114 protein-coding genes and 6 pseudogenes (2 of these 120 only partly in view) are annotated in these 115,343 nt (G+C 44.8%); 34 read left to right on the top strand and 86 right to left on the bottom strand.

Going from position 1 to position 115,343, the window contains the following annotated elements:
• The 18 genes and pseudogenes from MHH79_RS20235 to MHH79_RS20320 all read right to left on the bottom strand — a co-directional run.
• Positions 1 to 316, bottom strand: the beginning of a protein-coding gene (locus MHH79_RS20235) for a DMT family transporter (RefSeq protein ID WP_251217879.1). 620 nt of this gene lie to the left of the window's left edge; 316 of the gene's 936 nt are visible here — the first part of the coding sequence; its start codon is at positions 314 to 316; the stop codon falls past the left edge of the window.
• A 151-nt stretch (positions 317 to 467) separates the two neighbouring features.
• On the bottom strand, positions 468 to 914 hold the full coding sequence (locus MHH79_RS20240; RefSeq protein ID WP_003227162.1) for a universal stress protein: 447 nt from the start codon (positions 912 to 914) through the stop codon (positions 468 to 470).
• 102 nt (positions 915 to 1,016) lie between these two features.
• Positions 1,017 to 2,426 carry an aryl-phospho-beta-d-glucosidase gene (gene bglH, locus MHH79_RS20245; RefSeq protein ID WP_063335949.1) on the bottom strand — a complete coding sequence of 470 codons (1,410 nt, stop codon included), beginning with the start codon at positions 2,424 to 2,426 and terminating at the stop codon, positions 1,017 to 1,019.
• Between the two features lie 22 nt (positions 2,427 to 2,448).
• Entirely contained in the window at positions 2,449 to 4,278 is a 1,830-nt protein-coding gene (gene bglP / locus MHH79_RS20250) for a PTS beta-glucoside transporter subunit IIABC (RefSeq protein WP_100505998.1), read from the bottom strand.
• Positions 4,279 to 4,650: 372 nt separating this feature from the next.
• Entirely contained in the window at positions 4,651 to 4,953 is a 303-nt protein-coding gene (locus MHH79_RS20255; RefSeq protein ID WP_340034868.1) for a contact-dependent growth inhibition system immunity protein, read from the bottom strand.
• Positions 4,954 to 5,367: 414 nt separating this feature from the next.
• Positions 5,368 to 5,754 carry a hypothetical protein gene (locus MHH79_RS20260; RefSeq protein ID WP_340034869.1) on the bottom strand — a complete coding sequence of 129 codons (387 nt, stop codon included), beginning with the start codon at positions 5,752 to 5,754 and terminating at the stop codon, positions 5,368 to 5,370.
• Positions 5,755 to 5,837: 83 nt separating this feature from the next.
• Positions 5,838 to 6,089 (bottom strand): hypothetical protein, encoded by a 252-nt coding sequence (locus MHH79_RS20265; protein WP_131228263.1) that lies wholly within the window; start codon positions 6,087 to 6,089, stop codon positions 5,838 to 5,840.
• A 10-nt stretch (positions 6,090 to 6,099) separates the two neighbouring features.
• Positions 6,100 to 6,549 (bottom strand): hypothetical protein, encoded by a 450-nt coding sequence (locus MHH79_RS20270; protein ID WP_340034870.1) that lies wholly within the window; start codon positions 6,547 to 6,549, stop codon positions 6,100 to 6,102.
• Between the two features lie 160 nt (positions 6,550 to 6,709).
• Entirely contained in the window at positions 6,710 to 7,042 is a 333-nt protein-coding gene (locus MHH79_RS20275; protein WP_003218937.1) for a hypothetical protein, read from the bottom strand.
• A gap of 21 nt (positions 7,043 to 7,063) precedes the next feature.
• Positions 7,064 to 7,306: a polymorphic toxin type 50 domain-containing protein gene (locus tag MHH79_RS20280; RefSeq protein ID WP_250503690.1), complete on the bottom strand. Its 243-nt coding sequence runs from the start codon at positions 7,304 to 7,306 to the stop codon at positions 7,064 to 7,066.
• Positions 7,307 to 7,576: 270 nt separating this feature from the next.
• On the bottom strand, positions 7,577 to 7,915 hold the full coding sequence (locus MHH79_RS20285; protein WP_014478445.1) for a hypothetical protein: 339 nt from the start codon (positions 7,913 to 7,915) through the stop codon (positions 7,577 to 7,579).
• A gap of 15 nt (positions 7,916 to 7,930) precedes the next feature.
• Positions 7,931 to 8,084 (bottom strand): annotated as a pseudogene (locus tag MHH79_RS20290) (T7SS effector LXG polymorphic toxin); the annotation flags it as partial.
• Positions 8,085 to 8,228: 144 nt separating this feature from the next.
• Positions 8,229 to 8,546 carry a hypothetical protein gene (locus MHH79_RS20295; RefSeq protein ID WP_041519597.1) on the bottom strand — a complete coding sequence of 106 codons (318 nt, stop codon included), beginning with the start codon at positions 8,544 to 8,546 and terminating at the stop codon, positions 8,229 to 8,231.
• 21 nt (positions 8,547 to 8,567) lie between these two features.
• A complete protein-coding gene (locus MHH79_RS20300) occupies positions 8,568 to 10,196 on the bottom strand; it encodes a T7SS effector LXG polymorphic toxin (protein WP_340034871.1) in 1,629 nt (542 codons plus the stop codon).
• A gap of 19 nt (positions 10,197 to 10,215) precedes the next feature.
• Entirely contained in the window at positions 10,216 to 10,485 is a 270-nt protein-coding gene (locus MHH79_RS20305; protein WP_003218942.1) for a YwqI/YxiC family protein, read from the bottom strand.
• Positions 10,486 to 10,496: 11 nt separating this feature from the next.
• Positions 10,497 to 10,862 (bottom strand): DUF5082 family protein, encoded by a 366-nt coding sequence (locus MHH79_RS20310; protein ID WP_003218945.1) that lies wholly within the window; start codon positions 10,860 to 10,862, stop codon positions 10,497 to 10,499.
• 305 nt (positions 10,863 to 11,167) lie between these two features.
• Positions 11,168 to 12,577, bottom strand: coding sequence for an arabinan endo-1,5-alpha-L-arabinosidase AbnB (abnB, locus tag MHH79_RS20315; protein ID WP_100506000.1), 1,410 nt, complete (start codon positions 12,575 to 12,577; stop codon positions 11,168 to 11,170).
• 135 nt (positions 12,578 to 12,712) lie between these two features.
• Positions 12,713 to 12,876 (bottom strand): annotated as a pseudogene (locus tag MHH79_RS20320) (hypothetical protein).
• A 295-nt stretch (positions 12,877 to 13,171) separates the two neighbouring features.
• Between MHH79_RS20320 and hutP the strand changes: the two are divergent.
• The 6 genes from hutP to MHH79_RS20350 all read left to right on the top strand — a co-directional run bounded on the left by hutP (position 13,172) and on the right by MHH79_RS20350 (position 20,645).
• Positions 13,172 to 13,618, top strand: a complete 447-nt coding sequence (hutP, locus tag MHH79_RS20325) for a hut operon transcriptional regulator HutP (protein WP_003243875.1) — start codon at positions 13,172 to 13,174, stop codon at positions 13,616 to 13,618.
• A 112-nt stretch (positions 13,619 to 13,730) separates the two neighbouring features.
• A complete protein-coding gene (gene hutH, locus MHH79_RS20330; RefSeq protein WP_063335852.1) occupies positions 13,731 to 15,257 on the top strand; it encodes a histidine ammonia-lyase in 1,527 nt (508 codons plus the stop codon).
• Positions 15,254 to 16,912: a urocanate hydratase gene (hutU, locus tag MHH79_RS20335; protein WP_100506001.1), complete on the top strand. Its 1,659-nt coding sequence runs from the start codon at positions 15,254 to 15,256 to the stop codon at positions 16,910 to 16,912. The genes hutH and hutU overlap by 4 nt, the downstream gene beginning before the upstream one ends.
• A gap of 12 nt (positions 16,913 to 16,924) precedes the next feature.
• Positions 16,925 to 18,190 (top strand): imidazolonepropionase, encoded by a 1,266-nt coding sequence (gene hutI / locus MHH79_RS20340; protein ID WP_100506002.1) that lies wholly within the window; start codon positions 16,925 to 16,927, stop codon positions 18,188 to 18,190.
• Complete coding sequence (hutG, locus tag MHH79_RS20345; RefSeq protein ID WP_015483920.1) at positions 18,183 to 19,142, top strand: formimidoylglutamase; 960 nt, start codon at positions 18,183 to 18,185, stop codon at positions 19,140 to 19,142. Before hutI ends, hutG begins: the two co-directional genes overlap by 8 nt.
• A gap of 75 nt (positions 19,143 to 19,217) precedes the next feature.
• Positions 19,218 to 20,645: an amino acid permease gene (locus MHH79_RS20350; RefSeq protein WP_015385089.1), complete on the top strand. Its 1,428-nt coding sequence runs from the start codon at positions 19,218 to 19,220 to the stop codon at positions 20,643 to 20,645.
• 43 nt (positions 20,646 to 20,688) lie between these two features.
• Here MHH79_RS20350 and MHH79_RS20355 read toward each other — a convergent pair whose 3' ends face one another.
• The 17 genes from MHH79_RS20355 to MHH79_RS20435 form a co-directional block, all read right to left on the bottom strand.
• Positions 20,689 to 21,990, bottom strand: a complete 1,302-nt coding sequence (locus tag MHH79_RS20355) for a pyrimidine-nucleoside phosphorylase (protein ID WP_047183441.1) — start codon at positions 21,988 to 21,990, stop codon at positions 20,689 to 20,691.
• A gap of 29 nt (positions 21,991 to 22,019) precedes the next feature.
• On the bottom strand, positions 22,020 to 23,201 hold the full coding sequence (gene nupC, locus MHH79_RS20360; protein WP_003227130.1) for a nucleoside permease NupC: 1,182 nt from the start codon (positions 23,199 to 23,201) through the stop codon (positions 22,020 to 22,022).
• Positions 23,202 to 23,281: 80 nt separating this feature from the next.
• Positions 23,282 to 23,953 carry a deoxyribose-phosphate aldolase gene (deoC, locus tag MHH79_RS20365; protein WP_015385091.1) on the bottom strand — a complete coding sequence of 224 codons (672 nt, stop codon included), beginning with the start codon at positions 23,951 to 23,953 and terminating at the stop codon, positions 23,282 to 23,284.
• A gap of 105 nt (positions 23,954 to 24,058) precedes the next feature.
• Complete coding sequence (deoR, locus tag MHH79_RS20370; protein WP_015385092.1) at positions 24,059 to 25,000, bottom strand: DNA-binding transcriptional repressor DeoR; 942 nt, start codon at positions 24,998 to 25,000, stop codon at positions 24,059 to 24,061.
• A gap of 133 nt (positions 25,001 to 25,133) precedes the next feature.
• Positions 25,134 to 25,961 carry a DUF1206 domain-containing protein gene (locus tag MHH79_RS20375; RefSeq protein WP_015385093.1) on the bottom strand — a complete coding sequence of 276 codons (828 nt, stop codon included), beginning with the start codon at positions 25,959 to 25,961 and terminating at the stop codon, positions 25,134 to 25,136.
• Between the two features lie 72 nt (positions 25,962 to 26,033).
• On the bottom strand, positions 26,034 to 27,146 hold the full coding sequence (gene eutH / locus MHH79_RS20380; protein WP_063335855.1) for an ethanolamine utilization protein EutH: 1,113 nt from the start codon (positions 27,144 to 27,146) through the stop codon (positions 26,034 to 26,036).
• A gap of 69 nt (positions 27,147 to 27,215) precedes the next feature.
• Positions 27,216 to 28,553 (bottom strand): MmgE/PrpD family protein, encoded by a 1,338-nt coding sequence (locus MHH79_RS20385; RefSeq protein WP_063335856.1) that lies wholly within the window; start codon positions 28,551 to 28,553, stop codon positions 27,216 to 27,218.
• A complete protein-coding gene (sndB, locus tag MHH79_RS20390) occupies positions 28,550 to 29,692 on the bottom strand; it encodes an N-acetyl-sulfur-metabolite deacetylase SndB (protein WP_063335857.1) in 1,143 nt (380 codons plus the stop codon). The genes MHH79_RS20385 and sndB overlap by 4 nt, the downstream gene beginning before the upstream one ends.
• Positions 29,693 to 29,708: 16 nt before the next feature.
• Entirely contained in the window at positions 29,709 to 30,458 is a 750-nt protein-coding gene (locus MHH79_RS20395) for an amino acid ABC transporter ATP-binding protein (protein WP_063335858.1), read from the bottom strand.
• Positions 30,459 to 30,470: 12 nt separating this feature from the next.
• Positions 30,471 to 31,145, bottom strand: a complete 675-nt coding sequence (locus MHH79_RS20400) for an amino acid ABC transporter permease (protein ID WP_063335859.1) — start codon at positions 31,143 to 31,145, stop codon at positions 30,471 to 30,473.
• Between the two features lie 22 nt (positions 31,146 to 31,167).
• Entirely contained in the window at positions 31,168 to 31,962 is a 795-nt protein-coding gene (locus MHH79_RS20405; RefSeq protein WP_100506004.1) for an amino acid ABC transporter substrate-binding protein, read from the bottom strand.
• Between the two features lie 24 nt (positions 31,963 to 31,986).
• Positions 31,987 to 32,484, bottom strand: coding sequence for a sulfur-containing aminoacid acetyltransferase SnaB (gene snaB / locus MHH79_RS20410; RefSeq protein WP_014478464.1), 498 nt, complete (start codon positions 32,482 to 32,484; stop codon positions 31,987 to 31,989).
• A 13-nt stretch (positions 32,485 to 32,497) separates the two neighbouring features.
• On the bottom strand, positions 32,498 to 33,823 hold the full coding sequence (locus MHH79_RS20415) for an LLM class flavin-dependent oxidoreductase (protein ID WP_063335861.1): 1,326 nt from the start codon (positions 33,821 to 33,823) through the stop codon (positions 32,498 to 32,500).
• Positions 33,824 to 34,254: 431 nt separating this feature from the next.
• Positions 34,255 to 35,241 carry a penicillin V amidase gene (yxeI, locus tag MHH79_RS20420; protein ID WP_100506005.1) on the bottom strand — a complete coding sequence of 329 codons (987 nt, stop codon included), beginning with the start codon at positions 35,239 to 35,241 and terminating at the stop codon, positions 34,255 to 34,257.
• Positions 35,242 to 35,527: 286 nt separating this feature from the next.
• Entirely contained in the window at positions 35,528 to 36,340 is an 813-nt protein-coding gene (gene yidA / locus MHH79_RS20425) for a sugar-phosphatase (RefSeq protein WP_309529976.1), read from the bottom strand.
• Positions 36,341 to 36,379: 39 nt separating this feature from the next.
• Positions 36,380 to 36,937 (bottom strand): hypothetical protein, encoded by a 558-nt coding sequence (locus MHH79_RS20430; protein ID WP_340034872.1) that lies wholly within the window; start codon positions 36,935 to 36,937, stop codon positions 36,380 to 36,382.
• Complete coding sequence (locus tag MHH79_RS20435) at positions 36,918 to 37,295, bottom strand: DUF3255 family protein (RefSeq protein ID WP_046340322.1); 378 nt, start codon at positions 37,293 to 37,295, stop codon at positions 36,918 to 36,920. The genes MHH79_RS20430 and MHH79_RS20435 overlap by 20 nt, the downstream gene beginning before the upstream one ends.
• A 146-nt stretch (positions 37,296 to 37,441) precedes the next feature.
• Here MHH79_RS20435 and cotNE point away from each other — a divergent pair, with 146 nt between their 5' ends.
• On the top strand, positions 37,442 to 37,807 hold the full coding sequence (gene cotNE, locus MHH79_RS20440; protein WP_015385105.1) for an inner spore coat protein CotNE: 366 nt from the start codon (positions 37,442 to 37,444) through the stop codon (positions 37,805 to 37,807).
• 246 nt (positions 37,808 to 38,053) lie between these two features.
• Positions 38,054 to 38,407, top strand: a complete 354-nt coding sequence (locus tag MHH79_RS20445) for a hypothetical protein (RefSeq protein WP_003236356.1) — start codon at positions 38,054 to 38,056, stop codon at positions 38,405 to 38,407.
• A gap of 44 nt (positions 38,408 to 38,451) precedes the next feature.
• On the opposite strand, the gene MHH79_RS20450 is transcribed toward MHH79_RS20445, so the two are convergent.
• A complete protein-coding gene (locus MHH79_RS20450; protein ID WP_003243293.1) occupies positions 38,452 to 38,850 on the bottom strand; it encodes a hypothetical protein in 399 nt (132 codons plus the stop codon).
• 176 nt (positions 38,851 to 39,026) lie between these two features.
• Here MHH79_RS20450 and MHH79_RS20455 point away from each other — a divergent pair, with 176 nt between their 5' ends.
• Positions 39,027 to 39,992: an iron-hydroxamate ABC transporter substrate-binding protein gene (locus tag MHH79_RS20455; protein ID WP_322839947.1), complete on the top strand. Its 966-nt coding sequence runs from the start codon at positions 39,027 to 39,029 to the stop codon at positions 39,990 to 39,992.
• A 40-nt stretch (positions 39,993 to 40,032) separates the two neighbouring features.
• On the opposite strand, the gene MHH79_RS20460 is transcribed toward MHH79_RS20455, so the two are convergent.
• The 15 genes from MHH79_RS20460 to iolA form a co-directional block, all read right to left on the bottom strand.
• Positions 40,033 to 40,380 carry a YxeA family protein gene (locus MHH79_RS20460; protein ID WP_015715011.1) on the bottom strand — a complete coding sequence of 116 codons (348 nt, stop codon included), beginning with the start codon at positions 40,378 to 40,380 and terminating at the stop codon, positions 40,033 to 40,035.
• A 13-nt stretch (positions 40,381 to 40,393) separates the two neighbouring features.
• A complete protein-coding gene (yxdM, locus tag MHH79_RS20465; RefSeq protein ID WP_251217827.1) occupies positions 40,394 to 42,262 on the bottom strand; it encodes an ABC transporter permease YxdM in 1,869 nt (622 codons plus the stop codon).
• Positions 42,237 to 43,010 carry an ABC transporter ATP-binding protein YxdL gene (gene yxdL, locus MHH79_RS20470; RefSeq protein ID WP_014115765.1) on the bottom strand — a complete coding sequence of 258 codons (774 nt, stop codon included), beginning with the start codon at positions 43,008 to 43,010 and terminating at the stop codon, positions 42,237 to 42,239. Before yxdL ends, yxdM begins: the two co-directional genes overlap by 26 nt.
• Positions 43,011 to 43,153: 143 nt before the next feature.
• On the bottom strand, positions 43,154 to 44,131 hold the full coding sequence (gene yxdK / locus MHH79_RS20475; protein WP_063335867.1) for a two-component system sensor histidine kinase YxdK: 978 nt from the start codon (positions 44,129 to 44,131) through the stop codon (positions 43,154 to 43,156).
• Entirely contained in the window at positions 44,128 to 44,817 is a 690-nt protein-coding gene (gene yxdJ / locus MHH79_RS20480; protein WP_015483924.1) for a two-component system response regulator YxdJ, read from the bottom strand. Before yxdJ ends, yxdK begins: the two co-directional genes overlap by 4 nt.
• A 107-nt stretch (positions 44,818 to 44,924) precedes the next feature.
• Positions 44,925 to 45,797, bottom strand: coding sequence for a 6-phospho-5-dehydro-2-deoxy-D-gluconate aldolase (gene iolJ, locus MHH79_RS20485; protein WP_100506008.1), 873 nt, complete (start codon positions 45,795 to 45,797; stop codon positions 44,925 to 44,927).
• A gap of 20 nt (positions 45,798 to 45,817) precedes the next feature.
• Entirely contained in the window at positions 45,818 to 46,654 is an 837-nt protein-coding gene (iolI, locus tag MHH79_RS20490) for a 2-keto-myo-inositol isomerase (RefSeq protein WP_015483926.1), read from the bottom strand.
• Positions 46,655 to 46,739: 85 nt separating this feature from the next.
• Positions 46,740 to 47,609, bottom strand: a complete 870-nt coding sequence (locus tag MHH79_RS20495) for a sugar phosphate isomerase/epimerase (RefSeq protein ID WP_014478480.1) — start codon at positions 47,607 to 47,609, stop codon at positions 46,740 to 46,742.
• Between the two features lie 19 nt (positions 47,610 to 47,628).
• The gene (gene iolG, locus MHH79_RS20500) at positions 47,629 to 48,663 is read right to left on the bottom strand and encodes a bifunctional inositol 2-dehydrogenase/D-chiro-inositol 1-dehydrogenase (protein ID WP_251217828.1); all 1,035 of its coding nucleotides are present in this window, start codon (positions 48,661 to 48,663) and stop codon (positions 47,629 to 47,631) included.
• A 22-nt stretch (positions 48,664 to 48,685) separates the two neighbouring features.
• Positions 48,686 to 50,002: a myo-inositol transporter IolF gene (iolF, locus tag MHH79_RS20505; RefSeq protein WP_015385114.1), complete on the bottom strand. Its 1,317-nt coding sequence runs from the start codon at positions 50,000 to 50,002 to the stop codon at positions 48,686 to 48,688.
• Positions 50,003 to 50,016: 14 nt separating this feature from the next.
• Complete coding sequence (iolE, locus tag MHH79_RS20510) at positions 50,017 to 50,910, bottom strand: myo-inosose-2 dehydratase (protein WP_100506010.1); 894 nt, start codon at positions 50,908 to 50,910, stop codon at positions 50,017 to 50,019.
• Between the two features lie 16 nt (positions 50,911 to 50,926).
• Positions 50,927 to 52,840: a 3D-(3,5/4)-trihydroxycyclohexane-1,2-dione acylhydrolase (decyclizing) gene (gene iolD / locus MHH79_RS20515; RefSeq protein ID WP_327830216.1), complete on the bottom strand. Its 1,914-nt coding sequence runs from the start codon at positions 52,838 to 52,840 to the stop codon at positions 50,927 to 50,929.
• Positions 52,841 to 52,872: 32 nt separating this feature from the next.
• A complete protein-coding gene (gene iolC / locus MHH79_RS20520) occupies positions 52,873 to 53,850 on the bottom strand; it encodes a 5-dehydro-2-deoxygluconokinase (protein WP_251217830.1) in 978 nt (325 codons plus the stop codon).
• A gap of 23 nt (positions 53,851 to 53,873) precedes the next feature.
• A complete protein-coding gene (gene iolB, locus MHH79_RS20525; RefSeq protein ID WP_100506012.1) occupies positions 53,874 to 54,689 on the bottom strand; it encodes a 5-deoxy-glucuronate isomerase in 816 nt (271 codons plus the stop codon).
• A 74-nt stretch (positions 54,690 to 54,763) separates the two neighbouring features.
• On the bottom strand, positions 54,764 to 56,227 hold the full coding sequence (gene iolA / locus MHH79_RS20530) for a methylmalonate-semialdehyde dehydrogenase (protein ID WP_340034873.1): 1,464 nt from the start codon (positions 56,225 to 56,227) through the stop codon (positions 54,764 to 54,766).
• 416 nt (positions 56,228 to 56,643) lie between these two features.
• Between iolA and iolR the strand changes: the two genes are divergently transcribed.
• From iolR to MHH79_RS20555, 5 genes are all read left to right on the top strand, one after another.
• Entirely contained in the window at positions 56,644 to 57,399 is a 756-nt protein-coding gene (gene iolR, locus MHH79_RS20535; RefSeq protein ID WP_003227050.1) for a myo-inositol utilization transcriptional regulator IolR, read from the top strand.
• Between the two features lie 53 nt (positions 57,400 to 57,452).
• Positions 57,453 to 58,385: an aldo/keto reductase gene (locus tag MHH79_RS20540; protein WP_063335873.1), complete on the top strand. Its 933-nt coding sequence runs from the start codon at positions 57,453 to 57,455 to the stop codon at positions 58,383 to 58,385.
• A 261-nt stretch (positions 58,386 to 58,646) separates the two neighbouring features.
• Complete coding sequence (locus tag MHH79_RS20545; protein WP_181220336.1) at positions 58,647 to 59,297, top strand: hypothetical protein; 651 nt, start codon at positions 58,647 to 58,649, stop codon at positions 59,295 to 59,297.
• A 3-nt stretch (positions 59,298 to 59,300) separates the two neighbouring features.
• Positions 59,301 to 59,609 (top strand): DUF2653 family protein, encoded by a 309-nt coding sequence (locus tag MHH79_RS20550; protein ID WP_063335875.1) that lies wholly within the window; start codon positions 59,301 to 59,303, stop codon positions 59,607 to 59,609.
• A gap of 241 nt (positions 59,610 to 59,850) precedes the next feature.
• Positions 59,851 to 61,236: a sugar porter family MFS transporter gene (locus MHH79_RS20555; RefSeq protein ID WP_063335876.1), complete on the top strand. Its 1,386-nt coding sequence runs from the start codon at positions 59,851 to 59,853 to the stop codon at positions 61,234 to 61,236.
• A gap of 42 nt (positions 61,237 to 61,278) precedes the next feature.
• On the opposite strand, the gene htpG is transcribed toward MHH79_RS20555, so the two are convergent.
• Both htpG and MHH79_RS20565 read right to left on the bottom strand, forming a co-directional pair.
• Entirely contained in the window at positions 61,279 to 63,159 is a 1,881-nt protein-coding gene (gene htpG / locus MHH79_RS20560; protein ID WP_015483932.1) for a molecular chaperone HtpG, read from the bottom strand.
• A gap of 167 nt (positions 63,160 to 63,326) precedes the next feature.
• A complete protein-coding gene (locus MHH79_RS20565) occupies positions 63,327 to 63,578 on the bottom strand; it encodes a hypothetical protein (RefSeq protein WP_014481429.1) in 252 nt (83 codons plus the stop codon).
• Between the two features lie 116 nt (positions 63,579 to 63,694).
• Between MHH79_RS20565 and MHH79_RS20570 the strand changes: the two genes are divergently transcribed.
• Positions 63,695 to 64,516 (top strand): SDR family oxidoreductase, encoded by an 822-nt coding sequence (locus MHH79_RS20570; RefSeq protein ID WP_003227042.1) that lies wholly within the window; start codon positions 63,695 to 63,697, stop codon positions 64,514 to 64,516.
• A 29-nt stretch (positions 64,517 to 64,545) separates the two neighbouring features.
• Here the strand turns inward: MHH79_RS20570 and MHH79_RS20575 are convergent, their stop codons facing one another.
• Entirely contained in the window at positions 64,546 to 65,688 is a 1,143-nt protein-coding gene (locus tag MHH79_RS20575) for a TetR/AcrR family transcriptional regulator (protein WP_340034874.1), read from the bottom strand.
• Between the two features lie 146 nt (positions 65,689 to 65,834).
• Between MHH79_RS20575 and MHH79_RS20580 the strand changes: the two genes are divergently transcribed.
• Positions 65,835 to 67,172: an aldehyde dehydrogenase family protein gene (locus MHH79_RS20580; protein WP_340034875.1), complete on the top strand. Its 1,338-nt coding sequence runs from the start codon at positions 65,835 to 65,837 to the stop codon at positions 67,170 to 67,172.
• A 189-nt stretch (positions 67,173 to 67,361) separates the two neighbouring features.
• Positions 67,362 to 67,819, top strand: a pseudogene (locus MHH79_RS20585) (RDD family protein).
• 43 nt (positions 67,820 to 67,862) lie between these two features.
• Here MHH79_RS20585 and MHH79_RS20590 read toward each other — a convergent pair.
• Both MHH79_RS20590 and MHH79_RS20595 read right to left on the bottom strand, forming a co-directional pair.
• The gene (locus MHH79_RS20590) at positions 67,863 to 69,095 is read right to left on the bottom strand and encodes a PQQ-binding-like beta-propeller repeat protein (RefSeq protein ID WP_340035182.1); all 1,233 of its coding nucleotides are present in this window, start codon (positions 69,093 to 69,095) and stop codon (positions 67,863 to 67,865) included.
• A gap of 100 nt (positions 69,096 to 69,195) precedes the next feature.
• The gene (locus tag MHH79_RS20595; protein WP_340034876.1) at positions 69,196 to 69,621 is read right to left on the bottom strand and encodes a DUF5391 family protein; all 426 of its coding nucleotides are present in this window, start codon (positions 69,619 to 69,621) and stop codon (positions 69,196 to 69,198) included.
• Between the two features lie 255 nt (positions 69,622 to 69,876).
• On the opposite strand from MHH79_RS20595, the gene MHH79_RS20600 reads away from it, so the two are divergent.
• Complete coding sequence (locus tag MHH79_RS20600) at positions 69,877 to 70,332, top strand: RDD family protein (RefSeq protein WP_181220342.1); 456 nt, start codon at positions 69,877 to 69,879, stop codon at positions 70,330 to 70,332.
• 29 nt (positions 70,333 to 70,361) lie between these two features.
• Here MHH79_RS20600 and MHH79_RS20605 read toward each other — a convergent pair whose 3' ends face one another.
• The 3 genes from MHH79_RS20605 to yxaF form a co-directional block, all read right to left on the bottom strand.
• Positions 70,362 to 71,570, bottom strand: a complete 1,209-nt coding sequence (locus tag MHH79_RS20605; RefSeq protein ID WP_340034877.1) for a DUF418 domain-containing protein — start codon at positions 71,568 to 71,570, stop codon at positions 70,362 to 70,364.
• Between the two features lie 107 nt (positions 71,571 to 71,677).
• Complete coding sequence (gene qdoI / locus MHH79_RS20610; protein ID WP_340034878.1) at positions 71,678 to 72,691, bottom strand: quercetin 2,3-dioxygenase; 1,014 nt, start codon at positions 72,689 to 72,691, stop codon at positions 71,678 to 71,680.
• A gap of 93 nt (positions 72,692 to 72,784) precedes the next feature.
• Positions 72,785 to 73,360 carry a transcriptional regulator YxaF gene (gene yxaF, locus MHH79_RS20615; protein WP_015385135.1) on the bottom strand — a complete coding sequence of 192 codons (576 nt, stop codon included), beginning with the start codon at positions 73,358 to 73,360 and terminating at the stop codon, positions 72,785 to 72,787.
• Between the two features lie 131 nt (positions 73,361 to 73,491).
• On the opposite strand from yxaF, the gene MHH79_RS20620 reads away from it, so the two are divergent.
• On the top strand, positions 73,492 to 74,562 hold the full coding sequence (locus MHH79_RS20620; protein ID WP_015385136.1) for an SDR family oxidoreductase: 1,071 nt from the start codon (positions 73,492 to 73,494) through the stop codon (positions 74,560 to 74,562).
• A gap of 57 nt (positions 74,563 to 74,619) precedes the next feature.
• Here the strand turns inward: MHH79_RS20620 and MHH79_RS20625 are convergent, their stop codons facing one another.
• Positions 74,620 to 75,051 (bottom strand): MarR family transcriptional regulator, encoded by a 432-nt coding sequence (locus MHH79_RS20625; protein WP_003243994.1) that lies wholly within the window; start codon positions 75,049 to 75,051, stop codon positions 74,620 to 74,622.
• A 226-nt stretch (positions 75,052 to 75,277) separates the two neighbouring features.
• On the opposite strand from MHH79_RS20625, the gene MHH79_RS20630 reads away from it, so the two are divergent.
• Both MHH79_RS20630 and MHH79_RS20635 read left to right on the top strand, forming a co-directional pair.
• Positions 75,278 to 75,682 carry a CidA/LrgA family holin-like protein gene (locus MHH79_RS20630; protein WP_009968420.1) on the top strand — a complete coding sequence of 135 codons (405 nt, stop codon included), beginning with the start codon at positions 75,278 to 75,280 and terminating at the stop codon, positions 75,680 to 75,682.
• Positions 75,652 to 76,344 carry an LrgB family protein gene (locus MHH79_RS20635; RefSeq protein WP_014478506.1) on the top strand — a complete coding sequence of 231 codons (693 nt, stop codon included), beginning with the start codon at positions 75,652 to 75,654 and terminating at the stop codon, positions 76,342 to 76,344. The genes MHH79_RS20630 and MHH79_RS20635 overlap by 31 nt, the downstream gene beginning before the upstream one ends.
• Positions 76,345 to 76,383: 39 nt before the next feature.
• Here MHH79_RS20635 and MHH79_RS20640 read toward each other — a convergent pair whose 3' ends face one another.
• Both MHH79_RS20640 and MHH79_RS20645 read right to left on the bottom strand, forming a co-directional pair.
• Positions 76,384 to 77,415, bottom strand: coding sequence for a polysaccharide pyruvyl transferase family protein (locus tag MHH79_RS20640; protein WP_047183471.1), 1,032 nt, complete (start codon positions 77,413 to 77,415; stop codon positions 76,384 to 76,386).
• Positions 77,416 to 77,506: 91 nt separating this feature from the next.
• Positions 77,507 to 78,655 carry a glycerate kinase gene (locus MHH79_RS20645; protein ID WP_340034879.1) on the bottom strand — a complete coding sequence of 383 codons (1,149 nt, stop codon included), beginning with the start codon at positions 78,653 to 78,655 and terminating at the stop codon, positions 77,507 to 77,509.
• 195 nt (positions 78,656 to 78,850) lie between these two features.
• Here MHH79_RS20645 and gntR point away from each other — a divergent pair, with 195 nt between their 5' ends.
• From gntR to ahpF, 6 genes are all read left to right on the top strand, one after another.
• Positions 78,851 to 79,582, top strand: a complete 732-nt coding sequence (gene gntR / locus MHH79_RS20650; protein WP_015483938.1) for a gluconate operon transcriptional repressor GntR — start codon at positions 78,851 to 78,853, stop codon at positions 79,580 to 79,582.
• Entirely contained in the window at positions 79,575 to 81,116 is a 1,542-nt protein-coding gene (gene gntK, locus MHH79_RS20655) for a gluconokinase (RefSeq protein ID WP_340034880.1), read from the top strand. Before gntR ends, gntK begins: the two co-directional genes overlap by 8 nt.
• Before the next feature lie 28 nt (positions 81,117 to 81,144).
• The gene (gene gntP, locus MHH79_RS20660) at positions 81,145 to 82,491 is read left to right on the top strand and encodes a gluconate permease GntP (protein ID WP_003243139.1); all 1,347 of its coding nucleotides are present in this window, start codon (positions 81,145 to 81,147) and stop codon (positions 82,489 to 82,491) included.
• A gap of 22 nt (positions 82,492 to 82,513) precedes the next feature.
• Positions 82,514 to 83,920: a decarboxylating NADP(+)-dependent phosphogluconate dehydrogenase gene (gnd, locus tag MHH79_RS20665; RefSeq protein WP_014478511.1), complete on the top strand. Its 1,407-nt coding sequence runs from the start codon at positions 82,514 to 82,516 to the stop codon at positions 83,918 to 83,920.
• 476 nt (positions 83,921 to 84,396) lie between these two features.
• Positions 84,397 to 84,960: an alkyl hydroperoxide reductase subunit C gene (gene ahpC / locus MHH79_RS20670; RefSeq protein WP_015483942.1), complete on the top strand. Its 564-nt coding sequence runs from the start codon at positions 84,397 to 84,399 to the stop codon at positions 84,958 to 84,960.
• Positions 84,961 to 84,973: 13 nt separating this feature from the next.
• Positions 84,974 to 86,503, top strand: coding sequence for an alkyl hydroperoxide reductase subunit F (gene ahpF / locus MHH79_RS20675; RefSeq protein WP_038428098.1), 1,530 nt, complete (start codon positions 84,974 to 84,976; stop codon positions 86,501 to 86,503).
• Between the two features lie 109 nt (positions 86,504 to 86,612).
• On the opposite strand, the gene MHH79_RS20680 is transcribed toward ahpF, so the two are convergent.
• From MHH79_RS20680 to MHH79_RS20695, 4 genes and pseudogenes are all read right to left on the bottom strand, one after another.
• Positions 86,613 to 87,965: a polysaccharide pyruvyl transferase family protein gene (locus tag MHH79_RS20680; RefSeq protein WP_047183473.1), complete on the bottom strand. Its 1,353-nt coding sequence runs from the start codon at positions 87,963 to 87,965 to the stop codon at positions 86,613 to 86,615.
• Between the two features lie 289 nt (positions 87,966 to 88,254).
• Positions 88,255 to 89,694 carry a 6-phospho-beta-glucosidase BglA gene (gene bglA / locus MHH79_RS20685; protein ID WP_047183474.1) on the bottom strand — a complete coding sequence of 480 codons (1,440 nt, stop codon included), beginning with the start codon at positions 89,692 to 89,694 and terminating at the stop codon, positions 88,255 to 88,257.
• Between the two features lie 13 nt (positions 89,695 to 89,707).
• Positions 89,708 to 90,019 (bottom strand): annotated as a pseudogene (locus MHH79_RS20690) (PTS glucose transporter subunit IIA); the annotation flags it as partial.
• Positions 89,926 to 90,192 (bottom strand): PTS transporter subunit EIIB, encoded by a 267-nt coding sequence (locus tag MHH79_RS20695; protein ID WP_100506025.1) that lies wholly within the window; start codon positions 90,190 to 90,192, stop codon positions 89,926 to 89,928. The gene MHH79_RS20695 and the pseudogene MHH79_RS20690, both read right to left, overlap by 94 nt.
• A 157-nt stretch (positions 90,193 to 90,349) precedes the next feature.
• On the opposite strand from MHH79_RS20695, the gene MHH79_RS20700 reads away from it, so the two are divergent.
• From MHH79_RS20700 to fbp, 3 genes are all read left to right on the top strand, one after another.
• On the top strand, positions 90,350 to 91,060 hold the full coding sequence (locus tag MHH79_RS20700; RefSeq protein WP_340034881.1) for a GntR family transcriptional regulator: 711 nt from the start codon (positions 90,350 to 90,352) through the stop codon (positions 91,058 to 91,060).
• A gap of 28 nt (positions 91,061 to 91,088) precedes the next feature.
• Positions 91,089 to 91,250: a hypothetical protein gene (locus MHH79_RS20705; protein ID WP_041850297.1), complete on the top strand. Its 162-nt coding sequence runs from the start codon at positions 91,089 to 91,091 to the stop codon at positions 91,248 to 91,250.
• A gap of 203 nt (positions 91,251 to 91,453) precedes the next feature.
• Positions 91,454 to 93,379: a fructose-1,6-bisphosphatase gene (gene fbp, locus MHH79_RS20710; protein ID WP_063335888.1), complete on the top strand. Its 1,926-nt coding sequence runs from the start codon at positions 91,454 to 91,456 to the stop codon at positions 93,377 to 93,379.
• Positions 93,380 to 93,848: 469 nt separating this feature from the next.
• Here the strand turns inward: fbp and MHH79_RS20715 are convergent, their stop codons facing one another.
• From MHH79_RS20715 to MHH79_RS20730, 4 genes are all read right to left on the bottom strand, one after another.
• Positions 93,849 to 95,270, bottom strand: coding sequence for an AAA family ATPase (locus MHH79_RS20715; RefSeq protein WP_340034882.1), 1,422 nt, complete (start codon positions 95,268 to 95,270; stop codon positions 93,849 to 93,851).
• Positions 95,267 to 96,457: a DUF262 domain-containing protein gene (locus MHH79_RS20720; RefSeq protein ID WP_340034883.1), complete on the bottom strand. Its 1,191-nt coding sequence runs from the start codon at positions 96,455 to 96,457 to the stop codon at positions 95,267 to 95,269. The genes MHH79_RS20715 and MHH79_RS20720 overlap by 4 nt, the downstream gene beginning before the upstream one ends.
• Positions 96,458 to 96,560: 103 nt before the next feature.
• The gene (gene rlmH, locus MHH79_RS20725; RefSeq protein ID WP_003326142.1) at positions 96,561 to 97,040 is read right to left on the bottom strand and encodes a 23S rRNA (pseudouridine(1915)-N(3))-methyltransferase RlmH; all 480 of its coding nucleotides are present in this window, start codon (positions 97,038 to 97,040) and stop codon (positions 96,561 to 96,563) included.
• A gap of 80 nt (positions 97,041 to 97,120) precedes the next feature.
• A complete protein-coding gene (locus MHH79_RS20730; protein WP_080344249.1) occupies positions 97,121 to 97,291 on the bottom strand; it encodes a CxxH/CxxC protein in 171 nt (56 codons plus the stop codon).
• A gap of 184 nt (positions 97,292 to 97,475) precedes the next feature.
• Between MHH79_RS20730 and MHH79_RS20735 the strand changes: the two genes are divergently transcribed.
• Positions 97,476 to 97,889 (top strand): hypothetical protein, encoded by a 414-nt coding sequence (locus MHH79_RS20735; RefSeq protein WP_340034884.1) that lies wholly within the window; start codon positions 97,476 to 97,478, stop codon positions 97,887 to 97,889.
• Positions 97,890 to 97,923: 34 nt separating this feature from the next.
• Here MHH79_RS20735 and fdhA read toward each other — a convergent pair whose 3' ends face one another.
• From fdhA to MHH79_RS20765, 6 genes are all read right to left on the bottom strand, one after another.
• Positions 97,924 to 99,150, bottom strand: a complete 1,227-nt coding sequence (fdhA, locus tag MHH79_RS20740; RefSeq protein ID WP_080467369.1) for a formaldehyde dehydrogenase, glutathione-independent — start codon at positions 99,148 to 99,150, stop codon at positions 97,924 to 97,926.
• 62 nt (positions 99,151 to 99,212) lie between these two features.
• Complete coding sequence (locus tag MHH79_RS20745) at positions 99,213 to 99,383, bottom strand: hypothetical protein (RefSeq protein ID WP_043940249.1); 171 nt, start codon at positions 99,381 to 99,383, stop codon at positions 99,213 to 99,215.
• A 103-nt stretch (positions 99,384 to 99,486) separates the two neighbouring features.
• Positions 99,487 to 99,735: a DUF2651 family protein gene (locus MHH79_RS20750; RefSeq protein ID WP_114523573.1), complete on the bottom strand. Its 249-nt coding sequence runs from the start codon at positions 99,733 to 99,735 to the stop codon at positions 99,487 to 99,489.
• A gap of 15 nt (positions 99,736 to 99,750) precedes the next feature.
• Positions 99,751 to 100,914: a hypothetical protein gene (locus MHH79_RS20755; protein WP_340034885.1), complete on the bottom strand. Its 1,164-nt coding sequence runs from the start codon at positions 100,912 to 100,914 to the stop codon at positions 99,751 to 99,753.
• A 10-nt stretch (positions 100,915 to 100,924) separates the two neighbouring features.
• Positions 100,925 to 101,662 carry a YiiX/YebB-like N1pC/P60 family cysteine hydrolase gene (locus MHH79_RS20760; RefSeq protein WP_326274933.1) on the bottom strand — a complete coding sequence of 246 codons (738 nt, stop codon included), beginning with the start codon at positions 101,660 to 101,662 and terminating at the stop codon, positions 100,925 to 100,927.
• 141 nt (positions 101,663 to 101,803) lie between these two features.
• Positions 101,804 to 102,274: a GNAT family N-acetyltransferase gene (locus tag MHH79_RS20765; RefSeq protein WP_095252470.1), complete on the bottom strand. Its 471-nt coding sequence runs from the start codon at positions 102,272 to 102,274 to the stop codon at positions 101,804 to 101,806.
• A gap of 110 nt (positions 102,275 to 102,384) precedes the next feature.
• On the opposite strand from MHH79_RS20765, the gene rapG reads away from it, so the two are divergent.
• Positions 102,385 to 103,482, top strand: coding sequence for a response regulator aspartate phosphatase RapG (rapG, locus tag MHH79_RS20770; RefSeq protein WP_047183486.1), 1,098 nt, complete (start codon positions 102,385 to 102,387; stop codon positions 103,480 to 103,482).
• Positions 103,483 to 103,599: a Phr family secreted Rap phosphatase inhibitor gene (locus MHH79_RS20775; protein ID WP_003226961.1), complete on the top strand. Its 117-nt coding sequence runs from the start codon at positions 103,483 to 103,485 to the stop codon at positions 103,597 to 103,599.
• Positions 103,600 to 103,633: 34 nt separating this feature from the next.
• Here MHH79_RS20775 and rocF read toward each other — a convergent pair whose 3' ends face one another.
• The 3 genes from rocF to rocD all read right to left on the bottom strand — a co-directional run bounded on the left by rocF (position 103,634) and on the right by rocD (position 107,428).
• The gene (rocF, locus tag MHH79_RS20780) at positions 103,634 to 104,524 is read right to left on the bottom strand and encodes an arginase (RefSeq protein ID WP_003226959.1); all 891 of its coding nucleotides are present in this window, start codon (positions 104,522 to 104,524) and stop codon (positions 103,634 to 103,636) included.
• A 72-nt stretch (positions 104,525 to 104,596) separates the two neighbouring features.
• Positions 104,597 to 106,000 carry an amino acid permease gene (locus tag MHH79_RS20785; RefSeq protein WP_077670829.1) on the bottom strand — a complete coding sequence of 468 codons (1,404 nt, stop codon included), beginning with the start codon at positions 105,998 to 106,000 and terminating at the stop codon, positions 104,597 to 104,599.
• Between the two features lie 222 nt (positions 106,001 to 106,222).
• Positions 106,223 to 107,428, bottom strand: a complete 1,206-nt coding sequence (rocD, locus tag MHH79_RS20790) for an ornithine aminotransferase (RefSeq protein WP_015483955.1) — start codon at positions 107,426 to 107,428, stop codon at positions 106,223 to 106,225.
• 240 nt (positions 107,429 to 107,668) lie between these two features.
• Here rocD and rocR point away from each other — a divergent pair, with 240 nt between their 5' ends.
• Positions 107,669 to 109,054 carry an arginine utilization regulatory protein RocR gene (gene rocR / locus MHH79_RS20795; RefSeq protein WP_122895666.1) on the top strand — a complete coding sequence of 462 codons (1,386 nt, stop codon included), beginning with the start codon at positions 107,669 to 107,671 and terminating at the stop codon, positions 109,052 to 109,054.
• Here the strand turns inward: rocR and MHH79_RS20800 are convergent.
• From MHH79_RS20800 to walK, 7 genes and pseudogenes are all read right to left on the bottom strand, one after another.
• Positions 109,036 to 109,398 (bottom strand): annotated as a pseudogene (locus tag MHH79_RS20800) (ATP-binding protein); the annotation flags it as partial. The gene rocR and the pseudogene MHH79_RS20800 sit on opposite strands and share 19 nt — an antisense overlap.
• A gap of 122 nt (positions 109,399 to 109,520) precedes the next feature.
• Positions 109,521 to 109,646: pseudogene (locus MHH79_RS20805) on the bottom strand (hypothetical protein).
• Between the two features lie 19 nt (positions 109,647 to 109,665).
• Positions 109,666 to 110,868 carry a serine protease HtrC gene (gene htrC / locus MHH79_RS20810; RefSeq protein ID WP_021481077.1) on the bottom strand — a complete coding sequence of 401 codons (1,203 nt, stop codon included), beginning with the start codon at positions 110,866 to 110,868 and terminating at the stop codon, positions 109,666 to 109,668.
• An 81-nt stretch (positions 110,869 to 110,949) separates the two neighbouring features.
• On the bottom strand, positions 110,950 to 111,744 hold the full coding sequence (locus MHH79_RS20815; RefSeq protein WP_015483958.1) for an MBL fold metallo-hydrolase: 795 nt from the start codon (positions 111,742 to 111,744) through the stop codon (positions 110,950 to 110,952).
• Positions 111,745 to 111,765: 21 nt separating this feature from the next.
• Positions 111,766 to 112,608 carry a WalRK two-component regulatory system regulator WalI gene (walI, locus tag MHH79_RS20820; RefSeq protein ID WP_003244037.1) on the bottom strand — a complete coding sequence of 281 codons (843 nt, stop codon included), beginning with the start codon at positions 112,606 to 112,608 and terminating at the stop codon, positions 111,766 to 111,768.
• The gene (gene walH, locus MHH79_RS20825; RefSeq protein ID WP_041518280.1) at positions 112,595 to 113,962 is read right to left on the bottom strand and encodes a WalRK two-component regulatory system regulator WalH; all 1,368 of its coding nucleotides are present in this window, start codon (positions 113,960 to 113,962) and stop codon (positions 112,595 to 112,597) included. Before walH ends, walI begins: the two co-directional genes overlap by 14 nt.
• Positions 113,952 to 115,343 carry the 3' portion of a cell wall metabolism sensor histidine kinase WalK gene (walK, locus tag MHH79_RS20830; protein ID WP_340034886.1) on the bottom strand. 444 nt of this gene lie beyond the right edge of the window, so the window shows 1,392 of its 1,836 coding nt (coding positions 445-1,836); the start codon falls outside the window, past its right edge; the stop codon is at positions 113,952 to 113,954. The genes walH and walK overlap by 11 nt, the downstream gene beginning before the upstream one ends.

Consider the following 115,343-nt stretch of genomic DNA (forward strand, 5'->3'; position numbering starts at 1 on the left):
AGATGGCAATTGTAACGGACGTTTCTTCAAAAGACTTAAATAAAAACACCCAGTTGAATACAAGAAAGAAACCGCACGCCAATGTTTGCAGCACGTCTCTCTTGCTCCATTTTTCAGTTTTATACTGGCCGGACCCCAGCCAGCAAAGGCCTAAAAACAGCGTCGCGCAAAGGCAGCGGACAAAGACCAATTCAAATGACGGCAGATTGGTATGCTCTGAGAAAAAGCCGATGGAGCCGAAAATCACCATAGAGATGACCATTTTGATTACGGCTGTTGATTTTTGTTTTGACGATACGGAAAGATCCTGTTGCATCAAACGTATTCTACCTCCAGTACTGCATAGCATAAACTGTTTTTTATAAATTCAGAAATCTACACATGGAATTCCTCTTTTTTACATGTGGATATTATAACACTTCTATTCTAAATAGAAAAAAGCGCCCGAGGGCGCTTTTTTTACAAATCTATCGAACAATTAAAACCGGGCATGTTGATAATTGAGACACTTTATGGCTGACGCTTCCAAGCATCATTTCTTTCAGGCCGCTGATCCCCCGGCTTCCGACTACAATCAGGCTGACGCCTTTCTCTTTTGCGTGATTTAGTATCTCATGCGCCGGCTCGCCATTCGCGTAAATGGTTTCAGCTTGAACGCCTTTTTCGGCTGCTTTTTCTTTTGCATTCTCAAGGATTTTCAGGCCCTCTTTTTTAACCTCGTTCCTGATTTCATCAATAAAGTGTTCAGGCACATAGACAATTCCCGTCAGAGAAGAAGTCGTGACGACGGCTTCTCTCCCCACATGAAGAATGCTTAGTTCCGCTTGTTGCTCTTTTGCCAAATGCACCGCGGCATCAAGCGCTTTTGCACTCATGTCTGATCCGTCAATCGCTACTAACATTTTGTTAAACATGCTCTTCCCGCCTTTCGGACTGTGGGTGGTTCATCTTTCTCTTTTATTGTCCGCCTGCATTTCGTTATTGTCAATTGAAGCGCATGAGTTTTCAAAAAATTGTCAGAGACTCTCTCCGTTTGTGGCGATAACCTGCTGATACCAGTTGAAGCTTTTTTTCTTGATGCGAGTAAATGTTCCATTTCCCTCATTGTCCCGGTCCACATAAATGAAGCCGTAGCGTTTTTTCATTTCCGCGGTAGATGCGCTGACAAGGTCAATTGGCCCCCATGATGTGTATCCGATTAATTCAACGCCGTCCGCAATGGCTTCGCGCGCTTCAATTAAATGATCACGCAGATAGTTGATTCTGTAATCGTCCTGAATCGTGCCGTCCTCTTCAACCTTGTCTACAGCGCCAAGGCCATTTTCAACAATGAACAGCGGCTTCTGATAACGGTCGTATAAGGTGTTGAGCGTGATGCGCAAGCCTTTCGGATCAATTTGCCAGCCCCATTCTGATGATTTGAGGTAAGGGTTTTTGACTCCGCCCAGCAGGTTGCCCCCTGATTTTGCAAGCTCTTCCGGATCTGTGCTCGCCGCCATCGACATGTAGTAGCTGAATCCAATATAATCCACCGTATGTTCTTTCAAGAGCTCTTCATCGCCTTCAGCCATTTCAATTTCAATATTGTTTTCTGCCAGATAGCGTTTCATATATCCCGGGTATGCGCCTCTTGCCTGAACATCTGAGAAGAAAAGTGTTTTGCGCTCATTCTCCATTGCCGCGAAGACATCCTCCGGCTTAGAAGTCATCGGATAGGTTGTCGTTGCCGCTATCATACAGCCGATTTTCGAATCAGGAATGATGTCGTGGCCTGCTTTGACAGCAAGAGCACTGGCCACAAATTGGTGGTGTGCCGCCTGGTACATCGCGTTTAATTTGTTTTCTCCTTCTTCAAAAACAAGGCCGCCTCCGGTAAATGGCGCATGGAGCACCACGTTAATTTCATTAAACGTCATCCAATACTTCACTTTGTGTTGATAGCGTTTGAAAACCGTTTTGGCATAGCGTTCATAAAACTCTATGACTTTGCGATTCTTCCAGCCGCCGTAATTTTTCACTAAACCGAGCGGCATTTCATAATGAGAGATGGTTACGACAGGCTCAATATGATGCCTTAACAGCTCATCAAACAGATCATCATAAAAGCTGAGGCCTTCTTCATTGGGCTCCTCTTCATCGCCATTCGGAAAAATTCTCGTCCACGCAATCGATGTACGGAACGCCTTAAATCCCATTTCTGCAAATAAGGCGATATCCTCTTTATAACGATGATAAAAGTCAATCCCGTTGTGATACAGATTCAAGGAAGTCATTGATTCATCAAATGGAGACATGATCCCGTTCGGCGATACGTCAGCTGTCGAAAGCCCCTTACCACCCTCGTTATAAGCACCCTCCACTTGGTTGGCAGCAACTGCGCCGCCCCATAAAAATCCTTCTGGAAATCGTTTTGCGTTTGAACTCATATTGATCACCCCATTAGTTTTTTCAAGATAAAGCAAGCAGCGCTTCTTTTATCTGCACTTTACCGATCTCTTTTACCGGCGAAAATGAATATTGGTCTGTGTTGGTCACGATCACCGGGGTAATGACGTCATATCCCGCGGCTTTGATTTGCTCCAGATCAAAGGACACGAGCGGATCTCCCGGTGCGACCTTGTCGCCTTCTTTGACGTGAGCCGTGAACCATTGTCCCTCCAGCTTTACCGTGTCCAATCCAATGTGTATGAGTATTTCAGCTCCCTGATCACTCGTAATGCCAATTGCGTGTTTTGTTTTAAAAATGGTGGTAACGCTTCCATGAACAGGTGACACAACTTCTCCTTCTTCAGGCTCAATGGCGAATCCTTTTCCCATGATCCCGGCAGAAAACACTCCGTCTTTGACTTCACTTAATGCTTTCACTTCTCCCTTAATCGGGCTGTGAATGATCTCTCTGCTGCCTTCATGCACTGCCGGCTGCTGGCTGCCGTCAGAAGGCACATCCTCGAATCCAAGCAAATACGCAGCTGCTGTTCCCGCCGCAAACGCAATCACAAGGCCGATCATCGCGTAAATAAACGTTGGGCCGATAAAGACAGGGATGCTCGGGAGACCTGCATTCCCTCCGACGATATAGGAAGCAACACCCGTCATGCCGTAAAACGCGCCACCGGCTGCACCGCCAATCAAAGCGGCCGCAAACGGCTTTTTCAATCGCATATTCACGCCATACATCGCAGGTTCTGTGATCCCCATCAGTGCCGTGATGCTTGTGGTAAGCGCGAGTGATTTAAATTTTTTGTTTCTGGAGCGAAGGAAGACGGCAAATGATGCTCCCGCCTGCCCCATATTCGCCAAAAACATAGCCGGCAGTAAATAATCGTGGCCGTTTTGAGCGATGTTGTTGATCATGATCGGCACAAAGGCATAGTGCATGCCCGTCATAATGATTAAAGAGAATGTACCAGCCAGCAAAATCATCGCCACCAGCCCTGCATGATCAAACAAATAATTGACCCCAGAAGACAAGTATTCTCCTAAAATAGCGCCAAGCGGACCGACTGTAATCAATGTCAGCGGGACGACAATCAATAGTGTGAATGTCGGAACCACAATCAATTTGAGAGACGCGTGTGTGAAACGGTCAATCCATTTTTCCACGTATGAAGCAATCCAAATCGCCAGCAAAATCGGGATGACCGTTGACGAATAAGTGGCAGCGGTTACAGGAAGCCCGATAAAGGAAATCGGTTTCCCCGCACCGAGCAGGGCTGTCAAATCCGGATGCAGGATCGCAGCCGCAATGGCAGCCGCTACGTACGGATTGCTTCCGAATTTTCTCGCCGCACTCATCGCTAGCAGGAGCGGCAGGAAGTAGAACGCGCCGTCACCGACAGCCGTCAAAATGACATGGCCCTGGCTCTTCTCCGCCATCCAGCCAAACGTAACTGCCAGCGCAACAAGCCCTTTGATCATCCCCGCTCCCGCAATCGCAGGCAGAATCGGGGTAAACACACCGGAAATCACATCAAAGACCGCACTCAGCACATTCTTTTTCTGAGAGGATGAACCAGCGCTCCTCTCATCACTGAGATTGCTATGCCGCACAATTGCCTGATACACCTTCGGCACATCGTTTCCGATAATGATTTGAAACTGCTCGCCGCTGATATTGGTGCCCATCACTCCAGGCAGCTGCTCCAACTGACTGCGATCCGCCTTCGAATTGTCATGAAGATTAAAACGCAGCCTCGTCATGCAGTGAATCACGCGCTGAACGTTGTCTTCACCGCCTACGAGTTGTAATATGTCCTTCGATAATTTATCATAATCCATGTATATACCTCCTTTTTATGGGGGGACTGCTGGAAGAAAGGTGGCCGCCTTTCACCAGCTTTTTTTCTATCAAATGCTGCATCACCTCCTAAAAGAGAATAAAAAAAACCTAAATGACACAGATTGCGAGAGTCTCCTCCTGCACCTGCACCATTTAGGTTTTGCCTGCTTTCGCAGTAACAATCCTGACGGGTCGTTTTATTTGTTTGTAGGTATACTTTAGCACTAGATTTTCAGGATGTCAACGCTTTCATTTTTAGGTTTTGACTATCGTTTCTAGAACAAAAGTAATCATAAAGGTTTGAACTTTAACTTCAATAAAAAAAAACCTTGAAAGGCATTTTTCCAATCAAGGTTAAGAATCGTTACCGTTTAAATTTTTTTTAAAGACTTCTTTATCTGTACTATTATATTCTTTAGCCAATCTATTGGTTCTAAATTAAACGCAGGAAAATACACGCCATCTGCGCAAGATTGAATGTAATCGTTTTGCTCATTTTCTGAATGCTCACTTTCAATAAAATCCGTTAAAAAGACAATAGCATCCTCCAAATATTCTTTACTTTCCTCTGTTAATAACTCTTGTATAGCGTCATCAGGAGTTTCAATATCTTGATGGAATGTTCCAGCTAAAAACTGAAAAACCGGGTCATCTTGCTTATTGATCGATAACATATCATTTCGCTTCTTTTAGGGAAAAATAATAGGATTAATATCCTATATATATTTCATTTTATGGTAAATGTTTAAATCATTCATCATCTAATAAGTTATAGAAGATCAATGGTTCTTTAAGTGTATGCCACTTTAGAAACTCTATTTATATCCGTCTATATCATTTAATTTTTTTATAAGTACTCTTTTCCTGAATATATAAATACCTAAAGGGAACACAAAGAAAAATATACCATATGATAAACCAGCAATCACATATAACTCTATATCGTGAACTTGATTGGCATTTGCTAACCAGATTGTCATGATAGTTAGAACTATTCCTGCTAGGGGGAAAACAATCTGGATGATTAATAATGATTCATTTATTTTTCTCAATAAAAATTTCTCATCTATCTTCTTCACTTTTTATATTTAAACAGAATCTCTTAAAAATTCTACGCTTATCCTGTCAACTTTTATCTCAACATGTTCCCCAATTAAATGAGGATATTCAGAAAAATACTCATCTTCATCAGTAAGAACGATTCCAGCATCAATTGAATCCTCTTGCAAAATTCCCCTAATATAATATTGATATCCTAAACCAATTTGTTCTAATTCTTTTGTTTTTTCTATACTTTCACGAATAACTAACTCATCCAAAATCGTAAAACCAACTAACACAGGATATTTTTTCCCTACTTCAATTTCATAAGGACAGACAGAGGAAAAACCTGTAAATTCTATCCCTTCTATTTCGAGAATCACTTCCTCTTCTATATGTGAATCAAGCCCTTTAACAAATGCATTATATATCATAGGAGAACCTCTTTGTTTTTTATTATATTGAATACAGATTAACACCTTGAAAGGGGGTGTTGCCAATCAAGGTTTTATTATTGCTAAGACTCAAAAGCCGTTTTTTCTGGAAATACAACCTCTTCTCTTTCTAAACAAACTGCTAATCTTTGTACAGCTCGATCAAAATAAAATGTTGACGGGAGATCTTTATCAGGAATTTCTTCTAACTCTGAAAACTTCCTAATTATTTTATTTAATTTCATTTTGCCCATAGTATTTTCATGAGGCCCCAATTTGTAAACCACAGTTTCATTATCTTCATATTCTTTTAGTAATAAAATGTATACCGCCACTGTTTATTCCTCAATTAGTAAAATTCAATTCACTCCACTTTTCTTTTATCCAACCTATTCTTTCATCAGCTTCTTCTGCTGATAGAACGCCTCTTTTGTTTTTGTACTTAATACTTTCTATTGCCCAGATTAAAATGATCTTGGTATATTCCACCGTCTCTATTGTGCATATACAATCTCCTTCATCTTCATCTGCGAAAATATCTTCAATCACTGTTTTATGTTTATCAGAATTAATTAAATTTAAATTCCCGCCACTTTCGAATATTGGTAATTCCCCAGACAATACTTTTAATAATTGATCAATTTCTTCCTTTATGCTATCGAAATCACTAAATATATCAGATCCTAACGAATTACTAATAAGGTAACCATTTTTAAGTATTTTCTCCTTTTCCAAATCCAAAATGACTTCATCATAATCATCTATATATTCAATTGCATATTTATATTTGAGCAATATACTATCTCCGTTATTTCTTATTCACCGGTAGATGGTGTGAGTTAACACAAGCAATATAATGAGTATTTCCCAAACATAATAGGTGATGTGTTTGCAACCTAAAAGAACCTTGAAAGGTTTTAACCAATTTCAAGGCCCCAATTTAAAATTTGTTAATTTAATTATCGCTTTTCCACACTCTTTGACCATCAGTTAATAAAACTGTACTTGGTGGATCATCATAGAGAGAGATTTCAACCAATGAACTTTTTTCTTGTCTCAACCAATTATATACGTTTCCTTCATTCTGAATCGGTTTGGATAATATTTTATTTACTTTAAATGCAGCTGCATCATATTCTGTATAATTATTATCATCTTCGTCCAATCCATTGTCTGTTTCAAAAACAGTATCTAGTTCTCCAATAATCCTTAACCCACTTGTCCATTCTAGTATCAAGTCATTATTTTCATATTTTATTAAAGTTTCAATTAAAGAATCATAGCCCATACGATCCCTCTTTTCTTATTTTTATGGCCTAGATGGTACTATATGCGCTCCGTCTTTTCCATAATGTATTAATCCTTTAGTAGTCTCAACATATTCACCAGTATTACGATCATAATATTTTCCTATTGGTTTTCCAAAGTCTACTCTTTCCCTGCCATTTTTTAAGAAATCGCCTTTCCCTGCATACTTATCAAGCAATTCCTGTGCTTTTTTATTATCTCCATATCTCTTGCTAATAGTTAAGAACTCTTTTACGTTACTCAATATTTATCGCCACGAGCTTGTACGAACTCGTTAGTTTCATTAGTTACTCCAAGATATAACTACCCTGTCATGTAAAATGTCATCTCGCCCCTTTCTCGTTCATGTTCAGTTCCTCAAAGTGTTAAAAATCGATACTCCTTGAAGGTACTACCATCATGAGCTCTCGATTCTCAAACTAATCATTTTCAATTCGCTTTTCACAAATATCAGCTGATTTAATATAAAAAGTAAAAACCTTGAAAGGCAATTCAGCCCATCAAGGTATATGTTTTATTTTTGACTATCCCTTTTCCATACACTTTCTCCGTCAGTTAAAAAAACTGCACTTGGCGGATCATCATAAAGTGAAATTTCAACTAATGAACCTTTCTTTTGTATTAACCAATTATATAAACTACTTTCTTCACTAGTAGGATGAGCTAAAATATCATTTACTTGAAATGTAACTGCATAATACTCGATAAAATTCACATCATCGTCATCCAACCCATTGTCTGTTTCAAAGAGTGTGTCTGGTTCACCAATAATCTTTAATCCACTATCCCACTCTATTATCAAGTCACTATCTTTATACTCTTTTAACGCTTTTATTAAAGGATCATATTCCATGTATATCCTCCTCAAGAGAAAAGCCTCTGCAATCATGCCGTGAGAGTCAGATTCTACAGAGGAAATCGTATGATGTGTTTGTTTCAGCACTTTTTTGTATTCGTCGATAAACATGCCAAAGAAAAGGAGAAAGGGTTTATGAATTAGCTTTATAAAAGATTATTTTTATTAAAAAACCTTGAAAGGCATATAGCCAGTCAAGGTATGATAACAATAACATTATATTTAGAAGTATCAACTACTTCACCTACTGATTTATCTGAGAGAATATCATAATTGTTTTATATATTCTTTCTAATAAAATAAGGCTATTTTAAAGTAACTCCACTCCAACTTGTTTGCAAAATTTAACTTTAAGTCTCTCTTCTTGACCCACATTCATTACCATAACTTTGTCATCTTTTTTTATACTTGTTACATTATTAAAATCACCTGTAAATACTATAGAATCATTAAATGTAATACTTAGACTACACGTTTGCTTATATACATCTAAAGTTAAAATCACCTTGAAATTTTGGTCATCTTTGTAAGTATAAATTAATTCTCCATCATCTATATTGCCTGTTATACTCACTGGCTCACTTTGAAAAAGTTCTAATAGATCATATTCATCATACTTTATAAACATTTGTATTCATCCTTTTATTAATTATTTCGGTATAACTGTGATAACATCGCCTGCTTCATTTATTATTACTTTGACATCCTGTGTTTCATGAACAAACGTTCCGCTTCTATTACCAGGTATCTTTTTCGTATTCATTATAGCGTCTTCAATAACTGAAGGTGAAATATTTCTTGGGTCAACATATTTTTTGATAAAATCACTAAATTCTTTTGTTTGTGGTTTATATCCTAATTCTTCAGCTTTTTTAATTGCTCTACTTGTTAAAGTAGCTTTTACTTCAGGAATATCAGGTGCCATTCTTTCCAAAGCATGCTGAGAATACTTTCTTCCATTTATTTGCCCTCCGCCTTTTGACATGTTCCAACCAATTTCACCCGTACCCTTAGAAGCAACTTTATTAACTTCACCCTTAATTTCCTTCTCCGTAACTTGTTTAGCCACATCTGTGACAACACGCTTCCCGCCTCGGACCGCCAATTTTTTAACAGCACCCTGAGGGCTTACCCACTCAATAAATTCATACTGCGTTCCAGCCAAAAATGAATCCAGTGACTTAGCTCCGCCTACTTTATCCTCTGGTATGTAAGACACTTCCTCTAGCCGCTTTTTCCCTCCAGCATAGAATTCTCTTACGATCTGGCCGTTTTCATAAACATAATATTTGCCGCCAACATAGTCGATGCTTGCAGTATTGCGAGTTAGTTCGTCAATCACTTCTATCGTATCTATCTTTTTTAATCTTTTATTATTATATAGTTTATCATTTATCACCCGTATGTCTCCATAGACTTTCGGGTGAGCTGCTGCTTCTTTCTGTAATACAGTTACGTTACTGTCATCAGCATGAATCTCACGCTCGATCTTCTGTTGTTTGCCATCCTTCATCACGATATCAACGTTGGACTGCTTATGTTTCTCTATTTTCTTCAGCATCATCTCCATCGGTGAATCATCCGGCTGCTTCATTTGAGAGTTAATGCCGCCGAAGGTTTGGTTGATGTTTTCTTCTTCCTGTGATTTCAAAATAGAGCCGGTTTTGTAGCCTGTGATTTCAATTTTCGGCCCTGTGTACATCGTTCCGAGCTGGTCAATGTATTTTTTCATCGTTTGAAAATCTGATTTTGCGGCTTCTAGTGCTTGGGTTTGCTGGCCGTCAAATTGAAAGAGCTTATGCAGGGTGTCTGAAATCAGTCGCTCAGCCTGTTCTGTTTCCATTCGGAAAAAGGTATCATTGACTGTCGGCAGGCTGACGATGTGGCCGATGGCTGATGTCTGGCGATTGACTGCGTCTGTGAGCTGCTCTGTCACTTCTCGTGCATGCTTGACCCCATGTCTCGCATCGTGTGAGAGAAAGGCCTCTGCGATCATGCCATGGTAGTCAGATTCTACAGAGGAAATCGCATGCTGTGTTTGTTTCAGCACTTTTTTGTATTCGTCGATAAACATGCCAAAGAAAAGGAGAAAAGGCATGTGGCACTCCTCGTAAAAGGTCCGGATGGCATCTCCGCCTTTTCCTTTCAGCGCATCCTTCATGCCTGCCAGATGCTCAACGCTTTTTTCCAGCTTCTCCAGCTGTTGTTTTTGCTTGTCCAGTTTCTCAATCGTATGCTGAATGCCCTCGTGAAGAGCGTGGACATCTAATGTTTTCAATCCCTTGTCCTCCCGCGCTTTATTTCATGGAAGATGATATGTTTTCGTCCGTTTCCTTCATGGCGTTTACCGCGCTTTCCGTTTGTGCGATATGCTTGGCCAGAACAGACGCATATGCTTCAGTGAGCTCTTTGATGTCCTTATTTAATTGCTCGATGGACTTCACAACATTCAAATGGTTTCTGCCTGAGAGATGGCCGGGTAAGGAGGACTTGAGTTCAGCTGAATTCTTGAGCTGAGAAAGCCCTTGCTTCACTGTGCCATACACCATTTTAATTTCCTGTGCCATTTGTGCTCACCTCACTTTTTATGTTTTTCCTTCTCTATTTCATGCTCTATCCTCGTAATTTGGCGTCTTATGGAATAGACATCGCCCTCTAATGAGTGGATTTTTCCTTCTATGCTTTCGATGATTCCGCTGACTTGATCGCTTTTGATTTGCTGATATGCTTTGTTCATTCCTTCACGAATATCTTCAAACCGCTGAGCATGTGTTCCTCTCCATGCCTCCCGGTTAAGATGAGGCCGGTGAATGAGATGCTGGGCCTCGGAGAATTCGTGTTTGATTTGCCTGATTTCGTGCAGCACTCGTTTTAACTGATGAATCTGTTCCTGCTTTTCATGTAAGTCGGCTTTTACCGAATGTAACAACATTTCACTATGCATGCCGCAACACCTCGTGTTTCTATCAAACTGTGTCAATTCTTTACAATACAGACTATTTTCATATTACATGATGGGTCATATTGGATAAATAGGTAAAAAGGTTTGTCTTGAGAGGTGTTTCACTGGTTCTAAATTGCTAAAAATTCGATCTCATCACCTTATAAGAGGAGAAAACAATCATAGGCGGGACTTTTTGTTTAAGTCTTTAATCTCTCTTTCATTTCCATTTTTTCTCCCACTTAACTGTTTCTTATAGTCAATAAAGCTCATAAAAAAACGCCTTCCTACGAAGGCGCTTCTCCATCTTATTTAGATCCCCATACAGCCTCACCGTTGCCATTCAACACACTAAACGTCATGACGTTCTTCTCTCTCACCGAATCCCACTGGCGTAAAAATACCCCGTTATACTTCTTGCCCGCTAACGTGATGTCGGCTGTATTTTTTCCGGTTTTCTTCCATGTTCCGGTCATTTCCCCGGAAATGGTGTGGTTTTTGTTGAGCTGGATGTTGATGGTTTGTTTGATGTCGGCTGAGATATCTTTTCCATGCTGGATGACTTTGTATGTTCCTGTAATGTCATTTTGTTTTACTTCTTTCAGTGTTTCGCCTGCGTAACGATATGGCGCTGCTACCGGCCAGCCGTCTTTGTTCATGAACAATTGGTGGACTCTGACTTCGTGTTCTTCACCCCTGCCCGGGAAGCGGGTGTGGAAGATTAAATAGGAGCGTCCGGTTTTTTCGTCATAGTATGCGGAGTTGTGGCCTGGTGAGACGTACCCGGTGCCTTTTTCATTTTCTGTTTCAAAAGTGTAGCTGCCCATGAGTTTGACGCCGTATGGTTCGATGGAACGGTCGTCGAAGAATGTGCCTTCTTTGCCGCGGACGTCGAGCATTGGATTGCCTTCTGCATCATAGTAAGGGCCGTCTGGTTTCTTGGAGCGGGCCACACGGATGTTATAGCCGCCTGTTGCATCAAGACCGCCATATGATAGGTATAAGTAGTAGTATTTGGTGTCTGGATTGTAGAGAACATACGGGCCTTCGATTCTGCTATGGTTGCCGCCAAGCAGTTTTTTCCCGTATCCCTGTCCAGGAAGCGGGAAGCCCGTTTTCGGGTTCATTTCAAGTATGAAAATGCCGCCTGAGTATGATCCGTACACCATCCACAGCTTGCCGTCTTTATCAAAGAAGGTATGCGGGTCGACGACATTCGGGTGTTTGGTTGCGTCATACGGTGTTCCATCCTTGCTTGTGCCTTCCATTCCTGATTTCAAAAAGATGCCTTTGTTTTTGTATGGGCCTTCGATGTTGTCAGCAACGGCAACACCCATGGCGGATCTTGGCGAGTCGCCGCGGCAGGCGTTGTAGTACATGTAGTATTTGCCGTCCGCCAGCTGCGTGACGTCAGCAGCCCAAAGGGTATTGGATTGCGCCCATTCGAAGGTATCTTTTAATTCTTCATAGACATTTGGAATAAGTGGGTTGTCGTTGCTGACTCTGGTGGTCAGCTGCTGCCATTGCATGAGGTCATTCGATTTCGCTGAAGCGAGATGAGATCCAAAAACATAAAAGGTGCCATTTGTTTCAATGATGGAAGGGTCATGGACGCTGACTTCTTTAAATACGGGTTTTTGTGCATTGGCGGAGTTTGGCAGGGTGAAGGCCATGATAAGAGCTGCAAGAAAACATACACGGAACAATCGGTTGAACATCTAAACAATTCGCCTCTCTTTTTTATTAAATTTTAAACACTTACATTTCTCTATGAAGATACCCCGGCCTATTAAAACAGCCGAATGTTTTCATATTCAAACAGATAGGTGATTTCTCACTGTTCTCTTACATAGTCAGACTGATGTCTGTCTGTTTTGCGCAGAACTGCAGCTTGCATATCCTCTCCTTCATAGTTCAACTCTTTTGCTGTTTCTCCTTCTTGCATCACTTCTGTTTTTCATTCGCGTACATGTAATAACTGCTTTGTCAGGTTTTGCATCGACTGTGATACAGCCATTTCGTTGTCGGCGTTTTTTAAGATGATGCCTGATTTTCGGCTGGCTCTTTAGAAAATGCCTTGCGAAAAATACGACTTAGTAAACACATATTGAGAGTTAGACAGCGGCGCTTGCCTCCTGTCTGGATATCGTGTGCAATCGCTGAAAAACCCATCCTGCTTTCTGCGTCGCGCTATTACAATAGCAATCTAACTTGTTAAAGACTGTAAAAAATCTTTTGACTTCTGCTGCTGAACCAATTAATATAATACTCAGTTAATAGTTATCAGAATTTTTAGGAATTGAGTGATTCATATGACACTGCATAAAGAGCGTCGGATCGGACGGCTGTCTGTTCTCCTGCTGCTGAATGAGGCGGAAGAGAGTACGCAGGTTGAGGAGCTGGAGCGAGACGGATGGAAGGTCTGTCTTGGCAAGGTAGGATCAATGGACGCGCATAAAGTAGTAGCCGCAATTGAAACCGCTTCCAAAAAGAGCGGTGTCATTCAATCTGAGGGTTATCGGGAGTCACATGCGCTTTATCATGCAACGATGGAGGCTTTGCATGGCGTGACCAGAGGTGAAATGCTGCTGGGATCGCTGCTTCGGACGGTGGGCTTGAGGTTTGCCGTTTTGAGGGGAAATCCTTATGAAAGTGAAGCGGAAGGCGATTGGATTGCTGTCTCGCTTTACGGAACAATCGGGGCGCCGATTAAAGGTCTTGAGCACGAGACATTCGGTGTTGGAATTAATCACATATGAAACAGCCCATAGATCTTAGACGATAGGGGGCTATGCGTGAAAACGAATGTTCACAGCATAGCTCCTTTTTGTATGGGCGCTTTACCAAAGTAAAGAAAAAGGAGTTGGGCTTATGGTGACTTTAGACGGTTCTTCATTGACAACAGCCGACGTCGCTCGTGTACTGTTTGATTTTGAGGAGGCAGCGGCTTCTGAGGAAAGTATGGAGCGCGTGAAAAAAAGCAGAGCGGCAGTGGAACGGATTGTACGCGACGAAAAGACAATCTACGGCATCAACACCGGATTTGGCAAATTCAGCGATGTCCTGATTCAGAAAGAAGACTCGGCGGCGCTGCAGCTGAATTTAATCCTTTCTCATGCCTGCGGAGTCGGCGATCCTTTTCCCGAGTGTGTTTCCAGGGCAATGCTGCTTTTGCGCGCCAATGCGCTGTTAAAAGGCTTTTCCGGTGTCCGCGCTGAGCTGATCGAACAGTTGCTTGCTTTTTTAAATAAACGCGTCCATCCTGTCATCCCTCAGCAAGGATCACTTGGCGCAAGCGGAGATCTGGCGCCGCTTTCCCACCTGGCACTTGCGCTGATCGGACAAGGAGAAGTCTTTTTTGAGGGGGAAAGAATGCCGGCAATGACAGGCTTAAAAAAAGCAGGTATTCAACCGGTAACGTTGACATCCAAGGAAGGGCTTGCCTTGATTAACGGGACTCAGGCCATGACTGCAATGGGAGTGGTCTCATACATTGAAGCTGAAAAACTAGCCTATCAAACTGAGCGCATTGCCAGCTTAACGATTGAAGGGCTGCGGGGAATTATAGATGCGTTTGATGAGGATATTCACTTAGCCCGCGGCTATCAGGAGCAGATCGATGTCGCAGAACGAATTCGCTTCTATCTATCTGACAGCGGCCTGACAACCTCTCAGGGAGAACTGCGGGTCCAGGATGCCTATTCATTGCGCTGTATTCCGCAAGTACACGGTGCGACTTGGCAGACGTTAGGCTATGTCAAAGAAAAATTAGAGATTGAAATGAATGCCGCTACGGACAATCCTCTTATTTTCAATGACGGTGACAAAGTGATTTCTGGCGGAAACTTTCACGGACAGCCGATCGCCTTTGCCATGGATTTTCTGAAAATCGCAATATCAGAGCTTGCGAATATCGCAGAGCGCAGGATCGAACGACTTGTGAATCCGCAGCTGAATGACCTGCCGCCGTTCCTAAGCCCTCATCCCGGTCTGCAATCCGGTGCGATGATCATGCAGTACGCCGCGGCCTCACTCGTTTCTGAAAATAAAACACTGGCCCATCCTGCAAGTGTAGATTCCATTCCGTCATCCGCCAATCAAGAGGACCATGTCAGCATGGGAACCATCGCCGCTCGGCATGCTTATCAGGTGATCGCAAATACAAGGAGAGTCATTGCGATCGAAGCCATTTGTGCATTGCAGGCGGTTGAATACAGAGGCATAGAACATGCAGCGTCCTATACGAAACAGCTTTTTCAGGAAATGAGAAAAGTCGTGCCGTCCATTCAGCAGGACCGTGTTTTTTCCTATGACATTGAACGCTTGACTGACTGGCTGAAGAAAGAATCTTTAATACCTGATCATCAGAATAAAGAACTAAGGGGGATGAACATATGACTGATGTAAAAAAATCAATCCGTGCCAACAGAGGAACAGAGCTTGAATGCTTAGGATGGGAGCAAGAGGCAGTGCTTCGGATGCTTCGAAACAACCTTGATCCAGAAGTCGCTGAGAAACCGGAGGACCTCATCGTATATGGCGGGATTGGCAAAGCCGCACGGGATTGGGACGCATTTCACGCCATTGAGCATTCCTTGAAAACATTAAAAAATGATGAAACCTTGCTCGTGCAATCCGGGAAGCCCGTTGGCATGTTCCGTACACACCCGCAGGCCCCGCGCGTGCTCCTAGCAAATTCTGTTCTTGTTCCGAAGTGGGCAGACTGGGAGCATTTTCACGAACTTGAGAAAAAAGGGTTAATGATGTACGGACAGATGACGGCTGGCAGCTGGATTTACATTGGCTCACAAGGCATATTGCAAGGAACCTATGAAACCTTCGCTGAGCTCGCGCGACAGCACTTCGGAGGCAGCTTAAAAGGAACGTTGACGCTGACAGCGGGTCTAGGCGGAATGGGAGGCGCCCAGCCGCTGTCTGTCACGATGAATGAAGGCGTCGTCATTGCTGTCGAGGTTGACGAAAAACGCATCGACAAGCGGATCGAAACAAAATACTGCGATCGAAAAACAGCATCGATTGAGGAAGCCTTAGCTTGGGCTGAAGAGGCAAAGCTGGCAGGAAAACCTTTGTCCATTGCACTTCTCGGAAACGCAGCTGAGGTGCATCACACACTTTTGAACCGAGGCGTCAAAATTGATATTGTGACAGATCAGACATCTGCCCATGACCCTTTAATCGGTTATGTTCCTGAGGGCTATTCACTTGATGAAGCTGACCGTTTGCGTCAAGACAATCCAGAGCTTTACGTGCGCCTTGCGAAGCAAAGCATGAAAAAACATGTCGAAGCCATGCTGGCCTTTCAGCAAAAGGGCTCTATTGTATTTGACTACGGCAACAATATCCGGCAAGTCGCAAAGGATGAAGGGCTGGAGAATGCCTTCGATTTTCCGGGGTTTGTCCCTGCCTACATCCGCACCTTATTCTGTGAAGGAAAAGGGCCGTTCCGCTGGGCGGCGCTTTCCGGAGATCCGGCAGATATTTACCGTACGGATGCGTTATTAAAAGAGCTGTTCCCAACAAATAAAGCCCTTCACCGCTGGATTGATATGGCACAGGAAAAAGTCACCTTCCAAGGCTTGCCGTCCCGTATCTGCTGGCTTGGATATGGAGAACGAAAAAAGATGGGCCTCGCCATTAACGAGCTGGTTAGAACCGGGGAGCTAAAAGCGCCTGTCGTTATTGGGAGAGATCATTTGGACTGCGGGTCTGTCGCCTCTCCAAACCGGGAGACAGAAGCGATGAAGGACGGAAGTGACGCTGTCGGTGATTGGGCTGTGCTAAATGCGCTTGTCAACACGGCGGCGGGTGCAAGCTGGGTTTCCTTCCACCATGGCGGCGGCGTCGGAATGGGCTATTCCCTGCATGCCGGCATGGTTGCAGTGGCCGATGGAAGTGAGCTGGCTGACGAGCGGCTCGCGCGGGTCTTAACGAGCGACCCAGGAATGGGCATTATCCGTCATGCGGATGCGGGTTATGAACGTGCCGTTGAAGTAGCGAAGGAACAGGACATTATCGTGCCGATGCAAAAATAAAGGAGTGATGACATGCCAAAGCAAATTGATACGATTCTCATCAACATCGGTCAGCTTTTGACGATGGAAAGCAGCGGTCCGCGGGCAGGCAAAAGCATGCAGGATCTTCATGTGATCGAAGACGCTGTTGTCGGCATCCATGAACAGAAAATTGTGTTCGCCGGACAAAAAGGGGCTGAAGCCGGTTACGAGGCAGACGAAATCATTGACTGTTCGGGACGCCTTGTAACGCCTGGCCTCGTTGATCCGCACACCCATCTTGTATTTGGCGGATCTCGTGAAAAGGAGATGAACCTTAAGCTTCAGGGCATTTCATATTTGGATATTCTGGCGCAGGGCGGCGGGATTCTGTCTACAGTCAAGGATACCAGGGCGGCTTCAGAAGAAGAGCTGCTGCAAAAAGCCCATTTTCATCTGCAAAGAATGCTGTCCTACGGCACAACCACAGCAGAAGTGAAAAGCGGCTACGGCTTGGAAAAAGAGACAGAGCTCAAACAGTTGCGTGTCGCAAAGAAACTGCATGAAAGCCAGCCTGTTGACCTTGTTTCCACATTTATGGGAGCCCATGCGATTCCTCCCGAATATCAAAACGATCCAGATGAATTTCTGGATCAAATGCTTTCCCTTTTGCCGGAAATCAAAGAGCAGGAGCTCGCCAGCTTTGCTGATATTTTTACAGAAACAGGCGTTTTTACAGTCAGCCAATCCCGCCGTTATTTACAAAAAGCAGCTGAGGCAGGCTTCGGATTAAAAATACACGCAGATGAAATCGATCCGCTTGGAGGTGCTGAATTAGCAGGTGAGCTAAAGGCCGTCTCAGCCGACCATTTGGTAGGTGCATCGGACGAAGGCATAAAGAAATTGGCTGAGGCAGGAACGATCGCCGTCCTCTTGCCGGGCACGACATTTTATCTTGGCAAAAGCACATACGCCAAGGCTAGAGCTATGATTGATGAAGGTGTATGTGTCAGCTTGGCAACGGATTTTAATCCTGGCAGCTCGCCGACTGAAAATATCCAGCTGATTATGTCCATTGCCGCGCTTCATCTGAAAATGACTGCAGAAGAAATATGGCATGCGGTCACAGTCAATGCCGCATACGCCATAGGGAAAGGAGAGGAAGCCGGTCAGCTCAAAGTCGGCCGCTCAGCTGATCTAGTCATTTGGCAAGCCTCGAACTATATGTATATTCCGTATCACTACGGGGTCAATCATGTACATCAAGTCATGAAAAACGGAACAATTGTTGTCAACAGGGAGGGAGCTATTTTTGGATAAGTACCCTTTTCTCAGAGAGGCTGGGTCTTCGTTTAAGGACCGGGATGTCACAAAAATGAGCGACCTGATCGCAACATGGGACGGCCAAGACATTAAGGGACCGGCGTTGATAGGTGTCCCCCTATCAAAATCCTCCATCAGTCATTCAGGCGCTTCCTTTGCACCCGGAACAATACGCCAGGCTCTGAAACATTCATCAGCCTATTCTGCTGAGCTTGGAGAGCATGTCGTATCAGAGCTTCTATATGATCTGGGGGATATCGATATTCATGTCACTGATATCGTAAAGTCACATCATCACATTTTCCAAACCATGCACGCTCTGCTTTCGGACCATCCGGATTGGGTGCCGCTCATACTTGGGGGAGATAACTCTATCAGCTACTCCACAATAAAAGCGATAGCACAAACAAAAGGAACGACAGCGGTGATTCAATTTGATGCCCATCACGATGTTCGCAATACGGAGGACGGGGGGCCGACAAACGGCACCCCCTTCCGCCGCCTTTTGGATGAAGAGATCATTGAAGGTCAACATTTGATCCAGCTGGGTATCAGAGAATTCAGCAACAGCCAGGCCTATGAAGCATATGCAAAAAAACATAACGTGAACATTCACACGATGGACATGATTCGGGAAAAAGGACTCATCTCCACGATAAAAGAGGTTTTGCCAGCCGTTCAAAATAGAACAGATTTCATTTTTATATCTGTTGACATGGATGTCTTAGACCAGTCCCATGCACCCGGGTGTCCAGCGATTGGCCCGGGCGGCCTCTATACAGACGAATTGCTTGAAGCAGTCAAGTACATCGCACAACAGCCCAATGTTGCCGGGATTGAAATTGTTGAAGTCGATCCTACCCTCGATTTTCGAGATATGACAAGCAGAGCTGCAGCTCATGTTCTGTTACACGCATTAAAAGGAATGAAACTCTCCCCATTCAAGTGATCTTCTGGCAGGTTGTTTTTTGGGTATAAGAAACTCATCTGCCTAATGAATGGCAGCTAAAAGGAGGGCGAGACAGTGAATCTTCAGGAGAACAGCAGCCAACAGCTAAAACGCACAATGAAAAGCAGGCACCTATTTATGATTTCTTTGGGAGGCGTCATAGGCACAGGACTTTTCCTCAGTACAGGCTATACGCTACATCAAGCCGGACCCGGCGGTACGATTCTCGCTTATGTAATCGGCGGGTTGATGATGTACCTCGTCATGCAATGTCTCGGCGAATTGTCGGTTGCCATGCCGGTGACCGGCTCTTTTCAAAAATATGCTACAACATTTATCGGTCCATCTACCGGTTTTATGGTCGGCATCATGTACTGGATCAATTGGGTGGTGACGGTAGGCTCTGAGTTTACCGCATCCGGTATTCTCATGCAGCGCTGGTTCCCTGACAGCAGTGTATGGATGTGGAGTGCGATTTTTGCAGCCCTTCTTTTTATATGCAACGCATTTTCAGTTAAGTTATTTGCGGAGACTGAATTTTGGTTTTCAAGCGTAAAGATTGTCACCATTATTTTATTTATCATTTTAGGAGGAGCCGCCATGTTTGGCTTGATCTCTTTAAACGGGACGGCTGATGCTCCTATGCTGTCAAATTTCACAGATCATGGAGGATTGTTTCCAAATGGCTTTCTCGCCGTATTTATCGCCATGATATCTGTGAGCTTTGCCTTTTCCGGAACAGAATTAATCGGAGTCACAGCTGGAGAATCAGCAAATCCTCAAAAGGATATTCCGCGATCCATCCGTAATGTCGCATGGAGAACCGTGATTTTTTTCATTGGCGCTGTCTTCATATTATCCGGGTTAATTTCATGGAAGGACGCAGGCGTGATTGAAAGCCCGTTTGTAGCCGTATTTGCGGAGATCGGAATCCCTTACGCTGCTGATATTATGAATTTCGTGATATTAACAGCCTTGCTGTCTGTCGCCAACTCAGGCTTATATGCTTCGACCCGTATGATGTGGTCGTTAGCAAATGAAAACATGATCAGCTCCCGTTTTAAGAAAGTGACCTCTAAAGGCATTCCTTTAAATGCCTTAATGATCAGTATGGCTGTATCTTGTTTATCTCTCGTTTCCAGTATCGTGGCCCCTGGAACTGTCTATGTGGTGATGGTCGCAATTGCTGGATTTGCAGGAGTCGTGGTCTGGATGAGCATTGCCTTGTCCCAACTCTTGTTTCGAAAGAGATTTCTGAAAAAGGGAGGGGATGTAAAAGATCTGACATTTCGCACGCCGCTTTATCCTCTTATGCCTATAGCCGCTCTCTTATTATGTTCTGCTTCTTGTATCGGTCTTGCTTTTGATCCCAATCAAAGAATCGCACTTTTCTGCGGAGTTCCTTGTATCATCCTTTGCTATCTGATCTACCATTTCAAAAGAAATGTTACAAAAGCGAAAAAAATCAGCCAAGAGGAATATCAGGCTGATCACATCCTGTAATCAAAAAAGCACACCCCACTCAGGATGGGATGTGCTTTATTTTTTATTCTGTAATCAACGTATGAATCAGCTTCGGCGCCTTCGCTTCCGCGGCGATGCGGATGTTGTCATAGACTTTTGCGATGACTTCATCAACGTTTTCGCGGTTGGCGTAAAGCGTCACGAGCGGTTCGCCTTTTTCTACTTTGTCGCCGACCTTTTTGCGGAGCATGATGCCGACGGCTAAATCGATCTCATCTTCTTTTGTGGCGCGACCGGCACCTAACAGCATCGCTGCGACGCCGATTTCATCCGCAACGATTTCAGAGACGACACCCGCTTCTTTGGCAGGCACATCAATTTGATATGCGGCTTGCGGAAGCTTAGACGGATCGTCAACAATCGAGCTGTCGCCGCCTTGGTTTTTCAGGAAATCCTTGAATTTCTCAAGCGCTTTGCCGTTTTTCATGACTTCTTCCAGCTTCGCTCTCGCTTCGTCCAATGTATCGGCTTTTTTCGCAAGCACAACCATCTGGCTGCCGAGCGTTAAGACAAGCTCATGAAGATCCTCAGGTCCCTCGCCTTTGAGTGTGTCGATCGCTTCTTTGACTTCAAGCGCATTTCCGATCGCAAAGCCGAGCGGCTGGGACATGTCTGAAATGACAGCCATTGTTTGACGGCCGACGTTATTTCCGATGCGTACCATCGCTTTGGCAAGTTCAGCTGCGTCTTCTTCTGTTTTCATGAAGGCGCCCGCTCCCGTTTTTACGTCAAGCACGATTGCGTCCGCCCCGGCAGCGATTTTTTTGCTCATAATCGAGCTTGCAATGAGCGGAATGGAATTGACCGTTCCCGTTACATCACGAAGCGCGTACAGTTTTTTATCAGCCGGCGTTAAATTGCCGCTTTGGCCGATGACCGCAACCTTGTCGCGGTTCACAAGTTTAATAAATTCATCCTTCGTCAGTTCCACGTGGAAGCCGTCGATTGCCTCTAACTTATCAATCGTGCCGCCCGTATGGCCGAGGCCGCGGCCGGACATCTTGGCAACCGGCACATCAAGAGCCGCAACTAGCGGGGCGAGAACGAGCGTTGTCGTGTCGCCGACGCCGCCGGTGGAGTGTTTATCCACTTTAATTCCTTCAATGGCAGAAAGATCAATCGTTTCACCGGAGTTCACCATAGCCATCGTCAAGTCCGCGCGTTCACGGTCACTCATATCCTGGAAGAAAATCGCCATAGCAAGCGCGCTTGCCTGATAATCAGGAATGCTTCCGTCTGTATAGCCTTTCACGAAAAATTGAATTTCTTCAGTGGTGAGTTCTTTTCCGTTTTGTTTTTTGATGATGATATCTACCATTCTCATGTTTGGTCACCGATCCTTTTCGATTAAGTTCAGTAAATCAAGCCCACAATTGCTGCTGATAAAAAGCTGACAAGCGTAGCACCGTATAATAATTTCAAGCCGAAACGAGCGACGACATTTCCTTGCTTTTCATTCAGTCCTTTTACGGCACCGGCAATGATTCCGATTGAGGAGAAGTTCGCAAATGACACAAGGAATACCGATACGATCGCTGTTGTACGGCCGCTGAAATGGAAACCGTTTTGCGTAAGCGACGTCATGGCGACAAATTCATTCGATACCATTTTTGTTGCCATAATGCTTCCCGCATTAACAGCTTCATTCCATGGGATACCCACAAGAAAAGCGAATGGAGCAAACACATATCCAAGAATGCCTTGGAACGAAATACCGAATACTGCATTAAAAATGCCATTGATCAAGGCAATAATCGCGACAAATCCAATCAGCATCGCAGCGACGACAACCGCTACTTTGAAACCGTCAAGGATGTATTCTCCGAGCACTTCGAAGAAGGATTGTTTTTCCTCTTCCTCAACACGAAGCATATCCTCTTCTTTTGCAACCTCGTACGGATTGATAATAGAAGCAATTATGAAACCGCCAAATAAGTTCAAGACCAGCGCTGTTACAACATATTCCGGTTTCAGCATTGTCATATACGCGCCGACAATCGACATTGATACAGTTGACATCGCAGATGCGCAAAGCGTGTACAAGCGCTGCTGATTTAAAAGACCGAGTTCTTTCTTCAAGGAGATAAATACTTCTGACTGCCCTAAAATCGCAGAAGCCACTGCGTTATACGATTCCAATCTTCCCATACCGTTTACCTTGCTGAGGGCAAGACCGATATATCTAATAATAAACGGGAGGACTTTCCACTTTTGCAGAATCCCGATCAGAGCGGAAATAAACACGATTGGCAAGAGAACATTCATAAAGAATGTCGTTTGGTCCGCATTCACCAAGCCGCCAAACACAAAGTTAATTCCTTCTGCCGCGTATTCAAGCAGGTAACCGAATCCTTTTGCAAATCCTCCCACGAGGAAATTCCCTATTCCGGTATTGAGGAGAATGTAGCCAAGAATAAATTGCAAAATGAGCATAACAACAATTGGGCGGATCTTAATTCTTTTTTTGCCGCTGCTCGCGATCCACGCGAGGCCTAAAAACACGAGTAAACCGATAATCCCAATCAAATACTTCATATGTGTTTCTCCTTTATTTGTATTCGCTTACAACTACTGTTTCCCCAGAAAACGGAAAGCAGTCTGCCTTCCGTCAGCTCTTAATAGTTGTCTCCGCCTGATGCATTTTCTCCTTTTACGATGGAAACGCCTGCGCTGGCGCCAATTCGGCTGGCTCCGGCCTCAACCATTGTGTCTACATCTTCTTTCGTTCTGACGCCGCCAGATGCTTTCACGCCGATATCAGGTCCTACTGTTTTGCGCATTAAGGCGATATCTTCCTTCGTTGCGCCTCCTGTAGAAAAGCCTGTTGATGTTTTTACGAAATCCGCTCCCGCAGACACCGCTAAACGGCATGCACGTTCTTTTTCTTCATCAGTCAGAAGGCATGTTTCGATAATGACTTTGACAAGCGCTTTTCCGGCTGCAGCTTCTACTACACCGCGGATATCAGCTTCCACCACATCGTCTTCCTTGTCTTTTAAAGCGGCAATATTAATGACCATATCCACTTCAGTGGCGCCTTTTGAAATGGCGTCTTTTGTTTCGAACGCTTTTGTTTCAGTTGTATTGGCACCGAGCGGGAAGCCGATGACCGTACAAACGTCGACTCCAGTTCCCTTAAGCTCTTTTGCAGCAAGCTCCACCCATGTCGGATTGACACATACTGAAGCAAATTTGTATGTTTTCGCTTCTTCAATTAGTTTTAGAATTTCCGCTTTTTGTGTATGCGGTTTCAAAGCTGTATGATCAATTATGTTGGCTAATGACATCCTTCGCACACTTCCTTTTTTGTTAAGATATTTTTTAGCATAACCGACTTTTGAACATATGTAAATTGGTAATTGAAATTTTGTTCAACGAAAGGTTTGAACGTGTCACAAATCATTAACAAGCGCCCTCGCGGTATGCTGGTCAATGATTAAAACGTTGGCATATTTTCCGGTTAATGCTCCGTGAATGGAAGATACTTTTCTGCTTCCGCCGGCAACTAAAATGGAGCGTTCCTTCAGTCTGAGGTCTTCAAGCTCAACACCGATGGTCCGGTCATTGATGGCGCTGCTGCAAATATTCCCTTTCGCATCAAAAAAGCGTGAACAAATATCCCCCACGGCCTGTTTTTTCAGCAGGGCTTTCTCTTCTTCGTTAAAATATCCGAGCCGGAACAACAGCGCTTCGTCACGGACAGTCCCCACCGTGAAGAGAGCGATATTCGCCTGCTTTCCCATCTCGATGATCCGCTCTATATGACGGTCTTTCTCCACCATTCGCTTCACATCCGCATTATCAAACACGACGGGAAGCGGAAGATAGCGCGGCATCGTTTGAAAAGCCTCTGCAAACAGCTGAATCGTTTCAGCCGAATACGTGTTTACCCGGGAATGGCTGATGCCGCCTTTTAGCTGGACGACCTCGACGCCTTTTACCTGCTTCGGCTGCATGTTTTGCGCGATTTGATACATGGTGGTTCCCCAGCTGACGCCGACAATGTCGCCGTCTTTTACCGTTTCATGCATATATTCTGCACCATAGCGGCTTAGGTCATGTGTAATTCCTGCATAATCGGGTGTCGGGGAAAACACAACATGCGCCTCAAGGAGCCCGTATTTCTCTTCAAGTATGGAACCGAGCGCATCCAAATCCTCAAAAGGGTCCATGACGCGAATCTGAACATACCCTTTTTCCTTTGCATATTGCAGCAGCCGGGAAACGGTTGGCCTTGAAATCTTGAGCTGCTCAGCAATTTGCTGCTGACTGTAGTCAGACTGATAGTAAAGCCTTGCCGCTTCTATGCTTAATTGTTGTTTTTCCCGATCCATTCTGCACCTCCCTGTGGATCAGTCCTGATAAAACTGCTTTTGATTTGCTTTTATTATACAGGCTGGCGCCGGCTTTCATCCACCTGATTTCTAAGAAACTGAAAAACGCTCTGGGCGCGGACCTGCCCAGAGCTTACTTCTCCCAGGTCATATGCTGATAAATGCCTTTCATAATGGCGTACATTCCATATAGGATCAGGCCTAATGCCAATATAGACAGAATCAATTTGCCATGCGGCTGCTGCGCGAGTTCGGCGAGCGCGCCGTCAAAGCCTCTTGTGTCGTCGGGATCAGCGGTCATGGCTGTCTTGATGAGAAAATAGCCGATAGCCGAGAAAATAATGGCCCGGGCGATATTGCCTGCGCGTCCGGTGTTTTTTGTGATGCATATCATTTGTTTGTTCATTTTTGACGTATCAAATTCTTTCATAAAAGCAGCCCGAACACCTTTCATAAATTGAACAATCGCAAATACGATAAAACCCGCACCCGTAAGCCCTGTGAGCCATTGGCCGAACGGCTGCGCCAATACATAAGCGGACCACGTCTGTTCTGAAGTGCCGCCGTCCCCTTGGCCAAACACAAATCGCAAGGCATTCCAAGCGATGGATGTGTAAACGGCGGCACTGAAAAAGTTTCCTATTCTCCGTGACAGGCCTCGCCTGCTGTTTCCGTGCCCCTCCGTGTCCTTGATCGCGCTTAACACCATCCAGATCACATAGCCGATAAGGCCGATGCCTATTAAAAAAAGCAATAGTGACCCATACGGCATGCGTGATAGCGTTTGGAGAGCTCCGCTCGAATCTTTCGCGCGGCCTGCCCCGGCAGCCGTCATAAAGGCCAAAACCCCAAGCAGAATAAAAACACCGCCGAATGCAAAATAACCAAGCCTCCCAAATCGCTTGATCCAAGGCTTGGTTTCCTGTTTTATTTTTGACATGTACCGGTCTTTCACCGCCATGTGTCCAACCCTCTTTCACAGAAGTCTTTACTGTAACATTCCCGATTGGACAAAGTTGAAACAGCTTCTGCCTCAGCTATGGCCGGCTGAGATACGTTTTTGCTGATTAACTGATTGTGCAGGTGTCATCCAAGCAGCCGCTGCGGCAGCTGTGACTCCGCCTGCTAATTTCCCAATGATCATGGCTGCCGCCATTTCTTTTTTCATTCCAGCCACAAAACCAAGATGGCTGCCGAGTACAAAGGCGCCGCTGACCGCAAACGCGACATTGATGACCTTTCCTCTCGGCGTCATATCTTTTAATGAAGCCAGCATTGGAATATGATGCGCCAAAGAGGTCACCAATCCTGCTGTTGCTGTCTCATCTAAATGAAGGTGTTTCCCCAGGGCCTGAAGCGGTTTTTTAAAGGTTTTTGTAATAAAAGCCGTCATCGGGAACGCCCCTGCCAGGGCAATGGCGATGGTCCCTGTCGTTTGTATCCCTGTCTCGACATTCTCCATTCCCGGAATCAGCACAATGCCGGTCATCGTTTCAACGGAGACAGCCGCAAGCCCGATAATCGCAACCACACTGACCGCTTTCCCGAAGAGATGAAACAACTGAATCATATTGTCGGTGTATCGCCATAACCCAAAAGCGATCATAGCAGATAACAGACTCGGGATCAGAAGATTTTTACCTATCATGCCGATGTCAAAGCCTGCGCATAATCCGCCGATTAAGCAACCGATCGGCACTGTGCACAACCCGATTAATATGCCTTTCGCAAAATACGGATGATCCTCTTTTTCGATGATGCCAAGAGCGACGGGAATCGTGAAGACGATTGCAGGTCCCATCATTGTTCCTAAAAACACCCATGAAAACAGCCCGGCCTGCGGATCTTTCGCCATTTCTCCAGCCAGCGCATATCCTCCCATATCAATCGCCAAAATGGTGTTCGCAAAGGAAGAAGGGTCCGCGCCAATCGCTGTGTAAAACGGAGCAACAATGGGAATCAGGATTGCTGCCAGCACAGGCGCCAGCGACACAATTCCGATCATGGACAGCGCCAGCGGCCCCATAGCTTTAAAGCCGTCCGCAAACCGCTCGCCTAGCCCCCATCTGTTTCCCAAACAATAATCCACTGCTCCCCATAGTAAAAAGGCAGCCAAAATGAATACAACCGCGTCATTCACCGTCATGGTTTTCTCCTTTTTCAAACGTATGATTGGTTTTATCATATCATCTGAAATCACCGAATAGAGTTGATCTTATTCAATATGAACTAAAAATTCTTTTATATCGGCTTTTTCAACGGCTGTTATGATGCGCCGCGCTTTTTCTTGCGAGACCGTTAATGTCAATTTTTCTATTATGTCTTCTTCAGACAGCTCATTTCCTGGCGCCCCTTTTGGGCAGTCCACACGCGCTTCGCAAATCCGGCCGTCTGATAAATAGGCCCGGACAATCGTGAAACGGCCTTTTGGAACGGCATGGGGAGCCGGCTGAGTAGCATTGTCATATACGCGCTGAATATGCCCTATTGTCGTTTGAATGCCGTTTGGGATCGGCTGGCTGTTGAAATGTTCAACGGTCAGCTCGTGTCCGTGCAAAGCAAGAGCAATCACATATTCAACGCTGAAACGGCCTTCCTCTCCAGTTTTTGGAGATCTTTCCGTCAATGCAGCATCTCCGCCTGGCGGAAAAATCACTTCAATACGTTCAGTATTGACAGCAGAAATGGCTTCTTCGGAGATAAGCTGTCGTACCGCATCTGCAGCATGGTGTGCCGCGGAACAAAATGGATAGATTTTAAACCATAGACCCGGCTGCACGATTCTCCAGGGTGCCCCCCAATCGTTTAGCAAAGTATGTTGTGCTTTTTCAACGTCACCGTACAGACTGAAGAAACCAGTTTCTCCATCAAATGCCGTGCGGGACCCGCCAAATTCTGATTGGGCCAGCTTAACGGCCAGCAAGCCAGCCTGAGCCGCCAGACCGGCGTGCAGCGGTTTCATTTCTGTTCCAAATTGCACCCTCATCCCAGCAGATTGCGTAGCCGCAAAACCAATCGCTTTTTCCAGCTCTTCCTGAGTCAGCTCCTCAGCATAACCTACGGCGCAGGCAGCAGCGATGGCACCAAGCGTTCCTGTATTATGCCAGCCTTTTTCATAGTGGCGGCTGCCAATTGATTCTCCCAGCCGTGCCATCACTTCAACACCAACAATATAAGCGCCAAGAAGCCGCTCGTCATGTCCGCGAGCGGCAGATGCAATAAGGGCCGGCACGATGACTGCACTGGGGTGTCCTCTTACATCGGAGTGGACATCATCAAAATCCAATGCATGGGCAATAAATCCATTGAGCATCGCGGATTGTAATGGCGCGGCCTTTTTGCCCTGTCCGATAATAGGAACAAGGGGCCGGCCTCCTTCATCCTCTATCAGACGGAGGAGCTTTTGAATTCCTTTATCTTCTCTTCCTGCGAATGAAGCGGCAGTAAAATCAAGTAATCCTTTTTTTGCTTCGCGAATCGCGTCAACTGAATGCTCAGGTTGTGACGTTCTCACAGCCGCTGCAAGACCTGCTGTCAGCCCTTGTTTGCTCATTTGATGGTCTCCAATACAATAACCGCCAGCTCCGCAAAGTATTGAGAGGCAACCGTAAGGGCATCTTCATCCAGTGTAAAGGCCGGATGATGCCACTCCTCCGTCCCGTTCGTTCCCATCCAGACAAAAAATCCCGGAATCTTCTCTTGATACAGAGCGAAGTCTTCTCCGCCCGGAGACTGCTCAGCGTGAACGGTTTGATAACCAAGCCGTGCCGCAGCTTCGGATGCCGCATTCAAAAATGTGCCGTCATTCTGAACGGAAGGCAAATAAGGAAACCACTTGAATTCTGCTTGTGCCCCATAGCCCGCTGCAATTCCTTCAGCCACTCGTCTCATATGCTCCGGAACAGCCTGCCGCGCTTCTTTTTGAAAGGTTCGAACCGTCCCCTCCATTTCAGCTTGGTCTGGAATCACATTCCACGACGTGCCCGCCTGTACTCTTGTGATACTGACGACTGCGTTTTGCAGTGAGCTGATATTGCGGCTGACCACAGATTGCAGCCCGCTGATGATTTGTCCGGCTGCAGCGATTGGATCAATACTGTTATTCGGGATGCCGGCGTGTCCGCCTTTCCCTTTGATGACGATCTCAAACCGGTCAACACTTGCCATAAGCGGACCTTCCTTTACACCAATGGTTCCGACAGGCAGATCCGGCTTATTGTGCATGCCGAAAATCGCGGAAACGCCATCAAGTACGCCAGCTTCTATGACCTTTCTTGCTCCTGCGGCAATTTCTTCGGCTGGCTGAAAGATAAAGCGGACTGTACCTTTCAGCTCGGCCCTTCTTTGATTCAGCAAAATCGCTGTGCCAATAATAGAAGCAGTATGAAAATCGTGTCCACATGCATGCATTGTGCCATCAACCTTAGATGCAAATGGGAGATTCGTCTGTTCTTGGATCGGGAGCGCGTCAATATCCGCTCGTATTGCTATCACGGGGCCGTCTTCCCGTCCTTTGATTTCTGCAATCACGCCAGTCTCCAATTGAGGAACATCAAGTATTTCGATTTGCTCCTCCTCAAGCCAGCGACGGATTTTTTTCGTCGTTTCAACCTCTTGAAATGACAGTTCAGGATGTTCATGAAGATCACGCCGCATATTGATTAAACGGGTATGAAACGCTTTGTCGGCCATTGTTCTTCTCCCCTTCTTATATAAGCTCTGCAGGCTCTCCCACCTGCTTGATAAATCGTTTCGTCCGATCGTTTTTCGGATGGTCAAACAATTCCTCTGGCGTTCCCTGCTCGATAATATGGCCGTCTGCCATAAAAATCACTTTATCAGCAACCTCTTTTGCAAACGCCATTTCGTGTGTAACAATGATCATCGTTGTTTGTTTTTCCGCAATGGACTTGATGACCTGAAGCACCCCTGTGACGAGCTCAGGGTCAAGCGCTGACGTTGGTTCATCCAGCAAAATCGCATGCGGATTAACTGCAAGCGCCCGGGCGATGCCGATTCGCTGCTGCTGGCCGCCGGACATTGTGATCGGATAGCTGTCAGCCTTATGCTCCAGACCGACTTGTTTCAGAATCTCCAATCCAATACGTTTCGCTTCGTCGCGTGGTTTATGTTGAGCCACGATTAAAGCTTCTGTAATGTTTTGCAGAGCCGTTTTATTTTTAAACAGATTGTAGTTTTGAAAGACCATGGCCGTTTGCTGGCGAAGCCGATGTGCTTCCTTGCGTGTAAACTTTTCCGCGTTCAGTTTGGCTTCTCCGATTTCAATAAGGCCTTGATCCGGACGCTCTAATAGATTTAAGCACCGGAGAAGCGTTGATTTTCCGGAACCGGACGGACCGATGATTGCCACCACTTCTCCGCGTTTCACTTCTAGATCGATTCCGTCGAGCACGACGAGATCTTTAAACGCTTTGCGAATATTTTTTACTGTTATCAACTGATTTCACCTCTAAGTCCGGTATGGCTTGCTCATGGCACGTTCAAACAAGTCCTGCAAAATGCTGTAGATAATGGTAAGAACCCAATAGACGATCGCAACTGCCAAGTACGTCTCAAAATATTTGAGGTTTCCTGAAGCGTACATCTTCCCTTGGGCGAACATCTCCATGACCCCTAATGTAAAGGCCAGTGACGTTTCTTTCAAGAGCCCGATAAATGTATTACCCGTTGCCGGAATCGCATTTCGGATCGCTTGCGGCAAAATAATCCGCCTGTATGCCTGAAGTTTTGTCATACCGACAGACAGACACGCCTCCAGCTGCCCGTCATCAACAGAATTGAGGGCGGCCCGGAAGATTTCTGCCAAATATGCTGCATTTTTTAAGCTTAACCCGATGATGGCAGCTGTGAGAGCTGTCATTTTGCTCATCTCTGGAAATAGCTGCGGCAGCCCGTAATAGATTAAGAACAGCTGCACCAGTGTCGGCACGCCTCGGAAAAAGGATATATACAGCTTTGACAGCTGATGAAGCACTGGAATTTTGTTCTTTGTAATGAGTGCGAGAATAAGTCCTCCGATAATGGCAAAAATCATAGCCGCTATGGCCATAAACAACGTGATCGGAAGGGCCTGAATTAAAGTCGGGAACGCTGATATCATGAATTCCCAATCAATCGTGTTCATTCTGGTGATTCACCGCCGTTTCTTAATGCTTCTGTTCTACTGTGATATCTTCATTAAAGTATTTTTCAGAGAGTTTTTTCAGTGTTCCGTCTTTACGCAATTCTTCTAGCGCCTTATTGACTTTTTTGCGGAGCTTGTCGTGCGCATCGTCCTTGGCAAATGGGAATGCAACCTGTTCGTAAACAATCGGATCTCCTGCAAGCTTTAATGGCAAACCGGTCTTCTTGATTTGCGCGATCAATACAGTTCGGCTGTTGACATAAGCGTCTACACGGCCGTACGCAACATCCTTCAACGTACCCTCTTGTGTTTCATACGTTTTGATATTGATTTTTTTATCAGGATCCTTGCTTTCAAGGTTTTTCGCGTGGTTTGAACCAAGAACGGCTGCGACTGTCTTGCCTTTTAAATCGTCTACTGATTTGATGTCAGTATTGTCTTTTTTGACGACAATCTGTGTTCCCGCATAAGCGTATGGTTTCGTAAAGTTATACGTTTCCTTACGTTCGTCTGTCACAGCTACCTGGTTGGAAATGGTATCAAGCTTGCCTGTTTGAAGCTCTCCCATCAGCCCGCTGAATTCAAGAAGCTTCCAGTCCAGTTTCATGTCAATTTTCTTAGCGACCGCTTCCATCACTTCCACGTCAAAGCCTGTCAGCTTTCCGTTTTCTTTATAAGCAAATGGGTAACTTTGTCCTGTCGCACCGACATGAAGCACATTGTCATCCTCTTTACTGCTGCTGTTTCCATTGCCGCAAGCTGAGAGCACCGCTAATAATGCAGCAACGACCAGCACTGTCCATTTTTTCATTTTCATTTGATTTTCCCGCCTCTTCTTTTTTTATAGATCGTGACGCAATTGTTTTTTCATATAGACTGTGATATGCCCTTTTCCAAGGTCTTGTTCACCTGAGCGGACATAACCTTTTCGTTCGTACATCTCAATCAGCCACGGATGCTTATCCGCTGTTCCGAGTGAGACAAACGGAACCTTTAACGTATCACGAAGGATTGTTTCCTCCAGCCATTGAAGCAGCTTTGTTCCGATTCCTTTTTTACCGGTGTCGGGGTCCACAGCAAACCACCAGATATGCGGAACGCCATACGGCCCCGGCTGTTTTCCCCAAGGCATTCTCAAGGTGATGGTCGCGATGATCCGCCCGTCTTCTTCCATGACGTAGCAAGCGTTTTTCCGAATATTTTGCAGCACCAAATCCAAATCCGCATGAGCGGCAGCAAAACGAATGCCGAGCTTTCGAATGGGTTCATAAGCCCGCAATGTCAGCGCGAGAAGCTGTTCGGCATCACGTTCAACTGCAAGGCGATATTGTGGCTTCATCTAGCGTTCCTCCTTACTTTGCATAGCGGTTTACCGGCTTTTCCAAACCGAAGTGCTCTCGTAATGTTGTGCCTTCATATTCTTTTCTGAACACGCCGCGCTCCTGTAAAATCGGAACCACTTGATCAACAAACACTTCAATTCCTTCTGGAAGAAGCGGAGGCATGATGTTAAACCCGTCACACGCTTTCTTATCCACCCATTCCTGCATCTTGTCGGCTAGCTGCTCCGGCGTGCCGACGAAGATATGGTGGCCTCTGGAGCCTGCAACGTATTTGTAAAGCTCTCGTATCGTCATATTGTCACGTTCAGCCATCTCCTGAACAAGCTTGAAGCGGCTCTTCACAGCATTTGAAGCTTCTGCGTCAAGCTTCGGCAGCGGCCCATCAAGCGGATATGCCGACAAATCAATTCCGCCTAAGTAATTTTGGAGAATTTGCAGACCGACAGATGGGATAATCAGATCTTGAAGCTCCTTGTATTTGGCTTGCGCCGCTTCTTCTGTATCGGCAATGATCGGGAAAATACCCGGCATGATTGCAATTTTTTCTGGATCACGTCCGAATTCCGCTGCCTGTTCTTTAATGGATTGATAAAATTCTTGAGCTGATTCCAGGTGGTTTTGTGCTGTGAAGATCACTTCTGCTGTTCTGGCAGCCAGCGCTTTACCGTCTCCTGATGATCCTGCCTGGATAATGACCGGCTGGCCCTGCGGCGTTCTTGAAACGTTCAGAGGTCCGCGAACCGAGAAATAGTCTCCTTTATGGTTCAGCTCGTGCATTTTTTCTTTGTCAAAGAATTCACCCGTTTCTTTATTACGGATAAAGGCGTCCTCTTCCCATGAATCCCAAAGCCCCTTTACAACTTCGACAAATTCCTCTGCCCGCTGATAGCGCAAATGGTGTTCAAGGTGCTTTTCACCGCTGAAATTCAGCGCTGTTGATTCAATAGATGAAGTGACGACGTTCCATCCGGCACGGCCGTTGGACAGATGATCCAATGACGCAAACTGTCTGGCAATATGGAATGGCTCGCTGTATGTAGTGGAGGCTGTTGCAGTCAGTCCAATTTTTGATGTGACCTGCGCCAAAGCAGAGAGCAGGGTGAATGGTTCAAACCTTGTTAATACATTTGGATGTGATTTGCTGTCAATTGATAAGCTATCTGCTAAAAACAGCATATCCAGCTTGCCTCGCTCCGCTGTTTTCGCAAGCTCTTTAAAATAATCCAAATTCATGCTCGCATCTGAAGGCGCGTCCGGGTGCCGCCAAGACGCAACATGATGGCCTGTACCTGCTAAAAATACCCCTAATTTGATTTGTTTCTTTTTGCTTGTCATGACGATACTCCTTTTATCATGTTTTTAGGCTGAATAATCCGAAAAATAAACTCCTATATTCCTAGTCGTTTAATATGAATAAATCAAAATGTACCTTTGTCTTGGACGTTTGTCAATGAGTTAAGATTAATTTTTTCTTTTTAAGCTGAAAAGAATCTCGCAGAATCATGGGGCGGCATTTGTGCAACCTGTATACTGGCAAAACCAGTCTGATGCTGAGACTCGTTTTGATCCAAAGTTTATATAAATGTAGCTTGTACCTTATCTGTACTTCCGACCATACGCATTTTGCCGCCGCTTTTGCTCTTTGCTAATAAACGCGCGTGATCGCCGTCGTAGAACGGTCCATTTTCCCACTCATTCAGAAGCTGAGATATCACATAAAAAAATAAGCTGATCCCGGATTCATACCGAAATCAGCTAATTGAATCTTAATTAAGTTCTAGAATACTTTCTTCTGCTTTAGCAGAAAACACTTTAGGCTCAAGGCGGTCTAGGTCTTCATGAAATAAACTCACTTTTTGGATTTGCCGATTGTCATAGTGGTGGAAATAGTAGTTTCCAGTCTCGTTGCAGATCACGGAAGTATATTGCGTATAATGAATTTCGTCTTCTTCCGTTATCACTGCGCCCTTTGGTATTGTCATATTTGCCAAAATTTGAAAAGCGGCTGTTACACCTTTCGTTTCATCGGCCGCCGGCTCTAGGTGTTCTTTCAAATAAACAGCTCTGACAAACCGGGAAGGCGGTGTATAATCCCCTGGCAGGCCAACAGTTCCTAAGCCTTGGCCAAAAGCGGAAAGGGCTAACCCGCCCATCTCTTTGCTCTCTAATTGCTTCGGTCTGATTCCTGTATATTGCTGCAGATTGGTTACATGCCATATAAAGTCGGGGCTGTTCGTCATGACACCAGGTTGATTGTCATAGACTTTGAGGCCGTCTGCTCTCGGTTCTATCGTCAGGCTTCGTCCCGTCCGGTCTGACAATATCCAGTGAAGCGGTAAAACTGTATCCAATAGATCTAATTTTTTCTCTACAATCGTTAAAGATCGAATCTTTTCTTTTACGTCTTCCAAAGACTGACAGACTGACAGCACCCATGTCACAAACTCATGCGGGGCAATGTGAACGGTATCTTCCCGTATCGTTTTTTCGTACTCTGCATAGCCCGGAAAATAAAGCGCAGCACATGATAAACCGTTTTCATTAACGCCGTCTGCAAATAAAATATTACCAAGTTTTCTTCCCATCCCGATAAACGCGTACTGTGTTTGATGCACCTTTCCGTCAGCTTCACTCTTCCAGCTGTAACGGTGCGGATAGAGAATGACCTCCGTCCCCAGCTGAAATGCAAAATCCATTGTTCTCGCTAATAAATGATTCCGGTCAGCAGTTTCCAATGTAAGACTTGTGCACATCTGATTCAATCCCCTTTCAATTCAGGCTAAAATCATACATTTTGTGAACAACTTGTTTTATCAGCATAACGAAAGTCAAAGAGATTCGTCAAAAGATTGACATCACCTTCCAACATAAAGGCGAGGAGATTCGTTCAATATACTAAGCTGATGTTTATGGTGAAAGCTTCCTTTTTATTTTTACTTATACGGGGCAGCAGGAAAAGAAGTTTTAGCGTCCATTCCGCAAAAGACCGGCCGGACACAAAATAACAAAAAATCCAGCCTTCTAAGAGGCTGGATTTCATTATTTCGACAAAACAAGCTCGTGAATCGCATGCGCAACACCATGTTCATTATTGGAGCGTGTTTGAAAGTTTGCGGCTTCCAATACTTCTGGGATGGCGTTTGCCATGGCAACCCCGCAGCCCGCCCATTCAATCATTGTCAGGTCGTTCCCGTTGTCGCCTATGCACATGACTTCCGCCTGTTCAATTCCAAGCAGCTGGGCCAGCTGGCGTACAGCATTTCCTTTGCTGGCTTCCGAGTGCAGAATTTCATAAAAGAAAGGCGCGCTTTTGACCATTGTATATTTTTCTCTTACGTCTTTCGGAATCGATGTAATGACGCGGCTTAAGTTCTCCGGTTTATCAATAAACATCACTTTTGGGATGAGGATATCTTTTGGCACCTCGTCAATCTTGCGGAAATGAAGCGGCACCTGTGTCACATAGGATTCGTATACAGTAAATTCGCTAATGTCCCGGTTAGGCGTATACAAATTAGATGAGTCAAAGAAATGCATCGGCGTCTTCAGCTCTAAGCTCAGGTCATATAATGAAGCCAAATCATCATAACCGAGAGACAGCTCCGAGACCACTTCATTTGTATGCGTATTTTGAACAAGCGCTCCATTATACGCAATAACATAGTCGCCTTCTTCAATTAAATTCAGTTCATCTAAATATCTCTGCACACCTCCGATCGGCCGGCCGGTGCAAAGCACAATTTTGACACCTTCCGCTTTTGCCGCGTGAAGGGCGTCGCGGACCTCCTCTGTTACTTCATGATGATCATTTAAAAGTGTTCCATCCATATCAATTGCAATTAGTTTGTACATCCTGCATCTCCTTCATGTCGTTTTCAGGCTATAGTCCCATCATATCGTTTTTTCTTTTTGATATTCAACCGGAAGAGATGGTTTTCTCCGGATTCTGTTTAGACGCCGCCCTTGTCTTCGGATACGTATGCGCGGTTTCCGCTTTCTTTCTGTCTTGACGCCGTTTTCTGCTTTTTTCTGTTTCATGAGCAGAAAGCCGGCAACTAAAAAAGGAATGCCGGTTATATTCAAGATGGCAAGCTTCACACCCGCCGCGATGAAAAAGAACCCCCATGAAGATGATGGATTCCGCCTGATCATGACGTAAGCCGCCATTTCCAGAACAATCAGGATGGCATGAAGCACTATGCCATAAATCAGCCATACAAGGGCAAAAAACAAAACATAATTCACGATTGCCCCTGAGTACATCATAGCGCGCATCATTTGTATAAACGATAAGGACTGCATGGAGCCGCTGATGACAATAGGGTTATAGATCGTATAGTCGCTAAATACATGTTTGACTTTGAGAAAAGCCCATAATATAAATATCCACTGAATGATGTGTAAAACAAGCCCCGCTGCCACCAGTCTTTCAGCTTTTTGATTTCTCATCTTTCTCCTCCCTGCCGGTCTTTGACTTGATTCTTGTCATCGTTTTTGTCTGGCCATTTTGCTTCCATATCAACGTCCCGTTTTCTCCTCTTTTCAGCGTGCTTTTGAGCGGATAATAGGGGCCGAGGTACTGAATCTCGATAGACCCGTCAGTGCTTTGGGAAATCACCTTGTATGCCATAAAAGGCAGCTGTACCTCTCCTCTTCCTTCAATCACTTCCGTTTCCACAACCTCGTCTTCGGTAAATGTGACCGTTGCTGATTTCACGCCATCCGCTGACCCGGGGGCAAGCCCCTCATCCCACGTTCCGTAATAAAACGGCGTCTCTTCTTTTTGCTGCTGGCAGCCCGATACCATGATGCATACAGCAGTTAAAAGCAAAATGCCATATTTGTTTCTCAAGGGGATCACATCCTTTCCTCCTCTTTTTGGGCGAATGCCGTGCCGCTGTGCCAATGACTACATAAGTTATAAGGAATTCACCCACAAGGAGATTGATCATAATGAACCCTTATCAATATTACAGCCCTCAGCTGCCTCAGCAGGAACCTTACTATAGCCACTATGAGTACAATTCTTATCCGCAGCAGGATGTATACGATCCATACCAAATGGACAGACAGCCGGCATTAGAAAGAAGAATCGCAGCACTTGAACGGCAAAATGAACAGCAGTCGAGAGAATTAACCCGTCTAACAAACGAAGACCGCCGTCAAAACCGCGAAATTGCGCGGCTGGCCGAACAGGTCAATCAGCTAAGCCAGGCTGTTGAACGCCATACACGCCGCCTAAATCGGCTCAATCAGCGCCTCCGCACAGTAGAAAACAGGCTGAATATCCCATTTACTGCAGGAGAAGGCGGTTTCTGAGCAAACAAAGAAAAAAAGCGGAATACGATTCTCCCATTTCAGGGTGTCGTTTTCCGCAATTCTTATATTTTACAACGGAACATTTACATAAAAAGGGTTTGTACCCAGTATACAATCTCTACCGTTTTCATTCAAAGATAGAGGAGCTGAGGAAAATAATTGTAGTTCCTCTTTGACAGAATTTCTTTTCATTCAAGTTGCATGATAATACCGACTCACGTCAATCGATACATGGAGGGATCATTCATGCATAATACACAACACGGCTTGCAGCAGCTGAACCAATGCCGCCAAACTGCTCAGCAGCTCATTCAGCAAACACAGCAAAGCAGCCAGCAATATCGCCAAATGCTACATCAAGAGCAGCAAAACATCCAAATGCTGCAGCAGATTCTAAACCACGAACAACAAGCTGCACATACCATTCAGCAAGCGCTGCACGGGCATGACATGGCGATTCAAAAGTGCCAGCAGGTTGTCAACATGTGCAACCAAATGCAGCAGGAACTTACTGGACAATCCAGCGTCATGAATACGAATGTGTCTACACTTCCATTCGGCCAAAACACGCCATTTCAGCAGCAATCCTACCAGCAGTAACATATAAAAAAGCTCAACACAATGCGAGTGTTGAGCTTTTTTTCTTACTGTTCTTTGCGAATATGTATATCCTGAATAGACTGTTTCGGTGCATGAAATCTGCTCTCGGCTTCACTTCTTGCCTCGGCAAAAGCCCGCGCCTCCACATGATCTTTGTAGACATCCAGCTGAATCAAATACAGCGGGCGCACTTTAAATCCATGAATAATGGTCACCGCCCATAACGGGACCACAATAAAAACACCGGGCAGATCGGGCAAAACAAAACCAAACGCAAAAATGAAAAAATAAATGATGCCGTACATGATCCACTTTCTATTTCTAACCTTGATGCCAATAAATAAAAAGGCAAAAAAACTGGTAATGGCAAAAGGCATGAAAATAAACAGCATCCACCAGCTATGCAGCCATTCCCAAGCGGCACCTCTTTTTGTAATTCCCATATTTTTCTCCTTCTATTTACCTATAATAATCGATTATGAATACCGCGTCACCCATAAACGGGAAAAACTTTCTCCCTTAAAAATAGTGATAGACGGAGAACAGGTTTCTTGCTATATTATTATTGATAATGATAATCATTACTAATCTATTGAGATACATAGTGGGAGGGTTCTTGATGAAAAAGAACATATTACTCGTGGGCATGCTTGTGCTGCTTCTCATGTTTGTCAGCGCTTGCAGCGGCACGGCTTCTAAAGGGAGCTCAAGCGATTCTGCTTCCGAAAAAACAGAATTGAGAACATACAAATCACCAAAAGGGAACGTCAACATTCCTGCACATCCGAAACGCATCGTCACTGATTTTTATGCCGGTGAATTGCTGTCTGTCGGGGCCAATGTGGTCGGCTCAGGCTCATGGTCATTTGATAATCCGTTTTTAAAATCAAAACTGAAAAATGTGAAGGATGTTGGTGATCCAATCAGCGTTGAAAAAGTGATGGAGCTTCAGCCTGACTTAATTGTTGTCATGAATGAAGAGAATGTTGATAAATTAAAGAAAATCGCTCCGACTGTTGTCATACCTTATAACACAGCGAAAAACGTAGAAGACACAGTCAGCATGTTCGGAGATATCGCCGGAGCGAAAGACAAAGCAAAATCATTTATGGCTGGCTTTAACAAAAAAGCGGAAGCAGCTAAAAAGAAAATTGCCGGCGTCATCGACAAAGATGCGACCTTCGGCATTTATGAAAACACAGACAAGGGCGAATTCTGGGTGTTCAATGACAATGGCGGACGCGGCGGCCAAGCTGTATACAATGCACTTGGGTTAAAAGCGCCTGAAAAAATTGAGCAAGATGTCATCAAAAAAGGAGAGATGAAACAGCTCTCTCAAGAGGTTATTCCTGAGTATGCCGCAGATTATATGTTCATTACGGATTACAACCCGAAAGGCGAAAGCAAAACACTCGACAAGCTAGAGAATTCCTCTATTTGGAAGAACCTTGACGCTGTTAAACATAATCGCGTGTTTATCAATGACTTTGACACGTTCTACCCGTATGATCCGATTTCTGTCAGCAAACAGGTGGATATCATCACCGACATGCTGATCAAACGGGCCGAAGAAAATAAAAAATAAAAAAACGGCACAGTCATCACGCTGTGCCGTTTTTTATGAATCACTTTAATTTTGACTGCACGGAGTCCGGCATATCTTCAAACTTGACTTCTTCCCAAGTCTCGACATACTTTCCTTTCGCCTTCACCTTCAAATACGCGTTCTTCCGAAGCTCTTTGCCGGCGAAAAAGGTCACTTCTTCTTTTTTTCCGGATGCATTGTATCCGTCTAATGTATATTCAGTACCGCCTGGGCTAAGATGTTTGCCATCTCGATCAATCTGAACATAGACATCTTGCTGGTGAATAAACGGATTAAATCTGTCTGTAACATCGTTATGAAAAAAGAGAAGCCCGCATATTACGGCAGCAGCCGCCAAGACGGCCAGGATTGCCATTGCTTTTTTCATCTTTTCACTCCCCTTACTTGTTCATTTTTTTCAAATAGCTTGACCGCACCGCGAGGAAGAATAGAAGCTGAAAAATGAAAAACCCTCCGATGGTAAGACTGAGCGGCCCCGCGACATCGGAATATCCTTCCACAGCCAATGTTCTCAAGGCAAACAGTGTATGCATGACGGCAATGACAAATGGAAAGAAGAAAAGAATGGCCAATTGTATTGTCACGCTTTGTGCCATTTCACGCTCACTCAGGCCGATTTTGGCCAGTGAACGGTAGCGCTCCCGGTCTTCATCTAAATCAGTGAACAGCCTGAAATATAAGAAACTTGCTGCCGCGACAAAGAATACAATTGCGATAAACAGGCCGATAAATAAACTCAGGCTCGGCAGCTGCACCGTATCATAGTAAGTCCCAGCTTTTGAAGCAAAATCAGAATGCACGTCGATATAATTGCCGTAAATCTCATTTTGCAAGGATTGGCTGATCTCAAGACTGTCTTTCCAATGATCATAGCTGTAGCCGTATAATGACGCTTTATCACCGAGTGATTTCAGCTGATCAAAGGTTTGATCATTCACTGCGATGATGGCATTCAATGAGATCAGCGGTTTTTTGACTTCTTTTACCGACAGTTTTTGTCCGGACAGCTTGCCTTTTTGGTTCAGCAGTTTCAGCTGATCCGGCGCTTTGTTTTTGAAATTGCGGTCATACGTGCCCGGGAAATAGACAGCCTCATCATTTTTCAGGCCGCTCAGCTTAACATGGAAGTACTTTGATACATCCGATTTGCTGATCATGTAAACAGGGGGAACAGTTTCTCCTTCCTGATAGCGAACATAGGAAACATCTATTTTGTCTTTCTTATACATAAAGCCGTGTGTTTTCAGTTCATGGTCAATATCTTTCAAATGAGTCTGTTCTTTTGGATTGTTGCTGTAGGATAAATACTCCATTTCATAAGCGGACTCTTCCGCCCCGACAGTCGATTTGTACATTGCGAGCACGCCTGTCGCAGTAAACGCAACCGCGGAAATAATGCTGACAATAAAGAACAGGCGGGCGTTGTCTTTTAAACGATAGACAAGGTCAGAAACCCAAATGACGTTTTTCCCGCGCAGATAAAAGGTTTTCCACTTCTTCAGCGCGCGCAGAATCCATATGCTGCTTTGGCTGAAAAAGAAATATGTTCCGATGACGGTGAGCAGTAAAATGATAAACGGTTCGGCCCCGTGGACATTGCCTTTCAGAACCATGCCGTACCCGCCGCACAGACAGGCGATGCCGAATAAGGACAGAAGCACGGACGGCTTAGGCTCCGGCTTAACCTTGTCAGTGCCCTTTATTAATTTGATAACCGTATTTGATCTGACAAAAAGGATCGTAAACTGCGATAAAAAGAAAAATAAGAGCAGAAATCCGCAGGCCGTAATACCGAGCGCTTTCCAAGGCATATACAAAGGCAGCGCGTCCATTTCTAAAATATAAGCGCCGACCGTAAAGAACGTCTTTGAAAAAATGAATCCTCCGATAATGCCGGCTGCAATTGACATGACGCCGATGATCATATTTTCCGCAGTAATGAGCTTTCTCAGCTGCCCCGGCGTGATGCCCTGCATGAGCAGGATGCCGAATTCTTTATTTCTCGATTTCAAAAATGCGTTAACCGAATACAGAACAAATAAGAAAGAAAAAACAAAGATCATCCATTCCGCAGCGGTTAAGCCTTTTTTGGCGATATTATTCAGGTAGCCTTCCTTTAATGCCGGATGAAACAGGAACATCGCAAAGGTAAAGAAAATCAAAACGGAAAAGGCGCTGCTTAAAAAGAATGCAAGATAGGCCCTTTTGTTTCTCGTGACGTTTTTATAAGCGAACTGAAGAAAGGTCATTTGCGTTTCCCCCCAGCATAGACAGCACATCGAGAATTTGTTCATAAAATACTTGGCGGTTTTCCCCGCGGTAAATCTCATTAAACAGTTCGCCGTCTTTTATAAAGATGACGCGGCGGCAGTAGCTTGCCGCAACAGGATCGTGGGTCACCATCAAAGCCGTGACATGATCATCCTGATTCAGGCTCTGCATCGTTTCCATGACGTCTTTTGACGCTTTGGAATCAAGGTTGCCCGTCGGTTCATCGGCCAGGATGAGTGACGGCTTATGAATGACCGCTCTTGCGATGGCGGCACGCTGGCGCTGTCCTCCGGATACTTCAAACGTCCGTTTGTTGAGCAGGTTTTCAATTCCGAGCTTTGCCGCGATGCCTTGCAGTTTTTCTTCCATTACAGACGGTGCTTCTTTTTCAAGCGTTAACGGCAGCATGATATTTTCACCGATTGTCAGCGTGTCCAGAAGGTTGAAATCCTGAAACACAAATCCGAGCTGCTTGCGGCGGAAATGAGCGAGCTTTGTCCGCTTCAGGCGATGCGGGTTTTCTCCGTGAATCAGGATATCGCCTGAATCCGGACGGTCGATCGTTGAAATGATATTCAAAAGCGTTGTTTTTCCGGACCCGGACGGCCCCATCACCGCCGTGAACTCGCCTTCTTCTATTGAAAATGAAATTTGCTTTAAGGCTTGATAGGACACTTGTCCTTTATAGGTTTTATTTATATGTTTGACTTCAAGCATATTCGCCATGAAAATCCTCCTTATGGTTTTATTCTTGTTGATCTGGGCTGCTTTCATGTAGTGCCGGGACGTTCAACATAAAAATCCCCTTGACATAAATCCATGTTATCAAGGGGAAACAAAGCGGGCTATGTTGTTTTCTTAACGCAGCCTTACATTTTTGTAAGAAATGAAAATCGAACTGATGTCCCTTCACCGGGAGACGAGCTGATGTCTACCGTATGATTGAGCTTATCTGTAATTTCTTTGACGAGATGGAGGCCGATTCCCGTAGATTCTTGGAAACGCCGCCCGTTTTCCCCAGTGTAATAAGGGTCAAACACCCGCTTGATGTCTTGCGAGGGAATCCCGACACCGTAATCTTTGACTTCAAGCACCGTCCTGGCTTCATCGCGGAAGACATTCAGCTCAAGTCTGTCACTCTTGCCCGCTGAATACTTGACCGCATTTGTGACCACTTGGCCGATCGCAAATTTGAGCCATTTGGCATCGGTGTAAATCTGATGATCATCGCAAACGTTCATTTTCGGATAAACGCGATATTGAATAAAAAATCGTTTATAGCTTTGAATGACTGATTGGAGAAGCTCGGACAGGGAAACCGCTTCGATTTTAAAATCCCGTTCAAACAGGTCGAGCCTTGAAGAATAAAGAAGCGTCTCCAGCCCGAATTCAATCTGCCGGACTTCTTTTTTGATTTGTTCAAAAACGGGCTCATCCTCTTCTTGAATGATTAAATTAATGACCGACAGCGGCGTCTTTACTTGGTGCACCCATTGATTCATATACGTCACCCGCGCGTCAAGCTTGGCTTCGGTCTCATGGAGCTTCTGGTGCTGCAGCCGGATCAGCTCCATCTGCTTTTCATACAGCTCTGAACAGAACACTGAAGAACCGAGATACGGGATATCCGTCCCTTCCTGCCCCGAGCTGAGCCAATGATACACGCCGCGATCTTTGTACCAGCGATAGGCAAGATAGCCCGCCAAAATAAGAAGCTGCACGCCCAATATGTAAAACAAGTGAGAAAAAGAATGAAGACCCGCAAACCAGTAATAAAAGAAGACAAACAGCCCTTGAAGGAGAAAAAGCAGAATCAGCACTGCATGAGACCGGAGAAACAGCTTCATGACTGCGCCCTCAGCTGGTAGCCTTCGCCCCGCACCGCTTCAATAGAAACAGGCGCATTCAGCTCCCGCAGTTTTTTTCTGAGCCGCGTGATATACACGTTAAGTGTATTATCATCGATGAATATGTCGGTGTCCCACGTCTTTTCCATGAGACGATCCCGACTCGTCACCTTTTCTCCCCGCTCAAGCAGCACTTCCAAAAGCTTGCTTTCTTTTTTAGAAAGCTCGCTTTTTTCATCCTGAAAACGCAGTTCAAACCGTTCCACAAAGAGCTGGACGCCGGCATATTCAACCACTTTCTCTCCCTGCTTTGCGGCGTACTCCCCGTACGCCCTCCGGATCTGGCTTTTGATTTTCGCCAGCACAATATCATAAGAAAACGGTTTTTCGATATAATCGTCTCCCCCATTTTCAATCGCCATTACCTGATCCATTTCCCCGCTTCTGGCAGAAATAAAGATGATTGGGCTTGTGGAGTGCTGGCGGATCTGCCGGCACCAATAATATCCGTCATATGCCGGCAAATTGATATCAAGCAGCACCACATCGGGCTTCTCCCGCAAAAAGACATCAAGAACAGTTGTAAAATCCGCGGCGACCACTGTTTGATATCCGTATTTTTCAAGGTAATTCTGCAATAGTCCGCGAATGTCTTCACTGTCTTCCACAATCATGATTTTATTCAAACTGAACCACTCCCGTTTCTTACACTGCTGCCATCATCATAATCGTTTTGGGCGTATGGACGCAACACCGCACAAAAAAACCGCCATCTCGGCGGTTTCTGGTCTCTTTAGCCGACCTGCTGCTTAGCTGCTTTACCGGCTGATCCGAACTCTCTCATTTTGCTTCGCACTGTCTCTTCCACAGCTTCAATGCCGGGTGTCAAATAGCCGCGCGGTTCGTACAGATCGCTGTTTTCTTGAAACATGCGGCGTGTTTCGTCTGTCCACGCTACCATACATTCCGTATTGATATTGATCTTCGCGTGGCCGAGCGTGATGGCTTTTTTGATCTGATCCTGCGGAATCCCGGATGCCCCGTGAAGAACGAGGGGAATATCAGTCATGCGGGAGATAGCCTCCATTTCCTTAAATCCGAGATTCGGCTCACCCTGATATTTGCCGTGTACAGAGCCGAGGGCGGCGGCCAGCGCGTCGATATTGGTTTCTTTAACGATCCGCTCACATTCCGTGATATCGGCATAGCGGACCCCGCCGACCAGTCCGTCTTCCATTCCGCCGACCGTGCCGACTTCGGCTTCTACTGACACGCCGTGTTTTGCGGCATAATCGGTGACTTCTTTTGTCATCGCGATATTCTCGTCAATCGGCTGATGGGAGCCGTCAATCATCACTGAGCTGAATCCGGCATCAATGGCCTGTCTGCAGCGTTCCGCACTGATGCCGTGATCGAGATGAAGCACGACCGGAACGGTAATCGCCATGTCCTCCATTAACGCGCCTACCATGGCGGCAATCGTTTTAAATCCGCCTAAATAGTCGACCAGGCGATCAGAAGCCGCGGCGATGACCGGTGATTGCTCCTTTTGCGCTGCCTGCAAAATCGCCTTCGTCCATTGCAGGCCGTTGATATTAAACTGGCCAATTGCATATTGCTCCCGCTTTGCATCTTCAAGAAGCTCTTTCATCGATACAAAAGCCATGTCCACCCCTCCTTTACCCATTACATGCTGAAGTATTTTGATACAACATCAACCGTTGTTTTTTTCGCTGTTTGAATGGCTTCCTCAGCAGTCAGCTTATAGTATTCAGGCCGGAAGAGCTCAACCGAAACAACATCAGAGAAGCCGATTTCCTTCAGTGCTGATAAGTGGGCATCTAAGTCAATTGCCCCTTGTCCCGGCCATACACGATCCTCATCTGTTAAAAAGCCGATTGGGAAATCTTCTGTATCATCAATATGATAGATGAAGATTTTCTTTCCGTCCGCCTGCTTTAAGCTCTCAATATTTGAACCCATTGCATGGAAGTGAAAACTATCAAGGACAAGCCCAACATTGTCACGGTTAACTGTGTTTACGATCTCATACGCCTGTTCAAACGTATTGACCGTACATTGCGGATGGCCGACAAATTCAAGCGCGATTTTTACGCCGTACGGCTCCGCGATATCTGACAGCTCAGTCAGCACGTCTACACTGCTCTTTTTGATCTCTTCTTTTACAATCTTCTGCTCTGTCACAAGCGGAACGGCCACCACATATTTCACACCGAGGGTTTTGCATGTTTCCATCATGCCTTTAAATTCAGTGATGATCTCGTTGTGGCCCTTTTCATCACGGTTGTTGAAGAAAACAAGCGCGTTTAAAGCAAGCGGTTTGATGTGATGGGTTTGAAAATACTCCGCAAGATCTGCCAATGAATGATCTTTTAAGTACTCCGGCAGCTTATCCATTGTGCGGATTTCAATATAATCATAGCCGTGCTTTTCGCATAGTTCTAAATCCTGTTTAAGGTTTGAGTTTTCCAATGTTGTCGCTTCATTAAAACAAAGTTTCATGCCAGACTCCCCCATCTGCGTTTTAGATATGAAGGGAGTTCGGCAGGAAGGCTGTCGCCATATCCCGCCGAACTCCATGCTCAGCTTATGCCAGACCTAATTCTTCTTTCATTTTCTTAAGCATAAATCGGCTTGATTCATCCGCTCTTTCATCGACCCAAGCAAATACGGCATTCGTCGCAATTCCGTCGAACTTCATCTCTCTCAGTTTTCTGAAAATCGTATCAAAGTCAACCTCGCCTTGGCCAATGTCCAAATGCTGGTGAACCGTTACTTTCGCGTCAGGCGGATTGACGATGTAGCGAAGGCCATGAGCCGCTTTATGATTATAGGTATCTGCAAATAAAACATGTGTGAGGCGGTCGCCGGCTTCGTCAAACATGGTCTCGATGTCGCCTTTGCCGTCATCATAGAAGAACGTATGCGCAGTCGAGTAGACAAGATTGATCCAATCCTTGTCAAGCGCGCGGATCATATCCATCGCACCTTTGTGCGTTTCGATAAAATCGTATGGGTGGGCTTGAAGATTGAGTTTCATGCCTTCTTTTTCAAAGACTGGCAGAAGCTCATCCATGGATTTGATAAATTTTTCTTCACTTGTTAAAGGATCATATTTTGAACCGCTGAATTCGCTGTTCATCAAATCCACTTCAAGTTCAACCGCAATTTCGATTGCCCGTTTCCAGTTGCGCACTGCTGCCTGGCGGCGGTCTTCATCGGGTCCCGCCCAGTGGTAAAGAGGAAGAAGCGATGAAAGCTTAACACCTGTATCCCTTAACAGCCGCTTTAATTGTTTGATCTTTGCTGAATCGACTTTCGGATATTTATAAAATGGGCAAAAATCCTCGCGCGGAGACAATTCGATATATTCATAGCCGAGCTCTGCCGTTTTATAGACCATTTCCTCTAAAGTTAAATCATCACGATACATGGATGGATCCAATGCTAACTTCATATTTTCACTCCTCTGTTTTTTAGTTTTGAACTGTTGTAAAAGATTGATAGAATTCCGGTTTTTCCTTCAATTCAACCTTTTCTTTTTGTCCAGATTCCTGGGCTTTTACACACGCGTCAGTCGTAACAGCAGCAATGTAGCCGTCCCATGCCGTCGGCCCGCTGACCTCGCCTTTCTTTTGAATTGAATCAATAAAGTCTTGGATTTCCACATCGTACGCAGCGACAAAGCGTCTCTGCCAATCCATCAAAATATCAGTACTGAATCTGCCTTCTTTTCTCAAGCTGATGCTTGATGGTTCAGGAAGCTTGATGATGCCGTCTTCTCCGACGATTTCACATTGGATGTCATAGCCGTATTTACAGTTCACATAGATTTCAGCATTGATGACGATACCGCCTTTTGTTTCAATCACAACGATTTGCGGATCTTTTAAATGCGGCAGCGCGTTTTTCGATTTTTTCGGGTAGATGACTTGAACGGACTCGTAGTCATCGTTGACGAGCCAGTGCAGTACATCAATTTCATGAACAAGCGTGTCGACTACGGCCATATCGGTTGTGTAGTTATCTCCTACAGTCGGGTTGCGGTGCGCGCAGTGAATCATAAGCGGTTCGCCAATCACATGGTTATCGAGTGCTTCCTTCAGCTGTACGTAACCGCTGTCATAACGGCGCATGAAGCCGACTTGAACAAGGCGTTTGCCCACTTTGATTTCTTCTTCGACAATTCGCATGCATCCTTCAGCCGTTGTCGCGAGCGGTTTTTCACAGAACACATATTTCTGGGCTTTAATGGCTTTCAGCACGCTTGACTCATGCGCAGGCCCCCAGCTTGTCACTAAGACAGCGTCTACATTTTCGTCTGCAAGCAGGCTGTCATCATTCGGATAAACCGTCGCGTTTAATTGGTATTGCTCAACGACCTTTTGTGCAGCTTCATGATTAACATCCGTTACAGCTACAATTTCCGCGCCGGACAGCTTGTTCGTGATGCGGTTAATATGTTCTTTTCCGATTGCTCCAGTTCCAATTACGCCAATACGTAAACTCATTGACAGCCACTCCTTCTGTTGGTTACATGATTTTGCTTTCTGTTCCTTGCTTTACTTGGCTCTGAGGAGATCCGTAGAGTTCCTCTTGAATTTGTTCAAGCGACTTGCCAGACGTATTCGGCGCAAAGAGCAGCCCGATGATCATACTGGCCGTCACACATCCGAGAAGAATTGCAGCCATTGTTCCAATGCCGAAATTGGTGATAATCATTGGGACAAACAGACTCCAAATCCCTATTGAAATACGGACAAGGAAAAACATCAGTCCTTGTGCGGAAGCACGATATTGCGTAGGAAAGATTTCACTGGCCCATAACTGATAGTTCGCTTGCTGCCCTGCTCCGTTATTGATGCCGATCACGACAATAAACAGGAGCAGAATCGGCAGGCCTTCAACTGGCAGCAGAAACAGTGTCCACCCGATCACCGCCATGAAAGCGGCGATTCCAAATACGGTTTTTCTATATTTGTCGGCAAAGGGCATGAAGATCAAGGCGACCCCCAATCCTGTGAAGATAAACAGCCCCATTTGCAAAAGGTTGGCCATGTTGGCAGATACACCGCCGACCTGCTGATAAATGTATGGCATAAAGAAGCCCATGACCCCGGCGGCTAAGTTCCAAACCAAGTACACACCCATCAAAAACAATATGCTTTTTAGATACATAGGCTTGAGCAAATCAAAATACGATGTCTTATTCCATACAGCCGGCTTCTCTGCCTGAGCATCCTCCGGCTGATTTTTTGTCTGCCAGGCGTCTGATTCCGGAAGCCTGATTCTCAAGATGTACGTAATCAGCGCAATCACAAGCAGATGGGCAAATACGATTTTATTCCCCAAGAGTCCCAAGTCACCGGCCAGTACGGAGAGAAGCAGTACAACGACAGCGCCCGCGGCCCAAGCGACTTGTGCTACGCCGCAATGTCTGGCCCGATTCTTCTTTGGCGCATTTTCCGCAATAATGGTCCATGACGCGGTTATGTCAGCTCCTACTGATAAACCGATAATGATGTAACCGCTTAACAACATGGGGAAATTAACCCCGAACAAAACCAAACAAATCCCTAGTGCATAAACCAGCATACTATTGGTATAAACAGCCTTCCGTCCGACTTTATCAGCCAGAAACCCGCCAAGCAGCGCGCCGACAGCGGCAGAAATCGCATTTGCGCTCAGCGCGCCGAGCAGCCCGATTTGCGTATCAGATAGCTTAAGGTAACTGACCCATAATGATAAACCGGCGGAGCCTGCCACAATTGAACCGGCATCAATATAGTTGGCCAATGCTGCGGCGATTGTCCGTTTATTGAAGGCTGAATCTCCATTGGTATTGCCCATATGTCCAGTCCCCATTAAGCCAGATCCAACAACTGCTGATCAATATAGTTTCTCGCAATCAATGCATACTCCAGCGGGTTTGCAACATCGGGGTCCTGTTCAGCTTCAATGACAATCCATCCGGAATAACTGTGCTTCAACAGCAGCTGATATACTTCTCTAAAGTCAATGCAGCCGTCACCGGGAACCGTAAACATGCCTTTTAAAAATGATTGCCGGAACGATTGTCCTTCGAGTCTGCATTGTTCCATGACATTCAGGCGGGCATCCTTAAAGTGCACATGCTTAATGCGGCCGATATGCTTCTCAAGCATTCCCATGTAATCGCCGTCAGAAATATACGCATGGCCTGTATCATAGAGGAGGTGTACATGCGCAGGGTCAGTTCCTGCCATCAGGCGGTCCACTTCTTCCGCTGTTTGGACACCAGTGCCGAGATGATGATGATAGACAAGCTTCAAGCCATGCTGAGCGGCAATTTCGCCAAGGTGATTCAGCCCTTCGCAAAGCCGCTCCCATTCATCATCCGTAAAGTGCGGCTTCTCTGTGAACACGTTTTTCTCCAAGCTTTGCACGCTGTACGTTTGTTCAGAGACAACTGCGACATCTGCGTTTACTTGCTGCAAATACGCACAATGCAGGGTAAATGCCTTTGCCGCTTCACCAAGTCCGTCACGCAAAATAAAACTGCTGAACCATTTTCCTGCAATGCGTAAGTTCCGAAGCTTCAGCTCTTTGTTCAGGATGGCAGGTTCGGGGAAAAAGCCCCCGACCTCCGTGCCTTGAAAACGTGCGACAACGATATCACTTAACAAATGCTGAAGTGTATTTCCCGCTCCAATTTCAGGCATGTCATCATTCCGCCACCCAATGGGAGCGATTCCCCACAGGATTTCATTTTTGCCCATCTATGGTGCCTCCCCTCTAATACTGCTTCGCAGATTCCAGCTTTTTCTCTTTTGCTTCGTATGCTTTCTGAACGCTTTCTTGTTCAGATACCTCTGCCACCCCGACATGCCACCAGCTGTCATAGCCGTCCGTCATTGTTTTAGGCAGCACCTTCATCTCAATTAATGTTGATACATCCTGTTTCTTCGCATCCTCTAACGCCGCTTTTAATTCTTCTACTGTGTTTGCGCGATAGGTTTTCGCGCCGTATCCCTCAGCGACTTTCGCGTAATCGACATTCAGGATTTGGTTGTCATCTGTGCGGAACTCGCAATAGTAGCTGCCGCTGCCGTGATCCATTTGCAGGTTGTTGATGCATCCGAATCCTGAGTTGTCAAAGAGCAGCACATTGATTTTCTTGTTGTACTGAATCGCCGTGATCAGTTCAGAATGAAGCATCAGGAAGCTGCCGTCTCCGACGATTGAATACACTTCTCTGTCAGGGTGGGCCAGTTTAAGACCGAGTGTCCCGGACACTTCATAGCCCATGCAAGAATACCCATACTCCAGGTGATACGTATTTGGAACATTAGAATGCCACAGACGCTGCAAATCTCCTGGGAGTGAGCCTGCTGAACAGATGATGACGCTGTCTTCAGGAATCGTCTCGTTGATTGTCAGCAATGCCGTTGTTTGCGGAAGCTCCGTATTCAACGCGTCAGCATATTCATTCAGGACCTCTTGAGAAAAGTGATGTTTGATTTCCGGATCAAATGCTTCCCGCTTAAACGTCACTTTGCTGAGACGCTCGCGTTCAGCTAGCCATTCGTCCTTCAGCACCCGGATCGTTGTGCCGAACTCGCTCTCATAGCCTTCAAGCAAGCCGTGCAGTTTGCCAAGCGTCACTTTCGCATCCGCTACCACTTGGAATGCATCAAGTTTATACGCCTGCATTCGGCTGACGTTAATGTTCAAAAACTTCGCTTTATCAAAATCAAAAGCGGTCTTAGAGGATGTCGCAAAATCTGTATACCTTGTGCCGATGCCGATAATCAAATCAGCTTGGCGGGCCGCTTTGTTTGCCGCAAGTGTACCTGTGATGCCCATTCCGCCAAGGTTGTTCGCAAAATCTGCCTCAACAGTAGACTTTCCTGCCTGCGTTTCAACTAACGGAATGTTATAGGCTTCAGAAATGGCAACCAATTCATCGCGCGCACCGGAATATTTTGCGCCTCCGCCGACGAGAATCACAGGTTTTTTGCTGGATTTAATCAGCTCCGCCGCACCTTGAAGCTCGCGCTCGCTCGGCTGCATGCGATCAATATAGTGAACCCGTTTGACGAAGAAACTTTCATCAAAATCGTATGCTTCCCCTTCAACATCCTGAGAAATACAAATCGTTGCCGGACCTGCTTTTGCCGGATCAGTCATGACTTCAAACGCGCGCAGCAAACTGCTCATCAGCTGCTCAGGGCGCGTAATGCGGTCCCAGTATCTCGATACAGGTTTCAATGCATCGTTTGTCGTAATCGCCGCACTGTATTCTTGCTCCATTTGCTGCAGTACAGGGTCTGGCTGTCTTGTCGCAAATGTGTCTGCCGGAATCAAGAGAACTGGGATATTGTTTGCCAATGCAGTGCCGGCTGCCGCCACCAAGTTAGCCGCTCCCGGTCCGACCGATGTAGACACCGCATATATTTTTCTTCTCAGCATTTGCTTGCTGTACGCCATGGCCGCATGCGCCATTCCTTGTTCATTTTTCCCTTGATAGACTTTCAAATGGCCTGCATCTTGCTCAAGCGCTTGCCCGATCCCTAATACGTTTCCATGACCGAAAATTGTGAAAATCCCTTCGACAAAAGGCTCTTCCTTTCCATCAACATGGATGTACTGCTGGTTTAAGAATTTAATCAGCGCCTGTGCTGTTGTTAAGCGAATTTTCTTACCCACAAACGATCCCACCTTTACTCGATCTTTTTCAATTATGACTGTGCTTCAATAAGCTGTACGATTTCTTCCGCAGTCGGCATCGCTTCTGACGAACTGTGCTTGCTCACCACAATGGAAGCTGAAGCACTGCCGTATTTCAATGCCGTTTCGATGTCTTTTCCGCTGACAAGGCCATAGATAAAGGCTGACGCATAGGAGTCACCGGCTCCAAAGGTTTTCAGCACTTTTGTCTTGTACGCTTGAGCGCGGAATACCTCGCCGGATTTGCTGTATGCGTAAGAGCCTTCGACGCCATGTTTGATGACAACGAGGTCGGCTGAATGGTCAAATAAATGATTGACTGATTCTTCATTGCTTCCGCCTGTGCGGTTTTCCATCACATCAAATTCATCGCGTGTGCCGATGACGATATCAGACTGCTCGGCGACCAAAGAATAGTAAACGGCTGTTTCATCCGCTGACTGCCACGTATACGGGCGGTAATCCAGTTCGAACACCACTTTAACCTGATGCTTCTTCGCGTATTGAACAGCTTTTAATACCGCTTCCCGTGACGGGCTTTTGGCGAGCGCTGTCCCGGAAACAAGCAGCATTTTCGCATTTGCGATATAGTCCTCGCTTACCTCTGAAGGCTCAAGATAAAGATCCGCCACATCATCGCGATACATTAAAATGCTGCATTCTTCGGGGCTGAGGATTTCTGTAAATGCAAGGCCTGCTTTGTGTCCATCTTGATCAATAACCATCTGTGTTGTATCAACGCCGGTCTTTCTCATATAGGACTCTATGAATCTTCCATGCTGGTCATCCGGAATTTTGCCGATGAACCCCGCTTTTAAGCCAAGCTTCGCGCTGCCGATCGCGATATTCGCAGGTGAACCGCCAACGTATTTGGAAAATGTCATCGTCTCTTCCATTGGGCGGTTGTATTCGACTGCGTTCAGGTCAATACATGCCCGGCCGATGGCAACAATATCAAAAGCCTTCTCTTCATTGAATGTATACTTCATCGTAAACAGCCACTCCTCACTTGTTAGCGTTCTAAAATCCACTCATGCGCCGGGTCGTTATGAAACTTCCATTTTCGCGTCGGCCCTGCCATGACATTTAAATAGTAGGATGTATATCCGTCCGGAACGCCTACCGGGTGGTATCCCGCAGGAACGATGACAACGTTTTCATTTTCCACAGTCATTGTCTCGTCAATAGAACGGTCATCTGTGTATACGCGCTGAAACACAAAGCCCTGTCCTGGGTCTAACTCATGGTAGTACGTTTCTTCTAAGAAAGATTCTTCCGGCAAGTTGTCTTGATCATGTTTGTGAGGCGGGTAGCTGGACCAGTTGCCGCTGTCTGTATAGACTTCAACTACTAATAGACTGTTAGCTGAAGGGTCTGAATCCGGAAGAATGTTATGAACAGTACGTTTGTTTGAAAATTGCCCGCGATGCTCAATTCCGTTGTCTTCCGCTTTGATCAGCTTTGTCGGAAGCTGCTTTTCCGATGGAGAATAGCAAAGCGCCACTCTTGCGTCGCTGACCGCTGTGATCTCAAATGCACGATCATTTGACATATAGACGCTGTCTGTCGGTTTTCGTTCAAATACGCTTTCACGCGTGCCGATATTCTCAAAAGTCGACTCATGATCTGTCACTGTAATGTTCCCCGTTACCGCCACAATACAGATTTCTTGTTTTTTCAATTCTTCTGTATAGCTTGAACCTGATGCAAGATCTAACACTTTAAACTCTACATAAGTGAGATCAGAGTTGGATGTCTTTACTTCGTGCACGAGTTTGACCCCATTAGATACTTCATGCGACTGCGGCTTACGCAACAAATAACTCATAGAGAAGCCCTCCTCTTTCTATTGGCAGAATGAGTCCGAACAGCGCACATGGACGCCGTTCGGCTGTTCGTCGTTTAGTTGAAATCAGGTGCCGGATATCTTGCCGTTACCACTTTTTTACGTGTATAGAAGTCGACGCTGTCTTTTCCGTTCGCATGCAGCGTTCCAAAGAATGAAGATTTCCAGCCTGAGAATGGGAAGAACGCCATTGGAGCCGGCACACCAAGGTTGATGCCTAGCATTCCCGCATCAATGTTTTCACGGAAGTAGCGGATTGCGTTTGAGTTGGATGTGAACAAGCAGGCGCCGTTCGCAAACTCAGACTTATTGGCGATTTCAATCGCTTCTTTCAGGTTTTTCACACGGATGACAGATAAAACCGGAGCGAAAATTTCATCTTTCCAGATCGTCATCTCTGTTGTGACATTGTCAAAGATCGTCGGGCCGACAAAGTAGCCGTCGTCAGACACATTTTCACGTCCGTCACATACGAGTCTGGCACCTTCTTCAAGACCTTTTTCGATATAGCTGAGCGTGCGCTTCTTGTTGTCTTCGCGAATCACCGGTCCTAAGAACACGCCGTCATCAAGGCCGTTACCGATTTTAATGTCCTCCACTTTTTCCTGCAGCTTCGCCATAAATTCATCGGCGATTCCTTCTTCAACTGTCACAACCGCACAAGCCATGCAGCGTTCACCGGCAGAACCGAAGGCAGCTCCGACGACGTTTGTGACCGTGTCTTCAAGATTCGCATCGTTCAAGACAATCGTATGGTTTTTCGCGCCAGTCAGAGATTGAACGCGTTTTAAGTTTTCGCTTCCTTTTTTGTAGACGTATTCGCCTACTGGCTTGGAGCCTACAAATGAAATCGCTTTAATTTCGGGATGCTCGAGGATGCCATTCACAACGTCATGCGCACCGTATACGACGTTGAATACCCCTTTCGGAAGGCCCGCTTTTTCAAAAAGCTCAACCAATTTCTCTGTTAACAGCGGAGTCCGCTCAGATGGTTTTAAAATAAATGTGTTGCCGAGCGCGATCGCCATCGGGAACATCCAGCAAGGAACCATCATCGGGAAGTTGAATGGCGCGATTCCGCCGACAACTCCGATTGGGTAACGGTAGTTCGCCGCTTCAACGTCCGTTGCGATGGAAGCAAGCGAGTCACCCATCATCAGGGAAGGTGCTCCAGCGGCGAACTCTACGTTTTCAATCCCGCGTCCCACTTCACCTAAAGCTTCTTTTGTGTTTTTTCCGTTTTCAATGGTAATCAGATGAGCCAGTTCTTCTTTATGCTGAGACAGCAGCTGCTGGAAGTTAAATAGAATTCTGGCACGGCGCGGAACCGCCACCTTTGACCATGTTTTAAATGCTTCAGCAGCCGTTTGCGCTGCGTAATCAATATCCTCTTTTGTAGAAATCGGCACTTGGCATAGTACTTCTTTCGTCGCCGGATTGACGACATCTTCATATTGATCTGTTTTGCTTTCAACCCATTCACCGTTGATGTAGTTTTTTAATTTTCTGATTTCTGCCATTCTTATTGCCTCCTTCATTAGTAAACACATACACTTGTATGGATGGTTCAGAATAGATTCATATCAATATCCACTTTTCAGCAAGCCAAGAATTAAACGCTTTCAAAAAAACCAAAAAAATAAATGGCGGATGCATATTTACATACAAGCAACCATTTCATGCACAACAGGTTACTTTTTGGTCATTTCTTGGTTATATTCTAATCGCATAATGCCCATAAGTCAATCATAAACACTACATTTTTTCATTATTTTTATTATATTAATCTTTTAATCAAGTAAGAGAGGTAAGAGAAGGCCGTCGAATCTTGCAAAAGATACACACCGATGTTATCATTTTTTAAGCAACTATTGATTAACTTTTGGTTTTTATTATATATTTATGTTACGTAAAGATTCAAGAAGGAGTTTTTAATATGAAACTGATGCGGATTCAGGAAATGGAGGAGTACATTTTATCGCATGGCACTGTTTCCTTAGATGAGCTGTGCCAGGTGTTCAATGTCTCCAAAAACACAGTCAGACGTGATATCAACAAGCTAACAGAAAAGGGTGCGATTGAAAAAGTATACGGCGGCGTAACATCTATTGAAAAAACCGCATTAGTTCCTTTTGAAAATCGCACCATTCAGCACCAGGATGAAAAAACAAAAATCGCCCATTATGCTTCCCGATTTATTGAAGATCACGATTTGGTCTTCATTGATTCAGGAACGACGACAAAGTCTATTCTTGATACGCTTGATCCAGCCAAAAATGTCACCATCTTAACCAACAGTTTAGACATTATCAATGCGGCGTCAGCTTTGAAGAATATCAACTTAATCATTATCGGAAACAACTATAAGAGAAAAACCCGCTCCTTTGTCGGCATGGACGACCCGGCTATGCTTGATAAGTACAATATCAACAAAGCCTTTATGTCCGCTACCGGAACGACGCTGACACACGGATTGACCAACTCGGATCTGCTGGAGTATGAAATTAAAAAGAGGATTTCAGAAAAAGCAAAAGAAGTGTATCTATTGGCTGACCATTCTAAATTCGGAAAATCAACGCTTCTGACGTATGCACCGTTTGACAGGCTGCATTGCATTGTGACCTCTCAGCCATTAGACGACGAGTACACGCAGTACTGCAATGAGCATCAAATCGGCATTCATCTGGCCTAACGTTTACAATAGTGTTGAGAGTCTATCATCCATTTTATTCTAGGAGGCAGATCATGAAAAAAGCGAAGCTCGGAAAATCAGACTTGCAGGTATTCCCTATTGGATTAGGAACAAATGCTGTCGGAGGACATAACCTCTACCCGAATCTGAATGAAGAAACCGGAAAAGAATTGGTGCGCGAGGCGATCCGTAATGGCGTGACAATGTTAGACACCGCTTATATTTACGGGATCGGCCGTTCCGAAGAATTAATTGGTGAAGTGCTGCGTGAATTCAACCGTGAAGATGTTGTCATCGCTACAAAAGCCGCTCACAGAAAACAAGGCAATGACTTTGTCTTTGATAATTCACCAGAATTTCTTAAAAAATCAGTTGATGAAAGCCTGAAGCGCTTGAATACCGATTATATCGATTTGTTCTACATTCACTTCCCTGACGAACATACGCCTAAGGATGAAGCTGTTAACGCGCTGAATGAGATGAAGAAAGCCGGAAAAATCCGTTCCATCGGTGTATCCAACTTCTCTTTAGAGCAATTGAAAGAAGCAAACAAAGACGGTTTGGTAGATGTATTGCAAGGCGAATACAACCTGTTAAACCGTGAAGCGGAAAACACATTCTTCCCGTATACGAAGGAGCATAATATTTCATTTATCCCTTACTTCCCGCTCGTATCAGGTTTATTGGCAGGAAAGTATACAGAAGATACAACGTTCCCAGAAGGCGACCTGCGAAACGAACAGGAACACTTCAAGGGTGAGCGTTTCAAAGAAAATATCAGAAAGGTCAACAAGCTTGCGCCGATTGCCGAAAAACACAACGTGGATATCCCTCACATCGTATTGGCCTGGTATTTAGCAAGACCGGAAATTGATATTTTAATTCCGGGAGCAAAACGTGCCGATCAGCTTATTGATAACATCAAAACAGCCGACGTGACGCTTTCTCAAGAGGATATTTCATTTATTGATAAGCTGTTCGCATAAGAAGAAAACAGCCTTCTCCATTGGAGAAGGCTGTTTTTTTGTGCGATAAGTTCCTAAATAACTGATTTTGAAGCAAAACCTTACAAAATGAGCCATAAATCCGATAAAATAAAGGTAGTTTATCTCAGAAAGAAAGTGATTGAGAAAACAAAAGTATGAAACGTTCATATCATCTAGCTCATATGAAATAAAGCTGCCCCAGCTTCTTTTATTTGCTGGTCAGAATAGCGGACCGTTTCGATGGTCTATGGAGGAAACAGAATGAAACTTAAATATGTGAAAGCCTTAGTTGCAGTAACCGTTGCTTTAGGTGTACTGCTGCCATCAACGATTTCTCATGCAAAGAGCTTTAGCGGCCGCTCATCATCTAGTTACAGCAGCCGAAGTTCAGGCTCGTCATACAGCGGAAGCTATAAATCAAGCCCGAAATCAAGCTACAGCTCAGGATCAAGCTCTTCTAGCCAAAAATCCAAGACGCCTGACGATTCATCATCATCGATTTCGCTTAAAAAGAAGCCTTCGGAAAAGGCAAGCTCATCAAGCTCTAAAAAATCGTCAGGCACCTTTTCCGGCGCTACATCAAAAGTAACCGGAAAGACATACAGCGGAAAAACGTCTAAAGCTTATGTTGGCGGACGTTATGTTTCAGTCAATCATTACTATCACGCAGGTTTCGCGCCATCAGGATGGTTTGGATATTATAGCGGATTTACAATGGGTATGTTCATGATCAGCATGATGCACCCGTGGGGTTACACCTATCATCCAGTCGGAGGCCCCGGCTATGTTTCTTATGGCGCTTCACCCATTGCCTGGATCGTGGATATCATCGCTTTAATCATTATTTTAATCATTGTCATCGCATTGATTCGCGCATTTAAAGCACCGAAGACGTACAGAAGGAGATTTTAGGCAATGAGATTAATATTAAATGAGCAAGAAATTGTAGACGGAATTTGCGTGTATATTTCCAATGAAGAAGATATCTATCCTGAAGACGTTGAAGTAAAAGAACTATCGTACAACAAGCGTACAGGGTTCCTCGCTGAAGCCACATTTGGCCTGCACCACAAGCAGCTTATGTCAGATGACATTTCAGAAGGCATTATTCAGTTCTTAGAGGAATACCACAACTTCAATCCGGACGTTACCGTCGTTGAATTGCAATTTGATAAGAAAAAAGGCTTCTCCGCCTTGGTTTTCGTCAACGAAGCAGAAGAATAAAAATGTCTTAATCAAAACCTTACTCCGCGCGGGTAAGGTTTTTTAATGGTTTCTCTGAGCATATCTCGAAGTTATTTCGTTTTTCCTAAACTCAGCGGATCTGTGATCATCTCTTTTGGCTTTAATGTTTCCGTTTGTTCAAAACAAATGTTTCAAATGAGATAGGAAATGGGTACTAATCTATTAACTTTGTTATACATTTTAGATACTCATTGGCTCAACAACTGAGGAGGAGACATTTGTGAAGAAAGACACAAGGAAATATATGATCTACTTTTTCGGCGCTTTAGGGGGACTGCTATATGGTTACGATACAGGCGTTATCTCAGGAGCACTCCTGTTTATCAATAACGATATTCCTTTAACGACATTGACAGAAGGATTGGTTGTCAGCATGCTGCTCCTTGGCGCGATTTTCGGTTCTGCCTTGAGCGGCACATGCTCAGACCGCTGGGGCAGGAGAAAGGTTGTATTTGTCCTTTCCATCATTTTTATTATCGGTGCGCTCGCTTGCGCATTTTCGCAAACAATCGGCATGCTGATTGCATCAAGGGTGATACTCGGGTTGGCCGTCGGCGGTTCAACGGCACTTGTGCCCGTGTATCTTTCCGAAATGGCACCGACGAAAATCCGCGGGACACTCGGCACAATGAACAACTTAATGATTGTCACCGGGATTTTGCTCGCCTATATCGTTAACTACCTGTTCACACCGTTTGAAGCGTGGCGCTGGATGGTCGGTCTGGCCGCAGTGCCTGCCGTACTTCTATTAATCGGCATCGCGTTCATGCCGGAATCGCCAAGATGGCTCGTGAAGCGCGGCCGTGAAGAAGAAGCGAGACGAATCATGAACATCACTCATGATCCCAAAGACATTGAAATGGAATTGGCAGAGATGAAGCAAGGGGAAGCGGAGAAAAAAGAAACGACACTCGGCGTGCTGAAAGCCAAATGGATTCGCCCCATGCTTCTGATTGGCGTAGGCCTTGCCATTTTCCAGCAGGCAGTCGGCATTAATACGGTCATCTACTACGCGCCAACCATTTTTACGAAGGCCGGTCTTGGCACATCAGCTTCGGCGCTCGGCACAATGGGGATCGGCATCCTCAACGTCATCATGTGTATCACTGCCATGATCTTAATTGACCGTGTCGGCCGCAAAAAACTTCTGATCTGGGGAAGTATCGGCATCACACTGAGCCTTGCTGCTTTATCAGGCGTGCTCCTGACACTCGGGCTTTCCGCATCAACAGCGTGGATGACAGTAGTCTTTCTAGGTGTCTATATCGTCTTTTACCAGGCGACATGGGGTCCGGTAGTGTGGGTGCTCATGCCTGAGCTCTTCCCATCCAAAGCACGCGGAGCCGCGACAGGGTTCACGACTTTGGTGTTATCGGCGGCTAACCTGATCGTGTCGCTTGTCTTCCCGCTGATGCTAAGCGCGATGGGCATCGCATGGGTCTTTATGGTTTTCTCAGTCATTTGTCTTCTCTCATTTTTCTTCGCGTTCTACATGGTACCGGAAACCAAAGGGAAAAGCTTGGAGGAAATTGAAGCAAGCCTGAAAAAACGGTTTAAAAAGAAGAAAAGCACCCAAAACCAAGTGCTGAATGAGCGTACTTTATAAAAAAAAGGAATCGTCTCCTTATGGGACGATTCCTTTTTCTGTTTACACCATGACCTTGCAAATATTGTTCGTAAATTCCACAGGGTCCTGAATCGGCAGGCCTTCGATGAGAAGCGCCTGATTGTACAGAAGGTTTGTGTACAGGCTCAGCTTCTCTTTATCTTGTTCAAACGCGTCCTGCAGCGTTTGAAATACTTCGTGATTTGGGTTGATTTCCAGCACTTTTTCCGCCTTCACATTTTGGCTGTCAGGCATCGCGTTTAAGATTTTTTCCATCTCAATTGTCACTTCGCCGTCAGCAGCAAGGCAGACTGGATGTGATTTAAGCCGTTTTGAGATTCTGACGTTTTTCACTTTGTCTGACAGAATGTTTTTCATTTCCTCAAACAGATCCTTATACTTGCTTTCCTCTTCCTCGGACTGCTTTTGATCCTCATCCGTGTCTATGCCAAGGTCTCCGCTTGATACGGACTTGAATTCTTTTTCCTGATAAGAAGCCAGCATTTTAATTGCAAACTCATCGATGTCCTCAGTAAAGTAGAGGATTTCATAGCCTTTGTCCGCCACCATTTCCGTTTGCGGCAGTTTCTCAATGCGGTCGTAAGAATCACCGGTCGCATAATAAATGAATTTCTGCTCCTCTGGCATTCTGGAAACATACTCGTCTAAGCTGACCAGTTTTTTCTCTTTTGAAGAGTAGAATAATAGGAGATCCTTCAATTGATCCTTATTCGCGCCAAAATCATTATACACGCCGAATTTCAGCTGTCTGCCGAACGACTTGTAGAACGTCTCGTATTTCTCCCGGTCTTTTTTCAACAGGCTTTGCAGCTCGCTTTTGATTTTCTTGCTGATGTTTTTCGCGATCAGCTTCAGCTGGCGGTCATGCTGCAGCATTTCTCTGGAAATATTCAGCGACAGATCCTCAGAATCGACCATGCCCTTCACAAAGCTGAAGTGGTCCGGTAGCAGGTCTGCGCACTTATTCATGATCAGCACGCCATTGGAATACAGCTCCAAGCCTTTCTCATATTCCTTGGAATAGTAGTCAAACGGCATGTTTTCAGGGACGAATAGAATCGCGTTGTAGCGAACGGCTCCATCCACACTGATATGAACGTGTGTGAGCGGTTTATCAAACCCGTAATGCTTTTCAGCATAGAATGTTTCATAATCCTCATCTGTCAGCTCGCTTTTGTTTTTTCTCCAGATCGGCACCATGCTGTTGACCGTCTGCTCTTCCTGCACCTCTTCAAATTCATTTTCGCTGCCTTCCTTCGGCTTATTAATGGTTGTATCCATTTTGATCGGGTAGCGAATGAAGTCGGAGTATTTCTTGATAATCGCTTTTAAACGATATTCCTCTAAAAACTCGTCATAGCTGTCATCTTCTGTGTTCTCTTTGATTTTCAGGATAATGTCTGTACCGACAGAATCCTTTTCACACGGTTCAATCGTATAGCCGTCTGCACCCGCAGACTCCCATTTATAAGCCTCTTCGCTGCCAAGCGCTTTACTGATGACTGTCACGACATCGGCAACCATAAATGCCGCGTAAAAACCGACACCGAACTGCCCGATAATGTCATGTCCGTCTTTCAGCTCGTTTTCCTTTTTAAACGCGAGGGAACCGCTTTTTGCAATTGTTCCAAGATGCTGTTCAAGCTCATCCTTTGTCATTCCGATCCCCGTATCAGAGATGGTTAATGTTCTCGCATCTTTGTCAGCTGCGACCTTTATGTAGTAACTGTCTTTATCAAACGTAAGCGCATCGTCCGTAAGCGCTTTGTAATAGATTTTGTCAATCGCATCACTCGAATTGGAGATTAACTCGCGCAGGAAAATTTCTTTTTGGGTATAAATGGAGTTAATCATCATATCCAGCAAGCGTTTAGACTCTGCTTTAAACTCTTTTTTCGCCACTCTTGATCGCTCCTTTACCATTATGTAAACCCTTTTCAGCATCTATTTATCACATAAGATGACAATTGTCAATTAGATTGATAGATGCATATATATGTAAATTTAACATTAGTTGGATTTGTTTTCACTCTTTTTCTCACTCATTCTCATAAAAAAGAGAGGCTTCATCATCCTCTCTTTTTTTCTGTGTCATTCCAGCGGCCAAACTCCCGCTTCATCCATATATGCACCGGGTAGAAAAACAAACCGAACGGTATCAAAAACAATAGATTATGCCATGAAGCATTCAGAAATGCGCTTGCAGTCACCGGAAACGTAATCTCTTGCAATAAAAAAGAGATGACAGTCAGCACAACAAATGCAGATGGAATGGTAATGAAGCAATAAAACTTGAGCTCCTTCTTATGCTGTACCTTCAAACATACAAACCTCCCAACAATTTCTAATTCATCTTAACATATGCCGGCCTTTCTTTTCTCGCATGTTTATCACTGCACATAGCGGGAAGACAAATAGAAAAAGGAGGTCTCGTATCATGGGAAGACTTGAAAACAAAACAGCAGTGATCACAGGCGCCGCGACAGGCATTGGGCAAGCGACGGCAGAGGTTTTTGCCAATGAAGGCGCGCGTGTGATCATCGGAGATATCAATAAAGATCAAATGGAAGAAACAGTTGACGCAATCAGAAAAAACGGAGGACAGGCAGAATCCTTTCACCTTGATGTGTCAGATGAAAACAGTGTGAAAGCATTTGCTGATCAAATCAAGGATGCATGCGGAACGATTGATATTCTGTTTAATAATGCCGGCGTTGATCAGGAAGGCGGAAAGGTGCACGAATATCCGGTTGACCTGTTTGATCGCATTATCGCCGTCGACCTGCGCGGCACGTTCCTTTGCAGCAAATATTTGATTCCGCTCATGCTCGAAAATGGGGGCTCCATCATCAACACCTCCTCCATGTCAGGCCGTGCCGCGGATCTTGACCGCTCCGGCTACAACGCAGCAAAAGGCGGCATCACCAACCTGACAAAAGCGATGGCGATCGACTACGCACGGAACGGCATCCGCGTCAATTCCATTTCACCGGGTACGATCGAAACCCCGCTGATTGACAAATTAGCAGGCACCAAAGAACAGGAAATGGGTGAAAAATTCCGCGAAGCCAACAAATGGGTCACGCCGCTCGGCCGCCTCGGCCAGCCGAAGGAAATGGCGACAGTGGCGCTGTTCCTCGCGTCAGATGACAGCTCATACGTCACAGGAGAGGACATCACCGCAGACGGCGGCATCATGGCATATACATGGCCTGGGAAGATGCTGATTGATGAGAAATGGAAGAAAGAAACGAGATAAGAGAGGGGATGTCCCTCTCTTTTTGTCTTTCAAAGCAATACAACCTTATACTTTTTCACATCCAAAAACTGCAAAAATTCCCTCGCCAGCACTTCAGGCGGATGCGCCTTTCCTTCATCCAGCCGATACAAAAGCAACCCAATAATCATTGCGGATACATAATGGGCATAAAGCTTTTTCTCTGCGTGAATATCATTTTGCTGATGCAGATAAAACGATTCCAGCGCTTTGAACATATCAGGTATCACATGAGGAACACCCCATTCCTGGTTCAGAAAATGGACAATGGGCATGTTTGACAAAGCAGAAAGCAGACTGGCGAGCGCCTTCTCCGCTTCCTTTAAGGAAAATTCATTCGGGATGGAGGCAATCGTCAGGTGATCAATGATCTCCGCACATGATCGCTGTATCATGGTTTGGAGCAATTCCTCTTTATTGGCATAGTGATCATAAAAGGTTGCGCGGCGGATATTGCTTTTCCGGGTAATATCCGAAATCGTGATGGCTGCGTAGTCTTTTTTCTCCGCCAGCACGTCCAGAAATGCCTTCTGGAGCGCCTCTCTCGTTCGAACCACACGCCTGTCGATTTGCTTGTCCTTCTCTCGCTCTCCTGGCACAGCTTGTCCAAACAGCCAATAAAATCTCTTTTGAGAAACAAGCTCCCATACCTTTTGGCTGATAGCTTCCGGAGTCGCGGCCGCATCCTCATTCAGCCAATACAGGATGATCGCGTACGTGTACAAGGCCCGGTAATGTCCGTAAATTTCCCGTTCGATCGGCGTCAAATTCACATGGATCGGAGTCAGCAGCACATCCTGCTGAAACACATCCTTAAAAAAACGATGGAAATGCCCTCTGTTCATCATCACAGAAAAAAAGGATCGATGCTCATGAACAAAGGACAGCGTCGGATGCACCGTTTGCCGTTTTTTGTTCAAATGGAGGGTATCCATATGACTGAAGGCGTCAAAAAGCGCTTTGCCCAGCCCTTCCTTCATGTCTTCGATTAAATCCTCAATGATTGAAAACTTATCCTCATAATAAAGGTAGAGCGATCCGCGGCTCACTTTGGCCTTCTCAGCGATTTCTTTCATTGTAATGTGTTGAATATCTCTTTCTTTCAATAAAGCCAGCAGCGCCTCTTTCACTTGAGCTTCGGCAGATTCCGGCACAAAAGACACCTCCAATCATTAGACAGATCTTCGATATATGTACGGTAACGTATAGATGGTTCACCGTTGTCTTTCTTACAGAAAAGGTACCACCTTATAATAGGTCCGAGAAAAGAAGAAAGCAAATGAATGAGGGGGATTTTACAATGGAACAGCAAGTAAAGGACCACATCCAGCGTGTCTTTCAGCTTCAGAAAAAACAGCAAAAAGCCTTGCGCGCTTCAACAGCGGAACAGCGCAGAAAGAAGCTTCAGCGCTTTTTAGATTCCGTCATCGCCCATGAAGAAGAAATCATCGAAGCGATCCGCAAAGACGTCCGCAAACCATATCACGAGGTCAAAAAAGCGGAAATCGAAGGAACAAAAAAAGCGATCAGAGATAATATGAACAACCTGGAACAATGGATGGCGCCTAAAGAAGTCGGTTCATCGTTAAGCCCTGACGCAAACGGAATTCTTATGTACGAGCCTAAAGGCGTCACACTCATCCTCGGCCCGTGGAACTATCCGTTTATGCTGACGATGGCGCCGCTTGCGGCTTCTCTCGCAGCCGGAAACAGCGCGATTGTAAAGCTGTCCGATTTCACGATGAACACGAGCAACATTGCCGCTAAAGTGATAAGAGACGCTTTTGATGAAAAAGAAGTCGCGATTTTTGAAGGAGAGGTTGAGGTGGCAACCGAGCTTCTTGATCAGCCGTTCGACCACATTTTCTTCACTGGAAGCACAAATGTCGGGAAAATCGTCATGACAGCGGCTGCCAAACACTTGGCATCTGTCACACTTGAGCTTGGCGGCAAGAGCCCAACGATTATCGACAGCGATTACGATCTGATGGACGCAGCGAAAAAGATCGCCGTCGGGAAATTCGTAAACGCTGGCCAAACCTGCATCGCACCTGATTACCTGTTCATTAAAAAAGACGTTCAGGACAGGTTCGCGGGGATTTTACAAACAATCGTTAACGCAGGATTTATGGAGGATGATCATACCCCAGACCGCAGCAAATTTACGCAGATCGTCAATGACCGCAACTTCAACCGCGTCAAAGATCTGTTCGACGATGCCATCAAAAAAGGGGCGGAAGTGGTGTTCGGCGGCGTATTTGATGCCAGCGACCGCACGATCTCGCCAACCGTTTTGAAAAACGTCACGCCTGATATGAAAATCATGCAGGAGGAAATCTTCGCACCAATCCTGCCGATGATGAATTATGAAGACATCGACGAGGTCATCGATTACGTAAATGATCACGATAAACCGCTTGCGCTTTATGTATTCAGCCAAAACCAAGACCTGATTGACAACGTCCTTCAGCACACGACATCAGGAAATGCCGCCATCAATGATGTCGTCGTCCATTTCAGTGACGTCAACCTGCCATTCGGCGGCGTCAACACAAGCGGAATCGGCTCCTATCATGGGGTATACGGATTCAAAGAGTTTTCTCATGAGAAGGGTGTCTTTATTCAAGCCTCTAAATAATCGTAATGAAGAGAATCTGCATCATCTTGCAGGTTCTTTTTTTATCTTTATATCACCTAAATAAAGAGATTAAAAGTGATAAAATACCATTTTCACTACGAAACCAGATTCCTCTAGTCTATCTCATTGAAACCCTGCAGCCTCTAACGTATAATATCCCAGAAAACTTCAAAGGAGAGAATATTATACATTGAAAAACCAGCAGGATTTTGGATTCGGGCAGCCGCCTCTATTATTGATGTATTTATTATAGCTATATTCTCTTTCATTATGATTTTCATTAACACCTTCATTGTGTTGCCACTCATTGATGCAGCAGGCACACACATGTCAGAAGCCCGATAATGTTGGTCATTGGCACAATCCCTGTTTTGGCCATCATATTTATTTTCGTTATTCTTTACTATAGCTTGCTGACTTCCTCAAACATGCAGGCAACATTGGGAAAAAAACTCATGGGCATCATCGTTGTCAATCAGTATGGCGAGCGTATTTCTTTTTGGCACAGCTTCGGCCGTTTCTTCGCTTACACATTATCTAAGATCTTAAATATCGGTTTTATCATGGCGGCCTTTCCCTCTAAACTGGCATTACATGATTATATTTGCGGGACAAAGGTTTTCTATAAAAATAAATATCTTGATTGATCAAAAAAACAGGCTGCCGAGTTAACCTCGCCAGCCTGTTTTACTATTTCCCAAAAGCCATCAGCTTCGTATAACTTCCAATATAAAGCGTTCCGTCCTCAGCAAGCTGAGGAGATGACACGACGTTGCTGTCGGTTTGATAGCTCCATAATTCATTGCCGTTTGCGTCTGCCGCATAAACCTTCATATCATCTGACCCGAAATAAACCGTTCCCTTCGCGTCAATCAGCGGCGCCGTTCTGACAGGGCCGTCTGTGTAGAATGACCAGTTCATATCCCCGTTTTTACTGATGGAAAACAGCTCGCCGCTTCCTGAGCCGATATAGATGTTTCCGTTATGGTCGATCGCAGGCGATGAACTTGAGAACCCGTTCAGCGGGAATGTCCATTTTAAGCTGCCTGTTGACGTATACGCATACAGCTGTCCGTCTTGGTTGCCAGCATAAACGGTGCCATCCTTATCAATCACCGGATATCCTTTAAACGCATTTGACGTCGTTCTGGACCATTTCACCTGTCCGGTTCCGGAATTGATCGCATAAAACACGTTATTGTATGTGCCGACATACACGGTGCCGTTTGAGGCAAGCACCGGCACAGAGCTGACGACACCATTTGTTTTCAACTTCCAGCGCTCTGTCCAGGTTGATTTTGACGTCGGTTTGATCGCATGAACATAATTATCAAGTGTTGAGAAATACAACGTCCCGTCTGAACCGATCACCGTTTCAGAGCTTGGCCCGCCGCTTAACGGAACCGTTGTTAAAATTTCTCCCGTTTCTTTGTCAATAAAATAAATCTTTTTGTCATAGGAAGCCAAATAGATAACGCCGTTGGTCCCAAGTACAGGAGATTGCGTATATGTTTTTCCAAGATTCCCGGTCACCCATTTGACTGAGCCGTCTGGATTAAAGGCTTTCATTTCCCCGTCTCTGGAATGAAGATATACTGTGCCGTCTCCGTCAATCACAGCCCCCGCTCCATTTTGCGGAGTCGTCCTGATGTCGTTTTGCCATTTCAGCGTCCCGTCTGTATTTCCGGCGAACCGGCTTTCGCGTGACCAGTTAAACATGGCAGGTGCCATCGCTTGTACATCATATCTTCCTGTCAAAAAGCCAGATGCTCCATTATTTTGAGAAAACACCGTTTCCGCCGCATAAGCAGCTGTCGGCTGAAACACTTTGGCAGCGGGCACATCAGAAACAACGCCGGCCGAAACAGCCGCCGCCACCGCAGCTCCCGCAATCAAAGCTTTCATACGAAATGACTTGACCATCATTGAGACCCCCATTATATGTAACTTCTAATTTGTGACCATCATAACATATTCATCCATTTTATAAATCTATTTCACAAAACCATCACAAACTAGAAAACTATGTAAGTGTATGCGCAGACGTTTTTTCAGCATCCGGCCGAAATGCAGACACAAACCAAATGACATTGACAGCAGCCGCAGCGAGACTAACTCCCAAAACAAAGATCAACTCAGAAAGCAGATGGTCACTAAAGAAACTAAACATCAAGATAAAACCGGCCGAAGACAAATGAATCAAAAGCCCGAAGCCGCAAAGCACCCCCATGACATACCTCATTGCATCGACTCCGAGCATATAAACGAGAAATGGAATGAAATACAAGACAAGGATCATACCGACAGCTGACCACATGCCAGCTGAATTAAACTGATTGGCCGCCGCTCCCGTTCCGGCCAGCGGCGAAAGTGAAGCCGCCACAATCACGGCGCAAAAAAGAAACGCAGAAATGGTTGTCATGATCGCCACGCTATTTTTTTTAGACATCAAACTCCTCCTTTAATAGAAATATTAACCTTTTTTATTATAAGTAAGTTGAATGTTATATTCATTATATTTTTTAAAAAAATCCAGAACATACACAAATGATGTGATTCTTTCTAGTATATTTATATAGTAAAAAACAGAGGATAAAAGACTCATTTTTCTGTAATATCAGGATTTTATCACCATACCATATTGCATGTACTTCTTTTTCAAAGTATACTATTCCAGATTCATTCAAAGGAGAGAGAAAAATACATGGAAAAACCAGCAGGATTTTGGATTCGTTTTTTAGCTTATTTTATTGACGGCATTATTGTATCTGTTCCTAGTTATATTATTCTATTTATGATCAATTCTGTTTTTGTAGCTGGGGCTGTGGCAACAAACCCTTACATGACGGAAGAAGAGTATTTAGTGAAATACATGACGCTTGCATTTTTGCCTACAATGCTAATCATGATCGTCATCAGTGTGTTATATTACGGGCTGCTCACAGCTTCTAAAATGCAAGGCACACTTGGCAAAAAAATTCTTGGCCTGAAAGTGGTCAATGAACAAGGTGAACGGGTTTCTGTCGGACAGGCAATTGGCCGTTACTTTGCCTATATCTTATCAGGAATCATCTTTTATATTGGGTTTATCATGATCGCCTTTGGAGAGAAAAAAGGCCTGCATGACATCATTTGCAAAACACGTGTCGTGTATAAATAATAGAAAAAAGTCTAGACGCCAATAGGCATCTAGACTTTTGTTTTCTTTACAATAGGCTGCCACGACAGATACGTAGCGCTTCTCCATAGCCACTCAAACGGCCCCATCCGAAAGACACGAAGCCAAAGGTGGCTGAAGACCATTTGAACGGCACAAACAGCAATTGTAATGAGCACACCGGCAGCAGGGTACACTTTTCCATACAGGCCCAAGCCGTAATGATAAAAAATCCAAGTACATACAATAGACTGCATCAGATAATTGGTAAATGCCATCCTCCCAACAGCGGAGAATGATTGCAGCACTGTTCTCACTCTTGTTTTATGATAAAGATAGACAACCGTTGTAACATAGAAAAACATGAGGAAAGGCGCGCCAATCAGCAAACATATTTCTTTATCCGTTACACTGTACATCACCTGGGCGCCGATGCCGATGACAAGCCCGGCCATCCATAATCGTTTTAATCCTTTGCGATGCTTTTCCGGTTCATGCAAATACCGAGATTTTGCTGCCGCAGCTCCCAGCAAAAACATGCTGAAATATGGAATGGATGCAAAGAAGAAGTTGAGCGGATTATACGTAAGCATGCCATTCGAAGACATGTAAACAAGACGGTCGTGGATCCGCTGTTCTGCAATGTCCCTCAGGCTGCCGCTTCCATAAACATGAATCGCTTGTTTTGCCTGCTGTGTTACCGCTTGTACCCATTCCTGTCCGTTTGATTGATCAAAACTTGTCAACATGAACGGAATGGAAAACAGAAAATACAAAGAGACCGCCCATATCAGCAGTGTTTTCGGCTTTGCTTTTCGAAACAAGAGCAGGACAAAACCGAGCAGGGCATATTCTGTTAAAATATCCCCGTCCCATATCAAAAACGCATGAATCGTTCCAAACAAGAGAAGCGCCATCAACCTTCTCACATATAACGGAACAAACCGTTTCCCTTTGTTTTCTGCTCTCTCCATCATGACAACCATGCCAAATCCAAATAAAAAGGAAAACAATAAAATACATTTTGTTTGAATGAAGAATTTCAGTATGTCTGCGGCGGCAAAATCAGCTTCAGACCACTTATCCATGAAAAAATTCTCTTTTCCAAGCATAGACAAATACATATCCGGATAACTGAAATGTGCCAGATTGACAAATAAGATGCCGAAAATCGCCATTCCTCTCAGCACATCAAGCACACCGATCCGCTCATTTGTTAGAGTCGGCTGTAATGAAGACATAGCCATCACGCTCCTTTTTTCTGTACCTTAAGGGTATGAAAAAATGAAGCGCGGAAACATCGATTTAGGTGTCAGGCCGGCATGAAAACCTTACAATCTTGTCATCTTTATGGTTTCATCACCTTTAAATCTAATGCGTCGATATTCTGCAAAACGCGATCAAAGCGCAAAGCCTGAGGCTCACATGGGAAGATGTGGCCTTCATACGGGTCGCCTAACGTCCGGAAAAACGGTTCAAATAAACCAGGAACCAATACGCCCACCATCTTTGTATAGTGAGAATCAAGGCGATAGGAGTGAACGGTATTTGCAGGGACATGCAGAAAATCTCCCGGATTCAGCTGAATTTCCTGGCCATCTGCCCACATCGTCATCTGACCTTCAAGGCAATAAAATGTTTCTGTATGATGTTCATGGTAGTGATCAACGATTCGGTCACCTTTAGGGCCTTCAGACGATACGACGATAAACTGGCCATCTGTATTTTTTTGTGCAGCCACAATGCGGTGAAGCTGATCTCCAGTCAACAGGCGATCTCCTTCTCCAGATTCAAGAACGTATGGAACCGCTCCATCTGGCAGCTCTGTAAGTTCCGCTAATTTGGCCGAACATGCAGGCTTTCCTTCATCTAGAAATACAATGTCCGCTACAGCGGCTGCTTCTGCAAATCGCTCGTTTGAGACTTCTTCGCTTGCGTACGGCGGATGTTCAGCGTGATCATACGGATTCCCAATAACGGAATACAAGTGCGCTACGTTTCCTTTCATCGTGTAAGATACCAGTCTTGTTCTGTGGCTCTGCATCCGGTAGCTGTGCGGTGTTCCCGCCGGAATGTTCGCATAATCACCTGATATTAATAAATAGCGTTCACCATCAAGTGTCAGCTCAAGCTTCCCGTCCAAAACGAGAATCCCTTCATGTGTGTCATTGTGGACATGAAGCGGAAAGGCATCTCCTTTTCCCCCGGAAAGAAGCACGATCTCAAATAAATCACCTGTGCTCCTCCCATTCGCCATCACCGTGGCAACCTGTCTGCCGAACAGATAGCACTCGCCTTCTCCGCTCCGGAGCAAATAAGGCATTTTTTCTTTAGGCAATGAATGTGTACATAATGTTTTCATATTATCGCTTCCTCAAATTTAGACCAGTCTATATAATGTATTGTATCTTACTAGACCGTTCTATATAATTGTAGGAGAAAGGATAACAAAATGCTACCCTTTTTTTCTCACCAGCACTGGTATTTGTTCGGCAATGAGAAGAAGGGGCGTTTTGTCTTTATTCGTTAACGAAAGCATGATGCCGCCCTCAATCATCGAATTAATCAGCGTTCCAAGCTGATTTGCTTCTTCTTCTGCAAATCCGTTTTCCATTAATTTTCTGGCAAAAACCGCTTCCCAGCTTTTAAACACCTTCATGCAAACCGTCCGCAGCGGTTCACTGATTAACGCTGTCTCACTCGCCAGCAAACCGACTGGAATACCTTTAATGCTTTCTGTGTTATCAAATTGGCTGGCTGTTTTTTTGATAAAAAGCTGAATCGCTTCAACAGGATCAGAGGATTCATCCATGCTTTTCTGTATCACATGTTCAACGATCTTACCTGTATATGTAACCGCTTCAATTGCTAATTCTTCTTTGCCATTCGGAAAAAAGTGATAAAGCGATCCCTTAGGAGCACCGCTTTCTTTTACAATCTGGTTCAAACCTGTCGCGTGATATCCTTGCAGCTGGAACAGACGTGACGCCGTGTGAAGGATTTTTTCACGTGAATCTCCTCTGCTAGTCATTAAAACATTCCCTCCTAGGTATGGTAGAGCGACTTATATAATATAAAAAAGAACCCTGTGATTGTCAAAAGGGGTAAGACCCTTCCGGATGGGGTAAATGTACAAAAACAGCGTCTAGGAGGGATCTCTCAATGACAATCGATCATTCAGTCACGAATACAGAACAGCTTGAACGACAAAACCCCGCCATAAAAACAAAGCTCAAACTGAAAAAGCTTAAGGATCAGGTGATCGTCATTACCGGCGCTTCAAGCGGAATCGGACTTGTCACGGCACGTATGGCATCAGAAAAAGGCGCAAAGGTCGTGGCAGCAGCGCGAAATGAAGACGCGCTGAAGGAGCTCACTGATGAACTTAAGGAAAAAGGGCACGACGCCATATGGGTAAAGGCGGATGTCGGAAAAGAAGAGGACGTCAACCGCATCGCAGAAACCGCGATCAACACATTCGGCCGCTTTGACACATGGGTCAACAATGCGGCCGTCTCGACTTTCGGACATGCCATGGACGTCACCGTTGAAGACATGAAGCGCATGTTCGACACAAATTTCTGGGGACCTGTTTACGGAACAAGAGCGGCTGTCAAACACTACACCGGCAAAGGTGTGCCGGGCGCACTCATTAATGTAGGAAGCCTGTTCGGAGACAGGGGAACAGTCATTCAATCCACATATGCGTCTGCCAAATTTGCGCTTCACGGCTGGACGGAAAGCATCCGAATGGAGCTCGAAAAGGAACAGGCGCCCGTGTCGGTAACGCTCATCCACCCCGGCAGAATTGACACACCTTATAACGAGCATGCGCACAGCTACCTCGACAAACAGCCGGCTCATTACCGCTCCATGATCTATCCGCCGGAAGCGGTCGCCGAAGCTATCCTGTTTGCCGCCGAACACCCTAAGCGCGACATGTACATCGGCTCACAGGCCAAAGCCATCGCCATGCTGGGTGCGCTTTTCCCTCGTCTGACCGACAGACTGATGGAAAAAATCATGTATCACAGCCAGCATGCCGAAAGACCGTCCAAACCGCGAGAAGAAAGCGCTCTTTATGATGCGGGCTGCGGTATGCATGACAGAGGCACAAATAAAGGATGGATGCGGTCTAGAAGCTATTACACGAAAGCAACGAAGCGCCCCATTGTATCGGCGGCTGTTGTTGCCGGACTAGTGGCTTGGGCTGCCGCCAAACGATGCAGATAATCTCTGACCATAAGAAAAACCCATGCTGTTCCAGCGGAACCATGGGTTTTTTAGCTGTTAATCGATAAAAGCCTTGTTCATACGCTGCAGCAGCTCGCCGAACATCTCTTTTTCCTGTGTTGACCATTCTTTCAGCATCTGTTCATAACGTTCAAGGCGCTTTTGCTGATCGGCTTTTAATAGTTGTTTGCCGAGTTTTGTAATGGTAAACAGGCTGACTCTCCCATCAGATGGGTCTGAGAAGCGATAGATGAGCTCCTTTGCCTCTAATGCAGCTGCTTGTCTTGAAAGAGTAGAAATATCAAGCTTAAACGATTCTGCCAATTCCTTAACACGAGCAGGCCCAAACTCATCCAATTGTCTCAGTAATAAGTACGAAGATCTCTCCAAATTCCCTGTTCTTTTCTCTGATTGATCCAGATAAACAGCTCTCCTGATAAAAGTCGTCAGCTCATATTCAATTAATTCAACTGGATTTTGATTTTGCAATCGCTCTCGCTCCCTATTCCAATCTCCGGCATTGACAACACCATATATACTTGTATAATACAAATGTACATTAACTGAATAAATACAAGTCGTTATATGACTAAATCAATCATTATACTTGTATAGTACAATCATATAAAAAGAAAGTAAAGCGATTCCTCAGAACCATCCTAGAAGCAAGCACCAGAAAGGAGGAAGCTGTTCTGATTGGAGAGCAGCACTTGATGTGAAAGTCATACGAATTATCTTGCAAGTGTTGATATTATATGTATTTTTTATGATCGGGGAAGCCATTCAGCATCTGTTTCATTTACCCGTGTCAGGAAGCATCGTTGGATTGGTATTGCTTCTGATCTGCTTGGGCCTCCGTATTGTTCCCGTCTCCATCATTGAAGACGGAGCAGGGTTTTTATTATCCTTCCTACCATTGTTGTTCATCCCGGCAATGACAGGAGTGATAAACTACCCGTCTCTTATTTCATTCAATGGGCTGATGCTGCTGATTACAGTCGTTCTCAGCACCATCGTCACGATCATTGCGGCTGGATTCGCCAGCCAGCTATTAGAGAAAAAAGCAAAAAAACGGGAGGAGAAAGAGAAATGCAGCAAGCATGTATCGCGATCATTATAATTCTTTTAACAGTTGCCGCTTATTTAGCGATGGTCAAACTCTATAAGCGATTCCCGCTTCCATTTCTTATCCCTGTTCTGACAACGACCATTTTGATTGTAGCGGTTTTGATGATGTTTCATGTTTCCTATGAAGGCTATATGATCGGGGGGAAATGGATCAATTCTTTGCTTGGGCCGGCTGTCGTGGCACTGGCCTATCCGCTTTATAAACAATGGCATATCATTGTCAAACATTGTGTTCCTATTTTAGGCGGCGTCCTGGTCGGATTATGCATGGGAATGATCAGCGGGCTGATCTTCGCAGAAGCATTCGGGATTGATCATGATCTCTTATTATCCATTCTGCCAAAGTCGATCACAACCCCTGTCGCTATTCAGATCGCCGCCGGTCTTGGCGGCGTCCCTTCCATGACAGTCGTATTTGTCATGATTGCGGGCTTCTCAGGCGTCATTCTCGGGCCGCTTTTCCTAAAATGGCTTCGCATACGCAGTTCCCTTGGACAAGGCATTGCATTAGGCAGCGCCTCCCACGCACTGGGTACCTCCAAAGCATTGGAATATGGAGAACTGGCCGTCTCCATGAGTTCCGTCTCCATGACGCTTTGTGCGGTGCTCGGCTCATTCTTCGGCCCGCTCGTCGTCTGGCTGTTTCATATTTAACAAAGAAAGACTGCCCCGGGTGAGGGCAGTCTTTTTCGTTTAAGAAGCAAAAAAATCAACCAGCGGCTGAAAGTCCTTAGATAAATCAACGTCATTCGGTTCTGCTTGAAGCAGGCGGTCAATCATACGCTCCAGCTCCTCAACATCATTCTTATCCGTATACTCAATGAAGTTTAAGCTTTCAAGCCAATCCCGATATGAATGTTTGGCTTTGCCATAGCTGTTTCCAAAGACAAGGCAAGGTGTTTTGGTGATAATCGAGAAAATCATCGCGTGAAGGCGGTCGGTAATCACCAATTTACTGGAGCCGATGCGGTCTAGCATCTCCATAAAATGCTTTTCACGGTCGGCGTAGTCGATGGTGTCGACCGTATCCAGCACCGTATCGGTACGCTCTGTGCAAGTTGTTTTTTCTGCCCATTTCTTCATCTGTGACATAAAATCTTCGTCAGTCACTTTCTCCTTATCCGCTCTTAAAATAAAGAGAACGCCGTCCCGCTCGAGCTCTCGCGGCACAATATCCAAGGAAAGCACCATGTCCGGTGTAAAGATCACATTGGAGTTGAAGGTCTCTTTCACAACATCCAGTGTTTGCGTCTCACGCGCAGCAATCGTTAAATTTGTATTTTGATGGTACGCATCCTGTGTTTTTTTCTTTTCCTTCTGTCCTTCCTCTGTATCCTCAAAATAAACGGATTGTGGCAGAGAAATTGATTTGTAATCTTTAAACGCCGAAAAGACCTTTCTTCTGTCTTCCTCAATATCGAGATAAAGGTTTCCTAAATTCCCTCCGCCTGTAAAGCAGACAATATCGTCTTCACGAATGATCTCCTTCACCAGTTCAATGCCCTCATCCGTCGCATAATCCATAATCTCAATGTATTCATAATACGGAAAATGATTTTTGATAAATTTCTCTTCCGCATACGCAATCGCTTGGTCGCCAATGTTTGTGTAACTAGGGGAACCAAACAAAAATACTTTTCGTTTATCATTTAACAGAGCTTCCGGCTCCACATTTGGCGCAATGCCTTTTACTAGTTTTTTGCCTTTGATTTCTTGTACAGTCATATCTGCGTCCTCCTTCTGGGATGAATTCCTCATGTGTGTTAACTGTCTCTACCCAAAAAGAAGGATGGCTATGCATTGGCATGTGCATCGGCTATATCAGAAACATCGTTTTCGCCAATTTGATAGACGCAGCAATGTCCCGCGCCGTTCTTTCCATATATTCTGCGGCATGTTCAAACGCGTCTTCTAGAGTCACGGCTCCGGGAACGATGCTGAAAAGCGCATCGATTCCGTGCTGGTAGACGGCATCACTGTCTCGGGATATTGATCCCGCAATGCCGATGACGGGCACATCGTATGATTTAGCCGCCTTGGCTACGCCAATCGGCGTTTTTCCATGAACCGTTTGGCTGTCGATCCGTCCCTCGCCGGTTATTACAAGATCTGCATCCTGAACGATATTTTCAAAATCAACCGCTTCAAGGACAATATCAATGCCTCTTTTCAGGTCAGCCTGAAGATAAGTCAGCAGGCTCCATCCAAGACCGCCCGCTGCACCGGCGCCCTCTGTATCTCGGAAGGTTGATCCGAGCTCTTTTTCTGCCATATCAGCGAAATGGCTTAAGTTCTTGTCTAGTACATCCAGCATGTCGGCCGTCGCGCCTTTTTGCGGCCCGAAAACAGCCGTAGCGCCCTTTGGTCCTGTTAACGGATTGTCCACGTCACAGGCAACTTCCAGTTTGACATTCCGCAATCTGTAATCAAGCCCGCTGACTTCTATTGATGCAAGCTGAGATAATGCGCCGCCCCCTGGGCCAATCTCGCTGCCTGAGTTATCAAGAAGCCTTCCGCCCAATGCCTGAATCATCCCGGCTCCCCCGTCGTTCGTGGCGCTTCCGCCGATTCCGATGATCAACCGCTCCGCTCCCGCATCAAGAGCTGCTCCGATTAATTCTCCCGTTCCCCTTGTTGTAGTGATGAGCGGATTTCGCTTATCTACAGGCACCAGATGCAGCCCTGAAGCAGCAGCCATTTCAATCACAGCTGTTCTCCCATCTCCCATCATGCCAAAGAAAGCTCTCACCGGTTCCCCCAGCGGCCCTGTGACAACTTGCTCTATGATCCTTCCGTTGGTCGCATCGACCAAAGATTGAACGGTTCCCTCGCCGCCGTCCGCCACCGGCAATTTTCTGTAATCAGCACCCGGAAAGACCGATTTGAAACCTCTTTCGATCGCGTCGGCTGCCTCCAGAGCTGATAAGCTTTCCTTAAAAGAATCAGGTGCAATGATGATTTTCATCCAAATCGCCTCTTTCAAAACATGATTCACTTATGCTAGTTATCTCCAATGTACCATATTCCATTTAGAAATAAATACCATAATGATTGGAAAAAATTTTATTAAAAATTAGAAATGAAAGTGTTTGCATAAAAGAAATATTCACGTTATCATACTTGTATACAAGTATACTCCTTGAGTGAGGAAGGTGAGTGTATGCTAGACTCCAAAGACCTGTTGTATCCCGCAAAATGGCTCTCAAAAGCGTCAACTGGGGTTCGTGTCGCATACGAGCTGAGAATGCGGATCGTTTCAGGCCTGATTGAAAGCGGTACCATTTTATCAGAAAATACAATCGCCGCCGAGTTTTCAGTAAGCCGTTCGCCGGTTCGCGAAGCGCTAAAAATACTCGCATCCGAAAAAATCATCCGCTTAGAACGAATGGGAGCGGTCGTAATTGGTTTAACTGAGAAGAAAATCGCGGAAATTTATGATGTGCGTTTACTATTAGAAACATTTGTCTTTGAACGGCTTGTCAAAATAGACATTGAGCCTTTAGTTAAGGATCTCAGCAAAATTTTTGAAATGATGAAAGTCTCAATCAAATATGAGGACGCTGATGAATTTTCATTTCAAGATGTGCTGTTCCATGAAACCATTATCCGAGCGATTGATCATTCATACATTCAGATGATCTGGAACAATCTAAAACCCGTCATGGAAAGCTTTATTCTTTTATCGATGCGGGTACGGTTAAAGGAAAAGTATGAAGACTTCACAAGGATTTTAGATAACCACGAGCTTTATATTCAAGCCATCAAAACAAAGGATAGGGCGCTGATGATTCAGTCTCTTCACCAAAACTTTGATGATGTGCAGGATAAGGTAGAAGACCTATGGCTCTCACAACAAATGCTGGCAAAAGGAGCTGAATACAACAATGACTAGTTATATGTTAGGAATCGATATCGGCACGACAAGCACAAAAGCTGTGCTGTTCAGTGAAAACGGGGATGTGGTACAGAAAGAAAGCATCGGCTACCCGCTCTATACACCGGTCATCTCAACAGCCGAACAAAATCCGGAAGAGATTTTTCAGGCAGTCATCCATACAACAGCGAGAATTACAAAACAGCATCCCGAAAAACAAATCTCATTCATTTCGTTTAGCAGCGCCATGCACAGCGTCATTGCAATCGACGAAAATGACAAGCCGCTGACGCCATGCATCACATGGGCCGACAACCGAAGTGAAGGCTGGGCGCATAAGATCAAAGAGGAATTGAACGGACATGAGGTGTACAAACGGACGGGAACACCGATTCATCCGATGGCACCGTTAAGTAAAATTGCCTGGATCACGAATGAAAGGAAAGAAATCGCTTCCAAGGCAAAAAAATATATCGGCATCAAAGAATACATTTTTAAACAGCTGTTCAATGAGTATGTCATCGATTACTCATTAGCATCAGCGACAGGCATGATGAACCTGAAGGGCTTGGATTGGGACGAAGAGGCACTGCGCATCGCAGGCATCACGCCGGATCACTTATCCAAACTCGTGCCGACAACCGAGATCTTTCAGCACTGCAGCCCGGAAATTGCGATCCAGATGGGAATCGATCCGGAAACGCCTTTTGTCATCGGCGCCAGCGACGGCGTGCTGTCCAACCTCGGCGTCAACGCCATTAAAAAGGGAGAAATCGCCGTCACCATCGGTACAAGCGGTGCCATCCGGACGATTATTGACAAGCCGCAAACCGATGAAAAAGGGAGAATTTTTTGCTATGCCTTGACGGACAAGCATTGGGTTATTGGGGGACCTGTGAACAATGGGGGCATCGTCCTTCGCTGGATCAGAGACGAGTTTGCCTCCTCCGAAATCGAAACAGCGACACGGCTGGGCATTGATCCATATGACGTGCTGACGAAAATTGCCCAACGCGTCAGACCCGGTTCTGACGGTCTGCTGTTCCACCCATATCTCGCCGGAGAACGCGCTCCGTTGTGGAATCCGGATGTACGCGGCTCATTTTTCGGTCTGACCATGTCGCATAAGAAAGAGCATATGATACGCGCGGCATTGGAAGGCGTCATTTACAACCTGTACACTGTGTTCTTGGCGTTAACTGAATGCATGGATGGCCCGGTAACCCGCATCCAAGCGACAGGGGGATTTGCAAGGTCAGAGGTTTGGCGCCAAATGATGTCGGATATCTTCGAATCAGAGGTTGTCGTTCCGGAAAGCTACGAAAGCTCATGTCTCGGCGCCTGCATTTTAGGCCTGTATGCAACAGGAAAAATTGACTCTTTCGACGCCGTGTCCGACATGATCGGCAGCACATACAGACATACGCCGATCGAAGACTCAGCCAAGGAATACAGAACATTAATGCCGATTTTCATCAATCTATCAAGATTATTAGAAAATCAATATACACAAATTGCAGATTATCAGAGGGGCTTAATCACACACAAATAGTACATGACATGAAGGGGAGGGCATTACCATGCCGTTAATCATCGTTGCACTTGGGATCTTAGCATTACTATTTCTGATTATGGGCTTAAAATTAAACACATTTATTTCCCTGCTGGTCGTATCGTTCGGCGTGGCACTGGCACTCGGGATGCCGTTCGATAAAGTTGTCAGCTCCATCGAAGCAGGAATAGGGGGGACTCTTGGCCACATCGCGCTCATCTTCGGACTCGGTGCGATGCTGGGCAAGCTGATCGCGGATTCAGGAGGCGCACAGCGCATTGCGATGACGCTCGTCAACAAATTCGGTGAGAAAAATATTCAATGGGCCGTTGTCATTGCCTCATTCATTATTGGGATTGCGTTATTTTTTGAAGTAGGACTGGTTCTATTAATTCCGATTGTCTTTGCGATTTCAAGAGAATTGAAGATTTCTATTTTATTTCTCGGAATCCCGATGGTCGCGGCACTATCCGTCACACACGGTTTCCTGCCGCCGCACCCGGGACCTACGGCGATCGCCGGTGAGTATGGCGCAAACATTGGAGAAGTGCTGCTGTACGGCTTTATCGTTGCTGTTCCGACAGTGCTCATCGCAGGGCCGTTATTTACAAAGTTCGCGAAAAAAATCGTTCCTGCATCATTTGCGAAAAACGGCAATATTGCATCACTCGGCACACAAAAAACGTTTAACCTTGAAGAAACACCTGGCTTTGGAATCAGTGTCTTTACCGCAATGCTCCCGATTATCATCATGTCGGTCGCGACCATTATCGACCTGCTTCAAGAAACAATCGGGTTTGCAGATAACGGAGTTTTAGCTTTTATCAGATTGATTGGAAACGCATCGACTGCTATGATTATTTCGTTATTGGTCGCAGTCTATACAATGGGCATCAAGCGCAACATTCCAGTCAAAACCGTGATGGATTCTTGTTCAACTGCCATTTCACAAATCGGCATGATGCTTTTGATCATCGGAGGAGGCGGCGCCTTCAAACAAGTGCTGATCAACGGCGGTGTCGGCGATTACGTAGCAGACTTATTCAAAGGAACGGCATTATCACCAATCATTCTGGCATGGCTCATCGCGGCGATCCTGCGCATTTCTCTAGGATCAGCGACTGTTGCCGCACTAAGCACAACAGGTCTGGTCATCCCGTTATTGGGCCATTCTGATGTTAACCTGGCGTTAGTCGTGCTCGCAACAGGCGCCGGAAGTGTCATCGCTTCACACGTCAATGACGCCGGCTTCTGGATGTTCAAGGAATACTTCGGATTAAGCATGAAAGAAACATTTGCCACATGGACTTTGCTGGAAACCATTATTTCCGTTGCTGGACTGGGATTCATTTTATTGTTAAGTTTAGTTGTATGAAATTAAGAAGGAGCTGTAACACATGTTCAATACGATTGGTGTCATAGGCTTAGGCGTAATGGGAAGCAACATCGCCTTAAACATGGCAAATAAAGGTGAAAACGTCGCTGTCTATAATTACACCAGAGATTTAACGGACCAGCTTGTCCAAAAGCTGGATGGACAATCTCTCAGCCCGTATTACGAGCTTGAGGACTTTGTTCAATCGTTAGAAAAACCAAGAAAAATCTTTTTGATGGTCACAGCGGGAAAACCCGTAGATTCCGTCATCCAATCATTAAAGCCTTTGCTTGAAGAAGGCGACGTCATCATGGACGGAGGAAACTCCCACTATGAAGACACAGAAAGAAGATATGACGAGCTGAAGGAAAAAGGGATCGGCTACCTGGGAGTCGGCATTTCCGGCGGTGAAGTCGGCGCATTAACAGGGCCTTCCATCATGCCGGGCGGAGATCGCGACGTCTATGAGAAAGCCGCTCCTATCCTGACGAAAATCGCAGCCCAAGTCGGAGATGACCCTTGCTGTGTCTATATCGGACCAAAAGGGGCAGGGCACTTTACAAAAATGGTGCACAACGGCATTGAGTATGCCGACATGCAGCTGATTGCAGAAGCGTATACGTTTCTAAGAGAAACGCTTCGTCTGCCGCTAGATGAAATTGCATCTATTTTTGAAACATGGAATCAAGGTGAGCTGAAAAGCTATTTAATAGAGATTACAGCTGAGATTTTACGCAAAAAAGACGAAAAAACAGGGCAGCCTCTGATCGATGTCATCCTTGATAAAACTGGACAAAAAGGCACTGGGAAATGGACGAGCATGCAGGCGATTGATAACGGCATCCCGTCCACGATCATCACAGAGTCCTTGTTCGCCCGCTACTTGTCATCCTTAAAAGAAGAACGGATGGCAGCTCAAGACGTATTAGCAGGCCCGGAAGCCGAAGAAAAACACTTGGATAAAGACACCTGGATTGAATACGTCAGACAGGCTCTTTACATGGGGAAAGTATGCGCCTATGCACAAGGCTTTGCCCAATATAAGATGTCATCTGAGCTTTACGGCTGGAATCTGCCGCTCAAAGACATTGCCTTGATTTTCCGAGGCGGCTGCATCATCCGCGCTGATTTCCTAAACGTGATCAGCGAAGCATTCAGTGAGCAGCCAAATCTGGCTAACCTGCTGATCGCGCCTTATTTCACAGATAAGCTCCATGCCTATCAAACAGGCCTGCGAAAAGTCGTTTGCGAGGGTATCAGCACCGGAATCTCTTTCCCATGCTTAACTACCGCGCTCTCTTATTACGACGGCTACCGCACAGGGCGTTCCAATGCGAACCTCTTGCAGGCGCAGCGCGATTACTTTGGCGCTCACACGTACGAACGGACTGATATGGACGGCGTTTTCCATACGAATTGGTCTGAATAACCTATCATCAAAAACACGGTCAGTTTCAACTGAACCGTGTTTTTTTCTTCTATCCCAAACAACAGAAGACATAAGTTATGTTTTAAATATCATAAACAGTGATACAATATTAGCTAGAAACAATCCCCAAGATGATCATGTGACAGCATGCCTGCTATTCCGTTCTATTCTGCTTTTGGCCATTGTTCTTTGCCCTTTCCCATGGTGTCATAAAATGTTCAAATGCCAAAACGGCCTGTCATTCTGATTTACAAAAGTTCCTGAAAACCTTGTCTAATTGAGAATCAATCCATATCAATCATCTCATCTGTTATAAAAGAAATACCTAAATCCTACCTGTCATACCTTAAACAAGTTGAAAAAAAGTAGGTTATCGCTTGACAAAAAATATATATTAATTAATAATTCATATATAATTAGAATTATTATTGAAAGCGAATATGCTTTCTAATACATTTTTAGGAGGAATATACATTATGTCTTTAATCGGTAAAGAAGTACTTCCATTCGAAGCAAAAGCATTCAAAAACGGTGAATTCATCGATGTAACAAACGAAGATTTGAAAGGCCAATGGAGCGTATTCTGCTTCTACCCAGCAGATTTCTCTTTCGTATGCCCAACTGAGCTTGAAGATCTTCAAGAACAATATGCTGCTCTTAAAGAATTAGGTGTTGAAGTCTACTCTGTTTCTACAGATACTCACTTCGTACACAAAGGCTGGCATGACAGCTCTGAAAAAATCGGCAAAATCACTTACGCAATGATCGGTGACCCATCTCAAACAATCTCTCGCAACTTCGATGTTCTTGACGAAGAAACTGGTCTTGCTGACCGCGGAACATTCATCATCGATCCAGACGGCGTCATCCAAACTGTAGAAATCAATGCAGGCGGTATCGGCCGTGACGCAAGCAACCTTGTAAACAAAGTAAAAGCAGCTCAATACGTTCGTCAAAACCCAGGTGAAGTTTGCCCGGCTAAATGGGAAGAAGGCGGCGAAACTCTTACACCTAGCCTTGATCTAGTAGGTAAAATCTAAGGAGTGCATTCAATTGGTACTTGATGCAAACATCAAAGCACAATTAAATCAATATATGCAGCTAATTGAGAATGACATTGTTCTCAAAGTTAGCGCAGGCGAAGATGACACTTCTAAGGACATGCTGGCTCTCGTTGATGAGCTGGCTTCCATGTCATCGAAAATTTCAGTTGAAAAAGCTGAATTAAACAGAACGCCAAGCTTCAGTGTCAATCGTGTCGGAGAAGACACTGGCGTGACTTTCGCCGGTATCCCTCTGGGCCACGAATTCACATCATTAGTGTTGGCGCTGCTCCAAGTGAGCGGCAGACCGCCTAAGGTGGACCAAAAAGTCATTGATCAGGTGAAGAAGATCAGTGGTGAATACCACTTCGAATCTTATATCAGCCTGACATGCCACAACTGTCCTGATGTTGTACAAGCTTTAAACATGATGAGCGTGCTGAACCCGAACATTACGCACACGATGATTGACGGTGCAGCATACAAAGCAGAAGTTGAAAGCAAAAACATCATGGCAGTGCCGACCGTTTACTTGAATGGCGAATCCTTCGGAAGCGGCCGTATGACGCTTGAAGAAATTCTTGCGAAAATGGGCAGCGGCACAGATGCATCTGAGTTTGCTGACAAAGAGCCGTTTGACGTTCTTGTTGTCGGAGGCGGACCTGCTGGTGCAAGTGCAGCGATCTACACTGCACGTAAAGGCATCCGCACTGGTGTTGTGGCTGAGCGCTTCGGCGGACAGGTGCTCGACACCATGAGCATCGAAAACTTCATCAGCGTCAAAGCGACGGAAGGACCGAAGCTTGCGGCAAGTCTTGAAGAGCATGTGAAGGAATATGATATTGATGTCATGAACCTTCAGCGTGCGAAACGCCTTGAGAAAAAAGATCTGTTCGAACTTGAACTCGAAAACGGCGCTGTCCTGAAAAGTAAAACAGTGATCCTTTCAACAGGTGCACGCTGGCGCAATGTCAACGTACCTGGTGAACAAGAGTTCAAAAACAAAGGTGTCGCATACTGCCCGCACTGTGATGGGCCATTGTTTGAAGGCAAAGACGTTGCGGTAATCGGCGGCGGAAACTCTGGTATCGAAGCAGCGATTGATCTTGCAGGTATTGTCAATCACGTTACTGTGCTAGAGTTCGCGCCGGAACTGAAAGCAGACGAAGTCCTGCAAAAACGTCTCTACAGCCTGCCTAACGTTACTGTCGTGAAAAACGCACAAACAAAAGAAATCACAGGTGATCAGAGTGTTAACGGCATCACATATGTAGACCGCGAAACAGGCGAAGAAAAACACGTTGAACTTCAAGGTGTATTCGTCCAAATCGGTCTCGTGCCAAACACAGAATGGTTAGAAGGAACGGTTGAACGCAACCGCATCGGCGAAATCATTGTCGACAAACACGGCGCGACAAGCGTACCAGGCTTATTTGCTGCCGGCGACTGCACAGACAGTGCGTACAACCAAATTATTATTTCTATGGGATCAGGTGCAACTGCCGCCCTCGGCGCGTTTGATTACCTAATCCGTAACTAATATAAGAAAGCCGCAATTGCCAGATTGGCAGCATTGCGGCTTTCTTTTTTATTCCAAAAATATTGCAAGTTTTATACAACTGTAATATAGTTGTAATGTTAGTGAATGGTCACTTCACACTCAGCATATTTGCTGTTTTTAAAGCGATACGCACTGATTTTCTATTTAACGTGCCCTGATACTTTTTGACCTTTTTTTTCAGATCTTTAATGGTTTTTTCCTTTTTGGCATTTTCTAATGCCATCAGCGCTTCCCAGCGTTTCGCTGTTTCTGTGGAACTGCAGCCGCTAACTGTAGTCACAGGCGGAAGAAGCTTCGTGTTAGATAGTTTTTCGTCAAAAGGAACGGTATCAGGAATCGCTTTCTCTTTATAAATATGGTCTAATTCATTTTGATTCAAGAAGCTGATGAAATGGTCAAAGTTTTGCGCTTGCCGTTTCTCAGGCTGATGAAAATCAAGTGTTTCAATTAATTCTGACAGTTTTGTCCGATCGGTTATCTCATTTGCCATGACATGCGTTAATTGATGGTACTCAGCTAATTCACGCATTCTGGCATCTTTCGGAAGCAACAGGCTCGGTGTACCGGCAATCGTCGCTGCGATATTTCCATGCAGCCTTGCGCCAAAGCTCAAATCGGCTTTTTTCAGGAAATCCAGCCAAGTCGGTACATTTAAAAAGAATCGAACTCTATCATTCTGATAAGCCGGGTCTTCCATGCTGACCGGATAATTATCAGCAGGCTTCGCTAGCGCAGGCGCACCCGCATATGTCAGAATCATTTCTTTTCGCCATTGCGGGATAAAGTAATGATTCGGGAACTCTTTCATGCTTCTCGTAATGAAGTCCAGCACATGCTTTGGAGACAGCCTTGATGAGTTAACCGTCACCATTGATTCTGGTGTGATATTGGTTTCTCTTATCTTCAGTTCTCTGCCAAACGCATACATAGAAGGACACCCAATCACCGTATGGTCAATGCCTTCACGGAAGCCTAATCTGGAAAGGTATTTCGCTGTAATTTCACCGCGGACACCGATCATATTTGATCTCTCCAGCACAGCACTTACAAACGCCTTTACATCCTCATCAAAAGGAAAACCTTCATTTAATTTTGGCTCAAACGGAGCCCGCAAACCAACACCAATCACAACAACCGGAATGGTTAGTTTCTTAATTAATTGGGTATATTTCCGTAAAGAAGGCACGAAATCCTCGCGGAATGCATCTGCCAGCGGAATAATATACATATCATAATTTTTATTAATTTGTTCAGCATCCGCTGGATTAATCCGATAATAATCAGGAGTAATCGTCGTTCCTTCTGTCATCAGCGTGCGAAACACACTGTAGGCATATACTAGGTTTCCTACATTGCCGCCAATGGAGTTACGAACAATCATTTCAGCTGCATTAAATGTATCAAATGGTGATATGCCAGCTCTTATTAAAATGTTTTTCAATGTGATGTTGCCCCTTCCTCGCCAAATTTTTGTCAGGAGATTTGCTTAGGGAACTCTATCATGATCTTAAAATCTTCAGCCGGACACCCGCTTTCATCCCTTTTTACTCACAAACGCTCTCCCTTTCTTCCGTTCTAATATTAAATTATACAAAAAAGGATCTTACAGGTGAAATCATAACATAACAATCAGCGCTAGTAATCTATTCCCATTACTGGATATCGGGTCTGGTCATGCCAAAAACCCGAACCAGGCACTACGGTAAATGTGCTCGATTCGGGCCAGCTTCTTATAGTTCCTCGCCATTCGTTTGAATGACATTTTTGTACCACTCAAAGGAGTCTTTCTTATATCGTTTCATGGATCCGTTTCCTTCATTGTCACGATCAACATAGATCATGCCGTAGCGTTTTTTCATTTCGCCAGTTGTAAAGGAGACAATATCAATAATGCCCCACGGCGTGTAGCCAATTAAATCAACACCGTCGTACGTGACCGCTTTTTCCAATGCTTCAATATGCGATTTTAAATATTGAATGCGTTCCGGATCATGAACCTTTCCGTCCTCCTCCAGCGTATCCACTGCGCCAAAGCCATTTTCAACGATGAATAACGGGATTTGGTATCGGTCATAAAAACGATTTAATGTATATCTCAGCCCGGTTGGATCAATCGCCCATCCCCAGTCACTCGAAGTGATGTACGGATTTTCGACACCATTCGGCAAGCCGCCATTTACAATATCGCCAGTGTTATCATTTTTCACATCACTTTTCACAGTTGTTGACATGTAATAGCTGAAGCCTAAGTAATCAACGGTTCCGTTTCTTAAAATCTCATCATCGCCTTCTTCGAATGTGATGTTGTAGCCTTCGCGTTCAAATTCCTTCAACGCGTAGCTTGGATAATAACCGCGAACCTGTACATCAGGGAAGAAATAGCGCTGCCTCATTTCTTCTTCAGCCAGCATCACATCTTCAGGATTGGAGGAGAAAGGATAAATCGGCACGTGTGATACCATAGCCCCGATTTTGAACTCTGGATTGATGTCTTTTCCTTTTGCCACTGCTAATGCGCTCGCCACTAATTCATGGTGCGCCGTTTGATACATGACCTCCTTGGCGTTTTCATTTTCTTCGACCACAACACCTGAATTCGTCCATAGGAACAACGGATTATTCACATCCATTTGGTTGTTGATCTCGTTAAATGTCATCCAGTACTTCACTTTCTCTTTGTAACGGGTAAAGCAGGCCTCTGCAAAGTTGACGAAGAAGTCCACGACTTTCCGGTTTCTGAAGCCGCCATATTCTCTTGCCAGGTGCAGCGGCATTTCAAAGTGAGACAGCGTAATGACTGGCTCGATCCCATGCTTCAGCAATTCATCAAACACATCATCATAAAACTGCAAACCCGCTTCGTTCGGTTCAGTCTCATCGCCTTTCGGAAAAATCCGGCTCCAGCCGATGGACGTCCGCAGACATTTTAATCCCATTTCCGCAAACAAAGCGATATCTTCCTTGTATCTGTGATAAAAATCAATGGCTTCATGGTTTGGATAAAATTCGTTTTCTTCAATCGTGTCAGTGATTTTTCTCGGTACGCCGTGCGCACCCGCTGTCATCACATCGACGACACTCGGCCCTTTACCGCCTTGATTCCATCCGCCTTCAAATTGGTGGGCAGCTAAAGCACCGCCCCATAAAAAATCCTTCGGCATGTTTCCCATGTTTAATTCCTCCTCAGCTTACGACTGTAAATATTTTTTGATGTAATGCACTTTCTTCAATCTCTTCAATCAGAATTTCCTGGTACGCATGTGAATTCGTGATGATGACAGGGGTAATCGTTGTTAACCCTTTCTCTTCAATGAAAGCCTTATCAAACTCAGCAAGCACTTCGCCTTTTTTGACGGTATCGCCTTCTTTCACCTCCAAGGCAAAAGGCGTGCCGTCTAATCTCACCGTATCCAGCCCGATGTGCGCAAGCAATTCGACGCCGGACGCTGAACGCAGGCCAATCGCATGCTTTGTAGGCGCCACCATGACAACCGTAATAACGCCGGGATGGTGGCATCGATTTCACGATACGCTTTAGGGTTAGACCGCTTCAGCACCAATCGAAGTCTGGTAGCGCAGCGAGAAGCCCCAATCACATTCTCTTCCCCGCCTACGGCCTCTAAAATGTCTTTTGCTAGTCTCGTATAATCTCTCACTTTCCCCGACATTTTCACCCACCCCTTTGTTTTGGTTACGCTTTCATTATAATTGTACCGGTATAATTTATCAATTTCGAAACAAAATATTTACGCACTAACTATAATTGTAAGCGGTTTATGCTATAATTTTGACAAGTGAAACTAAACGAATAAATGAGGAATGCGTATGTTAAAATACCAGCAAATCGCAGCGGAAATTGAAACATATATAGAAGAACACCAGCTTCAGCAGGGAGACAAACTGCCAATCCTAGAAACCCTCATGGCCCAGTTTGAAGTCAGCAAAAGCACCATCACAAAGTCCCTCGAGCTATTAGAGCAAAAAGGCGCGATCTTTCAGGTCAGAGGAAGCGGCATTTTCGTCAGAAAACATAAACGAAAAGGCTATATCAGCCTTCTGTCGAATCAGGGATTTAAAAAAGATCTCGAGGATTTCAACGTCACCTCAAAAGTCATCGAACTGGACGTGAGAAAGCCAACACCGGAAGCGGCGGAAAACCTGAACATCGGAATGGACGAGGACATCTACTATGTCAAAAGGGTCCGCTACATCAACGGCCAGACCCTTTGCTACGAAGAGTCTTACTACAACAAATCGATCGTGACGTATTTAAACAACGAAATCGTTTCCCACTCCATCTTCCATTACATCCGGGAAGGACTGGGGTTGAAGATTGGTTTTTCTGATTTGTTTCTGCACGTGGACCAGCTTAATGAGGAGGAAGCGGAATATTTGGGATTAGAGGCTGGACTGCCGAAGCTGTATATAGAAAGTATTTTTCACCTGACAAATGGGCAGCCGTTTGATTACTCGAAGATTTCGTATAATTATGAGCAGTCGCAGTTTGTCGTACAGGCTAATAGTTTTTTATTATAGGGCTGCTTCACTACGGAAGGTGGTCGACATGTACAAAATCATTATCCCTGCAATTCTAGCCATCTTTGCGCTCTGGATACTCTTACAGATTTCACTAGAGATGAGCATCGTTAAGAATCCAATGAACTACTTTATCGTATTCATTATCTTTTTCCTCTTTGTAAAGATGGTGAAAGAAAAACAACAGTAGTTTGCTTTGAACAGGAAACCAGATTTGACATCTGGTTTTTTTGTGTTTCACTTTATTCACTCGTTTCAATTGTCTATAAAAGCAGTTATGCGGTACTATCATATAAAGGTCCAATGTTTAAAAATAATGTCATACTTTTAAATTCACCTTATCATGCACATGCTCATAAATAGGGGTTTATTCTAAAAAGGGGATGGACGGTTTTGGAAAGCAAGTACCTAGATCTACTCGCACAAAAATACGATTGTGAAGAAAAAGTGGTAACGGAAATCATTAATTTAAAAGCAATACTGAACCTGCCAAAAGGCACCGAGCATTTTGTCAGTGATCTGCACGGAGAGTATCAGGCATTCCAGCACGTGCTGCGTAATGGTTCAGGACGAGTAAAAGAGAAGATACGCGACATTTTCAGCGGTGTCATTTACGATAGAGAAATTGATGAATTAGCGGCATTGGTCTATTATCCGGAAGACAAACTGAAGTTAATCAAACATGACTTTGATGCCAAAGCAGCGTTAAACGAGTGGTATAAAGAAACGATTAACCGAATGATTAAGCTCGTTTCTTATTGCTCCTCCAAGTATACCCGCTCCAAACTGCGCAAAGCACTACCTGCCCAGTTTGCTTATATTACGGAGGAGCTGCTATACAAAACAGAACAAGCTGGCAACAAGGAGCAATATTACTCCGAAATCATTGATCAGATCATTGAACTTGGCCAAGCCGATAAGCTGATCACCGGCCTTGCTTACAGCGTTCAGCGATTGGTGGTCGACCATCTGCATGTGGTCGGCGATATTTACGACCGCGGACCGCAGCCGGATAGGATTATGGAAGAACTCATCAACTATCATTCTGTCGATATTCAGTGGGGAAATCACGATGTCCTTTGGATCGGCGCCTATTCCGGTTCCAAAGTGTGCCTGGCCAATATTATCCGTATCTGCGCCCGCTATGACAACCTGGATATTATTGAGGACGTGTACGGCATCAATCTAAGACCGCTGCTGAACCTGGCCGAAAAATACTATGACGATAATCCAGCGTTCCGTCCAAAAGCAGATGAAAACAGGCCAGAGGATGAGATCAAGCAAATCACAAAAATCCATCAAGCGATTGCCATGATCCAATTCAAGCTTGAGAGCCCGATTATCAAGAGACAGCCGAACTTTAATATGGAGGAACGGCTGTTATTAGAGAAAATAGATTATGACAAAAACGAAATCACGCTAAACGGAAAAACATATCAACTGGAAAACACCTGCTTTGCGACAATTAATCCGGAACAGCCAGACCAGCTATTAGAAGAAGAAGCAGAAGTCATAGACAAGCTGCTATTCTCTGTCCAGCATTCCGAAAAGCTGGGCCGCCATATGAATTTTATGATGAAAAAAGGCAGTCTTTATTTAAAATATAACGGCAACCTGTTAATCCATGGCTGTATTCCAGTTGATGAAAACGGCAATATGGAAACGATGATGATTGAGGATAAACCGTATGCGGGCCGTGAGCTGCTCGATGTATTTGAACGGTTCTTGCGAGAAGCCTTTGCCCATCCGGAAGAAACCGATGACCTGGCGACAGATATGGCTTGGTATTTATGGACAGGCGAATACTCCTCCCTCTTCGGAAAACGCGCCATGACGACATTTGAGCGATATTTCATTAAAGAAAAGGAAACACATAAAGAAAAGAAAAATCCGTATTATTATTTACGCGAAGACGAGGCAACCTGCCGAAACATCCTGGCAGAATTCGGCCTCAATCCAGATCACGGCCATATCATCAACGGCCATACACCCGTAAAAGAGATCGAAGGAGAAGACCCAATCAAAGCAAACGGAAAAATGATCGTCATCGACGGCGGCTTCTCCAAAGCTTACCAATCCACAACAGGCATCGCCGGCTACACGTTGCTATACAACTCCTACGGCATGCAGCTCGTCGCCCATAAACACTTCAACTCCAAGGCAGAAGTCCTAAGCACCGGAACCGACGTCTTGACGGTGAAGCGATTAGTGGACAAAGAGCTTGAGCGGAAGAAAGTGAAGGAAACGAATGTGGGTGAGGAACTGCTGCAGGAAGTTGCGATTTTGGAGAGTTTGCGGGAGTATCGGTATATGAAGTGAGGGGTGTGGGCTCAGGGATTATTCTCTGGGCTCTTTTTTTCGATTTCTCATATAGCACAGAAAATTGCTAAGAAGTCTAGTTATCTGCTAGTTCATAAATATGTTAATACTAAGATAAATATTGAGGAAGTTATTTTGAACGAACAAAAAAAGAAGCAGCAGGTATAGATGCTGTATTTTGAAGGGCAGAGTACATTTCTTTAATAGGGTCTATTATATATAGTTCGAGTTTTTTTACTCTTTGCGTTACGGAGTTGGAGCTAATGCATACTTCAGATTTTTAGAATTCGGATTTAATTTTGCAGAAGTCAACATATCCAAGACCATTAACTTATACATAAGCAATAACGTGAAACGGATAACGCTTATTATTCACAGTCATTACCCGTTCCAGACAATAAATTGCCACCTAATTTATATTTTCCCCTCTATTTATAGTACGATTTACCGTAACAAATCTAAATGAGGTTTATTTTTTAATTGCCTCATATACATTTGATATAAACTCCTCAATTTGACTTAAGTTCTCTTTTTCCCATAAATCATAAAATATATCAACTACTGCGCTGAAATCTTTATGTGTTTTATTTGCAAGTTCAATTAACCAATCATGATACTCCATCCCTTGAACTTTTGCTAATAGTATTCTTAATTCATGCTCATCAAGGCTCAATTTTAAACTAAGCTCTTTAAAGTAACTACGAGTTAATTTTTGAAATTCCTCTTCTATACTAATCTCTCCTGGCAAAAAAGCATATCCCCAATTTAGAGTATCAAATTGCACCTTCCCACTGTTTTTAACATCACCGTCATAAATTCCTATTATTTTGTAATCCATCTGCTTTAATCTAGGAATACTTATTATTTTTGTTATTTCGGAATATCCACTTGTTTTTTCTAATCCGAAGTATTTTAAAATGTATTGTGCATGTCTCTTACATATACTCTTAAAGAATTCCAAAGCTAAAGAATCTTCAAAAATGAAAATACCTTTTCTATTTATTGTTAAACCCAAATCTTGTAATATATCTTCTTTATATCCTGGATTAACTACCTCTATAGAATCTAAGTAATTCTGTAAAATAACCATTCTTTCCGGGCTAATATTTTGTAAAATAAATGGTGAATGTGTAACCAATATTACAGAAAACCTATGTTCATTCATCTTATCAGCAATAAAATTCATTAAATTTATTTGTGAAGTAACACTAATAAATACTTCCGGTTCCTCAATTAATATTATTCCGCTCTTGGATACCCTTTTAAATAACCAATATATGTAAAATAAAAAATGTTCTCCTGTGCCCATTTTCAAACTGTCATATTCTAAACCATTACAAGAAACTTGAAAATAAGGCACAGTAACATCATCTTCTACCTCAATCTCTCTTAACACGATAGAATCATATATTTTACCCACCAAATAATTTAAATGTCTCAAGTCGTTTTCATCAAAAATATTATCGTCATGCTGCTCAATTAGCTCATTAAAATTTGGTTGACCGATAAATTCATTTATTTCAATAAGTTTCATATAATCAATTTCTTCAAGTATTACTTCATCAGAAATAACATCTACTAATCTATATCCATCTTCATTTTTTATAAAAATATCTTTATTACCTTCTTTTAAATTGCCTTGAATTTCAATACCTTGAATTTTGATTTTATCCTGCTCTCTAACATTTATACCCAAAATATCTTTAATAGCAGTAAATACTGTAGACTTCCCTACACCATTCAAACCACAAATTGCAAATATTCCCTTTTTGAAGTTTATCGGTTCACTAATGCCCAATATCCCATTTAAGTTCAAATTATCTATATAGTATTTGTAGCTATTTTTCTCAACTTTTCTCCATATATCAGGGACTTTAGCTGAACGTATCATTTTTTAATAGTCCCTCCCCAATTTAAATCATTTGAGATTATTTCAAGTGTACGACTCATGCTCTCTATCTCATTTGATAAGTATTTTGCTAAATCTGGATTGAAGTCATCATTTGATGAATATACTAATAAGTATATTTCTAAAATAATATCTCTATAAATAATTGAAAGTGCATCAGTACTACCCATACTAGCTCTTTGATTAAATATTAAAAACATTTGATTTAAATAATTATAGTCTCGGAACAAAGGGATAATCTTATCAAAACCTAATAATATCCCAGATACTTTACCTTTAACATATTCTCTTGAAAACTCAAATGTATAAATTAATTCTGCCATTAAATCCTTATCTATGTAATCTTTATTTTTATATGTGAAAATAAACCAACTAAATAATGTCGCCTTATTAATATTTAGTTTATTGAAAATAAATTTGTCTTGACCTAATTTCGAACTCTCTATAAAAAATACTAGCGTTTTTTTAACTTCATCAATAGTTTTTTGATCAAAAGGTTCATTATTTCTATACTTTTCGGAAATATTATTAGACGTAATCTTTTTCTTTAAGTTTCCCTCTTCAATTGTAAAACAAAATTTAGAAATTACATCATCATAAGCCATTCTTGAATTTGAGAATCCAATGGTTTCTCTATTTGCTCCAAGTTCTTCAAAATGATTAACAAGCTCCTTAATTTGGTTTCGAGTATTACCTATATATGAATTCCTTTGCTCAGCCGAAGTCAAAGTTGCAGGTTGGTTTAGTCTATAAAATAATTCAGCTGGTTCTTCCGGTAAATACTCGGTCAATCTTATAATGGTTAAGCTATATTTTTTAAACTTCCTTTGAATATTAAGTTCTAGATCTTGAAAATATAACTTATCTAAACCAAATATATTTTTATCGACTGGCTTTAATGTACCATCAATACTAAATTGATTTTCCATAAAATCTCTTATAGCTACCAATCTTTGTTGCCCATCTAGAACTTCATCAATAAAATCCCTATTTTCAATTAAATGAATTGGTGGAATTCTCCATCCTCTTAATATAGAGTCAATCAATTTTTTCTTTTTAGTTACAGTCCAAACTTCACCTCTCTGAAATTCTGGGCTTAAATTTAAATCTTTATCAATTATTCGTCTATAAATAGTCTCTATTTCTAACTCGGTAACTGTACACTTCAAAAATATAACCTCCCTTTAAATAATATTACATATAACTATATTTCTAGAATTTTTCATATCCTTGTGAAGGACTTTTACATAAAATTATTACAAAAAAAATCATTCACTTATGATAAGGCTCCCCACGATTAATCCGAAAAGCCCGATAAATCTGCTCCACTAAAATAAGACGCATCAACTGATGAGGGAACGTCATTTTCGAGAACGACAGCTTGTCATCCGCTCGCTTCATCACTGCGTCACTCAATCCGAGTGATCCGCCGATGACGAAGGTGACTTTGCTTTTTCCATAAGTAGCCAGCTTATCTATTGTATCGGCTAGTTCTTCGGATGTTTTCATTTTTCCTTCGATGGCGAGGGCGATGACGTGGGCGTCGGGGCTGATTTTTGATAGAATGCGGTCGCCTTCTTTGTCTTTTATGATTTTCATGTCCTGGTCGCTTAGGTTTTCCGGCGCTTTTTCGTCCGGGAGTTCGATGATGTCGATTTTTGCGTAGGCCGAAAGTCGTTTGGTGTATTCTTCAATACCTTGCTTGAGGTATTTTTCTTTTAGTTTTCCGATTGTCACAATATTGATATTCACAAGTCATCCCCACTTTAGAAACAAGTTATTCATATATGTTGTCCACAATTGTGGATATCTTTTCTGTATTTTGTGTAAGATCATTCGTTCCCCACTATATATACTGCGGGGTCTCCACATAATTCACAGCCTGTGGATAAACTGTTAGTATGTTCGATTTTTCTGATTTCGGGCGGCAGCTCGTGGTCGTCTATGTACATATCCAGCACGGTTTCGATGTGTTCTTCACAGGAATAATACGTTTGTTTCATGTTCAAATCCTCCGATGGTTTCTTGCGTTTTTGCAAATATTCTCTTCCCAATATAACCTATTTATTCACATGTTAGTAGTGCTTCGGGCTGAGTTTTATCCACAATTCGACAAACAAGCTGTTGATGACTCTATCTCGCTCGTATGTTAGGTTGGATGTAAACAATGTTTGGGGAGGTCTGCGTTTGCGCTTCAAATGGGTTTGGCTTTTTGTGATCATGCTGTTGCTTGCTGGGTGTCAGCCGTCTTATTGGGTGTTAGAGAAGGATCGTATCAGTGAAGGCGGTTCAGAGCTAGAATTATATGCTAATTATCTTCAAATGCATGATGACGTAAAAGGATATCAAGTCTTCACCATTTCAGAAGGCAAAAAAATGGTCGTGGTGTCTCTCGGAAGCAGCGAGAACGACAAACAGCTTGAGGTGTCAGACGTCAAATTCTCATCTAAAGAAACGGTTGTAACTGTGACGCGAAAACCCGCTCCCAAGGCAAATGAGAAAAACCCTTATATTCTGATTGGACTGGACAAAATCGAAGGGGATTTAATCGTACAAGACGAATCAGGAGATCGCTTTGAAGAAACAGATGACCAGCAATAAAAGCCGGCGTTCCGAGAACGTCCGGCTTTTTCTCTTATTTCAGCGTTCCATGCGGGTCGATGACGAATTTTTTGGCTGCGCCTTTGTCGAAGTCGCTGTAGCCTTTTGGCGCGTCGTCCAAAGAAATGACAGTGGCGTTGACGGCCTTTGCGATTTGCGCTCTGCCGCTCAGGATCGCTTTCATCAAATTGCGGTTGTATGTCATGGCGGGTGTTTGTCCGGTGACGAAGGTGTGGGCTTTGGCCCAGCCGAGTCCGAAGCGGATTTTTAGTGAGCCTGTTTTGGCGTCCGCATCCTTTGCGCCGGGATCTTCGGTCACGTATAAGCCTGGAATGCCAAGGCTTCCGCCAACCTGGGTGACGTCCATGATCGAGTTCAGCACGGCGGCAGGCGCTTCTCCTTGATTGCCGTGCCCAGATGCTTCAAATCCGACACAGTCCACTGCGGCATCCACGGTCGGTTCACCTAGTATTTGTTCAATTTGCTCGCCAAGGCGGTCGTGTTTTTGCACGTTGACCGTCTCACAGCCGAAGCTTCTCGCCTGTGCCAGTCTGTCTTCGTTCAGATCGCCGACAATCACGGTGGAGGCGCCTAGGAGCTGAGCGGAGTGTGCAGCTGCCAGACCCACAGGACCCGCTCCCGCGATATAGACGGTTGAACCTGTTTGCACGCCCGCTGTATAAGCTCCATGGAAGCCGGTCGGGAAAATGTCGGACAGCATGGTCAAATCGAGAATCTTTTCTAGCGCCTGTTCTTTATCAGGGAACACCAAAAGCTGAAAATCAGCGTACGGCACCATGACATATTCAGATTGGCCGCCGACCCAGCCACCCATATCGACGTAGCCGTAAGCCGATCCCGGCCGATCCGGGTTAACATTCAGGCACACATGCGTTTTCTGCGTTCTGCACATCACACAGCGCCCGCAGGCAATATTGAAAGGAACGGATACAATGTCGCCTTTTTTGATAAATTCAACATCCCGCCCCGTTTCAATCACTTCTCCGGTGATTTCATGCCCTAGCACTAAGCCTTCAGGCGCCGTTGTGCGACCTCGCACCATGTGCTGGTCGCTTCCGCAAATGTTGGTTGTAATGACCTTCAAAATAACCCCATGCTCACATTTCCGGTTTACATTCGCCTTTGGAACGCCGGGCCCGTCCCTTAAGATTAACTCCGGATAACCGATATCCTCCACCGCTACAGTCCCTTTGCCTTTGTACACAACCGCTTTGTTTCCTGTCAACGCCATTCCTCCCATTCATGTTTTTGGACTCTGCGTCCTTGAACATGACTTCGGTTCGGCATGACTCTTTCCCTTTTTCACGACTGTTTTTTCTGTATTCTTACAACAACAAATATGCCAAGAAAGCAGCCAATAATGGTTCCGCCGATGTCTAAGAAGTCGACTTTACATCCATTTAACAGGAACACAGTAATGGCCGAAACCAGGCAGATCATAACTGCCAGAAGAATAACCCGTTTGGTTTTCATGTAATTCCTCCTTTAGATTCGTTTCTAAAACATACCCAAAATCTCTGCAAACTTCGGTTCAACAAAAAAAGAGACTTCATACCAGTCTCTTCATAAACAGAGATCACTCAAAAAATTTCCTGAGAAATAATGTGGCAACACTGGTTACTAACGAAATCGCCGTATACATAACAACCCAAAACATGAATGAGCTATTGCCCGAAGCTAACGTAAATAACAATATCAAGCTCGTGATAAGAACGATGAGCGGTGCCACCCAAAATCTTTTAAATAAAAAATGACCGGCTATACCAAATACACCTGCAATGATCGGAAAACCAAAAACGATAAATAAAACGGCGATGGCTCCCATACTAACCTCCTTGCCCTAAAACCCCTTCATCACCTCAACATCATACAGCTTCAAATGACTCTTCGGCGTCACGACATCCTTTACCTTCCCAATCTCTTTTTCTTTCATTTTCTTTCCGGTTTTCAGTCTGTACTGTTCAATGTAGGCAGGCTTGTTATACGTGTATGTGAAGAAATAGAGGCTGCTGCCTTTTTGGGTGATTTCTTTGAAATCGGCTTTCATTTTGTCCTGGGAAAGGGTGAAGGCGATGTTTGTTTTTCCTGTCTTGGCATCGATTTTGTGTACCCTTCCGAAGCCGTCAATGAAATACAGGTTCCCGTCAAAAGGGAAAAAGCTGTTTTTAAAGCTGAAGGGCATGGAGCTGTATATCGTTTGTTCGTCGTTTTTGTATTCGGCGATGTCGTGCAGCTCTACTTTGCCGCTTTTTTTGTTGATCTTGACCATTTGATAGAGATTGCGGGCTTTTTGGCCGCGAACCATGACATACACAGCTTGATCGTCCACGGCAAGCTGGGATTCGACTGAGGCTCCTTCCCGGTACTGCCATTCCGTTATCTTGTGGTAAGTGAGCTTCCTTTGATCTGCTTGAATCTGAAGGAGCTCATAGCCTTTTTCGTCAGCTGTCGGGACAAGTGCGTAAATGGCGCCGTCATGGAAACCGGAGGCTCGGATGTAGTAGGAGATGACGTCTTTTTTCCACTCACCGTCCATCTGCCGGTACAGCTCTGAGCGGTATCCGTCTTTCTTTTTGTCGTAGCCGGAGTTGTATAAGGTGTAAAAGCCGTCCGTGTTTTGCAGAAAGCCTGCGCTGTCGCCTGTGTGCTGATAGGCTCTTTTATGGGAGCGCAGGCCGTTTTTGATCGTATAAATCGTGTTTTTGTCCTCCAGCATCACGCTGTCACCGTGAACCTTTGCTGAGCCCAGCTCAAGGCCCTTCATCTTAAAGGAAGACAGCGTCCCGTCCTGGCTGATAAACAGGGCGTAGCTTTTCCCGCCGCCAAATGCATCTTGATCCGCAGAGGATGAGAAATACAGCAGGACTTCTTTGTCATCCAGGAAATCGGGGTTTCTGAGATCCTGCTGACTTACGGTTTTATGGCTTTTGAGAGGAGAAATGAAGACAAATAGTGCGATTCCTGCGAGAATCAGCATGGCGATGGTAATCATCCACTTTTTCATATCCTTCTCCTTAGTAAATGGTCATGATGGTTGTCGTATACGAAGAACTTGTGATGTCGCGCGGATACACGCCTAAGCCTCCGTTGCTGTCTATATCAATCCCTGCTTTTAGCAAAAAGGCAGACCATAGGAGCTTTGAACAGTTTTTGGCGCCGTCATGGCCCGTATTTCTGTTATTGACGAAGTTAAATGAGTATGGGTCGCCGACCTTTGATACCGCCCAGTCGGCAGCAGCTGTTTTTTGAGATGAGGATACGCTGACGGTTTGCACAATGGAGTTGTCTTCCACGTCTCTGGCATTATAAGCGATCTGCCTGACGCCGTCGCTCGGGACAGATTCAACAATTTTGTCAGCAGCGGAGTACATGCCGACGTGGCCGTGATTGTAGTAGGCTGTGTAGGAGTTCGTGTAATAGATATTGCCTTTCGCGCTTGTCGGGAGTTTTTTCGTGCCGGACGACCCGCCCATGATAGACATGCCGCTTTCCTTGGCGAGCCGGTCTCCTTCTGCTTTATCAGCCGTGATTTCCTTATAGAACTGTTTTAGGATAACGTCCTGCTCTACGTGCTGCTGTTTGGCAATCTGGCTGGCAGATTTCATGATTTCTTCCGGTGTCGTGCCTGGCTGCAGTGCGGCGATTTCTTCAGCATAATTTGTGGTCTTTACGGCTTTGGCGGGAGAAACAAACAGGCCGCCACACATTGTAAGCGCTACCAAAAACATCGACACTCGTTTCTTCAACTTCATTACATCTCCTCTTTTCTTGTGAGTGTAGGAAAGGTAATTTCCTCACCCACATTATATTAGGAAAATAAGGAAAGTAACTAGGTTATTTACAGAATTTTTAGAAATCGTTTACAGAAAAAGGCCTTTATCAGGCCCTTTTCGTTAAATCTTCTTGCTCATCACTACGTCTGTTTCTTGAAATCCGGTTTGCTCATATAGCTTTCGCGCCGTCTGATTATGGGCAAAGACATGAAGGGACAGCTTGCGGATTCCCATGCTGCGTGCCGTTTGATCTAATGCCGCCAATGCTTGCTTTGCGTAGCCCTTTCCCCGATACGGTTCATATAACCCGAAATCATAAATAAACGCTTCCTGCTGCGGATGCTCCGGTTCAGCATGTATCCAGAGCCAGCCAACGATATCCTTTTCATTCAGCTTGAGGCTCCACAAATGGTGATGGGGTGTTTCCAGCCCTCTCGGAAGCAGATCAGTAAACGCCTGCTTAGACAAAAGCTGTGCATCTTCAGGCAGCCATGTTCCCGCTTTTACCTTTTCTTTCGCGTAATGCTTTGTTGTGTATGTGAGATAAGACCGAAATTCTTCTGACTGCATTGTGATCAGCATGATTGTCATATCATCTCTCCTTCATATATTGACTAGAGGATTTTACATAAAATAGAAAGAGGTGTTACTATCAGAATAAGCAACTGAGATTGATAAGTCACTAGAGAAAGGAGTTTCACATGAATAAGATCGCACCCGCAGAAATCGCTAGCATGCTTAACGATTGGTACCTTGCTATCAAGAAACATGAAGTGGAAGAGTCCTCCCGTTTATTTGAAGAAGTGAAGCCTTTATTGGATGACATGGAAGAGGATCAGGAGGTGCTTGCCTACTTCTCCTTATTGGAACTGCGTCACAAGGTTTTGCTTCACGAGGCGAGAGGACAGGGCTTTCAGCATGAGGAGCCTTCTCATATGAATGCTACGTCTGACATGCTGAAATATTACTTTTTTCTGTTTGAAGGCATGTATGAGGCCTATAAAAATAATTATGATATTGCCATTGGGCTGTATAAAGATGCAGAGCAGTATCTCGACAACATTCCCGATCCGATTGAGAAAGCCGAATTTCACCTGAAGGTCGGAAAGCTCTATTATAAGCTGGGACAAAATATTGTATCCCTCAATCATACACGGCAAGCGGTCAAAACGTTCAGGGAAGAGACTGATTATAAAAAGAAGCTGGCTTCAGCGCTGATTACCATGTCAGGCAATTTTACAGAGATGAGCCAGTTTGAAGAAGCTGAGGCTTATTTGGACGAAGCAATTCGGATCACGAGTGAATTAGAGGATCATTTTTTTGAAGCCCAGCTTTTGCATAACTTCGGCCTTCTTCATGCGCAAAGCGGCAAATCAGAAGAAGCGGTTTCGAAATTAGAGGAAGCCTTACAGAACGAAGAGTATGCCCGCTCCGCCTATTATTATCATTCTGTCTACTTGCTGATACGAGAGCTGTTTAAGGTCAAAAAGAAAGAACAGGCCTTATCTTATTACCAAGACGTGAAGGAAAAATTGACTGCTGAGCCGAATAGAATATGTGAGGCAAAAATAGACATTTTATATGCCATTTATGCAGAAGGGGGTCATGCGGAAACGTTTCACTTATGCAAACAACATATGGATGACTTGTTGTCCGAGAAAGAGTATGACAGTGTAAGAGAACTTTCCATTTTGGCTGGCGAACGGTATAGGGAACTTGAGCTTTACAAAGAAGCTTCCCACTTTTTTTATGAAGCATTACAGATTGAAGAACTGATTAAACGAACGGAGGTTATATAAATGAAAAGATTTCTGATTGGCGCAGGCGTCGCAGCGGTGATTTTATCAGGTTGGTTTATTGCGGACCATCAAACCCACTCACAGGAAATGAAAGTCGCTGAGAAAATGATTGGATAAATGAAAAACCCCCGCGGGTGCGGGGGTTTTCTTATTACAGCAGCTTCTTCCCTAGCAGGGATTCTACGAGCTCTACTGCTGTTTTACCTGTTTTGTTTTTGTGATCAAGGATCGGGTTAACCTCAACGAATTCGGCTGAGGTAATGATGCCTGCGTCATACAGCATTTCCATAGCCAAATGGCTCTCCCGGTAGCTGATGCCGCCGACGACAGGGGTTCCGACACCCGGTGCGTCGTTCGGATCAAGTCCGTCCAGATCAAGGCTCAGATGGACGCCATCACATGCTGATAAATAATCAAGGGTTTCTTCAATGACCTTTGTCATGCCAAGACGGTCGATTTCGTGCATTGTGTACACCTTCATGCCGCTTTCCTTAATGTACTTGCGCTCCCCTTCATCAAGTGACCGGGCGCCAATGATGACCACGTTTTCCGGTTTGATTTTAGGCGCGTAGCCTTCAAGGTTAACCAGTGACTCGTGGCCAATGCCGAGGCTGACCGCGAGCGGCATGCCGTGAATATTGCCCGATGGTGAAGTTTCAAGTGTATTCAAATCGCCGTGCGCGTCATACCAGATGACGCCGAGATTATCGTAATGCTTCGCTGTGCCTGCCAGCGTGCCGATCGCAATACTGTGGTCACCGCCCAGGACAAGCGGGAATTTTTTCTCTTCAATGACTTTGTTGACCTTTTGCGCGAGTTTTTCATTTCCCGCCAAAACAGAATTCAGGTTTTTCAGTTCCTCGTCATTTTTGATTTTTTCACGGTTGATCGGAATGTCACCGAGATCTTCAACCGTATACCCCATGTCTGACAGCCGCTCGATCAGATGAGCGTACCGGATGGCACTCGGGCCCATATCTACTCCGCGTCGTGCTTGTCCTAAATCCATTGGCATTCCAATAACCGAAATCGTTTTATCCATCTGTGATTCCACCTCAACATTTAAGATAATGTCCTATGCGGGTTATAACAAAGATGACTTACGGACAACGTTTTAAAGCTCTAGCTGACGATTCGCCTGCTGGCGTTTTTTAATGACGACATGATAAATGATGTAGCAAATGACCATAAACGGTACGCCGCAATACAGCGCGATACGCTGCTCCGGATCAAATGCAAGGCTGATGAGCACGACCGTATTTAATGTTAGGCCGATCAGCGGAAGCACCGGGTACAGCGGTGTTTTAAATTTCAAATCTTCTATCTTCCCGCCCTCACGGATATATTTGCGTCTGAACATGATTTGGGAAAGCGAAATCGCGATCCAGCCGACCTGCGCACTCATGCCCGCCAATGATAACAGCACCATATATACGGTTTCAGCCGCCGCCACTTTTGACAGAAGCGACAGGCAAGCCACAGCCATCGTTACAATTAACGCGTTCAGCGGCACACCTCGCTGATTTGTTTTGCCGAGCGCTTTGAAGGCCTGTCCTTCATTCGCCATCGCGTACAGGATACGCGTTGATGCGTATAAACCTGAATTCGCAACAGATAACAGCGCGATTAAAATAACAAAGTTCATGATATCAGCTGCATATGGGATTCCGATTTGCTCAAATACGGCAACAAATGGACTTTCCACGACACCCGCCTGTTTCCACGGAATCATGCCGGCAATGACAATGATGGAAAGCACAAAGAAGACAAGCGTTCTCCATACTGTCTGTTTGATCGACCGCGGAATCGTTTTTTCAGGGTTTTCACTTTCTCCGGCCGCAACCCCGATCAGCTCAGTTCCCTGGAACGCAAAGTTCACGGTAATCATCGTTATCAATATGGCCTTTATGCCGTTCGGAAATAACCCGTCTTCATAAAAATGTGTCAAAAACGGCGCCTGCTCTCCGCCCTTCAGATCAATCAGGCCAAACATGGCAGCTCCGCCGAGAATAATAAATAAAAGGATAATCAAAATTTTAATGCCTGAGAACCAGAATTCAGATTCCGCAAAGGCTTTTGTGGTGATCGCATTTAAAATAAACATCAGTGCCGCAAAGACCAGACACCAGATCCATACGTCTATATGCGGAAACCAGCGTTGCATCAGCTGCCCCGCTGATAAAAATTCAATGGCGCATGTAACCGCCCAGCCGAGCCAGTACAGCCAGCCGAACGCAAACCCGAAGGCCGGGCTGATAAATTTCGTGGCATAGGTCTGGAAGGACCCCGACACAGGAAAGGCGACTGCCAGCTCTCCTAAGCAGAGCATCGTCAAAAACATGATAAAGCCGCCCACTAAATAGGACAGAACCGCGCCGAGCGGTCCCGCTTGGTTAATGGTAAACCCGGTTCCAAGGAAGAAACCGGTTCCGATCACTCCGCCCAATGAAATCATGAACAAATGGCGTGATTTCATTGTCCGCTGGAGCTGATTTCCGTTATCTTGGTTTGTATTCACATTCTGCACCCCTTCAGCAACTTGTATTGGATCTAAGCTGGAACATCTGCATGGTGCTATCCCAGTTCGCTGTCCAAAGAGTCTCTATCTATTTAATATAAAATTCACTTCTTCTCATAAAGATACATTATACTAAAATACTGTAGCTGAGCAAATAGGGAGTGCTGATTTTTCTGTTGTAAATTTATACAAACGAAGTGAATATCCCGCCATGGTGCGGATTTATGCGTTTTGCAGCACGTGCTTAATTTTCTCTATTGCCCAATCCAAATCCTCTTTGGAAATGATTAATGGCGGTGCAAAACGAATGACTGTATCATGCGTTTCCTTGCATAAAAGCCCTTCTTCCTTCAAACGCTCACAATACGGACGTGCTGCTTCCGTCAATTCCACACCGATAAACAGCCCTCTGCCGCGGACTTCTTTAATGACCGGGCTGTCAATGCTCTCAAGCTCGCTTTTAAAGTATTCGCCAAGCTCAAGAGAACGATCCGCCAGCTTTTCATCCTCCAGCACTTCTAATGAAGCGATAGACACTGCACATGCAAGCGGGTTTCCGCCAAATGTTGAACCGTGTGAGCCAGGGTTAAATACGCCTAGGATCTCGCGGTCCGCCGCAATACATGAGATTGGGAACACACCGCCGCCAAGCGCTTTGCCCAAGATATACATATCCGGAACAATGCCGTCCCAGTCACAGGCAAATGTCTTGCCTGTACGTCCGAGACCCGTTTGAATTTCATCCGCAATAAACAAGACATTCTCTTCCTTACAAATTGCCGCCGCTTCCTGTAAAAATCCTTCCGGCGGAATCACAATGCCCGCTTCGCCTTGAATCGGCTCAAACAAGAATGCCGCTGTATTCGGCGTAATGGCCTGTCGAAGCGCTTCCACATCGCCGTAAGGAATGAGTTTGATTCCCGGAAGCATCGGGCCGAATCCTCGTTTATATTCCTCTTCAGAAGAAAGAGATACCGCCAGCATTGTGCGGCCGTGGAAGTTCCCGACACATGCGATAATTTCCGCTTGATTGTCAGCTACGCCCTTCACTTCATACGCCCAGCGTCTCGCCGCTTTCACTGCAGATTCAACCGCTTCAGCTCCTGTATTCATCGGCAGAATCATCTCTTTGCCTGTCAGTTTAGCTGTTTTTTCGTAAAAAGGCCCAAGCTGATCGTTATGAAACGCGCGTGACGTGAGGGTAATTTTATCAGCCTGATCCTTTAATGCCTGAATGATTTTCGGGTGTCTGTGACCCTGGTTTACCGCAGAGTAAGCACTCAGCATATCCATATATTCATTGCCTTCCGGGTCCTTTACCCAAGCACCCAGCGCTTCAGAAATAACAATCGGGAGCGGATGATAATTGTTGGCTCCGTAATGAGACGTCTGATCAATAATTTCTTTGGATTTAGATAAAGCTGACATATTTGAATTCCCCCTTGTTTTCTGTTTCAACATGTTATCCTGCTTTCCCTTTATATAAATGCAAGTTCTGTGCCAAATCAAGAATTCGTGTGTTTTCTACAATTTTCGAGGACAAGGTGCAAAAACATTCTGATATTTCGAGCAAAAATTCCAGCAAGTGCAAAATTCTTTTGCATATCCTCTCCATTTTTTTATAAAATAGAAGCAATATTAAGAAAATAATTGAGGGAGGTTCATACAGTGGTCAAAGACAGCGAATTCCTCACATTGGTTTTTCAGAGTATTTTAGATGAAATCGATGTTGGCCTGCACGTGGTAGACGAGCATGGAAACACAATCGTTTATAACAATAAAATGATGCAGATTGAAGATATGGAGAAGCATGACGTCTTGAATAAAAACCTGATGGATGTGTTTATGTTTTCAAAGCAGCAGGACAGCACACTGGTACAGGCTCTTCAGGAAGGCAAGACGATTAAAAACGTCAAACAGAGCTATTTCAATAATAAAGGCCAGGAAATTACGACGATCAATCATACATATCCCATCGTCCAGGACGGCAAAATCAGGGGCGCCGTTGAAATTGCCAAGGATGTGACAAAGCTTGAACGGCTGATCAGGGAGAATATGAACAAAAAAGGCAGCACAACCTATACGTTTGACAGTATTCTCGGCACCAGTCCGGCCATTCAAGACGTCATCGAAAACGCCAAGCGGGCAACCCGTACGTCATCATCTGTCCTTCTCGCAGGCGAAACCGGCACGGGAAAAGAACTGTTCGCGCAAAGTATCCATAATGGAAGCGATCGTTCTGGAGGCCCGTTTATTTCGCAAAACTGTGCGGCACTGCCAGACAGCCTTGTGGAAAGCATTTTGTTTGGGACGAAAAAAGGCGCGTTTACCGGCGCTGTCGACCAGCCCGGCCTGTTTGAACAAGCTCACGGCGGGACGCTGCTGTTAGATGAAATCAACTCGCTGAATCTCAGCCTTCAGGCGAAGCTGTTGCGCGCCCTTCAAGAACGGAAAATCAGGCGCATCGGTTCGACAAAGGATACACCGATTGACGTCCGTATTATTGCCACGATGAATGAAGATCCAATTGATGCAATTGCCGGCGAACGAATGCGGAAGGACTTGTATTACAGACTGAGTGTCGTGACGCTGATCATCCCGCCGCTTCGGGAACGAAAAGAAGACATTTTGCTTCTCGCGTCGGAGTTCATCCAGAAAAACAACCATCTGTTCCAAATGAATGTTGAACACATCAGCGAAGACGTGAAGCAATTTTTCCTTTCTTATGACTGGCCGGGAAATATTCGCGAGCTTGAGCATATGATCGAAGGCGCAATGAATTTCATGACGGACGAGCAAACGATTACGGCCTCCCATCTGCCCTATCAATACCGCATGAAAATCAAGCCGGCTGACATCCCAGAGCCGGAAACACCAAGACACCAGCCGGCCGCGGACTTAAAAGAAAAAATGGAGAGCTTCGAAAAATATGTGATAGAGAACGTGTTAAGAAAACACGGCCATAACATCTCGAAAGCTGCTCAGGAGCTTGGCATCAGCAGACAAAGCCTCCAATATCGGCTGAAGAAATTTTCTCACTCGTCTAACGAATAATCCGGGGCAGGAAGCCTGATCAGGAAAACAGTATCTCTGCCGATTTCACTTTTCACTTCAATCGTCCCATTGTGGCTGTCGATAATCGATTTCGTTATGGCAAGGCCTAATCCCGAACCTCCATATTTCCGGGAGCGGGATGGGTCTGCCCTGTAAAATCGGTCAAATAAATGCGGCAAATGCTCCGGTGCGATCCCTGTGCCGTTGTCCGCTATCATCAGCATCACGCCGTCACTGCCTCTTTGCAGACAGATGGTGATGGCACTGGTTTTCTCATTTGTATACTGCACTGCGGTATAAACCAAATTCAGAATGACCTGTTTCATCTTATCCTGGTCAAACACTACATCTCTTCTTTTGCATTGAAAAAAGAAAATGGCACCTATGTGTACATCATCACCATCACAGCCAGCAACCACACGGTACAAACCATTAAAGTCCATGCAGAGAACGGAAGTATTTGCAGCTAACTGCTGTTTGCTGTTTCACGTGTAACATCCATCTTGTATTTTTCTTCATATTCGATATATCCTTTTCAACTGAACGGGCGTGACCCTCGTTCAGTTTTTTGCATATCAAAACAGCCTGGCAACGATGCCAGACTGCTTTTATTAACTGCCTAATTGGTCTGCGGAGGACAGCTTGATGTCTACAGATTTTTCTTTTCCGCCGCGGTAAAACTTCACCTTCACCCGGTCACCGACTTTTTTCTGATAAAGCCGTTTTCGCAGGTCAACAATATCATTTACTTTGTATCCGTCAAATTCCGTGATGACATCCAGTTCCTTCAGCCCCGCTTTTCCGGCAGGTGAAAAGGCGTCTACACCCATCACAACCGCTCCATTGGTAACATTCTTAGGAAGCTTTAATGTTTCATCCCAATGATAGCTTGCGATGTCGCTTAGCGATTTCATCTCAATCCCAAGGAACGGGCGTTTGACCTTTCCGTATCTCTCTAAATCCTCTATCACAGGGATCACGAGCTTAGATGGAATCGACAGGCCAATCCCTTCAACCGCCGACTCGGCAATTTTCATTGAATTGATGCCAATGACCTTCCCATCCATATTTAACAAAGCACCGCCGCTGTTCCCAGGATTAATGGCCGCATCTGTTTGCAGGACTTCTGCGTTCCAGTCAGGCTGTCCATCACCGTTTGAATCCACTGGGATCGCCCTCTCCGTACCTGAGATGACGCCTTGTGTGACAGAGCCAGCAAACTCAAGGCCTAACGGGTTCCCGATCGCAATAACCGGCTCCCCAGACTTCACTTTATCTGAATTTCCGAAATCGGCGACTGCTTTAATCTTATCGCTTTTCACCCGTAAAACGGCAAGGTCCATCAGCTGGTCGCTGCCGACAAGATCAGCTGATACACGTGAGCCGTCTTTCAAGCTGATTTCAATTTGGGAAGCGCCTTCGATGACATGATGGTTGGTCACGACATAAGCGGAATGGTCATTTTTCTTATAGATGACGCCAGAGCCGCTCCCAGCCTCGCCGCTCTCTCCCCAAATATCTGATTTTTGGATGTTCACAACACCGACAACGGCGGGCGACACATTGCTGACAATCTTGGTGACGGCATTGTTGACACTGACATTCACCGTCCTGATTGATTCCCGGCCGTTGTTGTTTTGCTGCTGATCTAAGGCGCCTGTATCTAGCCCTTCATTTGAAAGGTACGGCATGATAAACGCCATTAATACGGCACCGACAATCACGCCAATCAGACTCGAAAGAAAATATCCTTTTTTGCTTCTCTTTGGCTGTTCAGGAGTAGTATGTTCTTCCTCACGTTCGTAATCCACCATATTCCATCCTTTCCAAGAACGTTAATATGGTTATATTGTGGGTTAGAAACTCCTAGAATAGTCATGATTTACATAGAAAAATTATACAGCGCAAAGCGGAGTGGCCTTCTTCGGATCGGTGTCATACAAGTCAAATGTCTCGCCCGTCACAAATCCTTTAGAAGCCAATGTCTGCTGCACGGACATTCTTGCCAGCTCCTTCATGTTATTGTCCTGGCTCAAATGCGCCAGGTAAATACGAGACGTCTCATCGCCAATGACATCCGTCATCGCCAAGGCAGCATCTTCATTTGAAACGTGCCCGACGTCACTTAAAATCCGCCGCTTAATGCTCCATGGGTATCTTCCCATTTGCAGCATACCGACATCGTGATTGCTTTCAAACACAAACACATTCGCTGAACGGATAATGCCTTTCATCCGGTCGCTGACATATCCCGTATCTGTCATTAACGCGAGCTTTCGGCCGTTATAATGGAATACATAAAACATCGGTTCCGCCGCATCGTGGGAAACGCCAAACGATTCAACATCAAGTCCGCCGAACGACTTCACCGTCTCCATCGGAAATACAAACTTTTGATCGGTGTCAATTTTGCCGATTTGATTCTCCATCGCTTTCCAAGTCTTCTCATTCGCATAGATCGGAAGCTTGTACTTTCTGGCGACGACACCAAGGCCCTTAATATGGTCACTATGCTCATGCGTCACAAAAATGCCGTCTACATCATCCAGCTTACGCCCGATCTGCGCCATCAGCCCATCCATGGCTTTTCCGCTCAAACCGGCGTCCACTAAAAATGCGTGATTCTCTGTTTCGAGGTAAAACGCATTTCCCGTACTCCCGCTCGCAAGTACGCTAAATTGCAAGCTCATGTTTGTCTCACTCCATTATTTTCATTGATCTGTATCTAAAATCGTACTCTCCAAAGCATTCACAGTAAAATACTCTTGTACTGTCTTTTTCTCACCGTTCACTTTTTTCTCGTACTCGACCGTAATTCTCCATACCGGCGCCAGCACCTGCGTACTTGTCAGCGGATATTGTGCTACATAGCCGAATTTACAGCTCTTCACAGTGCTGTATTCTTTCAATTGATTTTGATAGTACAATAGCTCAACCGCATCCATTTCAGTAATTAAGCTTTCTTTCTGGATTTGCTTGAAGGTCTCAAGCGTAGTCTGGTCGTATGACACAACCTCGTTTTTACCGTTTAAGTGCAGCACCACTTGCCCGATCATATTAGAAGGATTGTCGGTCTTTTGGTAAATATAATGACCTTCGTACGTTTGGAAGAAAATAATTTCTTTCTTCGATTTATCAACCTTCCAAAGCTTATATTTTTCGCCATCTTGAATTTTCGAAGAAACAAGTGCCTGAGCATCGTCCTCGATATCCTTCTTTGATAGGGCGATTGGATTTGCAAACTTCATTTTCAGGCTCGTTACTTTATGATCATCACTAGGCATGTCCATCAAAGGCTTTTGATCCTTCAGCGCCTCAATTTCCTCCTTGGAGAAAGATTTTTGATTTGCCGTGATCCGATAGCCTTCTGTCGCTTCCTTATTCAAGCCTTCATACGTGATATGATCGGCCTTCATGTCATGCTCGACATCATTTTTAATGACTTCATATTCTTTTCCGGTAGCCTGCCATTTTTGAAAAAACTGATAGCCTAAGAAAATATCTAAAATGAGGAAGGCAACGATGAAGATTGATTTTGTCTTATTCCACTCCACTGCTAGCCCCCTCCTTCCTCAATAAATCCTTTGTAATCGGCACAATTTTTCCATTTACTTTCATCGCCCAAACCGGTTCCAGTTCAACGAGAGGATCATCGTTGGTTGATGTTGATACCAATTGATAAGCAAGGAAGATCTGATCAATTTTGTCCGTATCATAAGCGGTTTGTTTCGAAAGCAGCATCCTCACTTCGCTGCCGCTCATGAGCTCTGTTTCACTTGTTTTAATCGGATTCGTTCCGAGACTGTAATTCGGCCGCTTATAGCTGAGAATATCATCATTCGCCCATTGCATCGTAATCGCCGATGTCGCTCCGAAAGGTTTGGCGGTGCTGTTAATGACCGGGATCTGATCCATAAAGATATAGAAGCTCAGCTGCTGGCTGTCATTGATATTGAAAAATTGATAGTGATCCGTCCAGCTTCCGGTATCCTCAAGGTATTTTTGGCTCTTTTTGATTAATTCACCTGTTTGATAGGATGTGCTCTGCACCAAATTGCGCTGCTGAAATTGCACCTGTCGCTGGCTTAGATTCACATCTAAACGGCTGATCCCATCTGTCAGCACATTTCTGTTGTTGTAATTCGAATCTTCTCTTACAATGCTCGGATCACTAAACAAAGCCTGCTTAAAGGTATTTGTTTTAATCGATTCTGTGACAAATTCTTTTTTGTCCATCGTAAGCGGTTTGTTCGGCAGCAAGAACTCTTTCTTTGAGCCAATAGAGAACAAACTGAACGCCGGCATATTTGATTGCCTGTTTTTCAAGTCGTTCATAATGTTCCGGTAGTTTGCCGATTCAACCGTCACTTCAAGAATGAGCTGTTTGCTGTAAGACACCAAATAGATTTTCTTGTTCGCTTTTGTTTCATTGAACGGGATCAGAATATGATCAAACGAACTGTATTCAAACGACTGATTAGACCATTTAAACAGCGTTTGGAAAATATCAATCGGAATCGTATCGCTGAATTGCAAGTCAAGCTTGGCTTCAGAACCGCCTATTCCATAAAACCAGCTTTTGAATCCAGCCTTGTCATACTGATCCGAAATATCTTTAATTCCTTTCACATCCCAATGCGGCAAGTCAGACCAAATTTCTTCATAGAGGGCATTGTCATCCACCTTGTAATGAGCGCCGTCATCATGGATAAACATGTCCCTCGGCCTTACCGTTTCAGACAGCTTTTGGGTGGTTTTTTCGATTTTATGTTTCACACGAACAGTAGACTCTGTTGAGGATGAGCCTTCAGAAAAGTTTGGCTGGAACGTCCATATCCCCCATGTAAAAACAAGACTGATGACGACGAGTACCGTAAGTAATATCGTTTTTATATTTTCACGCTTCATCCCAATCATCCTCTTGTTCCTCTTTATATGGAAGAGTAAATGTAATCGTCGTGCCTTTTCCTTCTATGCTGTCCGCCCAAATATCTCCGCCGTGCGCCTGTACCATTTCCTTGGCAATCGCCAATCCCAGACCGGTGCCGCCAAGCTTTCTCGTTCTCGCTTTATCCACCCTATAGAAGCGGTCAAAGACTTTTTCGACATCTTTTTTCGGAATGCCGATCCCTTCATCCTTCACGCTGATATAGAGAAGTTCTTCTTCTTCATTGACATCAATCGAGAACGTGACATGTCCGCCTTCTGGTGAATATTTTAAAGCGTTAGAAATAATATTATCGAGCACCTGCGTTATTTTATCCTGGTCAATCTCGACGTACAGATCTCTGTCCGGCAGATTGCGGATAAACTCCACATGCTGCTCTTTTGTCATTTCAAAACGGTCAATAATAAGCGACATAAACCGGACAATCTGAATCCATTCCCGGTTAAATTGATAATCTTTACTGTCAAATTTCGACAGTTGAAGCAGATCATTGACAAGCCGGATCATACGCTCTGTTTCATTTTGCGTCACCATTAAGAAGCGCGGAGCAATGTCTTTATTTTCCCACGCGCCTTCAGCTAACGCTTCTAAATAGCTGCGCATTGTCGTAAGCGGCGTCCGCAGCTCATGTGATACATTCGCAACGAATTCTCTGCGTTCCTGATCCATTTTCTCTTGTTCGGTTACATCGTAAATGACAGCGATTAAACCATCAATTTTGACGTGTTCCCTTTGAATCACAGAGAAATTCACGCGAAGCACCGTTAATTCATCATCGCGCTCAATTTCAAGCAGCATAGAATCCTGCTGCTCCACTAAATCTTCAAAAGTATAATTCTCTTGAAGCCCCAGCAAACTCGTAATCGGCATTTCCAAGGCTGTTTCACGTGAAACGTTCAACAGCTCCAGCGCTGGGCTGTTTAAGAGAATAATCGCTCCGTTTCGGTTTGTAGCGATTACGCCGTCTGTCATATAGGCAATGACAGAGGCTAGCTTTCTGCGTTCTCCTTCAGTCATCGCCTGGGCATCTTCAAGCTCTCTCGTTAAGTGGTTAAACGTTGTGGCCAGCTGCCCAATTTCATCATGCCCGTACTTTTTAACCTTCCTCGAGAAATTCCCTTTCGCAAGCTCCATCGCCTGCTTTCGCATATCTGAAAGCGGATGGGTAATGGTTCTTGCCAGAAAAATACCGAGAAGAGCCGTCAAAACAAGTGCCAAACCTGTACCGGACGCCAGTATCGTGTTGATCGTCTTCATTTGATTAAAGACATCTTCCATACTCGCGACAACATAGATCGCGCCGACAACCTCTTGGTTTTCAGTCATAACGGGCTTCGCGGA

Origin of the sequence: Bacillus sp. FSL K6-0993 (assembly GCF_037977205.1) — a bacterium.
GTDB lineage: Bacteria > Bacillota > Bacilli > Bacillales > Bacillaceae > Bacillus > Bacillus subtilis.

What these genes read in the sequence shown, in the direction of transcription:
- cotNE (WP_015385105.1), top strand. Translation starts at nt 37,442, where the DNA reads ATGAACCCTTATCAATATTACAGCCCTCAGCTGCCTCAGCAGGAACCT.
- MHH79_RS20695 (WP_100506025.1), bottom strand. Translation starts at nt 90,192, where the DNA reads ATGTCGGGGAAAGTGAGAGATTATACGAGACTAGCAAAAGACATTTTA.
- rapG (WP_047183486.1), top strand. Translation starts at nt 102,385, where the DNA reads ATGAATAAGATCGCACCCGCAGAAATCGCTAGCATGCTTAACGATTGG.
- walH (WP_041518280.1), bottom strand. Translation starts at nt 113,962, where the DNA reads ATGAAGCGTGAAAATATAAAAACGATATTACTTACGGTACTCGTCGTC.
- MHH79_RS20715 (WP_340034882.1), bottom strand. Translation starts at nt 95,270, where the DNA reads ATGATACGTTCAGCTAAAGTCCCTGATATATGGAGAAAAGTTGAGAAA.
- abnB (WP_100506000.1), bottom strand. Translation starts at nt 12,577, where the DNA reads ATGTTCAACCGATTGTTCCGTGTATGTTTTCTTGCAGCTCTTATCATG.
- rocD (WP_015483955.1), bottom strand. Translation starts at nt 107,428, where the DNA reads ATGTCAGCTTTATCTAAATCCAAAGAAATTATTGATCAGACGTCTCAT.
- MHH79_RS20455 (WP_322839947.1), top strand. Translation starts at nt 39,027, where the DNA reads ATGAAAAAGAACATATTACTCGTGGGCATGCTTGTGCTGCTTCTCATG.
- bglA (WP_047183474.1), bottom strand. Translation starts at nt 89,694, where the DNA reads ATGGGAAACATGCCGAAGGATTTTTTATGGGGCGGTGCTTTAGCTGCC.
- MHH79_RS20620 (WP_015385136.1), top strand. Translation starts at nt 73,492, where the DNA reads ATGACAATCGATCATTCAGTCACGAATACAGAACAGCTTGAACGACAA.
- snaB (WP_014478464.1), bottom strand. Translation starts at nt 32,484, where the DNA reads ATGAAGCCACAATATCGCCTTGCAGTTGAACGTGATGCCGAACAGCTT.
- MHH79_RS20550 (WP_063335875.1), top strand. Translation starts at nt 59,301, where the DNA reads ATGAGATTAATATTAAATGAGCAAGAAATTGTAGACGGAATTTGCGTG.
- MHH79_RS20275 (WP_003218937.1), bottom strand. Translation starts at nt 7,042, where the DNA reads ATGGGCTATGATTCTTTAATTGAAACTTTAATAAAATATGAAAATAAT.
- qdoI (WP_340034878.1), bottom strand. Translation starts at nt 72,691, where the DNA reads ATGAAAACATTATGTACACATTCATTGCCTAAAGAAAAAATGCCTTAT.
- MHH79_RS20240 (WP_003227162.1), bottom strand. Translation starts at nt 914, where the DNA reads ATGTTTAACAAAATGTTAGTAGCGATTGACGGATCAGACATGAGTGCA.
- MHH79_RS20760 (WP_326274933.1), bottom strand. Translation starts at nt 101,662, where the DNA reads ATGAAGTTGAAGAAACGAGTGTCGATGTTTTTGGTAGCGCTTACAATG.
- MHH79_RS20415 (WP_063335861.1), bottom strand. Translation starts at nt 33,823, where the DNA reads ATGACAAGCAAAAAGAAACAAATCAAATTAGGGGTATTTTTAGCAGGT.
- iolR (WP_003227050.1), top strand. Translation starts at nt 56,644, where the DNA reads ATGAAACTGATGCGGATTCAGGAAATGGAGGAGTACATTTTATCGCAT.
- gntR (WP_015483938.1), top strand. Translation starts at nt 78,851, where the DNA reads ATGCTAGACTCCAAAGACCTGTTGTATCCCGCAAAATGGCTCTCAAAA.
- yxaF (WP_015385135.1), bottom strand. Translation starts at nt 73,360, where the DNA reads ATGACTAGCAGAGGAGATTCACGTGAAAAAATCCTTCACACGGCGTCA.
- deoR (WP_015385092.1), bottom strand. Translation starts at nt 25,000, where the DNA reads ATGGATCGGGAAAAACAACAATTAAGCATAGAAGCGGCAAGGCTTTAC.
- MHH79_RS20295 (WP_041519597.1), bottom strand. Translation starts at nt 8,546, where the DNA reads ATGTTTATAAAGTATGATGAATATGATCTATTAGAACTTTTTCAAAGT.
- MHH79_RS20755 (WP_340034885.1), bottom strand. Translation starts at nt 100,914, where the DNA reads ATGAAAAAGTGGATGATTACCATCGCCATGCTGATTCTCGCAGGAATC.
- MHH79_RS20375 (WP_015385093.1), bottom strand. Translation starts at nt 25,961, where the DNA reads ATGGCGGTGAAAGACCGGTACATGTCAAAAATAAAACAGGAAACCAAG.
- MHH79_RS20570 (WP_003227042.1), top strand. Translation starts at nt 63,695, where the DNA reads ATGGGAAGACTTGAAAACAAAACAGCAGTGATCACAGGCGCCGCGACA.
- gntK (WP_340034880.1), top strand. Translation starts at nt 79,575, where the DNA reads ATGACTAGTTATATGTTAGGAATCGATATCGGCACGACAAGCACAAAA.
- MHH79_RS20700 (WP_340034881.1), top strand. Translation starts at nt 90,350, where the DNA reads ATGTTAAAATACCAGCAAATCGCAGCGGAAATTGAAACATATATAGAA.
- yidA (WP_309529976.1), bottom strand. Translation starts at nt 36,340, where the DNA reads ATGTACAAACTAATTGCAATTGATATGGATGGAACACTTTTAAATGAT.
- yxdL (WP_014115765.1), bottom strand. Translation starts at nt 43,010, where the DNA reads ATGGCGAATATGCTTGAAGTCAAACATATAAATAAAACCTATAAAGGA.
- eutH (WP_063335855.1), bottom strand. Translation starts at nt 27,146, where the DNA reads ATGACGGTGAATGACGCGGTTGTATTCATTTTGGCTGCCTTTTTACTA.
- rocF (WP_003226959.1), bottom strand. Translation starts at nt 104,524, where the DNA reads ATGGATAAAACGATTTCGGTTATTGGAATGCCAATGGATTTAGGACAA.
- MHH79_RS20285 (WP_014478445.1), bottom strand. Translation starts at nt 7,915, where the DNA reads ATGGAATATGATCCTTTAATAAAAGCGTTAAAAGAGTATAAAGATAGT.
- hutU (WP_100506001.1), top strand. Translation starts at nt 15,254, where the DNA reads ATGACTGATGTAAAAAAATCAATCCGTGCCAACAGAGGAACAGAGCTT.
- MHH79_RS20445 (WP_003236356.1), top strand. Translation starts at nt 38,054, where the DNA reads ATGCATAATACACAACACGGCTTGCAGCAGCTGAACCAATGCCGCCAA.
- MHH79_RS20765 (WP_095252470.1), bottom strand. Translation starts at nt 102,274, where the DNA reads ATGACAATCATGCTGATCACAATGCAGTCAGAAGAATTTCGGTCTTAT.
- MHH79_RS20730 (WP_080344249.1), bottom strand. Translation starts at nt 97,291, where the DNA reads ATGAAACAAACGTATTATTCCTGTGAAGAACACATCGAAACCGTGCTG.
- yxdM (WP_251217827.1), bottom strand. Translation starts at nt 42,262, where the DNA reads ATGACCTTTCTTCAGTTCGCTTATAAAAACGTCACGAGAAACAAAAGG.
- MHH79_RS20745 (WP_043940249.1), bottom strand. Translation starts at nt 99,383, where the DNA reads ATGAAAACCAAACGGGTTATTCTTCTGGCAGTTATGATCTGCCTGGTT.
- MHH79_RS20775 (WP_003226961.1), top strand. Translation starts at nt 103,483, where the DNA reads ATGAAAAGATTTCTGATTGGCGCAGGCGTCGCAGCGGTGATTTTATCA.
- MHH79_RS20255 (WP_340034868.1), bottom strand. Translation starts at nt 4,953, where the DNA reads ATGTTATCGATCAATAAGCAAGATGACCCGGTTTTTCAGTTTTTAGCT.
- MHH79_RS20495 (WP_014478480.1), bottom strand. Translation starts at nt 47,609, where the DNA reads ATGAAGTTAGCATTGGATCCATCCATGTATCGTGATGATTTAACTTTA.
- MHH79_RS20750 (WP_114523573.1), bottom strand. Translation starts at nt 99,735, where the DNA reads ATGGGAGCCATCGCCGTTTTATTTATCGTTTTTGGTTTTCCGATCATT.
- MHH79_RS20260 (WP_340034869.1), bottom strand. Translation starts at nt 5,754, where the DNA reads ATGATATATAATGCATTTGTTAAAGGGCTTGATTCACATATAGAAGAG.
- iolG (WP_251217828.1), bottom strand. Translation starts at nt 48,663, where the DNA reads ATGAGTTTACGTATTGGCGTAATTGGAACTGGAGCAATCGGAAAAGAA.
- yxeI (WP_100506005.1), bottom strand. Translation starts at nt 35,241, where the DNA reads ATGTGCACAAGTCTTACATTGGAAACTGCTGACCGGAATCATTTATTA.
- hutI (WP_100506002.1), top strand. Translation starts at nt 16,925, where the DNA reads ATGCCAAAGCAAATTGATACGATTCTCATCAACATCGGTCAGCTTTTG.
- MHH79_RS20540 (WP_063335873.1), top strand. Translation starts at nt 57,453, where the DNA reads ATGAAAAAAGCGAAGCTCGGAAAATCAGACTTGCAGGTATTCCCTATT.
- MHH79_RS20305 (WP_003218942.1), bottom strand. Translation starts at nt 10,485, where the DNA reads ATGGCACAGGAAATTAAAATGGTGTATGGCACAGTGAAGCAAGGGCTT.
- gntP (WP_003243139.1), top strand. Translation starts at nt 81,145, where the DNA reads ATGCCGTTAATCATCGTTGCACTTGGGATCTTAGCATTACTATTTCTG.
- ahpC (WP_015483942.1), top strand. Translation starts at nt 84,397, where the DNA reads ATGTCTTTAATCGGTAAAGAAGTACTTCCATTCGAAGCAAAAGCATTC.
- fdhA (WP_080467369.1), bottom strand. Translation starts at nt 99,150, where the DNA reads ATGGGAGGAATGGCGTTGACAGGAAACAAAGCGGTTGTGTACAAAGGC.
- MHH79_RS20815 (WP_015483958.1), bottom strand. Translation starts at nt 111,744, where the DNA reads ATGAGCTTGCAATTTAGCGTACTTGCGAGCGGGAGTACGGGAAATGCG.
- MHH79_RS20430 (WP_340034872.1), bottom strand. Translation starts at nt 36,937, where the DNA reads ATGAGAAATCAAAAAGCTGAAAGACTGGTGGCAGCGGGGCTTGTTTTA.
- gnd (WP_014478511.1), top strand. Translation starts at nt 82,514, where the DNA reads ATGTTCAATACGATTGGTGTCATAGGCTTAGGCGTAATGGGAAGCAAC.
- MHH79_RS20310 (WP_003218945.1), bottom strand. Translation starts at nt 10,862, where the DNA reads ATGCATAGTGAAATGTTGTTACATTCGGTAAAAGCCGACTTACATGAA.
- MHH79_RS20435 (WP_046340322.1), bottom strand. Translation starts at nt 37,295, where the DNA reads ATGGTATCGGGCTGCCAGCAGCAAAAAGAAGAGACGCCGTTTTATTAC.
- iolB (WP_100506012.1), bottom strand. Translation starts at nt 54,689, where the DNA reads ATGAGTTATTTGTTGCGTAAGCCGCAGTCGCATGAAGTATCTAATGGG.
- MHH79_RS20640 (WP_047183471.1), bottom strand. Translation starts at nt 77,415, where the DNA reads ATGACTGTACAAGAAATCAAAGGCAAAAAACTAGTAAAAGGCATTGCG.
- MHH79_RS20460 (WP_015715011.1), bottom strand. Translation starts at nt 40,380, where the DNA reads ATGAAAAAAGCAATGGCAATCCTGGCCGTCTTGGCGGCTGCTGCCGTA.
- yxdK (WP_063335867.1), bottom strand. Translation starts at nt 44,131, where the DNA reads ATGAAGCTGTTTCTCCGGTCTCATGCAGTGCTGATTCTGCTTTTTCTC.
- MHH79_RS20600 (WP_181220342.1), top strand. Translation starts at nt 69,877, where the DNA reads ATGGAAAAACCAGCAGGATTTTGGATTCGTTTTTTAGCTTATTTTATT.
- MHH79_RS20635 (WP_014478506.1), top strand. Translation starts at nt 75,652, where the DNA reads ATGCAGCAAGCATGTATCGCGATCATTATAATTCTTTTAACAGTTGCC.
- MHH79_RS20450 (WP_003243293.1), bottom strand. Translation starts at nt 38,850, where the DNA reads ATGGGAATTACAAAAAGAGGTGCCGCTTGGGAATGGCTGCATAGCTGG.
- hutH (WP_063335852.1), top strand. Translation starts at nt 13,731, where the DNA reads ATGGTGACTTTAGACGGTTCTTCATTGACAACAGCCGACGTCGCTCGT.
- iolJ (WP_100506008.1), bottom strand. Translation starts at nt 45,797, where the DNA reads ATGGCTTTTGTATCGATGAAAGAGCTTCTTGAAGATGCAAAGCGGGAG.
- bglP (WP_100505998.1), bottom strand. Translation starts at nt 4,278, where the DNA reads ATGGATTATGATAAATTATCGAAGGACATATTACAACTCGTAGGCGGT.
- iolF (WP_015385114.1), bottom strand. Translation starts at nt 50,002, where the DNA reads ATGGGCAATACCAATGGAGATTCAGCCTTCAATAAACGGACAATCGCC.
- MHH79_RS20355 (WP_047183441.1), bottom strand. Translation starts at nt 21,990, where the DNA reads ATGAGAATGGTAGATATCATCATCAAAAAACAAAACGGAAAAGAACTC.
- hutP (WP_003243875.1), top strand. Translation starts at nt 13,172, where the DNA reads ATGACACTGCATAAAGAGCGTCGGATCGGACGGCTGTCTGTTCTCCTG.
- iolC (WP_251217830.1), bottom strand. Translation starts at nt 53,850, where the DNA reads ATGAAGTATACATTCAATGAAGAGAAGGCTTTTGATATTGTTGCCATC.
- nupC (WP_003227130.1), bottom strand. Translation starts at nt 23,201, where the DNA reads ATGAAGTATTTGATTGGGATTATCGGTTTACTCGTGTTTTTAGGCCTC.
- MHH79_RS20385 (WP_063335856.1), bottom strand. Translation starts at nt 28,553, where the DNA reads ATGAGCAAACAAGGGCTGACAGCAGGTCTTGCAGCGGCTGTGAGAACG.
- MHH79_RS20405 (WP_100506004.1), bottom strand. Translation starts at nt 31,962, where the DNA reads ATGAAAATGAAAAAATGGACAGTGCTGGTCGTTGCTGCATTATTAGCG.
- deoC (WP_015385091.1), bottom strand. Translation starts at nt 23,953, where the DNA reads ATGTCATTAGCCAACATAATTGATCATACAGCTTTGAAACCGCATACA.
- iolA (WP_340034873.1), bottom strand. Translation starts at nt 56,227, where the DNA reads ATGGCAGAAATCAGAAAATTAAAAAACTACATCAACGGTGAATGGGTT.
- iolI (WP_015483926.1), bottom strand. Translation starts at nt 46,654, where the DNA reads ATGAAACTTTGTTTTAATGAAGCGACAACATTGGAAAACTCAAACCTT.
- MHH79_RS20545 (WP_181220336.1), top strand. Translation starts at nt 58,647, where the DNA reads ATGAAACTTAAATATGTGAAAGCCTTAGTTGCAGTAACCGTTGCTTTA.
- MHH79_RS20605 (WP_340034877.1), bottom strand. Translation starts at nt 71,570, where the DNA reads ATGTCTTCATTACAGCCGACTCTAACAAATGAGCGGATCGGTGTGCTT.
- MHH79_RS20580 (WP_340034875.1), top strand. Translation starts at nt 65,835, where the DNA reads ATGGAACAGCAAGTAAAGGACCACATCCAGCGTGTCTTTCAGCTTCAG.
- htrC (WP_021481077.1), bottom strand. Translation starts at nt 110,868, where the DNA reads ATGGTGGATTACGAACGTGAGGAAGAACATACTACTCCTGAACAGCCA.
- MHH79_RS20705 (WP_041850297.1), top strand. Translation starts at nt 91,089, where the DNA reads ATGTACAAAATCATTATCCCTGCAATTCTAGCCATCTTTGCGCTCTGG.
- MHH79_RS20595 (WP_340034876.1), bottom strand. Translation starts at nt 69,621, where the DNA reads ATGTCTAAAAAAAATAGCGTGGCGATCATGACAACCATTTCTGCGTTT.
- iolE (WP_100506010.1), bottom strand. Translation starts at nt 50,910, where the DNA reads ATGGGCAAAAATGAAATCCTGTGGGGAATCGCTCCCATTGGGTGGCGG.
- bglH (WP_063335949.1), bottom strand. Translation starts at nt 2,426, where the DNA reads ATGAGTTCAAACGCAAAACGATTTCCAGAAGGATTTTTATGGGGCGGC.
- MHH79_RS20590 (WP_340035182.1), bottom strand. Translation starts at nt 69,095, where the DNA reads ATGGTCAAGTCATTTCGTATGAAAGCTTTGATTGCGGGAGCTGCGGTG.
- MHH79_RS20400 (WP_063335859.1), bottom strand. Translation starts at nt 31,145, where the DNA reads ATGAACACGATTGATTGGGAATTCATGATATCAGCGTTCCCGACTTTA.
- MHH79_RS20645 (WP_340034879.1), bottom strand. Translation starts at nt 78,655, where the DNA reads ATGAAAATCATCATTGCACCTGATTCTTTTAAGGAAAGCTTATCAGCT.
- sndB (WP_063335857.1), bottom strand. Translation starts at nt 29,692, where the DNA reads ATGGCCGACAAAGCGTTTCATACCCGTTTAATCAATATGCGGCGTGAT.